This window comes from Chryseobacterium sp. FG46, assembly GCF_057809135.1.
The window spans coordinates 1-115,343 of the sequence record NZ_JBMDJJ010000005.1; the positions used below are offsets into that span (position 1 = coordinate 1).

At 35.8% G+C, this 115,343-nt stretch carries 86 protein-coding genes and 1 tRNA gene (1 of these 87 running past the window's edge); 41 read left to right on the forward strand and 46 right to left on the reverse strand.

The window, feature by feature from the left end; genetic code table 11:
• Positions 1-122: 122 nt before the first annotated feature.
• Entirely contained in the window at positions 123-413 is a 291-nt protein-coding gene (locus ACODR7_RS05250; RefSeq protein WP_488838058.1) for a CPBP family glutamic-type intramembrane protease, read from the forward strand.
• Positions 414-1,720: 1,307 nt separating this feature from the next.
• Here ACODR7_RS05250 and ACODR7_RS05255 read toward each other — a convergent pair.
• Positions 1,721-2,161 carry a hypothetical protein gene (locus ACODR7_RS05255; RefSeq protein WP_488837837.1) on the reverse strand — a complete coding sequence of 147 codons (441 nt, stop codon included), beginning with the start codon at positions 2,159-2,161 and terminating at the stop codon, positions 1,721-1,723.
• A gap of 246 nt (positions 2,162-2,407) precedes the next feature.
• On the opposite strand from ACODR7_RS05255, the gene ACODR7_RS05260 reads away from it, so the two are divergent.
• The 8 genes from ACODR7_RS05260 (at position 2,408) to ACODR7_RS05295 (ending at position 11,702) form a co-directional block, all read left to right on the forward strand.
• Positions 2,408-2,959, forward strand: coding sequence for a glycine zipper domain-containing protein (locus ACODR7_RS05260; RefSeq protein WP_488837839.1), 552 nt, complete (start codon positions 2,408-2,410; stop codon positions 2,957-2,959).
• Between the two features lie 56 nt (positions 2,960-3,015).
• Positions 3,016-4,650, forward strand: a complete 1,635-nt coding sequence (locus ACODR7_RS05265; RefSeq protein ID WP_488837841.1) for an LIC_10190 family membrane protein — start codon at positions 3,016-3,018, stop codon at positions 4,648-4,650.
• A gap of 50 nt (positions 4,651-4,700) precedes the next feature.
• Positions 4,701-5,771: a chorismate synthase gene (gene aroC / locus ACODR7_RS05270; RefSeq protein WP_488837842.1), complete on the forward strand. Its 1,071-nt coding sequence runs from the start codon at positions 4,701-4,703 to the stop codon at positions 5,769-5,771.
• A 17-nt stretch (positions 5,772-5,788) separates the two neighbouring features.
• Positions 5,789-6,352 carry a thioredoxin family protein gene (locus ACODR7_RS05275; RefSeq protein WP_488837844.1) on the forward strand — a complete coding sequence of 188 codons (564 nt, stop codon included), beginning with the start codon at positions 5,789-5,791 and terminating at the stop codon, positions 6,350-6,352.
• Positions 6,353-6,361: 9 nt separating this feature from the next.
• Positions 6,362-6,901, forward strand: coding sequence for a TlpA family protein disulfide reductase (locus tag ACODR7_RS05280; RefSeq protein ID WP_488837846.1), 540 nt, complete (start codon positions 6,362-6,364; stop codon positions 6,899-6,901).
• Between the two features lie 82 nt (positions 6,902-6,983).
• On the forward strand, positions 6,984-7,325 hold the full coding sequence (locus ACODR7_RS05285) for a YkvA family protein (protein ID WP_076595822.1): 342 nt from the start codon (positions 6,984-6,986) through the stop codon (positions 7,323-7,325).
• A gap of 121 nt (positions 7,326-7,446) precedes the next feature.
• A complete protein-coding gene (gene pyrF / locus ACODR7_RS05290) occupies positions 7,447-8,826 on the forward strand; it encodes an orotidine-5'-phosphate decarboxylase (protein WP_488837847.1) in 1,380 nt (459 codons plus the stop codon).
• A gap of 53 nt (positions 8,827-8,879) precedes the next feature.
• A complete protein-coding gene (locus ACODR7_RS05295; protein ID WP_488837849.1) occupies positions 8,880-11,702 on the forward strand; it encodes a gluzincin family metallopeptidase in 2,823 nt (940 codons plus the stop codon).
• A gap of 82 nt (positions 11,703-11,784) precedes the next feature.
• On the opposite strand, the gene ACODR7_RS05300 is transcribed toward ACODR7_RS05295, so the two are convergent.
• Together ACODR7_RS05300 and ACODR7_RS05305 are read right to left on the reverse strand one after the other, a co-directional pair.
• The gene (locus ACODR7_RS05300) at positions 11,785-12,594 is read right to left on the reverse strand and encodes a lamin tail domain-containing protein (RefSeq protein ID WP_488837850.1); all 810 of its coding nucleotides are present in this window, start codon (positions 12,592-12,594) and stop codon (positions 11,785-11,787) included.
• Positions 12,595-12,754: 160 nt separating this feature from the next.
• Positions 12,755-13,624, reverse strand: coding sequence for a T9SS type A sorting domain-containing protein (locus ACODR7_RS05305; RefSeq protein ID WP_488837852.1), 870 nt, complete (start codon positions 13,622-13,624; stop codon positions 12,755-12,757).
• 155 nt (positions 13,625-13,779) lie between these two features.
• Here ACODR7_RS05305 and ACODR7_RS05310 point away from each other — a divergent pair, with 155 nt between their 5' ends.
• Positions 13,780-17,007: a DUF8818 domain-containing protein gene (locus tag ACODR7_RS05310; protein ID WP_488837854.1), complete on the forward strand. Its 3,228-nt coding sequence runs from the start codon at positions 13,780-13,782 to the stop codon at positions 17,005-17,007.
• Positions 17,008-17,151: 144 nt separating this feature from the next.
• Positions 17,152-18,147: a tRNA dihydrouridine synthase DusB gene (gene dusB / locus ACODR7_RS05315; RefSeq protein ID WP_110008089.1), complete on the forward strand. Its 996-nt coding sequence runs from the start codon at positions 17,152-17,154 to the stop codon at positions 18,145-18,147.
• 50 nt (positions 18,148-18,197) lie between these two features.
• Here dusB and deoC read toward each other — a convergent pair whose 3' ends face one another.
• The 5 genes from deoC to ACODR7_RS05340 form a co-directional block, all read right to left on the reverse strand.
• Positions 18,198-18,941 (reverse strand): deoxyribose-phosphate aldolase, encoded by a 744-nt coding sequence (gene deoC, locus ACODR7_RS05320; protein WP_488837856.1) that lies wholly within the window; start codon positions 18,939-18,941, stop codon positions 18,198-18,200.
• Positions 18,942-18,945: 4 nt separating this feature from the next.
• Positions 18,946-19,416 (reverse strand): Lrp/AsnC ligand binding domain-containing protein, encoded by a 471-nt coding sequence (locus ACODR7_RS05325; protein WP_002976659.1) that lies wholly within the window; start codon positions 19,414-19,416, stop codon positions 18,946-18,948.
• Positions 19,417-19,445: 29 nt separating this feature from the next.
• Positions 19,446-20,381 (reverse strand): endonuclease/exonuclease/phosphatase family protein, encoded by a 936-nt coding sequence (locus tag ACODR7_RS05330; RefSeq protein WP_488837858.1) that lies wholly within the window; start codon positions 20,379-20,381, stop codon positions 19,446-19,448.
• A gap of 382 nt (positions 20,382-20,763) precedes the next feature.
• A complete protein-coding gene (gene trmD / locus ACODR7_RS05335) occupies positions 20,764-21,435 on the reverse strand; it encodes a tRNA (guanosine(37)-N1)-methyltransferase TrmD (protein ID WP_076595813.1) in 672 nt (223 codons plus the stop codon).
• Entirely contained in the window at positions 21,432-22,694 is a 1,263-nt protein-coding gene (locus tag ACODR7_RS05340; protein WP_488837860.1) for an NAD(P)/FAD-dependent oxidoreductase, read from the reverse strand. Before ACODR7_RS05340 ends, trmD begins: the two co-directional genes overlap by 4 nt.
• Before the next feature lie 66 nt (positions 22,695-22,760).
• Between ACODR7_RS05340 and ACODR7_RS05345 the strand changes: the two genes are divergently transcribed.
• A complete protein-coding gene (locus ACODR7_RS05345) occupies positions 22,761-23,624 on the forward strand; it encodes a glycoside hydrolase family 25 protein (RefSeq protein ID WP_488837862.1) in 864 nt (287 codons plus the stop codon).
• Between the two features lie 59 nt (positions 23,625-23,683).
• On the opposite strand, the gene ACODR7_RS05350 is transcribed toward ACODR7_RS05345, so the two are convergent.
• Together ACODR7_RS05350 and ACODR7_RS05355 are read right to left on the reverse strand one after the other, a co-directional pair.
• Positions 23,684-24,541: a carboxypeptidase-like regulatory domain-containing protein gene (locus ACODR7_RS05350; RefSeq protein WP_488837863.1), complete on the reverse strand. Its 858-nt coding sequence runs from the start codon at positions 24,539-24,541 to the stop codon at positions 23,684-23,686.
• Between the two features lie 141 nt (positions 24,542-24,682).
• A complete protein-coding gene (locus ACODR7_RS05355; RefSeq protein ID WP_488837865.1) occupies positions 24,683-25,195 on the reverse strand; it encodes a 5' nucleotidase, NT5C type in 513 nt (170 codons plus the stop codon).
• A gap of 219 nt (positions 25,196-25,414) precedes the next feature.
• Between ACODR7_RS05355 and ACODR7_RS05360 the strand changes: the two genes are divergently transcribed.
• On the forward strand, positions 25,415-27,307 hold the full coding sequence (locus tag ACODR7_RS05360; protein WP_488837867.1) for an ABC-F family ATP-binding cassette domain-containing protein: 1,893 nt from the start codon (positions 25,415-25,417) through the stop codon (positions 27,305-27,307).
• A gap of 143 nt (positions 27,308-27,450) precedes the next feature.
• On the opposite strand, the gene ACODR7_RS05365 is transcribed toward ACODR7_RS05360, so the two are convergent.
• Positions 27,451-28,506 (reverse strand): Gfo/Idh/MocA family oxidoreductase, encoded by a 1,056-nt coding sequence (locus ACODR7_RS05365; RefSeq protein WP_488837868.1) that lies wholly within the window; start codon positions 28,504-28,506, stop codon positions 27,451-27,453.
• A 182-nt stretch (positions 28,507-28,688) separates the two neighbouring features.
• Here ACODR7_RS05365 and ACODR7_RS05370 point away from each other — a divergent pair, with 182 nt between their 5' ends.
• From ACODR7_RS05370 to ACODR7_RS05380, 3 genes are all read left to right on the forward strand, one after another.
• Positions 28,689-30,974, forward strand: a complete 2,286-nt coding sequence (locus ACODR7_RS05370; protein ID WP_488837869.1) for a TonB-dependent siderophore receptor — start codon at positions 28,689-28,691, stop codon at positions 30,972-30,974.
• A 95-nt stretch (positions 30,975-31,069) separates the two neighbouring features.
• Positions 31,070-31,585, forward strand: coding sequence for a hypothetical protein (locus tag ACODR7_RS05375; protein WP_076595806.1), 516 nt, complete (start codon positions 31,070-31,072; stop codon positions 31,583-31,585).
• A 253-nt stretch (positions 31,586-31,838) separates the two neighbouring features.
• A complete protein-coding gene (locus tag ACODR7_RS05380) occupies positions 31,839-32,429 on the forward strand; it encodes an outer membrane beta-barrel protein (RefSeq protein ID WP_047435061.1) in 591 nt (196 codons plus the stop codon).
• A gap of 97 nt (positions 32,430-32,526) precedes the next feature.
• Here the strand turns inward: ACODR7_RS05380 and ACODR7_RS05385 are convergent, their stop codons facing one another.
• Complete coding sequence (locus tag ACODR7_RS05385) at positions 32,527-33,162, reverse strand: peroxiredoxin (RefSeq protein ID WP_488837872.1); 636 nt, start codon at positions 33,160-33,162, stop codon at positions 32,527-32,529.
• Positions 33,163-33,256: 94 nt separating this feature from the next.
• Here ACODR7_RS05385 and ACODR7_RS05390 point away from each other — a divergent pair, with 94 nt between their 5' ends.
• Positions 33,257-34,141: a mechanosensitive ion channel family protein gene (locus tag ACODR7_RS05390; RefSeq protein ID WP_488837874.1), complete on the forward strand. Its 885-nt coding sequence runs from the start codon at positions 33,257-33,259 to the stop codon at positions 34,139-34,141.
• 28 nt (positions 34,142-34,169) lie between these two features.
• On the opposite strand, the gene ACODR7_RS05395 is transcribed toward ACODR7_RS05390, so the two are convergent.
• The 5 genes from ACODR7_RS05395 to ACODR7_RS05415 all read right to left on the reverse strand — a co-directional run bounded on the left by ACODR7_RS05395 (position 34,170) and on the right by ACODR7_RS05415 (position 41,123).
• Complete coding sequence (locus tag ACODR7_RS05395) at positions 34,170-36,371, reverse strand: reprolysin-like metallopeptidase (RefSeq protein WP_488837876.1); 2,202 nt, start codon at positions 36,369-36,371, stop codon at positions 34,170-34,172.
• Between the two features lie 400 nt (positions 36,372-36,771).
• On the reverse strand, positions 36,772-37,962 hold the full coding sequence (gene sucC, locus ACODR7_RS05400; RefSeq protein ID WP_045500844.1) for an ADP-forming succinate--CoA ligase subunit beta: 1,191 nt from the start codon (positions 37,960-37,962) through the stop codon (positions 36,772-36,774).
• A gap of 207 nt (positions 37,963-38,169) precedes the next feature.
• Positions 38,170-38,556 (reverse strand): DUF423 domain-containing protein, encoded by a 387-nt coding sequence (locus ACODR7_RS05405; RefSeq protein ID WP_488837878.1) that lies wholly within the window; start codon positions 38,554-38,556, stop codon positions 38,170-38,172.
• Between the two features lies 1 nt (position 38,557).
• Positions 38,558-39,628, reverse strand: a complete 1,071-nt coding sequence (locus tag ACODR7_RS05410) for a hypothetical protein (RefSeq protein ID WP_488837880.1) — start codon at positions 39,626-39,628, stop codon at positions 38,558-38,560.
• A gap of 166 nt (positions 39,629-39,794) precedes the next feature.
• On the reverse strand, positions 39,795-41,123 hold the full coding sequence (locus ACODR7_RS05415) for a hydroxymethylglutaryl-CoA reductase, degradative (protein ID WP_488837882.1): 1,329 nt from the start codon (positions 41,121-41,123) through the stop codon (positions 39,795-39,797).
• A gap of 156 nt (positions 41,124-41,279) precedes the next feature.
• Here ACODR7_RS05415 and ACODR7_RS05420 point away from each other — a divergent pair, with 156 nt between their 5' ends.
• Together ACODR7_RS05420 and ACODR7_RS05425 are read left to right on the forward strand one after the other, a co-directional pair.
• The gene (locus ACODR7_RS05420) at positions 41,280-42,539 is read left to right on the forward strand and encodes a putative DNA modification/repair radical SAM protein (RefSeq protein ID WP_110368001.1); all 1,260 of its coding nucleotides are present in this window, start codon (positions 41,280-41,282) and stop codon (positions 42,537-42,539) included.
• A 168-nt stretch (positions 42,540-42,707) separates the two neighbouring features.
• The gene (locus tag ACODR7_RS05425; RefSeq protein WP_488837884.1) at positions 42,708-43,466 is read left to right on the forward strand and encodes a TIGR03915 family putative DNA repair protein; all 759 of its coding nucleotides are present in this window, start codon (positions 42,708-42,710) and stop codon (positions 43,464-43,466) included.
• A gap of 387 nt (positions 43,467-43,853) precedes the next feature.
• Here ACODR7_RS05425 and ACODR7_RS05430 read toward each other — a convergent pair whose 3' ends face one another.
• Positions 43,854-44,654, reverse strand: coding sequence for a DNA alkylation repair protein (locus ACODR7_RS05430; RefSeq protein ID WP_488837886.1), 801 nt, complete (start codon positions 44,652-44,654; stop codon positions 43,854-43,856).
• Positions 44,655-44,749: 95 nt separating this feature from the next.
• Between ACODR7_RS05430 and ACODR7_RS05435 the strand changes: the two genes are divergently transcribed.
• The 4 genes from ACODR7_RS05435 to gap all read left to right on the forward strand — a co-directional run bounded on the left by ACODR7_RS05435 (position 44,750) and on the right by gap (position 48,149).
• Positions 44,750-45,097 carry a winged helix-turn-helix transcriptional regulator gene (locus tag ACODR7_RS05435; protein ID WP_488837887.1) on the forward strand — a complete coding sequence of 116 codons (348 nt, stop codon included), beginning with the start codon at positions 44,750-44,752 and terminating at the stop codon, positions 45,095-45,097.
• Between the two features lie 66 nt (positions 45,098-45,163).
• Positions 45,164-46,042 carry a DUF4846 domain-containing protein gene (locus ACODR7_RS05440; protein ID WP_488837888.1) on the forward strand — a complete coding sequence of 293 codons (879 nt, stop codon included), beginning with the start codon at positions 45,164-45,166 and terminating at the stop codon, positions 46,040-46,042.
• An 83-nt stretch (positions 46,043-46,125) separates the two neighbouring features.
• The gene (pfkA, locus tag ACODR7_RS05445; RefSeq protein WP_488837889.1) at positions 46,126-47,112 is read left to right on the forward strand and encodes a 6-phosphofructokinase; all 987 of its coding nucleotides are present in this window, start codon (positions 46,126-46,128) and stop codon (positions 47,110-47,112) included.
• Between the two features lie 32 nt (positions 47,113-47,144).
• Complete coding sequence (gene gap / locus ACODR7_RS05450) at positions 47,145-48,149, forward strand: type I glyceraldehyde-3-phosphate dehydrogenase (protein WP_034694859.1); 1,005 nt, start codon at positions 47,145-47,147, stop codon at positions 48,147-48,149.
• 126 nt (positions 48,150-48,275) lie between these two features.
• Here the strand turns inward: gap and ACODR7_RS05455 are convergent, their stop codons facing one another.
• Positions 48,276-49,217, reverse strand: coding sequence for a hypothetical protein (locus ACODR7_RS05455; protein WP_488837890.1), 942 nt, complete (start codon positions 49,215-49,217; stop codon positions 48,276-48,278).
• A gap of 197 nt (positions 49,218-49,414) precedes the next feature.
• Here ACODR7_RS05455 and ACODR7_RS05460 point away from each other — a divergent pair, with 197 nt between their 5' ends.
• The 3 genes from ACODR7_RS05460 (at position 49,415) to recA (ending at position 52,796) form a co-directional block, all read left to right on the forward strand.
• On the forward strand, positions 49,415-50,215 hold the full coding sequence (locus ACODR7_RS05460) for a response regulator transcription factor (RefSeq protein ID WP_488837891.1): 801 nt from the start codon (positions 49,415-49,417) through the stop codon (positions 50,213-50,215).
• A 12-nt stretch (positions 50,216-50,227) separates the two neighbouring features.
• Positions 50,228-51,478 (forward strand): oxygenase MpaB family protein, encoded by a 1,251-nt coding sequence (locus ACODR7_RS05465; protein ID WP_488837892.1) that lies wholly within the window; start codon positions 50,228-50,230, stop codon positions 51,476-51,478.
• 316 nt (positions 51,479-51,794) lie between these two features.
• A complete protein-coding gene (gene recA, locus ACODR7_RS05470; RefSeq protein ID WP_047419990.1) occupies positions 51,795-52,796 on the forward strand; it encodes a recombinase RecA in 1,002 nt (333 codons plus the stop codon).
• 308 nt (positions 52,797-53,104) lie between these two features.
• Here recA and ACODR7_RS05475 read toward each other — a convergent pair whose 3' ends face one another.
• Positions 53,105-54,538, reverse strand: a complete 1,434-nt coding sequence (locus ACODR7_RS05475; RefSeq protein WP_488837893.1) for a hypothetical protein — start codon at positions 54,536-54,538, stop codon at positions 53,105-53,107.
• A gap of 140 nt (positions 54,539-54,678) precedes the next feature.
• Positions 54,679-57,573, reverse strand: coding sequence for an alpha/beta hydrolase family protein (locus tag ACODR7_RS05480; RefSeq protein ID WP_488837894.1), 2,895 nt, complete (start codon positions 57,571-57,573; stop codon positions 54,679-54,681).
• Between the two features lie 152 nt (positions 57,574-57,725).
• On the opposite strand from ACODR7_RS05480, the gene htpG reads away from it, so the two are divergent.
• Positions 57,726-59,618: a molecular chaperone HtpG gene (gene htpG, locus ACODR7_RS05485; protein ID WP_488838060.1), complete on the forward strand. Its 1,893-nt coding sequence runs from the start codon at positions 57,726-57,728 to the stop codon at positions 59,616-59,618.
• Between the two features lie 275 nt (positions 59,619-59,893).
• On the forward strand, positions 59,894-60,286 hold the full coding sequence (locus tag ACODR7_RS05490; protein WP_488837895.1) for a helix-turn-helix transcriptional regulator: 393 nt from the start codon (positions 59,894-59,896) through the stop codon (positions 60,284-60,286).
• 281 nt (positions 60,287-60,567) lie between these two features.
• Here ACODR7_RS05490 and ACODR7_RS05495 read toward each other — a convergent pair whose 3' ends face one another.
• Positions 60,568-60,864 carry an MGMT family protein gene (locus ACODR7_RS05495; RefSeq protein WP_488837896.1) on the reverse strand — a complete coding sequence of 99 codons (297 nt, stop codon included), beginning with the start codon at positions 60,862-60,864 and terminating at the stop codon, positions 60,568-60,570.
• A gap of 76 nt (positions 60,865-60,940) precedes the next feature.
• Here ACODR7_RS05495 and ACODR7_RS05500 point away from each other — a divergent pair, with 76 nt between their 5' ends.
• A complete protein-coding gene (locus ACODR7_RS05500; RefSeq protein WP_488837897.1) occupies positions 60,941-61,087 on the forward strand; it encodes a hypothetical protein in 147 nt (48 codons plus the stop codon).
• Positions 61,088-61,409: 322 nt separating this feature from the next.
• Here ACODR7_RS05500 and ACODR7_RS05505 read toward each other — a convergent pair whose 3' ends face one another.
• From ACODR7_RS05505 to ACODR7_RS05525, 5 genes are all read right to left on the reverse strand, one after another.
• Positions 61,410-62,384 carry a deoxyhypusine synthase family protein gene (locus ACODR7_RS05505; RefSeq protein ID WP_047097747.1) on the reverse strand — a complete coding sequence of 325 codons (975 nt, stop codon included), beginning with the start codon at positions 62,382-62,384 and terminating at the stop codon, positions 61,410-61,412.
• 271 nt (positions 62,385-62,655) lie between these two features.
• Positions 62,656-63,036 carry a GreA/GreB family elongation factor gene (locus ACODR7_RS05510; protein WP_488837898.1) on the reverse strand — a complete coding sequence of 127 codons (381 nt, stop codon included), beginning with the start codon at positions 63,034-63,036 and terminating at the stop codon, positions 62,656-62,658.
• Between the two features lie 294 nt (positions 63,037-63,330).
• The gene (locus ACODR7_RS05515) at positions 63,331-63,972 is read right to left on the reverse strand and encodes a DUF2715 domain-containing protein (protein ID WP_488837899.1); all 642 of its coding nucleotides are present in this window, start codon (positions 63,970-63,972) and stop codon (positions 63,331-63,333) included.
• Between the two features lie 47 nt (positions 63,973-64,019).
• Positions 64,020-64,412, reverse strand: a complete 393-nt coding sequence (gene arfB / locus ACODR7_RS05520) for an alternative ribosome rescue aminoacyl-tRNA hydrolase ArfB (protein ID WP_488837900.1) — start codon at positions 64,410-64,412, stop codon at positions 64,020-64,022.
• Positions 64,413-64,452: 40 nt separating this feature from the next.
• Positions 64,453-65,481 (reverse strand): AMP-binding protein, encoded by a 1,029-nt coding sequence (locus ACODR7_RS05525; protein WP_488837901.1) that lies wholly within the window; start codon positions 65,479-65,481, stop codon positions 64,453-64,455.
• Between the two features lie 100 nt (positions 65,482-65,581).
• Here ACODR7_RS05525 and ACODR7_RS05530 point away from each other — a divergent pair.
• Positions 65,582-65,652: transfer RNA gene (locus ACODR7_RS05530), tRNA-Gln, on the forward strand.
• Positions 65,653-66,312: 660 nt separating this feature from the next.
• Here the strand turns inward: ACODR7_RS05530 and ACODR7_RS05535 are convergent.
• From ACODR7_RS05535 to ACODR7_RS05560, 6 genes are all read right to left on the reverse strand, one after another.
• The gene (locus ACODR7_RS05535) at positions 66,313-73,131 is read right to left on the reverse strand and encodes an RHS repeat-associated core domain-containing protein (protein ID WP_488837902.1); all 6,819 of its coding nucleotides are present in this window, start codon (positions 73,129-73,131) and stop codon (positions 66,313-66,315) included.
• Positions 73,132-73,245: 114 nt separating this feature from the next.
• Complete coding sequence (locus ACODR7_RS05540) at positions 73,246-73,731, reverse strand: T9SS type A sorting domain-containing protein (protein WP_488837903.1); 486 nt, start codon at positions 73,729-73,731, stop codon at positions 73,246-73,248.
• A gap of 4 nt (positions 73,732-73,735) precedes the next feature.
• A complete protein-coding gene (locus ACODR7_RS05545) occupies positions 73,736-74,725 on the reverse strand; it encodes a hypothetical protein (RefSeq protein ID WP_488837904.1) in 990 nt (329 codons plus the stop codon).
• 492 nt (positions 74,726-75,217) lie between these two features.
• A complete protein-coding gene (locus ACODR7_RS05550) occupies positions 75,218-75,850 on the reverse strand; it encodes an HdeD family acid-resistance protein (protein ID WP_488837905.1) in 633 nt (210 codons plus the stop codon).
• A gap of 269 nt (positions 75,851-76,119) precedes the next feature.
• Entirely contained in the window at positions 76,120-77,538 is a 1,419-nt protein-coding gene (locus ACODR7_RS05555; protein ID WP_488837906.1) for an amino acid permease, read from the reverse strand.
• Between the two features lie 278 nt (positions 77,539-77,816).
• Positions 77,817-78,110, reverse strand: coding sequence for a helix-turn-helix domain-containing protein (locus ACODR7_RS05560; RefSeq protein ID WP_047435138.1), 294 nt, complete (start codon positions 78,108-78,110; stop codon positions 77,817-77,819).
• Between the two features lie 184 nt (positions 78,111-78,294).
• On the opposite strand from ACODR7_RS05560, the gene ccoN reads away from it, so the two are divergent.
• From ccoN to ACODR7_RS05585, 5 genes are all read left to right on the forward strand, one after another.
• Positions 78,295-80,574, forward strand: a complete 2,280-nt coding sequence (gene ccoN, locus ACODR7_RS05565) for a cytochrome-c oxidase, cbb3-type subunit I (RefSeq protein ID WP_488837907.1) — start codon at positions 78,295-78,297, stop codon at positions 80,572-80,574.
• 19 nt (positions 80,575-80,593) lie between these two features.
• Entirely contained in the window at positions 80,594-81,481 is an 888-nt protein-coding gene (locus ACODR7_RS05570; RefSeq protein ID WP_076597750.1) for a cbb3-type cytochrome c oxidase N-terminal domain-containing protein, read from the forward strand.
• 286 nt (positions 81,482-81,767) lie between these two features.
• A complete protein-coding gene (locus ACODR7_RS05575) occupies positions 81,768-86,795 on the forward strand; it encodes a translocation/assembly module TamB domain-containing protein (protein ID WP_488837908.1) in 5,028 nt (1,675 codons plus the stop codon).
• Positions 86,795-89,122 (forward strand): translocation and assembly module lipoprotein TamL, encoded by a 2,328-nt coding sequence (gene tamL, locus ACODR7_RS05580; protein ID WP_488837909.1) that lies wholly within the window; start codon positions 86,795-86,797, stop codon positions 89,120-89,122. Before ACODR7_RS05575 ends, tamL begins: the two co-directional genes overlap by 1 nt.
• A 1-nt stretch (position 89,123) precedes the next feature.
• On the forward strand, positions 89,124-90,065 hold the full coding sequence (locus ACODR7_RS05585; RefSeq protein WP_488837910.1) for a YihY/virulence factor BrkB family protein: 942 nt from the start codon (positions 89,124-89,126) through the stop codon (positions 90,063-90,065).
• A 96-nt stretch (positions 90,066-90,161) separates the two neighbouring features.
• Here the strand turns inward: ACODR7_RS05585 and argS are convergent, their stop codons facing one another.
• From argS to ACODR7_RS05620, 7 genes are all read right to left on the reverse strand, one after another.
• Positions 90,162-91,922: an arginine--tRNA ligase gene (gene argS / locus ACODR7_RS05590; protein WP_488837911.1), complete on the reverse strand. Its 1,761-nt coding sequence runs from the start codon at positions 91,920-91,922 to the stop codon at positions 90,162-90,164.
• A gap of 156 nt (positions 91,923-92,078) precedes the next feature.
• Positions 92,079-92,228: a bacteriocin-like protein gene (locus ACODR7_RS05595; protein WP_426475987.1), complete on the reverse strand. Its 150-nt coding sequence runs from the start codon at positions 92,226-92,228 to the stop codon at positions 92,079-92,081.
• 182 nt (positions 92,229-92,410) lie between these two features.
• Complete coding sequence (locus tag ACODR7_RS05600) at positions 92,411-92,863, reverse strand: lipocalin-like domain-containing protein (RefSeq protein ID WP_488837912.1); 453 nt, start codon at positions 92,861-92,863, stop codon at positions 92,411-92,413.
• Between the two features lie 89 nt (positions 92,864-92,952).
• Positions 92,953-94,446 (reverse strand): SusD/RagB family nutrient-binding outer membrane lipoprotein, encoded by a 1,494-nt coding sequence (locus ACODR7_RS05605; RefSeq protein ID WP_488837913.1) that lies wholly within the window; start codon positions 94,444-94,446, stop codon positions 92,953-92,955.
• A 7-nt stretch (positions 94,447-94,453) separates the two neighbouring features.
• Positions 94,454-97,447, reverse strand: a complete 2,994-nt coding sequence (locus ACODR7_RS05610) for a SusC/RagA family TonB-linked outer membrane protein (protein WP_488837914.1) — start codon at positions 97,445-97,447, stop codon at positions 94,454-94,456.
• Between the two features lie 406 nt (positions 97,448-97,853).
• A complete protein-coding gene (locus ACODR7_RS05615; RefSeq protein WP_488837915.1) occupies positions 97,854-99,470 on the reverse strand; it encodes a SusD/RagB family nutrient-binding outer membrane lipoprotein in 1,617 nt (538 codons plus the stop codon).
• Positions 99,471-99,494: 24 nt separating this feature from the next.
• Positions 99,495-102,500: a SusC/RagA family TonB-linked outer membrane protein gene (locus tag ACODR7_RS05620; RefSeq protein ID WP_488837916.1), complete on the reverse strand. Its 3,006-nt coding sequence runs from the start codon at positions 102,498-102,500 to the stop codon at positions 99,495-99,497.
• A 296-nt stretch (positions 102,501-102,796) separates the two neighbouring features.
• On the opposite strand from ACODR7_RS05620, the gene rnhB reads away from it, so the two are divergent.
• Entirely contained in the window at positions 102,797-103,381 is a 585-nt protein-coding gene (rnhB, locus tag ACODR7_RS05625; RefSeq protein WP_488837917.1) for a ribonuclease HII, read from the forward strand.
• A gap of 132 nt (positions 103,382-103,513) precedes the next feature.
• Here the strand turns inward: rnhB and yidC are convergent, their stop codons facing one another.
• The 3 genes from yidC to ACODR7_RS05640 form a co-directional block, all read right to left on the reverse strand.
• Complete coding sequence (gene yidC / locus ACODR7_RS05630; RefSeq protein ID WP_488837918.1) at positions 103,514-105,313, reverse strand: membrane protein insertase YidC; 1,800 nt, start codon at positions 105,311-105,313, stop codon at positions 103,514-103,516.
• 177 nt (positions 105,314-105,490) lie between these two features.
• Positions 105,491-107,098 (reverse strand): CTP synthase, encoded by a 1,608-nt coding sequence (gene pyrG, locus ACODR7_RS05635; RefSeq protein WP_488837919.1) that lies wholly within the window; start codon positions 107,096-107,098, stop codon positions 105,491-105,493.
• Between the two features lie 227 nt (positions 107,099-107,325).
• Positions 107,326-107,895, reverse strand: a complete 570-nt coding sequence (locus ACODR7_RS05640) for a YceI family protein (RefSeq protein ID WP_488837920.1) — start codon at positions 107,893-107,895, stop codon at positions 107,326-107,328.
• 138 nt (positions 107,896-108,033) lie between these two features.
• Between ACODR7_RS05640 and radA the strand changes: the two genes are divergently transcribed.
• Together radA and ACODR7_RS05650 are read left to right on the forward strand one after the other, a co-directional pair.
• The gene (gene radA / locus ACODR7_RS05645; RefSeq protein ID WP_110367971.1) at positions 108,034-109,383 is read left to right on the forward strand and encodes a DNA repair protein RadA; all 1,350 of its coding nucleotides are present in this window, start codon (positions 108,034-108,036) and stop codon (positions 109,381-109,383) included.
• Between the two features lie 247 nt (positions 109,384-109,630).
• Positions 109,631-110,224 carry an acyl carrier protein phosphodiesterase gene (locus ACODR7_RS05650; RefSeq protein ID WP_488837921.1) on the forward strand — a complete coding sequence of 198 codons (594 nt, stop codon included), beginning with the start codon at positions 109,631-109,633 and terminating at the stop codon, positions 110,222-110,224.
• A 220-nt stretch (positions 110,225-110,444) separates the two neighbouring features.
• Here ACODR7_RS05650 and ACODR7_RS05655 read toward each other — a convergent pair whose 3' ends face one another.
• Complete coding sequence (locus ACODR7_RS05655; RefSeq protein WP_488837922.1) at positions 110,445-111,002, reverse strand: DUF6702 family protein; 558 nt, start codon at positions 111,000-111,002, stop codon at positions 110,445-110,447.
• 17 nt (positions 111,003-111,019) lie between these two features.
• Here ACODR7_RS05655 and ACODR7_RS05660 point away from each other — a divergent pair, with 17 nt between their 5' ends.
• The 3 genes from ACODR7_RS05660 (at position 111,020) to ACODR7_RS05670 (ending at position 114,581) form a co-directional block, all read left to right on the forward strand.
• Positions 111,020-111,598: a HupE/UreJ family protein gene (locus ACODR7_RS05660; RefSeq protein WP_488838062.1), complete on the forward strand. Its 579-nt coding sequence runs from the start codon at positions 111,020-111,022 to the stop codon at positions 111,596-111,598.
• Positions 111,599-111,665: 67 nt separating this feature from the next.
• Positions 111,666-114,053 (forward strand): M1 family metallopeptidase, encoded by a 2,388-nt coding sequence (locus ACODR7_RS05665; protein ID WP_488837923.1) that lies wholly within the window; start codon positions 111,666-111,668, stop codon positions 114,051-114,053.
• Positions 114,054-114,446: 393 nt separating this feature from the next.
• On the forward strand, positions 114,447-114,581 hold the full coding sequence (locus ACODR7_RS05670; protein WP_262484577.1) for a hypothetical protein: 135 nt from the start codon (positions 114,447-114,449) through the stop codon (positions 114,579-114,581).
• A 54-nt stretch (positions 114,582-114,635) separates the two neighbouring features.
• Here the strand turns inward: ACODR7_RS05670 and ACODR7_RS05675 are convergent, their stop codons facing one another.
• Together ACODR7_RS05675 and ACODR7_RS05680 are read right to left on the reverse strand one after the other, a co-directional pair.
• Positions 114,636-115,334, reverse strand: coding sequence for a LytR/AlgR family response regulator transcription factor (locus ACODR7_RS05675; protein WP_488837924.1), 699 nt, complete (start codon positions 115,332-115,334; stop codon positions 114,636-114,638).
• On the reverse strand, positions 115,327-115,343 hold the 3' end of the coding sequence (locus ACODR7_RS05680) for a sensor histidine kinase (RefSeq protein WP_488837925.1). The gene runs 1,096 nt beyond the window's last position; 17 of the gene's 1,113 nt are visible here — the last part of the coding sequence; the start codon falls outside the window, past its right edge — the gene reads right to left on this strand; it ends in the stop codon at positions 115,327-115,329. Before ACODR7_RS05680 ends, ACODR7_RS05675 begins: the two co-directional genes overlap by 8 nt.

Here is a 115,343-nt window from a genome sequence, read left to right on the forward strand (position 1 = left end):
GCATATTACAAAGATACAATGACTAAACATTCCCCCCAACTTTTGAGACTGATCCTTTACACTTTGATGTAAATTATAATAAGTCTCAAAATATCTCAAAAAACGAACTAAACTTTATTGCTATATTCATTGCTCCTTTTATTGAAACTTTTATATTTCAGTATCTCCCCTACTTGATTTTAAGCAAATGGATAAGGCTCAACAATAAAGTATTTTGCATCATCATTATGAGTATCATTTTCGCATCAATGCATTACTATAATTGGCTCTATATTGTGATGACATTTTTTGGAGGCATTATCCTCAACAACCTTTATATTTACTATTACAAGCACATTACTAATTACAGTTTTATTATAACGGTACTCTTCCACGCTTTATTCAACCTTTATGGTTTCTTGTTTATAATGTAACTTTTACTTTATTAATAATATAAAACAAGCTCTTCCTCCTCAAAAAAGAGATTAATAAATAATGTAAAAAATAATGATCAATAGGAAAATTATCTCTTTCAAAAATAGAGGATTCCAACAGACTTTTATGAGCAGCGTCATAACAAGCAAAAAAAAATCCCCGGAAATTCCGAGGATAAAAACTAATAACCATGAAAACTCAAATTAAACATGAGTTACATTTCTATATTGAAAAATCGTGCCAAGAATAACGATTTAGAGAAAAAAAGTCATTTTCTTGTTATAACACCATTTTCACCAATTTAACATTTAAAACAGATTTTACTGATCCCTTAAAAACCTCTTCATAATTATATTTAATAGTTTCATATAAATATAATGCTCCGGCAAAAGTATTAAAAAAAAAATAATTTACATTTTAATAAAATAAAATTTACATTCAGTACATAAAAAAAATTAAAATAGCTAATCTGTCATAAAAAGTATTTTCAATAACAAATTGACACATTAGACATATTCATCAGAAAAAATATTAATCTCAAGACACAAAAAATTTATAAAAAAATTTCTTGAAGGTCAACATAAAAATATCATATAAGTTCTTTATATAAAAAGCCCCCAGAAATGGAGGCCTCAAAAAACACAAATGATGAAAAAAATTTTATATCATAGATAAAAATTATTATATCTATTAATTCTTAGCCAAAGATATACACCTCTTTTTTTTTATTTTATGAGTATAATCATAAAATTATTATTTCTTTTAAATAGAAGCTTTTTCAAGCTGCTCAACCATTTATCAAAACAAGAAGATAACAAAAATCTCGATAACTACGGTTTCTTATTATTTGAGAGCAGCCTTGGATTACACAATATAAAATATAACATGAAAATGTATACTATAAGTATCCGTTTTTTGCGCAATTATCATAATCGTAAAGGCATATAATATATCAAAAAGGCCTCCGGAAGGAGGCCTAAAAAACACAAATGATGAAAAAAATCTATTTAGAAAAATCCAAACAGAATATTGTAGAATCATTCAAAATGATCATTTTACCATTACATTTCTAACCAGAAAACATTATACAGTAACGGAACAGAAGAATGAATACTTTCTTTAAGAATCAAACGGCATCCTGAAGATCAATAAAAATATAATTTTATATTATTAAAAGTTTTTGCAATTCAGATTTAATCTTGAAAATCAATTAAATACCACAAAAACAATGTAAATTATTTTAACAATTAAAAAATCTTCATCTCTGGATGGGTAAATTTAGTTAAATATTTGTTGGTTCACAAGACTATTCCTCCCAAATGATTGGAATGTACACTGTAATATATCCATCAGAATCTACATTAGCGTCAGAAACTGTAGCAACTACTGTTCCATAACCTACCCAGCCACCCTGCCCCTGCATTGCAGAAAAAGTGTAGGTTCCTGCAGGAAGACCATGATAATATTGCGGGACAGACTGAAATCCACCACTGTAATAAGTATCATATACTTCCCCTGTGGCTATATTTTCAGCAAGAAAACTTCCTACATCGTAATTCCCTGAAAGAATTTTTATTCCGTTTTTTGAAAGAAGACCATAACGTATCTTGTAAGTCTGAGTTTTGGGCGTTTCATCCGCTGTTCCTGAATAACCTTTATAGGTCTGTGTTATTTCCCTGGAGGAAAACGATGTTGCAACAGTAAGCAATCCAATCAGTGCTGATACTGTAAAAATTGATTTTTTCATACTATAAAGTATTTTGGCATTCAAAAATACTCAACTTATGTGAATTTAATGAAAACTATCAATGAAATAAAATTTACAAAATACTCTGAAACTCCGCATTATTAATATAAAATTCATGATTATTCAAAATTACTTCACTTTTCAGACTGTTAATTTTAACATTCATTAACTGAAATTTGGCTTCATAATTGAAAATACAACTAAAATTAAAAGTCATTTTGACTGTATCGTATTAAAATTTGAATTATGAGAAAGATAGTATTAGCAGGGTTTTTATCCGTCTTTTTAATAACGGCCTGCAAGAAAGATGACAGCGTTGCAGAAAAGTCACTGGAAGCACAGAAACTTGAATTTCAGGCCAGACAACTTGAAATAGAAAAACAAAAACTGGCAATAGAAAAGGAAAAAATGGTATATGAGGCTCAAAAAAAAGCAGATAGTGTATCAGAAAGCAAAAAAGCCAGAGCGGCGGCTGAAAATAATTCAAAACCACAGGTGATCAGAGAAACACGAACAGTGTATAGAGACAGAAACTCAAATTCCGGTTCAGGAAGCAGCAACGGAAGTTATGCCAATAACGGAAGTGGTACTTCACAGGGAACTACTCAGAAAAAAGGATGGAGTAAAGCTGCCAAGGGAACCGTCATTGGTACCGTAGGTGGAGCTGCTGTCGGAGCCATAGTTGCTAAGAAAAACAGAGGACTGGGTGCTGTAATTGGCGGTGTTGTAGGAGGTGCAACCGGGTATACTATTGGTAGATCACAGGATAGAAAAGATGGAAGAGTACAACCCCGTTAATAAATATTTTTAATGATAAAATACAAAGATTGCTTACTTTTAAGCAATCTTTTTTTATGATACTGATTCTGTTTTCTTCCGTTTTCATCATTCCTGTCCTTATGGGCTGGGGAAAGATCATGGAAAATATATGGGGAATTTTATTTCAGGGAATCTCTGGAAAAATTTTATCCGGAATCCTTGGAATAACCCTGATATGGACAATTATTTCTTTTTTCACTCCCTTAAATATGAGCGTGGAAGTGCCTTCCATTCTATTGGGATTCTTCTTTTTCTTTAAAAATAAACTTTACCAGGAGTTTCATCAATTTTCAAAAAAGGATTTTGTAGTATTGAGTGTAAGCTCTCTTACCGTAATATTCGCAGGCTCTTTCTATCCTTATATATTGGACCATTTTGGATATTATGTTCCCACATTGAAATGGCTTACAGAATATGGACTTGTAAGAGGAATTTCCAACATAGACCTTACATTAGGCCAAATGTCTCTCTGGCATGTTTTTCAGGCTGGATTTTCAAACTTTTCGGATCCTTTTTTAAGGATCAACACAGTATTGTTAATCATCTATACATTATATACCGTTGAAAAAAGAAACTGGATACATCTTTGTTTTCTTCCGGTATTACTGCTTTTTTCACAATCTCCAAGCCCTGATCTTCCTGTTATTATTTTTTCATTGATTATTTTAAATGAAATTATGACAGGACAGAAAAATACTACTTTTCTTTTTGCATTTTCAATATTTGTTTTTGCCATAAAACCAACCATGATATGGCTGCCTGTATTGACTTTCCTAAGCTCAGTTTTTATTTTTAAAACCAATTTCAGATCCCTCATTTCAGGAATGATCATTCTCCTGCTTTTCTTCATTAAAAACCTTTGGACATTTGGATATCCCATCTTTCCGTTAGCATTAGGTGATGTAGGAATATTCTGGAAACCTAATCCTGAAGTTTTAAAAATTTCCTCACAATTTGCCATCATGAAAACCTATGATATGCAGTACACCTATGAGGAAATTCAAAAATTTTCAACTGCAGATTATATCAGAAACTGGTTTTCTTTGGATGGAATAAAATCTAAAATCAATATGCTCTTTGTTTTGAGCTTGGTTATTTTCTCAGCATTTACCTGGGTAAAAAAGAGAAAACTCATCACCCTGATTTGTATTTCGTTATTGATAAAGAGTATATTGGTTTTGATATTTTCCGCACAATACAGATTTTTTATCGATGTCTTTTTTGTGATATTCTTTGTTATCTTCCATGAATATTTTGACCGGAAGAAAGCAATTTTCGTTTTCTCAGTCTTAAGTATATTCTTTATTTCTATATTATCTTTTCCTGAATTTATTCAGAGTTATCTTCCAAGTTTCAGAGTCGGAACATTCATGGCAGGATTTGAAAAAGAACAGATTTACAAGCCTTCAACCTACCAATATGAAAAGTTTGATACCTATAAAGTAGGAAATTTTAAATTTAATGTTTCCCACCATTATCCTTATAGTTTTGACACTCCGCTTCCGGCCATTACTCCGGCTTATCTTTTCGATAATGTGAAGGCAGGCATTTTTCCACAACTTTCGGATAAAAATGACATCAAAAAAGGATTTATCTGGAAAAAAATGACATCAGAAGAACAAGTGGAAGCCCAAAAGGTTATCAATACTATCGAAAACATTGATAAATAGAACAAATCCAGAAACTTTATTATCTGAAGAAAAAAAGGTAATTTTGTATCATGTTCAACACATTAGGTAATCTTCTTAGTCTTACAACATTTGGAGAAAGTCACGGAGTGGCTTATGGCGGTATCATCAATAATTTTCCGGCAGGTTTAGCGGTAGATCTCGATCAGGTTCAGTACGAATTGAACCGAAGAAAGCCCGGCCAGTCGGCAATCGTTACACAAAGAAAAGAAAGTGACACTGTAAAGTTTCTTTCCGGAATCTTTGATGGAAAAACAACAGGTACGCCCATCGGTTTTATCATCGAAAACGAAAATCAGAAATCGAAGGATTATGATCATATTGCAGGCGCATATCGTCCAAGTCATGCTGATTTTACTTATGATCAGAAATTTGGGTTCAGGGATCATCGCGGCGGCGGAAAATCTTCTGCAAGAGAAACAATGAACTGGGTAGTTGCAGGGGCACTTGCCAAGCAGCTTTTACCGGACATTGAGATCAACGCTTATGTATCTTCTGTAGGTGATATTTTCTGTGAAAAGCCTTATCAGGCTTTAGATTTCTCCCAAACAGAGAGCAATGATGTTCGTTGCCCCGATGCTGAAACGGCAGAAAAGATGATTGCAAGAATCAAAGAAATCAAAAAAGAAGGAAACACAATTGGAGGAACTATCACCTGTGTGATTAAAAATGTTCCTGTAGGAATTGGTGAACCCATATTTTCAAAGCTTCAGGCTGAGCTGGCAAAAGCAATGCTGAACATCAATGCCTGCAAAGGTTTTGAATATGGAAGCGGTTTCTGCGGTGCTAAAATGACAGGAAAAGAGCATAATGATGCATTCAATACAGATTTCACTACAAAATCTAACCTTTCAGGAGGTATCCAGGGCGGAATTTCCAACGGAATGGATATCTATTTCCGTGTAGCTTTCAAACCTGTGGCTACTATTCTGAGACCTCAGGACAGTATTGACAAAGATGGAAATCCAGTTATTGTAGAAGGAAAAGGACGCCACGACCCTTGTGTAGTTCCAAGAGCTGTTCCTGTAGTGGAAGGTCTAGCTGCATTTGTACTGGCAGACCTGTTTTTGATCAATAAAACAAGAAACATCAATAATTTTTAACATAAATATTTTTAGTAATGAAAAATTACTGGGATAAAGGAATTTCGTTTGAAGAATATCTTCAGATTGCAAAAAAAAGATTAGAGAATCCTGCCAACCAACAGGAAGCTGACTATAAACAATATTACGAGCTGGGGCTTCAGAGAATGGACCGAACGGTAAAAAAATACGTTCCGGATGAAGATCAGCTGAAAGAACTTGCAGCCAAAAACTTTGACGGAAAAATTCTGATTATTTCCGAAGCATGGTGTGGAGATGCAAGTGCAACAGTGCCAGCTCTTTTCAGATTTTTTGAAGGACATAACGAAGTAAGAGTTTTTCTGAGAGACAGTGATAAAAGTTTAATCAACCAATTTTTAACTAACGGTACGGAATCCATTCCGAAAGTACTTATCCTTGATAAAGACCTGAATGTAAAAAATTCATGGGGACCACGTCCCAAATATGGATATGAACTTCTGATGAAATATAAAGCCGATCCTGAAGCATATTCAAAAGATTCTTTCTATAATGATCTGCAAATATATTATGCTAAAAACAGAGGGAAAGATGCTGTTCAGGAAATTTTGGATCTTCTATAAAAAAGAGATATGAAAAAAAATATCATTTATCTTGTACTTATTGTGATTATCGCTGGTGTTGCTTTTATACCAGGAGTAAGAAACTTTCTGAAGGATACATTCTTTCCGGTAGCTACTATAGAAAATGCGGTTCATATCAGTGAAGAAGATTATGATATAGAGCTTAAAGGAATCAATACGCCAAGCACTAATCTTAAAAACTTTAAGGACAAAGGTATTTTTCTGAACTTCTGGGGAACATGGTGCCCGCCTTGCAGAAAAGAATGGCCTTCTATTCAGAAACTGTATGATACCAGAAAAGATCATGTAGATTTTGTACTGATTGCCATGAATGATAAGGAAGAGGATGTAAGAAAGTTTTTGAAAGAAAATAATTATACTGTTCCTGTATATATTGCTCAAAGTCCAATTTCTGAGAAAATTCTTCCAAAGGTATTTCCTACCACTTTCCTGCTGGATAAACACGGAAGAATCCTTATTAAAGAGGATGCCACAAAAGACTGGAACACAGAGACTGTACATCAGTTCATTGACAATATTATCAAATAATATTTTAACTAAATTTTATAATTTGTTGGTACAGGATTTGCGAATTTTATAGCATTGAAAAATTTATTAATCCAAACACAAAATGAAATATTCAAAATTAAATCTTGCAAAAGAAGCCATCAATCATAAGGGCTTTATCAAAAAGATCCCTGATATTTTCAGAATGGTCAAAATGTGGAGAAAAGGAATTTATCCAATGAAATCCATAGACATTATTCTTCCTTTACTTGGAATTTTATATGTGCTCTCTCCTATTGACCTCCTTCCTGAATTTGTGATACCGGTAATTGGAGTCATGGATGACCTGGCAGTATTGTCACTTACCATTCCTAAGCTCATTAAAGAGGTAGACAAGTTTTTATTATGGGAAGCCCAGCAAAAATACAGTGGTGCCCAAATCATTGATGCTGAAATCGTAAAATAATAGTTTATTATATTTTTCACACCATCCCGGATTGACCGGGATGGTTTTTTATTGACAAATGAGCGATAAATTTTTAAGCCTTATTTCAATTCCTTAAATTTGCAATATCTAATAAAAAATAATGGAAAGTAAAAAAGAATTCTTCTTAGAGTGTTACAAACTAGGCATCATCAAATTCGGCAGGTTTACCCTGAAAAGCGGTATTGAAAGTCCTTTTTATGTAGACTTGAGACCTTTGGCTTCAGATCCTAAAATTTTAAAAAATCTTGCAAATTATTTACTGGAAATGCTTCCGTTAGATAATTTTGATTTAATCTGTGGAGTTCCTTATGCTGCGCTTCCTATGGCTACTGCAATGTCTCTGGAAAGCTATATTCCATTAATTATTAAAAGAAAAGAAGCAAAAAGCTACGGTACCAAGAAGCTGATTGAAGGAATTTACCAGAAAGGACAAAACTGTCTTTTGGTAGAAGATGTGATCACTTCAGGTAAATCTCTGCTGGAAACCATTCCTGAAATAGAACAGGAAGATCTTAAAGTTTCTGACATTGTGGTGGTACTTGACAGAGAGCAGGGAGGAAAACAATTACTGGAAGGTAAAGGATATAGAGTACATACTCTTTTCAATATTTCGGAAGTATGCCATATTCTTCAGGAAACAGGTGAATTGTCAGATGAAGAAGTAAAAAGAATCCAGGACTTCCTTCAGGGGAACCACATTCAGTTTGAAGAAGAAACAAGATCTTCTTATGAGCAGAAACTTCAGTCAACACAGCATTCCGTTTCAAAAAAATTACTGGAAACAGCTTTAACAAAAAAATCAAACCTTATTGCTTCAGCAGATGTTACCACAACTCACGAGCTATTGGAACTTGCTGAAAAAGTAGGTCCGCATATTATTGCTTTAAAAACGCATATCGATATTATTTCTGATTTTGAATACGAAAAAACAATTACTCCTTTAAAAGCTATTGCTGCAAAACACCAGTTCTTACTGATGGAAGACAGAAAATTTGCTGATATCGGAAATACACAGGAACTTCAGTTCACAAGCGGAGTTTTCAAAATTACAGATTGGGCAGATTTTGTAACTTCTCAGGTAATCGGAGGTTTTGAATCATTAGACTGCTTCAAAAATGTAGGAGTGGTAGCCATCGTTGGAATGTCTTCCAAAGGAGCTTTAACAACTGCAAGCTATCGTGAAGAAGCTTTAAAAGTAGCTTTATCTCATCCTAATGTAATTGGTGGTGTATCTCAGAATAAAATTCCTGAAGATCTGCTATTGTTCACTCCGGGGGTAAATCTTGCAGACTCGGGAGATGGTAAAGGACAGCAGTACAACACACCTGAGCATGTTTTCAAAACACTTCACACAGATTTTATTATTGTAGGAAGAGGAATCTACAAATCCAATAATCCGGAAGCATCAGCAATCACTTATAAAACAGAGGGATGGAACGCTTACATTAATTCTTTGGAAAAAAAAGCAATTCAAGGTTAAAATGCTATAAAGTATATACAAAATAAGTTATATTTGGGCTTTATCACGAATATTTGAAAAAGATCAGCCTTTGCCTTATTTTGTTATGTGGAGTTGTACAGGTTTCTGCACAGACAGACAGTATATACATTGAAACAAAACTGTCTCCTGACAAAAAGAACCTTGATGTCCGTCAGGAAATTGTTTATTACAATCACTCCGGAAAAGACCTTCAAACCATAAAACTCCTGAATTGGGTTTCCGCGTACAATAAACGGGGAACTTCTTTAGTCTACAGAAAACTGGAAGACCGGAATAATGATTTGCATTTTGCAAAAAATGATCAATTGGGAAAACTTCTTGAACTGAATATTAAAAATTCTGACAATGAAGTTCTTCCTGTCAATACACTCTCAGATGAAAATCTATTTATTCCTCTGAAAAACGTATTAAAACCTGGCGAAAGCGTCACTTTACAGTTGCAATACAGGATGCAGCTTCCCGATAAAACTTTTACGGGATACGGAACATCCGCTCAGAATACTGTATTAAAATATTTCTTTATTGTTCCGGATCATTTTGATCCGGACAATATTTCCAGAAGAAACTACCACGATATTGAGGAACAGGTAAGCTTTAATACTTTCTGGACCATCCACTTTGATATCCCTGTAAATAGTTTTGTTGAGGGAAATCTTCCACAGGTTCAGATGAATTCATTTAAGGGATATCTCGATTCAGATCCTGAATTCTTGATTTCTACAACAGAATTTCAATCCATCAAAACCAATGTTGACGGAGAGGAAATCGACATCAAATTTGGATATAATCTGAAACCGGATGAAAAACAAAACCTGGAGTTTTATCTTCCTTTACAATTAAAATTTATTAAGGAGCGCATCGGGTATCTTCCGAAAAATATTTTTATTTCAGATAAATTCAGAGCCAAAGAAGACTTTTTCGGAAATAATGATATTACCTTCTGGAAATTCAGATTCCGCCTGTTTACTGAGACCGAAAAAACCGATATGGATTATTTTGGGATCATTGCCAAGAAAATTCTTGACGAAGGTGTTATTGCAGATAAAGAAAAAGACCACTGGTTCAAAAATGGTTTAAAATCTTATCTCGAAATTCAGTATCTCAAAAAATTCTATGCTGACACGAAACTTTTAGGTACACTTCCCGAGACCAGAATCTTTGGACTTCAACCATTAAAGTTATTCCATGCCTCCAAAGTAAAACTTCTGGACCGTTATGGGCTTTCCTATCAATATATCATGCTGCAGAACCTTGATCAGAAAATCGATGAACATTTCCCTGTTCTGAGTAATTTCAATGATATGGCCATCAGCAGCTTTGAAACCGGAAGCCTTTTCAACTACTCGGCAGACAAAATGGGATATGAACAATTTGATGGAATTGTAAAAAATTATATTGCTCAGAATTCCGGAAAAAAAATTAATCCTGAAGAATTTCTGTCATCTCTTTCTGAAAACAATAAGTCAACAGCCTATCTCTCCAACTTTTTCAAACAAAAGAACAGGGTTGATTTTAAATTGAAAAACATCAGAAAAGATAATGATTCTCTGCAAATAAAAATTGTAAGAAATACTGACATTTCTATTCCTGTAAAGCTGGAAACAGAAACCAGAGAAGGAGAAAAGAAAACGTACTGGATAGACACGGAGGAAAATGAACGTACCACCAGCCTGTCGCTTCCTGCATCAGAGAATATTTACAAAACCACCTTAAACAGTGGCTATATTTTCCCTGAATCCAATTACAGAGACAACTTCCTGTATGCGAAAGGACTGTTTTCCAATACGAAAAAAATTAAACTTAAATTAATAAAAGATATTCCTAACCCGGAATACAATGAGATTTACATCAGCCCAAGAGTGCGTTTCAACAATACGTATGATAAATTTCTTTTGGGAGCCAATTTTAAGAATCAGTCTTTTTTTGATCAGAAATTCCTGTATTCGGTGACTCCAACCTATAGTACCGGAACAGGAAAACTTACGGGTTCCGGAGCAGTCTCCTACTCTATTCTGCCTGCAGAAAGCATTATCCGAAGTCTGACATTCGGTCTTTCAGGCTCTTATTTTCATTATGATTATGATCTGGCCTACAGAAAAACCTCAATATCATCTTCGATTAACTTTAGAAAGAACCCAAGAAGTACAGTAAGCAGAAGTCTGGGAGTTTCCTATAATTATTTTGAAAGAGATCTGAGTCCTCAAATGATCGCCAATAATGATTACAGCAAATATAATCTCTGGAGTATCGGCTATGGTTATAGCGATAGCCAGATGATTCATGAAAAAAGCTTCAGCCTGAGCGCCCAGGGAATGGAAGATTTCAATAAAATAACGGCTGAAGGCTTCTACAGGTGGGAATTTGCCCCTAAACAAAAGCTAAGCTTACGTTTATTTGCCGGATACTTCTTAAGAAACAACACCAGAAATAACCTATTTGATTATGGAATTTCCAGGGTTTCCAACTATTCATTCTCTTATACGCTATTGGGAGAAAGTGCCAGCAGCGGGCTTCTTTCCCAGCAGTTTATATTAGCTGATGGTGGTTTTAAATCTTTCCTGCCGGGAACGGTGAACCAATGGATCACCTCTGCCAATGTAGATTCCAGTGTCTGGAAAATATTCCATGTGTATGCGGATGCTGGAGTATATAAAAATAAAGATCTTCCTGCCAAATTCATATGGGATACAGGAGTTAAAGTAAGAATCATTCCTGATTTTCTGGAAGTATATTTCCCGATCCAGTCTTCTCTGGGTTTTGAACCTTCATTCAAAGATTATGGGAAGCGTATCAGATACACTTTAATTCTTAATCTCGGATCCATTATTAATGCCGCAAGAAGAGGCTGGTATTAATAATGAAAATTATTGCAGATTAAATTCAACGCTTAAAATAAAAGAACAGCTTATGAATATGAGCTGTTCTTTTTTATTAAAACTAATCTTTTATAATTTTCTGTGAGATAGGAATATTGTTAATCGTTCCTGTCACAATATAAGTTCCTTTGGGAAGTTCTGCAATATCAAGAGCTGAAGCCAGTTTAGTAGGTGATTTTTTAACAATCTGTCTGTATGTATCGTAAACTTTCACATCTTTCACCTCTGTTCCGAATACTATTTTACTGTCTTTTATAAAAGGATTCTGTACAAAACCGGACTTCACGCTGCCTTCGAGAGAGAAGTCAGACATATTATCATTACTTCCTACTAAATTTCTTTTGATAGCTGTGGTTGTAGTGGGAGAAGGAGCGGGTCCATCTCCTTTAAATTGATCTGCATTGGATCCATATCCTACAAAATCCAGAACATTGGACGCAGAAGGTCCGGTGACCTGCACTATATTTCCGGCTAATGCAACTTTTCCAGATACGTTGGAGATTTTTAATCCGGAAGATTTATTAGGAGTTCCGTCAAAATTTATAATTGTAGTTGCAACAAAATCCGGTGCTGGCAGATTTTCAACACCACCTTCAATCGCTGACTCCTGAATTAAATAAGTTTCTTCCGGTCCTAACGTAAAATCCGGAAGCGTATGATATTCTGTAAAAGCACCTATTGCCGGAGCATATTGAATACTTGCTCCCGTTAAAGAAACCAAAGTAGTTCCGATATTTTTAAGGACTATATAATTATTTTTCAATACAGCTCCTGAATTGGCATTCCCACCATAGATTTCATTGATCACAATCTGGGCATTGGAAAACGAGGTCAATACTATAAGTCCAACAAGAGTAAAGATTTTTTTCATCGTAATAATTTTAGAAATGGATTGATCATAAAAACATCAAAAATAATACCACCAAATTAAGAAATATATAAGATACACAAATCTAAAAATTAGGAAATAATCACATAAAAAGCCAGCTGCTTCAATTGAAGCAGCTGGCTATATTTTTATTTAAAAGAAATTAGTCTTTAAGAACTTTCTGAGAAACCGGCTGGTGGTTTACGGTACCTGTAACGATATAGTTTCCTTTTGCTAATTCAGCAATGCTTACAGCTTCGTTTTGCTTTACAGCAGTTTCTTTTACAAGCTGTCCGAACATATTGAAAATCTTCACATCTTTCACATCAGATCCGAAAATAATCTCATTATTTTTAACGAAAGAGTTCTTTACGAAGTTTCCTGACTTTGCGTTTTTGGCATCAATAACAGCTAAAGAGGCAGTAGACGAAGTAACCGTTAAAGAAATATCATCTATTCTCCAGTTGGCAGTACCAAGAGATGGAGTTCCAGCACCAGCACTGTCGCTTCCATAAATTCTTAAGGTAACCGGGGCAGATTCTGCACCTACTAAATTAGCACCTGAAAAAGTGATGTTACTCAATGCCCATGTACTATTATTATTAACATTGGCTGTACCTATCGCCGTTGTATAATTATCAATGCTGGAATATACTGTAATCTTTCCCGGTCCTGTAGATGTTCCTCTTGATCCTAAATTTAAAGAATTTAAAGTTACTTTATTACCCGCAACCGGAGTAACAGTTACACTAAAATAAGTACTTGTAGCAGTTGAAAGAGCCTCTTTAAAAGCAGCAGCACCAAAATTACTGGATCCACTTGCTCCGGTATATCCTGAAGATACGGATGAAGTGGTAATTAAAGTGGTTGTACCATTATTATTTCCCTGAGTTGCTGCAAATGCTACACTTGAAATATTAGCATTGGTACCAGAAATGGGATTTACAGAACTACCATCCCAAAGGTAAGTTGTTTGTGCAAAAGCAACTGCACTCATTACAACTGTTGCAAAAAGAGAATAAAGTTTTTTCATGATTTAATTTTTTTTGTTGTTAATAATTTTCTTTCCAAAACAAAACTACATCTAATTTTTTTTCTGGGGCAATAAAGAGGTTAAGTTTTTGTTAATTATAGTTGACCTCTTAATGTTAACATTTTTTAATTATTTTTACGAATTATTTTTAAAAGTTGCGGAATCTTGTCATTCTATTCGTTTTATTCTTCTTAGGCATATTTTCAGGAAATGCTCAGGTTTTTTCGTGGAAAAATCCCAATGTTCCTGAAGACAGTATTAAAAGGGATAGTATTCTGGCTGCAAAGCTGGAGCAGGATATCTTTGCCAAGGACACTCTGGATTTCATAAGAACTCACAATAAGATCATTATTGATGAAGCTGTACTGGCAAAAAATGATAAAAAGAGATTTTTAGGAGAACTTAATTCAAAAGGCTCCATTATCCGGGGGATTACTTTTGGTAATAATCAGGGGCAATCTGTACAAAGTTCTATGGATCTTCAGATATCAGGCCGTTTATCTAAAGATGTTACCATTTTAGCAAGTATCTCAGATCATAACCTGCCGATTCAGGCTGATGGTTATACCCAGACTTTGGAGGAGTTTGACAAAATCTATATGCAGCTTAATATTAAGGACAAGTCTATTCTCAGAGCGGGGCATCTTGACCTGGTAGAAGCTAAGAATTATTTTGCCAAATACCAGAGAAGAAGTATGGGACTTCAGTTCCAGACAGAATTCGGGAAGGAGAACAAGACATTTGTAGATATCTCTGCAGGTGTTGCACGAAGTGAATTCCACAGAATCCGTTTTCAGGGGGTTGAAGGTAACCAGGGACCTTACCGCCTGACAGGGAAGAACGGTGAACAATTTATCACACTGATTTCCGGATCTGAACAGGTTTTTATTGATGGAATTTTAATGAAGCGTGGTGAGAACCAGGATTATATCATCAATTACAATACCGGTGAGGTTACTTTTACCAGTTTCCGCCCTATTTTCCAGCAGAATTTCATCACCATTTCTTATAACTATGCCAACAGAAATTATTCAAGGTATTTGTTTACTGGAAAGCTTGAGCATCAGAGAGAAAAATTCAAAGTGGGGTTCAACTGGTTTATGGAAAATGACAACAAGAATGCTCCTCTGTCTTTAAACCTTTCTAAGGAAGATGAGCAGATTCTTGCAGAAGCCGGAAATAATCCAGACCTGATGTATGCCCCTTCAGGAGTAGTAACCGAATATGATGTCAATAAGATTTTATACAAATTAAGTCCTGCCGGAAATTTCTATGAATATTCTACGGATTCAAGTTTAACACTGTATCAGGTTTCTTTTACCTATTTCGGAGCCAATCAGGGAGATTATAAAATTGCACAGACTACCAACAACGGACGTGTTTTTGAATATGCAGGCCTTAATGGCGGAGATTACAGAGCAGTAAGAAAACTGCCTTCACCTCAGAAATCGCAGGTATACTCTCTAAATTCTGAATATCTGCTGAATGAAGGAAAAATAGGTGCTGATATCTCCCTGAGCAATTATGATGTCAATTTATTTTCATCAAAAGATTCTGATCAGAATATGGGGTATGCGTGGCGTATTTTTGGAAATAAAAGCTTCACAAAAAACGCATGGAAAGGAACTCCAAGCTTTGAATATCAATATATAGACAGGCAATTTCATATCCTTGACCGTATCAATGATGTAGAATTCTCCAGAGACTTCAACCTTACCCAGGAATTCAATAAAAAGACCCAGAACAGATTTATATTCAGCTTCCTTAATAAATGGAATAATAAGTCTACGCTGAATTACCGCATCAATTATCTGAATGAACAGGATTCTTACAAAGGGATTAAAAATGACCTTGATTTCGGCTGGCTGACAGGAAAATTCTTTACAAAAGGTAATCTGTCTTATCTGAGTACCAATGCTACTCTTCAGGATACGAAGTTCATCCGTGGTGGAGTTTCAACGGAATTTACCGGTAAAAAAGGAAGCTGGGCCATTGGTGGAAGCATGGAGCATAACGAGAAGAAATATAATGATACCCAACTTATGGATGTCACAAGTTTCAGCTGGAAAGAAATCTTTTTGCAAAAGAAAATCGGTGACAGTACAAGAACCAAATTATTGGCAAAAGTATATATGAGAGATAACGACTCGGTGCGTGATAACAGACTTCAGAATATGAACAATATTTTGGGGATCATGGCTGAAAGTCAGATTATCAAAACAGAAAGAACCACCTTAAATGCCTTAATTCACTACCGAAAATTCTTCTACGCAGGTGCAGAAGGTGAAGTAACCCGTAATAATGATTTTGTTGTCGGAAACATCTTATACAATCAGCAGCTTTTCAGAAACGGAATGCGTCTTCAGGCTTTCTATGAGCTTGGAAACGGGCAGGAAGCACAGAGGGAATTTCAGTACATTAAAGTAACAGACGGACAAGGTGTTTATAAATGGACCGATTATAATGGCGATGGCATCCAGCAGCTGGACGAATTTGAAATCGCTGAGTATTCTGATCTTGCCCAATATATCCGTGTGTATACTAATTCTGTAAGATACATTCCTTCCAATAAAAATAAATTGCAGCTGGCTTTATTTGTCAATCCGGCCATTGTTTTCAATTCTGAGAATAAATTTTTAAAACGTTGGAATTTCAATATTTCATTAAATTCTCAAAACTCATTCTATAAAAAGGAAAAAGTGCTTGTTCTGAATCCTTTTGAAAAAAACAGTGACCAGATCCTTAAAAATCAGAATATTCTGGCTTCCGTACAGTTTAATCCAACTGAAAAATCAGGATGGAACGGAAATTACAGATTCATCACCAATGACAATCTTATTAATGCCAATTTCAGTAATGAAGAACGTGAACAGACTTCTCATTTCCTGAATATAGGATATTGGTTCAATAAAGAATTCAGAGTGGATTGGGAAAACTCGGTTCATGATATCCAAAACTCCTCACAATTATTTAAAACAAGGGATTATCGTCTCAATAATTTTGAAACCAAGCCTAAAGCAACGTATAAATTTACAGATGCCATTCAGGCTGAATTATCTTCTGCTTTCCGTCAGAAACAAAGATTGGATGGCGAAGAACTTCTTAAAGCTTTTGATATTACAGGAACCATCCAGTGGGAGCGAAGAAAAACGTCTATCCGTGGAAATTTCTCATTTATCAATAACGATTTTACAGGAAACAATTTCAGTATCGTAGGAAACCAGATGCTGGATGGGCTTAAACCCGGAAAAAACCAGGTATGGAGTGTGTTTATCCAACAGGCAATCAACTCGTTTATCCAGCTGAATCTTAATTACGAAGGAAGAAACTCCGGTGACCGGACCATTCACATCGGAAGTATGCAGGTAAAGGCGAGCTTCTAACAATGAAAAACTGAAGTGAGTAGACCATTAGGCCTTACATTATTTGAATTCTTTTTCTATGCTCAAATTTCTAAACAAAACATTCATTTATACCGATAGATAATATCATATTTCTGAATGTTCAGAATTTCGTAAATTTGCACCATGATAAAAATAGGCAACATAGAACTGCCGGAATTTCCACTTTTGCTGGCTCCAATGGAAGACGTAAGTGATCCTCCGTTCAGACGTTTGTGTAAAATGCATGGTGCAGATTTAATGTATTCGGAATTTATTTCTTCCGAAGGGTTGATTCGTGACGCTATCAAAAGTCGTAAAAAGCTGGATATTTTCGATTATGAAAGACCCGTTGGGATACAGATTTTTGGTGGAGACGAAGAAGCTATGGCCATGTCTGCAAGAATTGTTGAAACCGTAAATCCGGATCTGGTAGATATTAATTTTGGATGTCCTGTAAAAAAAGTTGTCTGCAAAGGAGCAGGAGCTGGTGTTCTGAAAGATATCGACCTTATGGTACGTCTTACAAAAGCTGTTGTAAGCTCTACTCACCTTCCTGTCACGGTAAAAACCCGTCTGGGATGGGACAGCACTAGCATTAATATTGATGAAGTAGCAGAACGCCTGCAGGAAACAGGAATTAAAGCTCTTACCATCCATGCAAGAACCCGTGCTCAAATGTATAAGGGTGAAGCAGACTGGGAACATATTTCAAGAATTAAACAAAATCCTAATATTGAGATTCCTATTTTTGGGAATGGTGATATAGATTCTGCTGAAAAAGCATTAGAATACAAGCAAAAGTATGCATGTGACGGTATTATGATCGGGCGTGCTGCTATTGGATATCCATGGATATTCAATGAAATCAAACACTTCTTTAAAACAGGAGAACATTTACCTGAACCAACAATTTCAGATCGGTTACTGGCTGTTCGTCAACATGCAGAATGGAGTGCTGAATGGAAAGGAGAAAGATTAGGGTTGGTAGAAATGAGACAACATTACAGCAACTATTTCCGTGGAATTCCTCATTTCAAGGAATTCAGAAAAAAATTCCTGGAAGTTTTCACTATGGAAGAAATGGACAGCTTAATTAAAGAAACCCAACAGTTCTACGAAGAATATCAGGCACAGCTATAAAAATAAAACCATCAGCAAAACTGATGGTTTTTATTATTTAGAATCTGATATTAATATCCTTCTGATGAAGATTCGCTTTTAATTAATCCCAGCGCTGAAGAAGTTCCAATTCTTTTAACTCCCATTTTGATCATTTTCTCAGCATCTTCTGGAGTTCTTACTCCTCCGGCTGCTTTTACAGGAAGTTTGCCAGCATTGCTGAGCATAATTGCTATTCCTTCAAATGTTGCTCCGTTAGGCTTCCCTTCAGCAGTCTGATAAAATCCTGTAGATGACTTGACGAAAATTTTCGACAACTCATTTTCAGAAAAATTTTCTTCTGCCCAGGTAGAAATCTTTTTAGTAAGATCTGCAATCTGTTCATCAGTTAATGCAGCAATTTCAATAATCCATTTTGCAACTTTTTGATGCTTAAGAGATAATTGGCTACATTTTACAAATTCTTCTCTTACCAGTTCTATATTCCCTTGTAAGTAAGCCATATAATTAATAACAAAATCTAATTCATCTGCTCCGTCTTCTATTGCTTTTGAAGCTTCTGCAAGTTTCTCATCAACAGAATACGTTCCTTCGTGGAAACCTATCACAGTTCCTACTACAACATTTGAATTTCTTTCCTGAATATATTTCCTGATCTCAGATACGTAATCCGGTCGAATCATCACGGCAAAAATACCATTGTCTATTGCTTCCTGCGTAAGTTCTTTATCTTTTTGAAGTGTTTCTTCGTGGGAAATACCTGATTGCTCTGGAGTTTTCAGGTAAGTTGAATCCAAATATTGGGCTATGTTCATATTATTATACTTTCAATTGTCTGTAAATACCTTGTTCTAAAGATATAAAAGTTTCTGTTCTTGTTACTCCCTTCAGCTTTTGAAGCTTGCTAAGAATCTGCATTAAGTGATCATTGTCTTTACAAAGCACTTTCAGGAAAATAGTATAATTTCCTGTAGTATAGTGGGCCTCCACTACTTCATTGATATCATGCAAAGACTTTACCACTTCCGGATAATGGCTTGGCTGGTCTAAAAATACACCAATGTAGGAAATCACTTTGTATCCAATTTTCTTAGGATTAAGAAATGATATTGAATTTTCAATAACTCCTGCATGTTCGAGTTTTTTGATTCTTTGATGCACTGCAGTGGTGGAAATTCCAACATTTTTTGAAATGTGGGCTAAAGAAGTTTTAGCATTATCCATCAACATGTAGATGATTTCTTTGTCAATAGAATCTAAATGGTAGCTTGTGTTGCTCGAATTTTTCATTTTCTACTTTTTTTATTATTTATGTTTTTTTACTGTAAATTTTTAAATTTTACAAAAACCGGAAAGTGGTCGCTATATCCGCCTAAATACCGTGTACCAGCATAAGTTCGGAATGGCCGTCCTTCAAAATTTCTGGTTCTGCTGCTAATTTTTTCAGAATTGAATATATGAGCATCCTGAAAAACCAGCGTCTTATTATCAAGCAAAGATCTTGATATAATGATCTGATCATACAGCAATCCAGATTTATAATGAAAAGTAGAATAATTTCTTGTGGAAAACAATTGCTGAAAAGGGTTCATTAAAGCCTTCTCATCGTCATTGTCATAGAGAATTTGTACTAAATTTTCATCATCCGGGTTTTCGTTAAAATCACCACACAATATAACATGCTCTTTATCAGCATTTACAATTTTTATAATCCGTTGCCGTACTTCATTCAATATAAAGGTTCTTTTAGGTTTATTGATATCTTTTTCGCGCTTAGAGGGAAGATGGGCGATAAAGACATTAATAATTTCCCCTTTATATTTTATTTTTGAAAAAAGTACGTCTCTGGTTGTGTCGTAATTTTCTGTGTTTTTATTTACTATTTCAAAAAAGAAAGTAATGGTTTCCGAATCTATTACCTCTACTTTATTTTTATCATATAACATGGCTACATCCACTTTTCTTTCGTCCATGGAATTGTAATGTACAATTCCGTATTCCGAATTAAAGGGCTCCATCTCCACAAGATCTTCCAAAACTTTCCTTCCGGAAACTTCAGATAATCCTATTACAAATGGCAGTACACCATTATCCTCCTTCATCAACTGAAATACATGTGAGATCTTGAAGAGCTTATTTCTGTATCTCTTTTCATCCCAATTCCTTAATCCTGACCGGGTAGGATCTAATTTGTGGACAGGTTTCGGATCGGGTAAAAATAAATTTTCAACATTATAAAAAGAGAATAGCTCCATCTACACTAATTTCTATACTTTTAATTTATTATGTTCTTTTTACTTTAAGATGTAAATTTATTCTTTTTTTTCAAATTTCCTTGATTTATTTCTAAAAGGAAAAATCAATTCCCTTAAAAAAACAATTCAAATATAGTAAAAAATACTAATGAAATCAGCTATAATAAATTAATTTTTCAATTATCCAAGAGGTTCACTGTATTAACTAAAATTGAGACAATATACAAAAACAGGAATAATAGAAATAAATTATCAATTTAAAATTAGAAATATTAATATTTTTCATCATTATTGAATCCACAACAAATATTATTCCATTCAACAAAAACTAATGGAATTAAATGTCTAAGTAATAATTAACTAAATTGTGACAATTTTTCGTTTACAGTAAATCGGGACGTTTTTCTTTTGTAATTCTTACAGCTTCATCATGACGCCACTCTTCAATTTTTCCGAAGTTCCCGCTTAACAGGATTTTGGGAACATCCAGACCTTTATAACTTTCAGGTCTCGTATAAATGGGCGGTGAAAGAAGATCGTCCTGAAAACTATCTGTTAAAGCGCTCTGTTCATCATTCAAAACTCCCGGAAGCAATCTGATAATTGAGTCTGCCAAAACACAGGCTGCCAGTTCTCCCCCGGTAAGAACATAATCTCCGATTGAAATTTCTTTTGTAATATGAAGATCTCTTACTCTTTGATCTATTCCTTTGTAGTGGCCGCAAAGAAAGATGAGATTTTCTTTGATGGAAAGTGAATTGGCAATTTTCTGATTCAAAGTAACGCCATCCGGTGTCAGATAAATGACTTCATCATAATTCCGTTGAGATTTAAGCTCTGAAATACATTTATCCAGCGGTTCTACCATCATTACCATTCCTGCTCCGCCCCCGTAAGGTTCATCATCAATTTGTCTGTGCTTATTGATTGCCCAGTCTCTCAAATGGTGAAAATGTACTTCTACCAGCCCTTTATCCATCGCTCTTTTCAAAATAGAAGTTTTGAACGGACTTTCCATCAATTCCGGAAGTACGCTTATTATGTCAATTCTCATTGTAATGTTCCGTTTTTCTTAGTAGGTATAATAATTAATCTTAAAGAAGAATCTTTGTTGATATAACTCCACATCCAGTTGAAGAATATGGCCAGCTTATTTCGAACGCTCAAAATTAGCATTAAATGGAGAAACATCCAGAAATACCATGCCAGAAATCCCTGAAATTTTATAAACGGCAGATCGACAACAGCTCTGTGCTTCCCAATAGTCGCTAATGAGCCTTTATCATCATACTCGTATTCTTTCCATTCTTCCCGGCTTTTCTTTAAAATATTTTTACCTAAATTTTTTCCCTGATTAATGGCTACGTTAGCTACCTGAGGATGTCCCTGTGGATATTTTGGTGTTTCCATATAGGCAATATCTCCTATGGCATAAATATTATCGTAACCTTGTATTTTATTATATCGATCTACAATATATCTGTTTCTTACTAATTTTTCTTCCGGAAAACCTCCTACTACATTTCCGGTAACGCCGGCTGCCCAGATCACATTGTTGGATGGTATTTCTTTTCCGCTTCTGAGATGCACTTTGTCACCATCATAATCTGTTACCACTTCCCCGCTCAAAAAAGTAACTCCTAGATCTTTCAGGTATTTCTCAGATTTATTCTGTGCCTCGCTGCTCATTACAGCAAGGGGTTTTTCTGTGGAACTTACCAGAATAATCTTCAGATGATCAAAGTTCATGTAAGGATAATCTCTTGGAAGAATGTCTTTTTTCATTTCAGCAAAAGCTCCAGCCAGTTCTACTCCGGTAGGACCGCTTCCAACGATCACAATATTCCAGTTTCCGTCATCGCTGCGGCTTTTTTCAATAATCAGTTTTTCAAAGGTCATCAGAACATGATTTCTGATACTGATGGCTTCCTGGGTATTTTTCATTCCGAAAGCTTTTCCTTCCAGATCTTTGTTTCCGAAAAAATTAGTTTTACAGCCCGTTGCAATGATGAGTTTATCGTAAGTAAATTCTGCTTCGTCGGTAATGACTTTATTGTTGGCAGGGTCTATTTCCTTCACCTCTGTCATACGGAACTGTGTGTTTCTGGATTGCTGAAAAATCTTTCTGAAGGGAAAAGAAATGTTGGAAGGTTCTATCCTTCCTGAGGCTACCTGATAAAAAAGCGGCTGAAACATATGGTGGTTCATCCGGTCGAGAACAATGACCTTTTTGTTCTTGTTATTCAATGTTTTTGCAAGCTGCAGCCCCGCAAATCCTCCTCCAATAATGATGATTTTTTCGCGTGTTTCCATAATACACAAATTTACTGATTTTATTTTAGCATTTGGCAGTGAAAAAAGTTAGTTTTGCAAAACTTTATGACACCAAAAAAGTATACCAAAAAAACTGCCAAACAAGTCCATAAATCTCGACGGAAGAAGTATTTTTTCCGAAGATGGGTCATATTGGCGATTTTAATGGTAGCATTAGTGGGAACAGGGCTTTACTTAAAGCAGTCCGTCAGTTATTACTATGCCTTGTACTTTAATAAATTTAAGCATAAAAAGCTTCATAACAGTGAAAAAGAGGCTGCAAGAATTCAAAGGATATTAGCCAGCAACCTTGACAAAACCTATGGCTTTGATGTTTCGCATTATCAGAACCGGGAAGATATCAAATGGGATAGCCTCAGCATCGGAAATAAAACGATTCCGCTGGAATTTGTTGTGATGCGTGCAACGATGGGAAACCGGAGTGCCGATAAGCATTTTGATGAATTCTGGGAAAGCGCCAAAAAACATGAGCTTATCCGGGGTGCCTATCATTTTTACAGAGCTGATGAAGATCCTGTAATCCAGGCCAATAATTTTTTAGAGAATGTGAAACTTGAAAGCGGAGATCTTCCTCCGATTCTTGATATTGAAAAAATCCCAAAGCGTAAAACCAACAAAAAACTGGTTGAAGACCTGAAAGTATGGTGTAAAATTGTAGAAGAAGCCTATGGTGAAAAACCTATCATCTACACGTACTACCATTACTATAAAGATTTTCTGAAAGGCGAGTTTGAAGGCTATCCTTTATGGCTTGCCAATTACAACGATGTTCCCTCACCTTCTCCCGATGACGAGTGGGATTTCTGGCAGTTCACAGAAAACGGTATTGTTCACGGCATCAATACAAAAGTGGATCTTGATGTCTACAATGGTAATTCGTGGTCGTTAAAAAGGCTGACACTGGATTAGAAAGAAGGGAATGTATGGAACAGTTAATTAATTGTCCAGCTGATCAAACTACATATGTATTAATCATCTTCATTCATATTATTGCTTCCGTTTTTATCCATTTTCACATCAATATTAATGGCTGGTGCGGCAATGGTCATTTTCTGCCAGTCACCATAAAACTCCCTTATAAATCCTGTTCTGAACAAAGCAGCGCTGATTTTAATCCTGCCGTCAAAATCTTTTAAAAACTGTATGCCGATAAAAAATTTTCCCTGCAACCAGATATTACGGTCGCTGACATCCAGTGTATACGTTCCGTCTTTGATCATATCTTCAGTGAGCTTTACGGTAATCTCCTCTTCCAGGATATTTTTATCCGGGAAACCATTTTTTTCACTGTAAATGCTATATCTCATTAAAACCGGCTCGGTAGAAACATAGCTGGCTATATTCAGATTGATATTTTTAAGCTTTGATCTTTTCTTAGCGTTGAATTCTAAAGCTGTTTCTCCAAGAAAACTATTTTTGTCAAATTCCGGGTTAACAGAATAAATAACACTTTTTGTTTTGGTATTGACCCCCCAGTTTTTATCTACCAGCTTTTTAGGCTTAATTGTAATCTCTTTAATATTTTTAGTTTTCTCCGTTAAAAATATTTTTTGCTGGTCATACTTTTTAAAATCCTGTATTGTTTCCTGATAAAGATTGTATCCAGGCACTTCAATTTTTATTTTCTGCTGCGGTTCAGTATTGGAAAGATCAATTGAAAATTTTCCTTTTTCATCTGAAATCGTGCCTGTCGATTTTTTCTCAATCCCGATTTTCACATAAGGAATAGGCTGATGTTCGTTTTTAGAAACAATAGTTCCGGAAATAACCTGCGCATGGAAGGCTGAGGCTGCCACAAAGAAGAATAAAGTAGAATATATTTTCATGTTAAAAGTTTGATGCAAACATATCTAATTTCAATATGCCGGCCTCCCAACATTTTATTAAATTTATTCTCCATTTAGTTAAAATTATTTAAAAAATTTCCGGAATTCTTTCATAGCTCTATCAAGAATTTAAACTCAGAATTATAGGATATTCATAACCTCTTCCCATGAATGAACTCTTTCATAGGTATCATTTTCTATCAGTTCATTATGAGGTTGGGTAAAAATCAGTCTTTGTCCTGAAAAATGGTCCAGATTTTTAGGATAATCATCAATCATGACATCTCCGGACACTACTCTTTTACTTCCACAAAGAACAATCTGTTCCCATGTAATAAAAGGAAAATGCTCTGCCAGCCAGTCATATTTTTCTCTTAAGCTGTTGGGAAACTCCATTCCGGCAGATACGATATAGAGTTCATATTTATTGTTCAGATATTCCATTGCCTCACGGCTTCCTTTCATTACAGGTAAGGTTCTGAAAAATCCTACCTCATTCACGTGCTTTTTTCCATTGGGAAAAGACTCTATTTCAGGCTTGCCCGCCAAATCACTGATTTCAATTTCTCTTCCGGTATCTCTTTTTTCAAATTGTACCAGCTGATGATATACATCTGCCATTACCCCGTCCATGTCGACAATAACTTTTTTCATTGTTTCAATCAGATTTTTGTATTATTTATTACTATTTTAAAATGTGTATTTCATTGTGGTTGATCAAATTTACTGATTAGTTTTTTCAGGCAAGGGACACAGTCTATTAAAAAATCATAAATATTCATTTTTATAAGAGGCGTTCCGGAAAGTTTTATGGCTACATTTTTCGTATTTTTGCGGCTTAGTTAAAAATTAAAATCAAACTATTAATTCCCAATGAATTACGTTTCTGCAGAAAATCTTACCAAATCTTACGGCATCAAAGTTTTGTTTAAAAATATTTCTTTCCACATCAATGAAGGAGATAAAATAGCGATTGTTGCCAAAAACGGAAGTGGAAAATCTACGCTTCTGAAAATATTAATGGGTAAAGAAATTGCAGACAGCGGAACTGCGATCATTAACAAAGATATCCAGGTGGTATTATTTGACCAGGAAATTGATTATGATCCTAAGCTCAGCATTGAGGAATTCATGATGACCCTTGATTCTGAGCCTATCCTCGCCCTTAAAAACTATCATCGATCCCTTCATTCTACAGATAATGATTTTATTGAGAAAGCATTAGCTGATATGGAAGCACATAAAGCCTGGGACCTGGAAAATGAAATGAAACAGATTCTTTCCCAGCTTAAGATCATTGATCTGGATGCCAAAATGGGAACTCTTTCCGGAGGGCAGATTAAACGTGTAGCATTGGCTAAACTTTTAACAGAAACAAGAGCTGAACACAGACATACCCTTCTTATCATGGACGAACCTACCAACCACCTGGATGTGGATATGGTAGAATGGCTTGAAAATTATCTGAACAAAGCAAAAATCACTTTACTTCTTGTCACCCACGACCGATATTTCCTTGACAGTGTTTGTGATATTATCTGGGAAATGGAGGATCAGAATCTTTACGTTCACAACGGTTCGTATGCCACTTATCTGGAGAACAAGATGATTCGTGAGGAGAATCTTAATGCTACAATTGACAAAGCCAACAACCTTTACAGAAAGGAGCTGGAATGGATGCGAAGACAGCCAAAAGCAAGAACCACAAAATCAAAAAGCAGAATTGACGCTTTCTACGAAACGGAAAAAGTTGCCAAAACCGATACCAGAAAAGACGGACTGGAACTGGATTTTGAAATGAAGCGTCTGGGAAATAAAATTCTTGAACTCAAAAATATTGACAAGAGCTTTGGACCGAAAGTTCTTTTAAAGAATTTCAGCTACCAGTTTCAGCGTGGAGAAAAAGTGGGAATCATTGGAAAAAACGGAGCAGGAAAATCTACTCTTCTCAATATCATTCAAGGGCTTGAAAAAGCGGATAAAGGAGAAATTGAAACAGGAGAAACGATTTCTTTCGGTTATTTCGCTCAGAAAGGCCTTACCTATAAAGAAGATGAACGTGTAATTGATTTCATCAAGGAGATTGCAGAATTTTATCCTTTAGCGAATGGAAGAAGTTTATCTGCGTCACAGTTCTTAAGATTGTTTTTATTTGACGATCAGACTCAGTACTCTCCTATTTCTAAACTTTCGGGTGGTGAAAAGAGAAGGCTTCACCTGATGTATATTTTGTATCAGAATCCTAACTTCCTGATTTTTGATGAGCCTACGAATGATCTTGACCTTCCAACGTTAACAGTTCTTGAAAACTTCCTTCAGCAATTTCAGGGATCTTTGATTATCGTTTCCCATGACAGGTATTTCATGGACAGAATTGTAGATCATGTACTGGCTTTTGAGGGCAATGGAAAAATCAGGGATTTTGTAGGGAATTTCTCAGAATACAGAGAAGCCAGAAGCCGTGAAGAAGCATTAGAAAAAAATGCAGCGGTAAAACCTGAGCCTGTAAAAGAAGTAATTTCTTCAACAGAGAATATCCAGTCTTCGAATTCTAAAAGAAAGCTCACTTTTAAAGAACAAAGAGAACTGGAAACCATTGAAAAAGAAATGCCTGAACTGGAAGAACAGCGTGCTAAAATTCTGGATAAGCTCAACAATGAAGCTGATTACGAAAAGATAGCCACTCTTTCGTCTGAGCTGGAAACGGTTTCAGAAAAACTGGAGAACCACGAAATGAGATGGCTGGAACTTCAGGAACTTCTTTAATAATGATGAATTATGAATGAATTCAAAGAGTTGGAGAGTTTGAGGGTTTGAGGGTAAATGAGTTGAAAATTTATAATCACAACTACGATCAACCTTAAACCTTGAACCTTAAACTTTGAATTCATTCATAATTCATAACTCATTTATAATTGAATGATTCTTCCTTCTTTTGCACTTTCAAGAGAAGCATCAATGATTTTCATATTCTGAATAACTTCTTTTCCGGGAGATGGTAAAGCATATCCAAAAACAATATGTTCATAAATCTGCTGGTAATAATCCATATAATTTCCGGGTTCACTAGAGGTAAGAATTCTTTCTGTTTCAGAATCATCATTCAGGAAGTTTAAAATTCCGTCCGGTTCTTTTAGCGGCTGCGTCCATTCTTTACCATATTCAGGAACAGCACCAGCCACCAGCTCATTTTCCTGATTATCGGTTCTTTCCTGTAAGAAAGTTCCTCTGTCCCCATGAATTGTGTAGGCATAATGCCCTTCTTTACTGAAAACAGACGATTTCAATCTTACTCTCAGATCATCTTTATAGAATAAGAGAATTTCAAAATAATCGTTAGCGAAGTCAGCTCCTTTCATAGAAAATACATCTGCAAAAAGTTTTTCAGGGTATCCAAAAAATTGTACAGCCTGATCTACAAGATGTGCTCCCAGATCGTGAAGAGATCCTGATCCTGCCTGATCAGGACTTTCTTTATGCTGTTTTCCACTGGCAGTGGTACGGAATCTGTCAAAACGGATTTCAACTTCTTTAATATTCCCTAGTTTCTTATCATTCAGAATTTTTTGAACCTGTAATAAATCCCTGTCGAATCTTCTGTTTTGATATACACTTAAAAACAATCCTTTTTCTTCTGCCAATTGTACCAGCTCTTCCGCTTCAGAAACATTTACGGTAAAGGGTTTTTCCACAATAATATTCTTTCCTGCTTCCAATGCCTTTTTCGCATACTCATAATGGGTCTGAACCGGAGTATTGATGATTACCAATTCCACATCAGCATGCTGAAGCATTTCTTCCACGGAACGGTAGATAGTTGATTCGGGATATTTCTCCTTTGATTCCTCCTTACTTCTTTCCACCACAGCAGACATAAAAAATCCCGGATGTTCCTTCAAAAAAGGAGCATGGAATACTTTCCCACTCATTCCAAAGGCACAAAGCCCTGCTTTTACCAATTGCATATTATAATTTTTAACAAATATATTCATAAAAACTTCTCTATTCCCCAGTCTAAAGGAGGTATAGAAATAATCCATCTCGTCGACTCATAAAAATATGATTTAAATCATAAAATTATTTTTATCTATTCTAAACAAATACTTACATTTGCGCCTTATTTAAAACTGTTCTATATAAAAATAAAATGAAAAGACAATTACTTTCTTTAGGCCTTCTATTGATCGCAGCTTCGGCAAGTTCACAGCTGAAAAATGCTGAAGCAGATACAATCAGAACTCAGACTATTGAAGATATCAACCTTCATAAAACAGGAAATCCTAACCAGGCAAGACCCTTATCGACAAAATCAAGCCTGACGATAATGGAAAACCCTCAGCCCATTGCTATTGTTACCCACGAAATTATTGAGCAGCAACAGGCAAAGCAGCTAAGTGATGTTCTTCAGAATGTAAATGGATTGTACATCACTTCATCCAGAGGAAATTCTCAGGACAGCTTTGGTGGGCGTGGTTTCATTTTAGGAAATGATAATATTTTTAAGAATGGCTCAAGAGTAAACAGCGGTGTTTTCCCTGAAGTAAGTGGTCTGGAAAGAGTGGAAGTTTTAAAGGGAGCCAATGCGATGCTTTTTGGGAATACAGCAGCAGGGGGTGTTATCAATATGATTACAAAAAAACCCAGGTTCAATTTTGGCGGAAGCATAGGTTTAAATGGCGGAAGCTGGAATTCTTATAAACCGACCGTTGATATCTATGGTCCATTATCCAAAAATGCTGCATTCAGAATAAACGGAGCCTATGAGCATGCTGAAAGTTTCAGAGATGTTGTAGAATCAGAAAAATATTATTTCAACCCTTCATTCTTATTTAATTTAAGTGATAAATCTCAGTTAATTGTTGAGGCAGATTATCTTAAAACAAATTTTACACCCGATTTCGGGCTTGGATCTATTACGGAAAAAGACCAAAGCTACAGATTGAATGATACCGTTTCCAGAAACACTTTCTTCGGAACTGACTGGCAATATCAAAATGTACAGCAAGCTTCTACGAATGTAACTTTTAATCATCAATTTAATGAAAAATGGTCTCTGAACGCAACTGCTTCATATCAAAACTATACTAAAGATTATTTTTCTTCTGAAAGAGTGCAATGGATCTATGACACCAAAGATACCACTGTAGATCCTAACAGATTATCATGGAAAAGACCTTTTGGCAGAACTTACAACGAACAAAATTATACTTCAGCACAAGTAAACATCAATGGTGAATTCAATACAGGAAAAATCAGCCATAAAGTTTTAATTGGGGCAGATGCTGATTACAGCCAGGCAGATGCTTATGCTTATAATATTACAGCGCCAAAAAATCTCCTGTATTTAGATGACGCTTCAACATGGGGAAGTATTGATATGCCAAATTCTACCCTTAGCACAAGAAACAGAATCAATACAAGAAGAATCGGGATCTATGCACAGGATTTTATCAGCATAACAAAGCAACTAAAAGTAATTGCGGGGCTAAGATGGTCTTATATAGAAAATATGCCTACGCTGACAACTCGTTTTACATTAAATGATAAAATTGAAGTCGCTAATTCTTCAACGTCTGACAATGCGTTTTCTCCAAAAGTAGGCTTGGTATATGCTCCTAATGAAAATCTTTCAGTGTTTGCAACCTATACGAATTCTTTTGCAGCAAATGCGGGGTATACTTCAGATCAATTTGGAACAGTAAATACCAATCAACCTGTTACAGATGTTCAACTTCAGTTAAACACTTTATCAAGACAAAGCATAAAGCCATCCACTGTTGATCAATACGAAATTGGTATTAAAAAGAATTTCTGGAACAATGCTTTAGCTGTTAACTTAACGGCTTACCAGATTATGTACAATAATTACTATCAAACGTATTGGTTTGCTTCTGCTTCCAATGGAGCACCGGTAAATTCCACAGACACCAATCTTAAAGAATTTGCAGGAAATATGAGAAGCCGTGGTGTGGAACTGGACATTACAGGAAATCCCACAGAAAACTTATCTATAATTGGAGGTTTTTCTTATAACAATTCCGTTTATACTGACACTCCTGAAAAAGGATATATTGAAAACCAAAGACTGGTAAGAACACCAGCTACAACAGCAAATGCTTCTGTTTTCTATAAATTTACAAACTACGTAAAAGGTTTAAAAATTGGAGCTGGAATTTATTACATCGGGGACAGAATTGCCGGATGGAATGATACAAAATCTACCAATACCAGTAGAAATAATGTAAGCAGAATGTTTGATCTGAAAGATTACACAACTGTTTCCGTATCAGTAGGCTACGAGTGGAAAAAATTCTCAATCCAAGGGAGAGTGGGCAACCTGTTTGATGTCGTAAACTATAATGTTCACGAGAATTATTCAGTGAATCCTATCACGCCTAGAAATTATTATTTCACATTAACATACAGACTCTAGAATTCTTTATATAGTAACTCTTTCATTAAAAGTGGAGATTGCATTTTTTGCAGTTTCCACTTTTGAAATTTTAAACAAAAACAAAACAATAAGATATGGATAAGATTAAAGACACAAGAAGCTTCATGAGAATTACACACCGTTACCTGGGATATTTCCTTGCCGGGATTATGGCTGTATATTCGTTAAGTGGAATTCTTCTGGTGTACAGAGACACTGATTTTCTGAAAAGCGAAAAGAAATATGAAAAAAACATAGCGCCCAATCTTTCTGAAAAAGAACTGAAAAAAGAACTTAAGATGAAGGGGTTGGAAGTTGAAAAAACAGAAGGAAGTGTTCTTTATTTTAAACAGGGAACTTATGACAGCGCAACCGGAAAAGCCAAGTACACTAAAAAGGAACTGCCTTTCGTATTGGATAAAATGGTTTCTCTTCACAAATCACAATCTAAAGATGCTATATCTCCCTTAAGCGTATTCTTTGGAGTTTCCCTTTTCTTTTTTGTAATATCAAGTTTCTGGATGTTTAATCCCAAGACAAAAGCATTCAAACGAGGAATCAAGTTTACCATTGCCGGACTTATCATTTCCGTGATTCTTTTATTTATTTAAAAAATCGACGCAAAATAAATATTTTATATAATTAATGATATACACCTGATTTTATCATTTTATTCTTAAATCATTCATTTTATTTTCATTATCATGGCAATATATGAAGTCAATAAGTTAAAAAAATAAACTATATCTAACTGAAAACCTTAACGTTTGTTTAGAAAAATTACCTAAAATTAAGAGTCTGGCACATTTATTGTTTTTTCTATAATTCGTGAATAATAACATTTAATTATTAAAATAATAAATTATGAAAAAACTTATTTTAACAGGAATATTAGCCGTAGCAGGCTTAACAGCAACTGCCAACGCTCAGATTCAAAAAGGTAATTGGATGGTAGGGGGTAACCTTGTAGGGGCAAATTTTGGATTAAATGAAGGAGCAGGATACAACTTTGCAATTCAGCCAAAAGGAGCATATTTCATTGAAGATAATATCGCAGTTGGGGGATACGTAGATTTAGGTTTCAAAGGAGCTAAAGATGCACCCACTACTTTTACATATAATGTAGGAGCATTAGGACGTTACTATCTTAACCCAGGAGAGCAAGGAGTAAACAACTTACTACACCACGGAAGATGGTTCTTCGAAGGTAACGTAGGTGTTGGAGGAATGTCAATCTCTAAAGGAGGTTCTTCTTCTAACGGTCTTAACTTCGGATTCGGACCTGGATATTCTTACTTCATCACTCCAAACATCGGATTGGAAGGTTTAGTGAAATATGATGCAAACGCTGGGTTTGGAAGCGGTGGATACACTAACAAAATTACTTTTGGTTTAGGATTCCAGATTTATCTTCCAACGTCTAAAGCAAAACAAATCATCAACGACGTTAAGTAATCACTGAAATACTTATAAAAAAATGAAAGCGCCCCGGAATTTATTTCCGGGGCGCTTTTCGTACAAATTAAAACTAAACTATAAAAAATCAAATAAATCATGGATTAGGCTGGGGCGTGTATCTCAAATATGGTTTTATTTCCGTTACACCTTTTGGGAACATTTCTAGTGCATCTTCTGTAGAAATGGTAGGCGGAATAATAACATCATCCCCATTTTCCCAATTAACAGGTGTGGCCACGCGATACTTATCCACCAACTGTAAAGAATCCAGCACTCTAAGGATTTCGTTAAAATTCCTTCCTGTAGAGGCCGGATAGGTAATAATCAGTCTTACTTTTTTTGAAGGATCAATAATCAAAAGAGAACGTACCGTAGCTGTAGCTGATGCATTGGGATGAATAAAATCATACAGTTCCGAAACTTTTCTGTCTTTATCAGCAATAATAGGAAACTTCACAGTGGTATTCTGAGTTTCATTAATATCTTTCACCCAGTTCTGATGGTCTTCTACCCCATCTACACTCAGAGCAATCACTTTGGTATCTCTGGCTTCAAACTCAGACTGCAATTTTGCGGTATACCCCAATTCTGTAGTACATACCGGCGTATAATCTGCAGGGTGCGAAAACAAAATCCCCCAGGAATCTCCCAGATAATTATAAAAATTAATATCACCTACTGACGACTCTGCCTGGAAGTTGGGTGCTTTATCTCCTAGTTTGATTGACATAATATTCTTTCTTTATAGTCCACAAAATTAGTAGACTTTTTGAAACTGGCAAATTTTTTGTTGAAAATTTATATATTTAACTAAAATTTTATTCATGGAGAAAACCGGATTAAGGTATCTAGATGTTGTTTATAAGGTATTGGAAAATTGGTACATCACATTCGCTGAACTTACCCCAAAGCTGATTGTTGGGATTTTAGTGTTTACATTCTTCCTAATCAGCAGTAAATATTTAAGTAAAGGTGCTGTAAAATTATTTCACAAATTTTTCCCGAAAAGTCAAAAAGAGAGTTCATTAGTAACCTTAATCAGCATATTCAGATTTCTGATCATGCTGATGGGAACTTTTATTTCTCTTGAAATAATGGGTTTCAGCGGTTTTCTTTGGAAGTTTATCGGAAGTTTAGGAGTTGCAGGGGTTATTGCAGGGGTTGCCCTGAAAGATCTTGTTTCTAGTATTTTCTCGGGAATGCTGATCGGAATCGATAAAGCATTTAAGGTAGGAGATTATATTACCATCGGAGCCCACTCGGGAACAGTACAGGAAATTGGTTTTTTAACCACGAAAATTCTTACTGATGACGGAAAGAAAGCCTACATCCCCAATCAGGTTGTTTTCAATGCTCCATTTTACAATATTACCGCTTCGCCACAACGCAGGGTTATTTTAAATTTTGAAATTCCTGCTGATGAAGATATCAGCAAAGCACAGAAAGGAATTCTTGATGTGGTTAAAAATCTTGATAATGTGGATAAGTTAGACACTGTAGAAGTAATTTTTACAGATTTGAAACAGGGATCATTTAATCTTCAGGTAAAGTTCTGGATAAAAGTAGGAGCTAACCTGGCTCAGATAAAAAGTAAGGCTTATCTGAACATTAAAGAGCGTTTTGATGCAGATAAAATTCAGCTGGTGACCCCTACAAGCATCAGCATTACAACAGGAGAAAATACCGTATCAGAAAATCTTGACAAATAAAAACCGCTTTTTAAAAGCGGTTTTTATTTTATTTACTAATAATAAGTTTCTCTATATATTTCTTTCCATTCTGAACATTGACACTTATCAGATAGGTTCCGGCAGGAATATCAAGTACCTGAATTTTTACGAAACCTTTCAGATATCCTGTTTTTAATACCCTCCCTGAGCTGTCCATCAGGCTGTACTGAGCCGTATCAGCTTCATCATCAAGCCTGATATTCACTTCCTCATGAGATGGATTAGGATAAACAGCAAAACGACTAGCCTTTAATTCTTTTTTTACAGGCAAAGCACTTTTAGTTATGGAAAAATTAGTTGTATTTACAGCATAATATATATTTCCAACAGCTTTTACCATGATTCTTGCGACACCTATATTTTCATTGGGGAAGTTCACTACAGCAGAGCCATTGTTAGGAACACTGTCAGCAAGAACAGTATCAAAGTGATAGCCTCCGTCTTTAGAAAGAAGAATGGTAACATAACTTGTATTTACAGCTCCGGTATTCGTACCTGCTACATCCCATTTTACGGTATTAGGACCTGCAGTGTATGAACTTCCCATATGTGATGTTACTTTAAACGGGCCGGCATTCGTTACAGTTACTACCATGGCATCACGGGCAGTTTGATTTCCAGTTGCTCTGTTATCATTAACAAGCAGGGAGAAGTTCAATGTTCTTGCAACATGAGGGGTAACTTCCCATATCGGAGTTAAATTATTAGATAGAACGGCTGACAGATGAGGAAAATATCTCATGTTCTCTGTTTTTGGCAATCTCGACCGGTATACAGGGCCTGCAACATTGGAAGCCAGAGGCGGCTGCGTATTGTTCCGGCTATCATATTGCTCCCATAAATAGGTAAGCGGATCATTGTCAGGATCTGTTCCCTGCCCTGTCAGTACAAATGCAGTTCCTTTGGGAATAGAATAATCCAGACCAGCATTGGCTGTTGGAACCCTGTTAGTCATTCGTCTTTTTACAGAACAATCTGTATCTCTTGAAATTGAATAATACATTTCTCTTACACTGGCGGCATGAAAGTAAGGATCACTATGCGGTTGGATGCTGTTTCCCCCACATATTCCAGCATATCCCATAATGGTACTGCCGCTTCCTGGCTCATACGCCGTTCTGTTATTTACATTTCCTTTACAAGCTACGGTATTAGCTCTGAAGGTATGATTGGCTCCAAACTGATGTCCCATTTCATGAGCCACATAGTCGATATTAAAAGGATCATTAATAGGAGTACTGGATCCTGTAACTCCCTGTGCTTTCAATTTGGAACATATAACCCGCAGCCCTGCAACACCGCCACTGTTGACTCCAAAAACATGACCTATATTATAATGTGCAAATCCTATCACATTATTGATATTCTTTACATTCTCATTAAGCATCTTATCCTCATCTCCATTGGTGTAGGGATCAGTTGCCGGATTTCTGTAAATAAGAAGATGATTATTGGCAACCATGACCATTGTAACGGCAATCGTCTTTTCATACACTCCGTTTACTCTTGTCATCGTAGTAGCCATTGCCGCCATTGCTCCATGTATTGTACCTCCGTGATATTTGGTATATTCTCCAGTAGCAGCTAATGCCAGTTTATATGTTCTGAATACCCCGTCTGAAACCATAGGTCTTCCGGCCAATGTACTGCTCAAAGGCGGGTCAGTATCCAAAAGCTTATCGGCATCTTCCTCTATACCGCATTGAAAAGGGATTGAACTTTCCGGAAGATCTTCTCTCCTATAACAAATAAAAGAATTATTATCTTTGGTAAAAGCATCAAGATAACTTACATCCCATCCGTTAAAATACATTACACTAATCCCTGTTTCCTGACTGATACTGAATCTGATCGTATTTTGCGGATTACTTTTCTGCCAACCTGTATACGAACGGATGTCTGAAAATCTTTCCTGAAGTTCAGGCTCCATTACAGAAGCTTCCTGTACAATATAATCATGAAACTCTCCGCCAGCATCCGGAAATTTCAGAACCAAACTGTAATTCTCAGAAAATCGTGCGGGAGCTTTTTTCAGATCTTCCTTTATCTTTTCAAGATCCAGATGATATAGAGAAAAGACTTTAGGCATAACGTTTCTGGGGGCGAGTTCTTTTCCTTCCTCTCTTTCGGCTACTTTCCAGTAATTCTGCTGCCCGAAACATAATACAGCAGCCAGCATGCTGAAAAAAATAAATGTTTTGTTTTTCATAGATTTTCAATTATTTGTGTTAAACAATTTTTATGGTCTGCATAAAGAATTTAAATACAAAATAAATAGCTCTTTGCAGGGCTTAAAATTCCTTATAAATACGACATTCACAAATAAATACAACCAATTAAGAATAAAAAACATCTTTATTGATAAATTAATTTAATTATACAGCATAATTAACAAATTATATTTCTAATTTTATAATAGCATCACATTTTTATGAATTTAAAATGGATTATAGATTCTCCAAAATCTTCAATTTTATCCGCAAAACGGTATTCAGCTCCACTTTTTTACATTTTATTTTCAAAAAGTTATCATTTTAAAAAAACAAATAGCCACAAAAAAACCGCTCCAAAAAATGGAACGGTTTCTAATTTTATTTAAAAATTTTAGATTAAGCTAAAACTTCTTTTACTTTATTGGCAGCTTCTTCTAAAGTAATTGCAGAGTGTACCGGAAGACCAGACTCGTCAATTAATTTTTTAGCTTCTACAGCGTTAGTTCCCTGTAATCTTACGATCAATGGAACCGGAAGGCTACCCATAGCTTTGTAAGCATCCACAACACCCTGAGCAACTCTGTCACATCTTACAATACCTCCGAAGATGTTAATCAGGATCGCTTTTACGTTTGGATCTCTTAAGATAATTCCGAAAGCAGTCTGTACTCTCTGAGCATCTGCAGTACCGCCCACATCAAGGAAGTTTGCAGGGTTACCACCTGATAATTTGATGATATCCATAGTTGCCATTGCAAGACCTGCTCCGTTTACCATACAAGCAACGTTACCGTCTAGTTTTACGAAGTTAAGACCCGCTTCACCAGCTTCTACATCCATTGGATCTTCTTCTCTTGTATCTCTAAGCTCAGCTAAGTCTTTGTGACGGAACAATGAGTTGTCATCTAAAGTTACTTTAGCATCTACAGCGATAATCTTGTTATCAGAAGTTTTTAATACCGGGTTGATTTCGAAAAGAGAAGCATCAATTCCTGTATAAGCATTGTAAAGAGATGAAATAAATTTCACAAATTCTTTGAATGCATTTCCTTCAAGACCTAGGTTGAAAGCAATTTTTCTAGCCTGGAATCCCTGAAGACCGATAGCCGGATCGATCAATTCATTGTGGATCAAATGAGGAGTTACTTCTGCAACGTGCTCAATATCCATACCTCCTTCAGTAGAATATACGATTGTATTCTTCCCTTCAGCTCTGTCTAAAAGAATAGAAACATAAAATTCTTTAGTTTCAGATTCTCCAGGATAATAAACATCTTCTGCAATCAAAACAGAGTGTACTTTTTTACCTTCAGCAGAAGTTTGTGGAGTTACCAACTGCATTCCGATGATATTCTGAGCGTTTTCTTTAAGTTTATCCATATTTGGAGAAAACTTAACACCCCCACCTTTACCACGACCACCCGCGTGAATCTGTGCTTTTACAACCCAAGCCTGTGCTCCGGTTTCAGCAGTCAATTTTTCAGCAGCTGCTACAGCTTCATCTACGTTGTTTGCTACGAAACCACGTTGGATAGCTACTCCATACTTTGATAAAATCTCTTTTGATTGATACTCGTGAAGATTCATATTATTTTTATTATTTTATTTTAATATTTAAAGGTTGACAAATTTACTAAAAAGACACGGAAGTTCAAGTTTATTGACTTAAAAATTAAAGTCTGACTGACTTGATTTTTAACATATCTATCTATTTCCCCCTATTCTTCCGCTAATTTCTCAGATTGAAGAGATTGAATGTTCGTATTAACCGTCTTCTTCTGTGAATTTTCATTCTTACATTCTGTTTTTAGCAAAATAAAAGATCAGCATTCCCCAGCTCAGGATCATCATCAGACCTCCAAGCGGAGTGATTGGGCCTAAAAATTTAAGGTTCACTCCCAGATAATCCTGCATGCTCAGGAAGTAAATGCTTACAGAAAATAAAAGTGTTCCTGTAATCATTAAAATGGAAGTCCATTTTTCAGCAGAAGTTTCAAACTTTAAGATATATCCAATGATCAGCAGGAAAAAAGCTGCATACATCTGATACCTTACTCCTGTTTCAAAACTTTCCAGTCTTTCCACAGCTAATATTTTCTTTAAAGCGTGAGCTCCGAATGCACCCAGGATTACAGACACCATTCCGTAAACCGCTCCAAAAACTAATGTGATTGTTTTCATTTTATAACTCTTCTAATTCTAGGGTTAAATATTTTTTTGTTTTATAATCCTGCCACGCCCCAATAATTTTGCTTCCTTTCAGATCCGCTTCTATTAAGGCCCTGGGTATCCATTCCTTAAGTTCCTCACTGTGATAATCATCTTCTGTGATGGAAAAATGGTCATGAACAAATTCTCCTCTCCAGTTGATTGGTTTTTTGTTCTTGTCATACCAATAAGTGGCTGAAAAGGAATCATCCTCATTGATTTCGCTAAACAAAACCGTAATAGGATATTTTCCGTCAATTTTTCCTTTATATAATTTATTTCCTGGACCTGTCTGCCCAATCTTTTCAGAACCTGATATCAGGTTCTTACCATAAATACTCAGGTATTTCTCAAGTTCTTTATAGGTAAATTCCAGTTCGTGACTTCCCAAATCGTCCAATGCCCGCATGGCATGATTGGAACATCTACCTGCTACAAAAGTCAACTTATCCTTTCCAAAGAAATATCTGATACCGGCTAAAGTATGTTCCGTAAAACAGTCTTCATACATAGCGATCTGATCTTGAATTTCCTCTTCAGGATTTTTCTCTGCTTTCAGTGTAACAAGAAAATCAGAAATTCTTTTTTTTACTCTTTTCTGAATAATTCCCTCAACAGTTTTTACTGAACCGGGTTGAAATAAATCTTTGGCATTGATAAAGTTTCCTGTTCTCAGATCAAAATTCTTCCAGATCAGAAAACCTTCCGGATAAGCACCTGAAGCTTCACCATCTATGGCAATACTAAGAATATTCTTAGGCGTTTCAATCTTATTCCAACTATAGAAATAAAGATAGTTGGAATAGGAGTTTGTGGCTGTAGAAGCCAGTTTAAAAGGATTCCCACCAGATCCGGGAACATATTCCAGCTGATCTACCTGCAGGAATGTATTGATTTTATTTTCTACCCGAGGATTTTCAGAATAAGAAACAACCGGAAAAACGGTATCTTCAGTTTTAGGCTGCAGATTACTTATTTTCACTTTTTGCTGTTGTGAAAAACTTAACCCGGAAATCAGTAAGAAAAATACAATACTCCTTTTCACTATTTTGATTTTAAGTACATTAAAATGAACTTGGCAACCAATGTAGAAATTCCCAGTATGATAAACATATTGGCGAACTTCTTGGAGCTTCTGAAACCTTCATTGTCTGTTTTCTTCAGAAAAAACCCAAAAAGGAGAAATACTATGGGCAAAATGATCTGTAACATTAGCTTCCTCTCATTCTGTTAAATTCATTAATCACCTCGTGATGGCTTACCGTCTTATCTTTAAAATAAGTCACAAAATGCAGTTTTTCTTCTTCAGTAGCGCCCAGTTGGTTCAAGATATTCAATAAGTGCATTTTCATATGCCCTTTCTGGATTCCTGTGGTTACCAGAGAACGTAAAGCACCAAAGTTTTGCGCAAGACCTGAAACAGCAAGAATACTCATTAATTCCTGCGCAGAAGGTTTTCCAAGCAGCGCTAAGGAGAATTTTACCAAAGGGTGAAGGTTGGTAAGTCCACCTACTACTCCTACGGAAATTGGAAGATCTATCCAGAATCTGAAAACACCGTTATCTGTAGTACAGTGGGTCAAAGATCTGTACTGTCCGTCTCTTGCGGCATATGCATGAGCACAGGCTTCTGTAGCTCTGAAATCATTTCCGGTAGCAATTACAACGGCATCTACACCGTTCATTACTCCTTTATTGTGAGTGGTTGCACGGTAAGGTTCAATTTCTGCAATGGTGACTGCCTGTTTGAATTTGGAAGCAAATTCTTCAGGAGAAATTCCGCTATCGTCTTTTAAGTCTTCCATTTTACAGGAAACCTCAGCCCTTACGATACAGTCTGGTGTAAAGTTGGAAAGAATATTCATCACAATCTGTAGTGAATTCTTTTCTTCCTGGGTAAAATCTTCACTGGTAGCAACTTCCTGTCTCAGCGTTTTTCCGAACTGCTCAAGACATGAGTTGATAAAATTAGCTCCCATTGAATCTACTGTATCGAAGCTTGCTTTCAGTTGATAATAATTCGGCATTTCTGCGGTTTTATCCACCAGGCTGATATTTAAGATCCCACCTCCACGTTTTCTCATGTTGGCTGTGATATCTTCTGTTGTTTCGAATAATTTTTTCTTTAGGCTGAAATTAAAGAAATGTAATAATTTGTGAGGTTCTACATTAAAAATAAAGTGGGTGTGCCCCAGTTTTTCAGTATTGATAATGGTTGTTTTGAAACCTCCTTTATCAATCCAGAATTTTGCAGCTTTGGAAGCAGCAGCTACCACTGAACTTTCTTCAACAGCCATTGGCAGTGCCAGCAGTTTTCCATCGATTAAAAAGTTCGGAGCAATTCCGTACGGCATATAAAAATTGGAGATGGTATTTTCAGAAAACTCTTCATGAAGCTTCTGAAGGTCTGCATCATCGTTCCAATATTGTTTTAATATATTTTGATATTCCTGGTTTCCTTCCAGATATTCGTTTACGAGCCATTCGATTTTCCCTTGCTTTGGAAGCTTGGAAAAACCTTCTATTGGTTTATGATTCATGATATAAACTTTAATGAGCCGTAAATATAATGATTTTGAGACTCTTTTTTGTTGATAACTTCTATGAAAAAAGGTTGACATTTATCAATTTTGGAACTAAATTTGAACAAAATTAAATTACAGATCAGATACAAAACATATCAAATTATTTTAAATATGAATTTTGACCGTCTTAAAGAAAAGCTCGAAATCCTTGCTGATGCAGCAAAATATGATGTTTCCTGTTCATCAAGCGGAGGCACGAGAAAGAATAAAAAAGGAGCGTTAGGAGACAGTTCTGCAAGCGGGATTTGTCATACCTATACAGAAGACGGAAGATGTGTTTCCCTGCTTAAAATTCTGTTGACCAATCATTGTATCTACGATTGTGCCTACTGTGTTTCCAGAAGTTCTAATGATATCAAAAGAGCCGCCTTTACGGTAGAAGAAGTGGTAGATCTTACCATCAATTTTTACCGCAGAAACTATATTGAAGGTTTATTTCTGAGTTCAGGAATTTTCAAAAATGCAGACACTACAATGGAAAGATTGGTAAGGGTTGCTAAAAAGCTGCGTCTGGAAGAGAACTTTAATGGGTATATTCATTTGAAATCTATTCCGGGAGCAAGTGATGATCTGATGCAGGAAGCGGCTTTATATGCAGACCGCTTATCCGTCAATATTGAAATTCCTACGGAAAGCGGATTGAAATTGCTGGCTCCTGAAAAAAACAGACAGGATATGATCAGCCCTATGCGGTATATTCAAAAAGGAATTATTCAATATAAGGATGAAAAGAAAATTCTGAAAAAAGTTCCCAAGTTTGCTCCGGCAGGACAGTCTACCCAGATGATCGTGGGAGCAACCAATGAAAATGACTTACAGATCATTAAAGTTGCGGATCATTTTTATAAAAACTTTAATCTGAAAAGAGTCTATTATTCCGGGTATGTTCCGGTTTTGGAAGACCAGAGACTGCCTTCTTTAACTACGGAAGTTCCAATGTTAAGGGAAAACCGTCTGTATCAGTCGGATTGGCTGATGAGATTTTATGGTTTTAAAGCGGAAGAGATTTTAGATCCGAATGTTCCTTTCCTTGACCTGGAAGTAGATCCGAAATTAAGCTGGGCATTGCGAAATCTTCATCAGTTTCCGATTAACCTTCAGACCGCCGAATATCAGTTGATTTTAAGAATTCCCGGGATTGGAGTAAAAACAGCCCAAAAGATTGTCAGTGCCAGACGTTTTCAAATTTTGACCATGGATCATTTGAAAAAACTGGGAGCGGCTGTTAACCGGGCAAAATATTTCATTGATTTCAATGCAGGAAATGCTTATCTGAAATATTTAACGGATAAAAACTTCAGAAAGCTGCTGATAGGTGGAAGTTCGTCAAAGTTTCATAATCAGTTTTCACAACAACTGACTTTATTTTGATTCTGATATTAAACACAAATAACACAAATATGTTCACGAATGGCCACTAATTTATTACTTCGACTTAACAGCACATTTGTCATTCTGACGAAGGAAGAATCTCTTCAATGCTCACTGGTACACAACCTGTGTACAGAATGACAAACCAATTAAATTTTAATTAAAAACATGACAACTCTACTCTACGATGGCAGCTTTGAAGGCCTTTTTACTGCGATATTTGAAGTTTTCGAATACCGTTATAAGGATGTGGAGATTGCCAATAGAGACAGGTTTCATCAGGAAAATATTTTCGCAGAGATACATGAAGTCATTACCCAACCGGATAAATCTGAAAGGGTTCTGAATAAACTGGAACAGAATATTGGAAAGCAGGGCATTTATCAACTTTTGAAAGTTTTTTTATCCGAAGATCCAAATCTGGAAAACCTCATCATATCTGCGGTAAGGCAGTCTGTAAAACATCCGCAAAACAATATTCTGGAAAACTTTGCCGATTCTGATGTTTTAAAAATTTCAAAAATCTGCAAATCCGTGGATAGGGAAAGACACAGAATGACAGCTTTTGTGCGCTTTGAAAAAATGCAGGATGGTGTTTTTTTCTCCAAAACAGACCCCGACTTCAATGTTCTTCCTTTGATCAGAAAACATTTTAAAAACCGGTATCAGGATCAGAAATGGATGATCTATGATCTGCGAAGAAACTACGGACTTCTTTATGATCTGGACACCTGTGATTTTTTCTACCCTGATGAAAAAATTGACCTCCATCATTATAAGCAGAATTTTCATGATGAAGAAAAAAGTTATCAGGTGCTTTGGCAGCGATATTTTACAAAAACCAACATTGTAGAACGAAAAAATATGAAGCTCCATATTCAACATGTACCAAAAAGATACTGGAAATATCTGACGGAAAAATGGTAGCCGAATTCTCAAAAATTTATAATATTTCCGTTGATTAAGCTGATTTATGAATCTAAATTTTGATTCAAAATCTCATATTGTGGATAACTTTTTATTTCGGCTAAAAAACAGATCATTTTAAGTTGTTTTCTGAAGTAAATTACTTAACACTCTCATTTTATAACAGATATAATTCACATTCATGTAAAACTCATATTGTGGATAACTTTTCTCAGTTAACATACCGTTAACATTGAAAATATTTCAACATCAATCTTCTTGTAAAAATGGAGCAAATAAAGCCAATTCCGGGAAGTAAAGGAATATAAAAATATATTATAAACCCATGTAAATCTGCGATCTATAAGTTCAAAAACTAAATTAACATTTCCACTTTGTGGATAACTCTCACTTTCTGACGGTCCGTAACGCTTTCTTTACGATATACTGCGTTTCTTTTGTCGAACTTTCCCGAAGCCATTCATCACAGATTTCCACTACAAATTCGGGTTGTGATTTGCTGGCATCATTCAGCCAGTTGCCAACACTGTCCTGCACGTATTTGGAAGCATCGGAGCGTAACGGTTCCAGGATTTTCAGTCCAAGTCCGGGATTTTGTTTTAAAGCATCTATATGTTCGCACCAAACGCCTCTTGGTCTTGTAGATTCGCTGGCAAAACGTCTTACATTTTCATCGTCATGCATTGTCCATTCTGATAAAAGAGATAAGCTTTCCTCAAGATTTTTGGAGATATCCGGACGTACCGTCATCCAGCAGATCTCCCTTACTCCAAAATGAGAGTCAGAAGCGAATGGCTGAATTCTGTCTAATTTTTCCTTAAGTTGTAAATCATTGTTTCTTCCAATGGTATAAGCTGCCCAGCAACGTACAAGATCTGCAGGATGGGCTGACAGTTTCAGAAGAAATTCATTATCATTATTTTTAACAGTCAGTTGAAGTAATCCAAGTCCTATTGTTTCATTAATAGAATTAACAGTTTGTTTCTTCAGCAGATTCACATTATCTAAAATCGGTTTCAAATATTCTGTACGGTTGTTCTGCTGAAGAAGATTTTCCAACAGCATTATTTGATCTACTGCCAGCCATTCTGTAAGATTGGCGGTTTCAATTTCTCCTCTGTTCAGCTGTTCCAGAATATCCGGTGGAATATCTTTAATGGAGCGGGCTCCTTTTCGTTTTTCTGCCATACTATTTTAATGATTATCTTTACAAAAGTCTGAAAGTATGCGGACAAAAACAATACCGCATATTTTTCCCTCATAGGGATAAAAAAGTCAATTTTATGGAAACAAAGGGAAAAGCTGAAGAAAATAAAATATGTCCGTTGGAAGTTGCTGTTAATAGCATCAGTGGAAAATGGAAAATTCCTATTGTGTGGCAGATTAATGAAGGGAAAAAACGTCCCAGCGAGTTTTTACGCGGTATTGCAAAAGTAGACCGCAGAGTTCTCAATCAGCAGCTGACTGAAATGGTGGAAGATGGTATTTTAACCAAACAGTCTTTTAATGAACTTCCTCCTAGAGTTGAGTATACTTTGACGGCGCTTGGTGAAAAACTTGTGGAAATCCTCTGGCAATTGAATGATTGGGGAAAATTATTGATTCCGGAGAACGAAGAGTCATTAAACTAGCAGATTTTCAGATTATATAGTGACAGATCTGTGAAAAAAAATGATATTTGTGTTCACTAAAACCGCATGAAAAAAATTATCACAGGAATCACAGCTATTCTCATTTTCATTGGCTGTACAAAAGAAAAACTATCAGACCGCTTGCTACCTGAACCGGATAAGAACGAGCATGTAATTTCAGAAAATGCTTTAAAAATCAATAAAGATAAAAATACCATCCGGGAAAGATTTTCTCCTCCGAAAGGCTATGAATGGATTGACGAAAAACCTGGTTCTTTCGGATATTTTATTGAAAATTTTAAGCTGAAACCCTATGGAAGTCAGATTTTAAAATATGACGGAGTTCCTATTTCTACCCAGCACCTTCATGAAGCTGTTTTTGATATTGATACCGGAAATAAGGATCTTCAGCAATGTGCTGATGCCGCTATCCGCATGAGAGCTGAATATCTTTATAAGGCTAAAAAATTTAACGAAATTAAATTTCATTTTACAAGCGGTGATCTTTTCAGCTGGAATGACTATAAAAACGGAACGAGAGCTTTTGTGAATGGAAATTCAGTTAGCTTCAGAAAAACTGCAGCCTTTGATGATTCTTATAACAGTTTCAGAAATTATCTGGATCTGATTTTTAATTATGCAGGAACCATTTCATTAAACAAAGAAACAAAGCCGGTAATGAGGAATTCTGATCTGAAAACAGGAGATATTCTGATCACACCGGGAAGCCCTGGACATATCGTTTTTATTTCCGGGGTCTGCAAAAATCAAAAAGGGGAAAGATTGTTTTTATTGAGTGAAGGATTCACCCCGGCTCAGTCCGTGCATGTGCTTTCAAATCCGTTTAACCCCTATTTTACGCCATGGTACGATCTTGACATCCAGGCTGAAGAAACAAAAACTGCACGATATTTTTTTAAACCTACAAACTTCAGAAGCTTTTAATAATTTATATTCAAAACTATTGGAAACTTACTACGATAATCTGAACTTGTTTTTGTAAATTTGTGTTCGAAATTTTTTACTTGATGAAAGAGAGTGCTGTAAAAAAGATTGCAGTTCTTACTTCAGGGGGTGACTCTCCGGGTATGAATGCGGCATTAAGAGCGGTAGTAAGAACCGCCAATTACTATAATATCGAATGCTACGGAGTGAGAGAAGGCTACAACGGCCTTATCAACAATGATTTCCTGAAAATGGGAGCCCGTTCCGTAAAAAATATAATCAACCAGGGCGGAACGATTCTAAAATCTGCCAGATCCGCTGAGTTCAGAACAAAAGAAGGCCGTCAGAAAGCTTATGACAACTGTGTAAAGCTGGGAATTGACGGATTGGTTTGTATTGGAGGAGACGGTACTTTTACCGGTGCCAAAATCTTTAATGAAGAATTCGGGATCAGGGTAATCGGTATTCCCGGAACAATCGACAATGATATTTTCGGTACAGATAATACTATCGGGTATGATACTGCACTGAATACTGCTATGGAAGCCATTGATAAAATCCGTGATACAGCTACTTCTCACAACAGAGTTTTCTTTGTGGAAGTGATGGGTCGTGATGCTGGTTTTATTGCTTTAAACAGTGGATTGGCAACAGGAGCTCTGGACATTTTAATTCCTGAGAAAAAAGATAGTATTGATGAGCTTTTCGTGAAATTCAGAGATGCGGAAAAAACAGGAAAATCATCCAGTATTGTAGTGGTAGCGGAAGGCGAAAAATTAGCCAACGTTTACGAACTTGCAGAAAAAACAAAACAGACATTCCCTGATTACGATATCCGTGTAGCAGTTTTAGGACATATGCAGAGAGGAGGTTCTCCAAGCTGTGCAGACAGGGTTTTGGCAAGCAGACTAGGATATGGTGCTGTAACAGGACTCATGGAAGGACAAAACAATGTAATGGCAGGAATGCGTTCCAACGATCTGACGTATACGCCAATAGAAGAAGCCATTAAAAAACATAACGAAATCAATAAAGATCTTTTACTGATTTCAGAAATTTTAGCAATCTAATTATTTTTATAATCTAATAAAAACAAACTATTATGTCAACAATTAAAGTAGGTATCAACGGTTTTGGTAGAATTGGACGTCTTGTTTTCAGAGCAATGACTGAAAGAGACAACATTGAAGTTGTAGGAATCAATGACCTAATCAATGCAGAATACATGGCTTACATGTTAAAATATGACTCTGTACACGGTATTTTCCCAGGTGAAGTTTCTGTAGAAGGAAATGATCTTGTAGTAAACGGGAAAAGAATCAGAGTAACTGCTGAGAAAGATCCAAGCAACCTAAAGTGGAATGAAATTGGTGCAGATTACGTAGTAGAATCTACTGGTTTATTCCTTGATAAAGAAAGCGCTGCAAAACATATCACGGCAGGTGCTAAGAAAGTAATCCTTTCTGCTCCTTCTAAAGATGATACTCCAATGTTCGTAATGGGTGTAAACCACAAGGAACTTACTGATGATATCAAAATCTTATCAAACGCTTCTTGTACTACAAACTGTTTAGCTCCTTTAGCTAAAGTAATTCACGATAACTTCGGAATCGTAGAAGGTTTAATGACTACTGTACACGCTACAACAGCTACTCAGAAAACTGTTGATGGTCCTTCAATGAAAGACTGGAGAGGGGGTAGAGCTGCTCTGAACAATATCATCCCTTCTTCTACAGGTGCTGCAAAAGCGGTAGGAAAAGTAATCCCTTCACTAAACGGAAAATTAACAGGTATGTCTTTCAGAGTACCAACGGTTGACGTTTCTGTAGTAGATTTAACAGTGAGAATTGAAAAGGCTGCTTCTTATGAAGAAATCTGTTCAGTAATCAAAGCTGCTTCTGAAGGTGAATTGAAAGGTATCCTAGGATATACTGAAGAAGCTGTAGTATCTCAGGATTTCGTAGGAGATAAGAGAACTTCTATTTTCGACAAAGATGCTGGTATCATGCTTTCTCCTAACTTCGTGAAACTTGTTTCCTGGTATGACAACGAAATGGGTTACTCTAACAAGTTAGTGGATATGCTTGTACACGCTGCTTCTTTATAATAAGTAATGAGCGATAAGCAATAAGTAATATAAAACCTTCCCGATGGGAAGGTTTTTTTGTTATTTCTTTTTAACGATCATTGTAAACAATGGAAACCTTTAGTTTCATAATGGCAAAACCATTACTTATTGTGTATTGGTAACTTCTGGTGTATCATTATTACCTGCAGAAAATAAGTTTATCCCTATGCCTATTGCATAAAACAGTTTTTTATTATACACCCATTTTTTAGATTCTTCTGTATCTAAATTTACCCAATCAAACCCTACTCCAAAGCCTACAAAAAATTTTTTATAATTCCCTAAAATATTTAATGTTGGTGATAATGAAACTTTTTCAATGCTCCTGTTAATCGATGGAGATGTAGATAATGAATCAATTTTGATCTTACTGATAGAAACTCCCACTAAAGCTGCAAGCCCCCAATTTTTATTAAAATTTCTTCTGGCTCCATAAGCAATTCCTAAGTTTAAATCTGTGGACCAATTACTCGGAATACCTTTTACTGAAGGTCTTATTCTTGCTAAATAAGTAATAGTTCCAAAAACAAATTCAAATTTTGGAATCATATGATATACAGAACCATTTACAAGCAAATCATTTTTTTCTATTAAGAAATATCTGCTAGTTACTTCTATAACATTCTCTGCATTACCATCTTTCTCTATTTGAATGCCATTATTTCTATTCCTTTGAATCATCCCGGTATTCAGATTAAATTGCTTCTCTATCCCAATATTACTTAGTGCTCTTGCTTCATTTAATGGTCTATAGTAATATTTTAAGTTATTCTCTATATTACTTTTGTTTAGTTTCCATCTTAAAAATTTTATAATATATTTATCAGAACCTTTCGGGCCTATTATAGTAAATATTGCATTCCCAGGCATCTGTATAGGTCCACTACCTGAAATCACATTACCATCTATAGTACATTCAATCCCATTTGTAAACCCATCAAAAATAAATTGTGAGTTTACCTTTATTTTGTCGAGACTAATTTTCTCCTGTCCCAAAACTATTCCTACCCATCCAAGCAGAAACAGCAATACAATTTTTGTTTTCATGGTTATTTATTTTTCAGATTAAAGTTTTTTGAATTGTCATTGGTTGAATTATCACCATAAAAGAGATGTTTCAGAAATTAAGTTTCCATGGTCATTAGTTTTTATTTAAAGCTACAACACTTACCTGCCACAAGAAATACCACAAAAGGGTGATTTTATTTAACATAATTTTATTATTTTTAAGAAAACATTAACCAATGAAGAAAAAACACCTGACTCATGCAAAAAAACCTCATCCCCTCATTAAGGTTTGGAATGACTATCCTGAAATTTTGCAGAACGACAGCAGAATATTACCCGTTCCCACCATTGAAAATATAATCGGAGAAATTTTTGCTCCGGGAAAATTTTATTATTATGTCATTAATTTCACAGACAGTACTATCATCTGTAATCACGATGAAGATATTTTAGCAATACATGGTCTCCATAAACATCCTGTCCATCTGAAAGAAATTATAGACCTCATTCACCCGGACGACATAGAATTTGTGATGGAAGCAGAAAGAATGTCCATCGAAAAAATAAAAGAAATTGACGGTTTTGATTATCAGCAGGAACTGAAAACCAGCTACTGCTTCAGAATGAGAACCTCAAAAGGCAATTATGAACTGTTTCATCATCAGGCTTTACACACATATAAAGATGAAGACGGCAGGCTTTTGCAGGCAGTTAACATCCATACCCATATTGAACACATCACGCACCAAAATTCTTATACTGTACTCGTCTCCGGCATTAACGGACGGGAGGATTTTCACCAGATGCAATGGATGGGAAGCAATAAATCTAATGAATCTCCTTTCGTCATTTTCACCAAAAGAGAAGTTGAGATCATTAACTGCATTGCAAAAGGATATGCAACATGTGAAATTTCGGATCTGCTGAATATTTCGGAAGAAACAGTACGTACCCACAGAAAAAATATTTTAAGGAAATCCGACTGCAAAAACAGCTCTGAGCTGATCAAAAAAACATTTGAATGGGGATATCTGTAGAAGTCAATGGTAATGCTGATAAATCTCACCGAAGAAGTTCAGCATAAAACTTGTACTTTTATAGATAAAGGAATGAACATGATACAACCTCGTTTTAAAGATGCTCCCCATTTCAGGAACTTTTGGGAACATGGCAACGGAAAGCAGCTTATTGAATTTTCCGGAGCTGAAGTGAGTTTTAAAAACTTTGAAAAATTTGCTCCCTATTTCCATCATACGGATGAGGTTGGTGATGAGGTGGTAAAAGATGTTTATTTGACTAAAAAATTCCATGAAGCTTCCAGGGAGATTGAACATTACATCAGAAATGGTGTTTCTGAAACAGATTCAGTTCCTGAAAGTGTAAAAAAATTGTTCGGCCAGACTCAAAAAGTTCCTGAATGGCTGGATTATAATTTACTTAAAAGCGGTGCTGAACTCTGTATGAGAAGCAACCTTGATTCTTTGATTTCCCTGAGAGATTATTGCCTGATTGGCGGTTATGATTATGCTTACCTCAACAAACCACTTATTGTGACAGAAGCACTGAAAAAAGGTGCAGTGAAACGTCTTTCGGAAACATTGGATTTCTGGGTGAATGCTACCCGCTATAATGCGCTGGAAATTCATGCAAAAGGGTATGAATTTGCTATAAAAACCCGTCTGATTCATTCCTACGCAAGACTTTCTATTAAAAAACATTATAAAAACTGGGATACAGAAAGCTGGGGAGATCCTATCAATTCATGGGATATGATGGCAACGTATATTGGGTTCAGTCTGGTATTTCTTCATAGCCTTCAGAAACTGGGAAATCGCTTTTCTATGGAAGAGGAACAGGGAATTTTTCATCTTTGGAAATATGTGGGCTATCTTTTGGGAATTCCGGAGCAGCTCCTCCCTGATGATAAGAAACAGGCAACGGAATATTTTTATTTATGGACTTCCGTTCAGCCACCTTCAGATAAAGATTCTGTTCTTCTTGCGCACTCTCTTTTAGATGAATCACTGGAAAATCCTATTCTAAAATTTGAATTTCAGAGAAAAAATCTGAAATATCTACATGTCTGCTGTACCTGGTTTCTTCTGGATGATGAAGTTTGTAAAAGATTGCAGATTCCGGAAGTTCCTTATAGAAAGCTGTTTCCAAAATCGAAAATACTTTTCAACAAAATTTATGATCAACTTGTCAGTCGAAAATACAGAATACAAAGAGGAAATAAGGATCAGATGAAAGTACTCGGAGATTATCTCGCCATCACTAAAAATTCAAATTTTCATTAGGATAAGTTAGGAAGCTCGAAGATGGAGACTGGAAGTTTCTATTGGACGAAACATATCACTTAGTAAAAGTAATAAATTAAGTTCAATACATTTTACAAGCTTCAACAACTCCCTTCTGCCGGCTTCCAGCATCCTTTCTTATTAATAGTTATTATTTTTTTAATGCACTAATACCACATTCTGCATGTGCTTCGTTATGAATGAGATCAGTAGTAAAATTTTATCATTTTTTAACTCTTAAAACAGCTTTCAGAGACAAATAATATTAGCTTTTGATCTATAAATTATGTATTTTTGAGAAATTATTTTAATAGAGATGAGTAACATTGATGATAAGAAAAAAGCACTCGCTTTAGTGCTTGACAAGCTAGATAAAACATATGGAAAGGGAACAGTAATGACTTTAGGTGATGAATCTATAGACAATACTATTGAAGTCATTCCTTCCGGTTCTTTAGGTTTAGATATTGCTTTAGGTATAGGCGGATATCCCAAAGGAAGAATCATTGAAATATATGGTCCGGAATCTTCAGGTAAAACAACATTAACCCTTCATGCTATTGCTGAGGCTCAAAAAGCAGGTGGTATTGCAGCATTCATTGATGCAGAGCACGCTTTCGACAGAACTTATGCTGCGAAACTGGGAATCGATCTTGAAAATCTGATTATTTCTCAGCCAGACAACGGTGAACAGGCTTTAGAAATTGCTGATAACCTGATCCGTTCTGGAGCTATTGACATCGTTGTCATTGACTCCGTAGCTGCTCTTACTCCAAAAGCAGAAATCGAAGGAGAAATGGGAGATTCTAAAATGGGTCTTCACGCAAGATTGATGTCTCAGGCATTAAGAAAATTGACTGCGACTATTTCCAGAACAAAATGTACCGTGATTTTCATTAACCAGTTGAGAGAAAAGATTGGTGTGATGTTCGGAAACCCTGAAACAACTACCGGAGGTAACGCTCTTAAGTTCTATGCTTCTGTAAGAATTGATATCAGAAAAGCCAGTGCACCTATCAAACAAGGGGACGAAGCTATCGGTAGCCGTGTGAAAGTGAAGATTGTGAAAAACAAAGTAGCCCCTCCTTTCAAGCAGGCGGAATTCGACATCATGTATGGTGAAGGAGTTTCTAAAGTAGGAGAAATTCTTGATACTGCTGTGGATATGGGAATTGTGAAGAAAAGCGGATCATGGTTCAGCTACGAAGAGACTAAATTGGGCCAGGGACGTGATGCTGTAAAAGATGTTTTAAAAGACAATCCTGATCTTTCCGAAGAATTGGAAAACAAGATCAAGGAAGAAATGAAAAACAAATAGTTTTCAGAAAAATATAGAAAAGGCAGTCATCAGACTGTCTTTTTTGTTTTTAAACACACATGCTTTTTTTAACGCAAAATTTTTATTTGCAAGTTGTACAATTTAAAGAGAGTAAAAGACAGAATCAATTTCATTAATTCTTTTGAGCGAATGCATTACTTAGTACTTCATCAGCAACAAAGTCGCAACTCTTTACCTTTTTAAGATCACTTTCGAATCTTGTATTCATTTGCTTTTAAGATAACACTCAAATGAAAAAGAGGCCGACCTTTTGGTCAACCTCTTCAAGCTTTTATATTTTTTAAAAATTATTCAGCAATTTTACCTTGCAGCTGAAGCGCTCCGGTTACTTTCATCCCTTTTGTAAGTGTTTCCATTCTCATGTTCTCTTTGTTCACAAAAGCATCAATAGTGAAGAAATCTTCATTCTCTTCATTCGTGATCAATTTCAGTTTCAGAATATACCCTTTAACACTTCCGTCTTCAAGCAATTCTGTTTCTTTAAAGTCTACAATATGCCCAATAAAGTCAAAACATGCATAATTAGGAAGATCCTGGCTTGGCGCGTAGGTAGTAAAATCTTCACTCATTTTAGTCCCGTCCGGTAAATCAGTATTTGTGTGAACATCAAGAATGAAAACAATTCCGCTGACATTTACTTTCAGATGAGGCTGCGTCATGTAGGTATTTCTATTTTCAGCATAATCTGTGGCAAAGAACCAAACGCCAAAAGTATCTCTGGCAGGTCCTGCTACAATCGCCTGCAAATTCAGTGCATTTTCCCATTCTCTGATCGATCTGGTTTCAAAATCCAGAGTATAATTCGTTTTCACTTCAGGAATGATAGTACTCAATTCATCTGTAACAATGGTTTTAAACCTTACATCTTTAAATTCGGTTTTATTTTTGGCTTCTCCAGCAGGATCAGAAACGGTAGACTGCATTAAAACTGTGCTAAGGTACTGTCCGTAATCTTTAGTCTGGAAATTCTGATGTCCAAAAACTCCACTCCATGTATTCACAAGATTATGAACATTCGATTTTCTGATGATAATCCCAGCTTCATTAGTGGTTTCAGGAGCCGCAATTCCTTCTGTATTTGGAAAATAATTTTTACCATCAATCAGTTGATGATTCATGATCTCATTATTTTCTTCATGAGAGAACTCTGCAAAACCTTTATAGGTGATATTTTGGTTTTCGAAAATATAAGGCAACCCTGTTTTCTTCTTTTCATCACCGGCAAAATGATAAGCAAGTGAAATTCCCTTGAATTCTCCTTCCTGAATTGCCGGAGTGTGATTACCGTTATGATCAAACTGAGAATGATAAAGAATCATATAAGATTTGATTTTACCTTCCTGAAGCTCACCTTCGAACTTTTCTTCCATTTGAGCAATCGCCTGTTGTGGAGAAAGCGCATAGGCATCTTCAGTTACCATATAGGCAAAACCTTCTACCTCGCCATTTTCTTTTTCAAAAGCAGAAAGGGGCGTATATTCACCTCTTAGCTGAAGGGCTATAGAATAGACGATATAATCATTATAAATCCTGATTTTTTCATATTCTTCATGTACTTTTGGCTCTTCTACCGGTTGTGAAGGGATTTCCTGTGTTGTTTCTACAACTTCTTCCACCACTTGCTCTACTACTTTTTCCTCCTGCATTTCCATTTTCTGAACCGGAGTACTTACATTTTCCTGACTGTTATTCTTTTTCTTAAAAAAATCAAAGATTCCCATACTGTTATTTATAATTGGCGGTAAATATAATAAAAGTGCTCAACAGACCCATCATAAAAAAATGCCATTGTGTCAGTTTCTTCTTCATTGCTTTTATAATAAAAAATTCCGGCGAAGCCTTTGGCTTCGCCGGAATTTTTTTAATTAGGTTTATCATCTGTCAGCTCAAATCCCCAATCTTTTCCTTTTTGGGTTGCCGGGATACCTTTTGTCATCCAGACCGGAGCTTTAGCGCCTTTAAGATAATAATCAAAAAACTGCTGTTCGCGGATTTGAATATCTTTTCTGTTCTGACGCTTTACAAGGTTATGGTCATCCCCATTATAGTTCAGAAGCCATACTGGTTTTCCGAGACGGCGTAATGCGGTAAACATTTCAATTCCCTGATACCAGGGTACTGCTCCATCTTTATCATTACTCATAATAACTACCGGAGTCTGTACTTTATCAATGGTAAAAAGCGGTGAATTTTTAATATAAAGATCCGGTGCTTCCCACAAGTTTTTGCCCAATCTGCTTTGTGATTTTTCATACTGGAATTGTCTGTTCATCCCTGAAGTCCACCGGATTCCTCCATATGCGGAAGTCATGTTGACAACAGGAGCACCACTCCATGCAGCGGCATACATATTAGTATGGGCAATAAGATAAGCTACCTGATAACCTCCCCAGCTTTGTCCCTGAATTCCTATTTTAGTACCATCTACCCACGAATTTTGCTTTAACTTCTCAACTCCGGAATTAATATATTCCATGGCAGATTCTCCCGGGAAACCATCTGTGTAAGAAATGTCAGGAGTAAAAACCAGATATCCGTTACTCACAAAATAAGAAATATTTAATCTTGAAGGTGTGGGAGCCGGTGCTACATAACGGTTTAAATTATCTGAAAGCTTTTCATAGAAATAAACGATCATAGGATATTTTTTATTCGGATTGAAATCTTCCGGTTTGTATAAAATTCCTGTAGAAGTATTTCCTTTGGGTGTTGTCCAGTTTACCAATTCATCTGTTCCCCAATTGTATTGATTTTGCTGTGGATTGGTATTGCTCAGTTTTTGTTGTTCTGAAAAATCTGATGTTGCAAAAATATTGGGAGAATCTGTGTATGATTCTTTTATCAGAATATATGCTTCAGCATTTTTTGCTTTTTGAAGAGTTCTGTATCCCCAGACATTTTCCATCTGAATTTTTACAGGGTCAGCGTTTGACTGAATAGATGTTTTAAAAATACCGTTCGCTTTAGTTGTATTATCAAATGCTGATAAGTAAATTGTCGCTTTTCTGTTTATGCTTTTAATATCTTTATCCAAATCATAAGTCTCAAATGTTATTTTATTCTTACGTCCGAATCCATTGGTCATATTTCTCGGTTTTTTTGAACCATTCAGGAAAAACTCCCAAAGATCGTAGCGATCTCTGATAATCACAGATTCATCATTATCTGTCCAGGATGCAATACCATAAGAATTTGGAAAATCCGGCATATCAAATTCTTCATCAACGAAGGAAACAGGTAAGCCTGTATTCAGTGGAAGAGTTTGTTTGGTCTTCACATTATAGCTCAGCCACTTCCCTTTTTCTCTGTCAAAGATGACAACAAATTTACCAAGCGGAGATACAGCTGCTGCACCATTCAGATTTTTAATAATTTCAGTTCTGTCTCCGGTTTTATTGTCGATCAGAAAATAGGTTTTCTTGGTTGCACCTTCCCATTGTGAAGAAATTCTGTTATTGATACTCGTAATTCCCAATGCAAATTCTGCATTTCCTTCGTTTATCAGTCGTAAAGTATCCAGGTCTTCTCCATCAATATTTTTGAAGAAATCAGGTTTTTCTGTCTGCATTACTGCAGCATAGGATTTTTTCAGATCATTCTTCAATTCTTTTAGCTGTACCGTTTGCAGATAATCATCTTTGTAATTCCAGATATCTACTACCGCATGGTCATTCGCAATCATTGCTGTATCTTTTGCGATAGGTTTGGGAGCAACACCAAAGTACAGCTGTTTTCCGTTTTTACTGAAAATAGGTAATCGGTTTTCAGAAATTACCCAATTCTTTTTCATCTGAGCATTCTCATTGGTAACAATTTCTTTTTTGTTTCCTTTAAAATTAAAGTAATACAACTGATACAATTTCACCAGGTCATTCTGTGCGGAAGAAGTTCCTACATAAGCCAACTGGTTTCCTTCTTCGTCAAAAGACAACTGTGAAAAATCTCCTTCCATTTCAGAAATTTTATTGACGGTTCCTTTTTGCAGATCAACTACCTGCACGGTTTGCAATGCATATTTCTTAGGTTTTGACTTGTCTGTATCTTTTTTATCCGAAGATTTTTCATCTGTTGAATCCTTTCCTTCTTTTTTATCTTTCTTTTCGTCCGGCTTCTTGGTTACAAAAACAAGCTGCTTCCCGTTTTTACTGAACTCATAACGTACTACATTATCATAGGTTGTACTTTTTCCATCCAATAGATTTCGCACTACCAGCTGTAATGGTTTTACATTTTTGTCTTCATCTTTATTTTCATCTCCATCCTCTTTATCAGAAGCATCGTCAGAAGATTTATCTTTTATATTTTCCAGAAGATAAGCAACGTAGGAGCCAGCCTTTTCAGGAATTTTAAATGATTTTACATTCGGAATTTTCTCTGTTTTATCATTGAAGAAATCAACAATGGCAAGGCTGTCTTTCGTTAATTTATTCTTCTTCAGTTTTTTATCCTTTACCGCTTTTATATCTTTATACTGCGGGCGGATTTGAAAAACAGCAAACCTGGAATCATGGGTAAAATCCACTTTGGCAGCTCTTGCAAACTTCTTTGTTGTTTTATTTTTAACAGAATATAAAGAAAGGGTAGAATTGCCTTCCTGAACATCTACCGAATAGGCAATCCATTTTCCGTCATTTGAAATTTTTCTTGATCCGATATTTTGCCAGCTGTCGTAAACAGAATGGTCTAAAGGCTTCTTCTGCCCATATACCCAGAAGGTCATGATGAGCAGCATAAAAACTGTACATTTCAACTTCATTTTTAAAATATTTTAAGAATTAAAAGTAAGATATTTCTTTGACAAATCTGTATAACAAGACTGTTTCTGCCTGAAAAAATGTCATTCTGTCACTTTCTTCTTCATGGTATTTTTTTTGAGAAGTATTTTGAATAATTAAAATATAAAATATGATGACTAAAGGAAATATTAATGTATCTGTGGAAAACATTTTCCCGCTTATCAAAAAATTTCTTTACAGTGACCACGAAATATTCTTAAGAGAATTAGTCTCTAACGCAACTGATGCTACTTTAAAATTAAAACACCTGACAAGCATTGGTGAAGCAAAAGTGGAATACGGAAATCCGAAACTTGAAGTTAAAATTGATAAAGACCAGAAAACTTTACGAATTATTGACCAAGGTATCGGGATGACTGGTGAAGAAGTTGAAAAATATATCAACCAGGTTGCCTTCTCAGGAGCTGAAGAATTTTTGGAAAAATATAAAGACTCTGCAAAAGACTCAGGAATTATCGGACACTTCGGTCTTGGATTCTACTCTGCATTCATGGTGGCAGAAAAGGTAGAAATTCTTACAAAATCTTATAAAGATGAGCCGGCAGTACGTTGGATCTGTGACGGTAGCCCGGAATTCACACTTGAAGAAACTACTGACAAAACAGACAGAGGAACGGAAATTATCCTTCATATTGCTGAAGATTCTGTGGAATTTTTAGAAGAAGCAAAAATTCGTGAACTGTTATTAAAATATAACAAATTTATGCCTGTTCCGATTAAATTCGGGACTAAAACACATACACTTCCTTTACCGGAAGATGCGCCGGAAGATGCTGTAGCTGAAACGGAAGAGGTGGACAATATTATCAACAATCCGGTTCCGGCATGGACGATTGCTCCAAGCGAACTGACCAACGAGGATTATATGAAGTTCTATCATGAACTGTACCCAATGCAGTTTGAAGAACCATTATTCAACATCCACCTGAACGTTGACTATCCTTTCAACCTTACCGGAATTTTATTCTTCCCGAAACTGAGCAACAATTTAAATATCGACAAAGATAAAATTCAATTATACCAAAACCAGGTATTCGTAACGGATGAAGTAAAAGGAATCGTTCCGGATTTCCTGATGCTTCTGAGAGGTGTAATTGATTCTCCGGATATTCCGTTGAACGTTTCCCGTTCTTATCTTCAGGCAGATGGTGCCGTAAAGAAAATTTCATCTTATATCACGAAAAAAGTTGCCGACAAAATGGCTTCTTTAATCAATGAAAACCGTGAAGATTATGAACAAAAATGGAACGACATCAAGGTTGTTATTGAATATGGAATTGTTACTGAAGAGAAATTTGCTGAAAAGGCAGACAAATTCACTTTATATCCTACAACAGACGGCAAATATTTCCTTTGGGATGAATTGGTAGAGAAAATCAAGCCAATGCAGACAGATAAAGACAACAAGCTGGTTGTATTGTATGCCACCAATGCTGATGAGCAGCACAGCTACATCCAATCTGCAAAAGATAAAGGATACGAAGTTCTGCTATTGGATTCTCCTATCATTTCACACGTGATTCAGAAACTGGAAACTTCAAAAGAAAATATTTCATTTGCGAGAGTGGATGCTGATCATGTTAATAACCTTATCAAAAAAGACGAACCTGTTATTTCAAAACTGAATGACACTGAAAAAGAGTCTTTGAAGAAGAATGTAGAAGATGCAATTCAGGATTCAAAATTTACAGTGCAACTGGAAGACCTTGACAGCAATGATGCTCCGTTCACGATTACGCAGCCTGAATTCATGAGAAGAATGAAAGAAATGCAGGCTACAGGCGGAGGCGGCATGTTTGGAATGGGAGGATTTCCGGAAATGTATAATCTTGTGGTAAACTCGAACAGTGAGCTTTCTAATCAGATCTTAAAAACTGAGAATGCTGAAGAGAAAGAAAACCTAATCAAATATGCGCTGGATCTGGCCAAACTTTCACAAAACTTACTGAAAGGAAAAGACCTGACAGATTTTATACAGAGAAGCTATAAGCAGCTTGAAAAATAATTGACAAGAGACTGTTTCATTTTGAAGCAGTCTTTTTTTGTTTAAAAAAGTATATATAGCTAATTCAAACCTTACGACATTATCTTTGATTAATCAGAAGTTATTATGAAATAAACGACTAGTGCAAAGAAAATTTTCAACAATTAAATCAGATAACACTTCTGTTTTTAAGTTTAGTTTTATTTTATCTTTAATCTTATTCTTTATCGCATATTTTTTCTACTTTTTATTGTATAGCTTCTACTTTTTTGCCATTTTTGTATAAAATGTCGGTCATGCAAAAAGAAAAATTACGTCTCATCAGAAAGCAAAAAGGCTATACCCAACAGCAGGTAGCTGACTTTATTGCAACGGATGTATCTAATTACAGCAGAAAAGAAAGCGGTGATGTAAGAATTGTAAAAGATGAATGGGACAAACTTGCCCGTTTTCTGGATGTACCGTTTGAGGACATTTATGAAGAGGATGAACCTGCAGTAATTATCAATAATGATCATCCTGTATTTAATGACAGATCTTCTTCTGCGGGAGTCATTACGAATCAAAATAATTATGATAATATTCCGGGTGCTATTATTGAAAACCTACAAAGCTATATTGCCCTATTAAAAGAAGAAAATGAAAGGCTGAAAGAAGAATTGAAAGGTCTACCGAGAGGAAGAAAATAAGAAAGTTTGAAACTTTAAAAATATTGGTGTCACTCCTATTCAATTATGGAGTGACATTTTTTTGTGATGTGTAATATTGATGCAAGAGTTTTTTGACGCAAAAGGCATAGTAATTCGAATGTTTTTTATTTCAGGAGGCAAAGAGCTGCGACATTGTCGCTGATGAAGCTTTGAGTAATACGTTCGCTTAGAAAGAATCAATGAAATGGATTCCAATTTTGCTCCCTTAAAAATATGACGATATTCAGAGAAAACTTTGCGTTAAAAAGATTCTTTGAAATTTATAATTCTTCCAACGGATTCCAGAACAATTTTTTGAAATTTTTTATTCTAAGATTTTCCACCGTGATTCCTTCTGCTTCCAGCTTTGGCTGAAATTCGGGGACAGATAATACTCCTGAGCTTGAAATCACGCGGTGCGCAGGAACATCTTTGGGACATCCTCCCATCGCTTTTCCTACATGACGGGAATGGTTTGGATATCCTACTGCCTTTGCTATGGCACCATATGTAGATACTCTTCCTTTGGGAATAAGTCTTACCACTTCATATACCTGTTGTTTGAAAATCTCGTCCATATCTGCCTATTATCTTTTTTTTGCATCATTTTTGAACTCTATTAAGCTCGGTGATGTTTCATTAAAAGATAAAGATATGAAAAAATCATTTTTCAAACGGCTGAATGCGCTTAATAAAAAAGCTCTCCCGAAATTGAGTGGTAAAGATCCCAATCATCTTACTAAGATGGAAAAGGGAATTCTGGCGTATCGTTATTTTGTGCTGGTGAATTCATTGGATTAATTTTTATTTTCCCACAGATAACGCAGATTTTCACAGATGTTTGTGCAGAACATTATGAAAACACAATTGTAGATCATTATTTATTTGAACCGTTAAGTTCATTTTAGTTTTTAAGAGATTTAGAGAATAACTAAAGCTATTTTTAGCGTTGTCCTTTATTTTACATCAAAGATGGAACTTAATTATTCTTATCATCTTCATTTTTCTTAATGGTTTAAATAGTTTCGGTTTTCAAAACAAATCTATTTCCAAATCCTAAAATAAAAAGCGCTCCAAATGAATTGAAGCGCTGATATTGTAATCTCTGGTGAGACTTTTATTCTTAAGCGTTTTCCAAGATATAAGAGAACATCAATGGTGCACAGATGGTTGCATCACTTTCAACGATAAACTTCGGTGTAGTGATATCCAGTTTACCCCAGGTGATTTTTTCATTTGGAACCGCTCCTGAATATGAACCGTAAGATGTTGTAGAATCAGAAATCTGGCAGAAATAAGACCAGAAAGGAATGTCATGCATTTCCATATCCTGATATAGCATTGGAACTACACAAATAGGGAAATCTCCTGCGATACCTCCACCAATCTGGAAGAATCCAACTCCTTTTCCTCCTGAGTTTTTAGTATACCAGTCAGCAAGGTAAGTCATGTATTCGATTCCTGATTTCATAGTAGTCGCTTTAAGCTCTCCTTTGATACAGTAAGAAGCGAAGATGTTCCCCATTGTAGAATCTTCCCATCCTGGTACTACGATTGGTAGGTTGGCTTCTGCAGCGGCAATCATCCATGAGTTTTCTCTAGGAATTTCATAATACTGCTCCAATACTCCTGAAAGGATCATTTTGTACATAAATTCGTGAGGGAAGTATCTTTCGCCTTTAGCTTCTGCATCTTTCCAGATCTCCACGATATGTTTTTGTAATCTTCTGAAAGCTTCTTCTTCAGGGATACAAGTATCTGTAACTCTGTTCAGGCCTCTTTCCAAAAGATCCCACTCATCCTGAGCTGTTAAATCTCTATAATGAGGAACTCTTTCATAGTGAGAGTGTGCTACAAGGTTCATTAAATCTTCTTCAAGGTTAGCCCCTGTACAAGAGATAAAATCTACTTTTCCCTGACGGATCATTTCAGCAAGAATCTTCCCTAATTCAGCAGTAGACATTGCTCCTGCCAAAGTAATCATCATTTTTCCGCCATCTTTAAGATGTGCAACATATCCTTTAGAAGCATCTACCAATGCAGCTGCGTTGAAGTGCAGGTAATACTTTTCTATGAATTCAGTTATCGGTTTGCTCATTTTTTTAATTTTTGCAAAGATAAAACTTAAAAACGGAATGAAGCTAAAGCACCTGAAGAAAGTGTGGTAGAAGAGTATTTTTTATCATTTGTTAAATTCTAAAGCCGTTTTGCCAGATACGCAAAGAGTTTCCAAACATTGTGCCTTAAAGCTTTTAACATATAAAAAAATTGTGCCATTTATTTTTTAAGATGAATTATATTAATAAAAAAGCGCAGCCCAAATAAGCCGCGCTTTCATTGTAATTCAACTTAATAATATTCACAGAGACTTATCCTTCCCAGGCTTCCACTTTCAGGATCTCGATTTTCCTTTCTCCATCTTTGAAAGGCCAGTTTATAATATCTCCTACTTTATACCCTACTACTGCAAGCGCAATATCCGACAGTATGGAATGCTTATTCTTTTTTAGTTTTTCTTTGTTAGATGCCACAAAAATATACTCGTGTTCAAAATCTAAGGTATGGTCTTTTAATGTCACTTTTCTTTCTACCGTTACAATATCGGCAGGAAGATCTCTTCTCAACACTTGCTTTGCCTTTCTAAGCTCTTCAGTTAATCTCTTTTCTTCTCCGATGCTCACTTTTTTTCTTCTAAGTGTATCTTTTATAGCATCATAAATTCCGGTGGTTACAATAATATGATTAGACATTTTCTTCATTTTAAAAAAATTAAATGCAGTTATTCCCTGATGATCCAAAGTAGAATCCAGGCATATAACAGCCTTCTTCTCTGGAAAACTGCAAAAAGCGATAAATAAAATTCGTGATGATTCCCTGTCTTGGATCCTGACAGGGCTTAAATAATGAAGTCCTTAGAACTTTTCAGAAAAGAATCTGTGTGAAGATAAAGTAAAGACAGCAGCAATCCTGACCGGCGGTGTTCTGCGGATAAAAAGATGGTTGCTGTCATTATCAATTATTATTAATTCTAACAAAGATACGGCTTAAAAACGAAATGTAGCGGCTGCACTTAAAGAAACTCTGTGCAAACCTTCTTTTTGGTCATTATCAAATTTATAGGTTACTCCGTTAATCTTCATTTTATTCAGAGTACCGCCGCTTAAACCTACTTTTGGCCCTATCATAAAATTCTTGCTTACCTGATATTGATATCCAAAATCAACTTCTGCCCCGAACGTACTTCCGGTACCTTTTACAGATCCTGTTTTTGTAGTATAAGATAGTACTCCCAGTGCGATATCTGCAAATACCTTATGTCTGGTAGACAGATGGTTATTTGAAATAAGTCCGGAGACCCCGAAAAATGTAATATTATCTTTTGTTGTTACAGGAACAGAGACAGGCATTCCGTTGACATTTCCAAGTAAAAATCCGTCACTGGACGCACTATAATTAGAATACTTCAGTCCAAACGCAAGACCGTTTTTCACTTCATAATGGGCCGCAATATCAAAGTTCAGTCCGTTTTTAAGACCTTTTACATATTGTTCTTCTTCCCTGCTAAGGCCGGAAATTGTTTTTGCTGTTCTCCATGCATATCCTACGGAAGGCCTGATAGAAAATTTCTGAGCGAAAGATAAAGTGGAGATTGAGAACACTCCAACTACAATTAATTTTTTTATCATGGTTTTAAAGTTTCCGACAAAAATAAAGTTTTTTATGGAAAAACTAATTAAAATCTGAAACGTCTGTTTTCTTTTTTGTCTGAAAGCTTTTTCTTGTTATCCAGCCTTTTTTGTTTCTGCCCTTTTGAAGGCTTGGTTGCTGTTCTTTTTTTGGGAACAATGAGGGCTTTGTTTACCATTTCAAGTATTTTTTCAATGGCTTTATTTTTATTCATGAGCTGGGTTCTGCTTTCAGAAACCGTTAGGAATAAAAAACCGTCTGCATTGATCCTGTTTTTCAGTTTAAGCTGAATCAATACTTTTTCGTCTTCATTAAAAAACTCTGATGCATCTACTTTCCAAAGTACGGTGACTGCAGTCTCCACTTTATTGACATTTTGTCCTCCTGCACCGCTGCTGCGGGAAGTTTTGAAACTGAGTTCTTTTGAAAAGTCTTTCATGGTTTTTAAGATTTTAAAATAATAGAATCAAAAGCTGAGACTATTGGTTTGAGTTTATATTTTTATACAATTCTAATCTATTTATTTTTCCATTGGGAGTTCTTGGGATTTCACTCACAAAAATAATTTCTTTAGGTCTATGAAAATTTTTCTCAAATGATATTTCTGAAACTTTCTTTTTCACCTCATCAGATTCATCTCCTTCTATAATCAATATCAATTTCTGACCTAAACTTTCGTCAGGCAACCCCATAAATACAGCTTCGTTCGGGAGTTCTTTTTTTACCAGAGCTTCCAGGGTTTCCGGAAAAATTTTTGCGCCTCCGGAGTTAATTACATTATCAATCCTGCCAAGGAATTTAAACTGTTTATCATTTCTGATTTCAACTAAATCATTAGTTTGCAACTCTTCAGCATTTACATTGGGAGCAAAAATCTTCAGACAGCCTCTGTCATCTAAAGAGATTTTTACATTTTCAAAAACGGTGAAATACTCTTCCTGTTCCGGCATCAATTGCTTTAAGCCAATATGGGAAAGGGTTTCAGACAATCCATAGGTTTCAAAAATACGATTTGAAGGACTAAGATTCATTTGCAGGATTTTACTTTTCAGACTTTCTGAGACGGCAGCACCACCAATGATCAGGTTTTTAATCAGATGAAGCTTTTCCAGAGAGTTTTCCACCTGAAGGGGTGTCATCGCACAAAAATCTATTTCTTCATTCAGATTTTCAAGAGGCTTTAAAGAAGGATCAGTAATTTTTAACTTCAGTTTTCTTTCTATGGAACGTACAACCATCATTTTCCCGGAAATGTATTCTACAGGCAGGCAGAGTAATGCGGTATCGCCTTGTTTTAATCCTAAAAAATTACAGGTCATCACTGCGGAGTTAACCATTTTCTTTTTTTCGATCTCAAAAATTTTCGGAACTCCGGTAGAGCCTGAAGTCTGGACCTTTACTACTGCATTTTCTGAAAACCATTCCTCCAGAAAGGTTTTCACTTTTTTTTCAAATTCGGTACCGAATGATAATTGATTAATATTGAGATTATTGAAGTCTATCAGCATGTTTTCTGTAAATAAATTCTACAGTAAATTTAAAAAAAAATTCAAAAACCTCTTGTATATAAAGAAAAAAGCTGTAAATTTGCACCACTAAAACAAACACAGACTCATGGTGTAGCGGTAACACTACTGATTTTGGTTCAGTCATCTGGGGTTCGAATCCCTGTGAGTCTACAAACCACTCTTTTTTAAGGGTGGTTTTTGTTTTTATTCTACATAGTAAATTTTATAGTAAGAATTATTATGGATCAAGCGCAAAAGTTGGAGACGAAACCAAAATAATTTTATTTTAAAATATTCTTTCCACAATTTAGTTTTCAATAATCTTTTCATATCAATCCATCGGAAAGATCGCATAGAAATTCCATCTTCAACTTTATTATTCATGATCTTATTGTTTGTATTTAAGCAATAAGTATTATAAGAAAATTATATTTAAAAAAAATCTATCTCTTTTTGAGATAGATTTTCACATGTAACAAATTTATAAATATCATTAAATTTAGTAAATAAAATCTGCTCAAAATTATTTTGAGCAGATTATCTAATTTTTATATGTTTTTTACATAATAATTAAACTGTAAAATTAAAAGCAAAATATTTATAAATATTATAATATATATTCCATATTTCTTACTTAACCAAAAAGATAAACTTGCGAATAAAGGATTAAAAAACATGTAAATAACATAAAATCCATGATAATCAATATTTAATTTAAGCACATTATTAAATTGATTATTAAAATATATCCTCATATTATCATCTTTGAAAAAAAGTTTCAAAATGAACATCGTTACATAAGTGAGTAAATATACTATTGCTATTATTTTTTTAAAAACTACCACCTCCTAAATATTTTTTTGTTTTAATATCAAAGAATTTATATATAGTAATGCCCGAACCACCATGAACAGGTATACTCACTCGAGTTGAGACTTCATTGACTCCTTTACCTACTGAATTTCCATGTAATTTATCATAATTATATTTTACATTTCCTAACATCTCCAGATATTTTGATAAGTCATCACCTGTCAAATAAATATGAGTTCCTATAAATGTTTTAACAGAAAAAAGCTTTGCAAGTTTTGAAAAATCTCCTTTAAAAATATCTACAACATAATCTTTTAGCCCGGCAAAATCTGTTGGTGCACTACCAATGACCGCCCCTGTCTGTTTTATATATTCAGCATATTTCCCTATTTCTTCTTGTTGTGATTTCACATATTCATTAAATTCAGCTTGTGTCATTTTTTTCACAGTAGTCTTAGAATTAGGACCATCACCGGGACCATATGAAGCATGTGCTACATGATTTAATCCTGCAACAACCCCTCCAATCACAGCTCCTTGCCAAAAATTACCTCCAGTGAGTTCTGCCCCAACACCTCCGGAAATCGAACCAAAAATTACAGTTCCTACAGCACTTTTAGCAACCATCCCAAAAGCAGAAGCACCTAAGCTCCCAAAAAAACCTGATGCTGCAGAGCTTAAGAATGATTCTCCTTGTACAGAGCTTAATATACCTTGCGCAATAGCATGAGTTCCTGCCTGTACCATGGCAAGTCCTACATTTCCAATAGATTCTTTAAGAACCTGTGATACAGTAGTTATACATCCTCCTGCACCGGTAAACAAACTTCCTATCCCAAAAGTTACAGCTCCTGAAACAGCACCTGTAAAGGTTGCTTTAAAGGCTCCCAATAAGTTCCACTGATCAAAATTACCTGTTACTGCGAGGCTTAATGTATAAGCAGCCAATCCTACAGCAGCACCAATAATAATAGCTTTAACAATAGCAGCCATAGAAATTGAAAATAATGTGACTAGCTCTTCTCCCGTTGGATCACTAAACATTAGCGGATTATTCATCACATACCCATATTTATTATAATTCTGAGTATTTGTAGGATCCTGAATATTTTCATCTGCATTTAAGAATCTTCTTAGTAATGGATCATATAATCTTCCATTCATATGAATAATTCCTACTTCTGCAAAATGTTCATGACTGGTATATCCTCTTTCTACTAATAGCGCAGTACTGTTAATACTACTTTTATCTGTAATAATTTGCCCACTGCCAATCTGAAGATGAGTAAAGTTACCCCAAGCATCAAAATGCCTTTGCTCCAGTTTATTTCCTGCTTCATCGCTAATGGCTAAGATACTGCCTAAATAATCCTTGTGCAAGAATTTATATGAACCTCCAGATTCTTCATAGTTCTTTAAATACACAATATTACTTTCATATGGAGATCCGCCTATATAAAGAACATGTTTCTCCTTACCAGAGGTATTATCCTTTATGATTTCAAAACTTCCATCTTCACTATAAAACTTTGTGAATTTCCCTTCTTTATCAGCATCAAAATTTCCACCATAGGTAACTTTCTGCCTCATGCTTGTCAATCCATACTGGAAAGCCACATCTCCTTTTTCACCATCAATGAAGACAGGGTCGTTATTCTCATTATAAGTAATGCTTTGAATAAGATCGTTATTATAGTTTTGAGTTCCTGCAGCATTCAGGGTCATACCTGTAGGCTGATAGATCTTAGATGAGTTTTCATATTTTATGGTTCCCACCTGATCATTTTGCATTATTCTTCCCTTAGCATCATAAACGTTTCTATTAGGAGGAATATTACCTGTAACAGGATCTGTCCAACTTACAAGCCTGTTATTATCATCATAATTAAATGATTCTAAAATATTAAAGTCTCCTGAAGTTCTTCTGCTTTTCAGCTCATTCTTCACTCCATCAAAACTGTAGCCCAGATCCAAAATCCCGGATTTAACCTGTGATGAATGATTAACACTCATTAGAAATCCGTTACCATCATAGGCATTAGTAATATTAGCAGCTCCAAGTTTGGAACTAAGAACCTGTCCTCTTGCATTAATATCTTTTATTTCCCATAATACTTTACCGGAATTCTTATCTTTTATCTGGGATAACGTTCCATTCCAGTCATTGTAAACATTTTCGATGTTTACTTTTGTAAATACACCTGATGAGTAAAGACTTTTTTCATAAGTAATAACTCTTCCTTTATCATCATAGGTAATTCCTTTCTGAATAAAATATTTACCATTACTGCTTTCTGAAGACGATAGTACTCTGCCTTGCTGATCAAAAGAAATATTTGAGCTATAAGGTTTTCCTTTTGAAGTTCCGTTTTTGGCAATTACTCTTCCCTTATTATCATAAGTATAGGTAATGATTTTATCAGTGGCCTTACCATTATCTACAGTTGAGATTTCTTTCTGGCTGATCAGCTGACCTAAATTATTGTAAACAAACTCCTTTGTTCCTTTAGGACTGATTGTTTTCTTTGGCTGCCCAAATCCGTTATATTCATATTTATATAACCCATTAGACGGATCATTGAACTCTGATTTTCGTCCCCAACTGTCATATTTAGTAGTAACAATATTCTCTGCATATTGCGCTTTCACCTGTTCACCTGAAGCATTATATGAAAAAGAGATGTTTCCGCCCTTATCCGAGGTAGAAATTACATTTCCTAATGCATCAGTTGTTTTGGTTGTAGTTCTTCCATAGCCATTTACTTCCACTACAGAGGTAATATTACCTGAAACAGAAGATTCCATTTTTTTCCCTGTAAAAGAGGTAATAAGCCCTTGAGTACTAATTTTCGCCAATCCTGTAGTGGTTACTTTAGCAGGGAAAACGGTATCATTATAAGTATTAACATTCCACTGGAGATCACCTGGTATTTCTTCAGAAGCCTGCTCAAAATAAGGTTCACTTTCGCGGATTTTTCGCCCTAATATATCATATACAGAATAAACTGTAACATATTTACCTTGTCCAAGGCTTTTGGTTGCTTTCTTATATTCCTGACCTATCTTATTAGTATATTTTTTTGAAATATTTCCATCAGCATCGTATTGAATCAAAGTTATATTAGAATCATTGTCTCTTAAGTACTGGTACGTTGTAGTACCTCCTAAATTTGTTTTTGATTTTAAGAGTTTACCCCAACCGTCATAAATATTTTCAAGGGTGTTCCCTAAAGGATCGGTCTGAAGTTTTATTTGCCCCCAATCATTATAATCAATATTGGTTTCAAGTCCCAGATTATCTGTCTTATGTACTACAAATCTTCCTTTCGGGTCATATTTAGCTATTTGTGTTTGTGTTAATGCATCTACACTATTACTGGTGACTGTTTTTGTTACATTCCCAAATCCATCATAATCATAAGTTTCTAATAAATAACCTGAATTGTCTCTATTCCATGTTTTCACAGTTTTAGTTAAGTTACCATCATAGGAATATTCAACTTTTGCAGACTTCACATCACCATACGCCTGTACTGTATTGGTCTGCGATTTTAATCGTCCAATAAAATAATCAGAACCAGAAGCTGAAGGATTATGATTATAATCAAAGGAGGATGTTTTTATTGCATAATTATTATTAACATTAGATATTGTTTGTGAAAGAAGATAATAAGCTCCGTAAATAATACTATCTGTTGTAAGGGTATTGGTTAAAAAGTCTTTTGTGATTGTAGATTTTGGCAGTAGAGCCGTTACAATCTTTGATTTATCTACTCCTGCAGTATTGGTAATTACCTGTCCATTTAAAAGCTGATCTTTCTGATAATTTATAGATTTATAATTTAAAAGTTCGCTATTATTTTCAGAAATATTTGCCGGAAATATCTTATTTTCATCATTGGTTTTGATAGACCATTCTTTAAGAGTTACTCCTTCATTTAAGGGATCTATTTCAGCTCCTGACCATATTTTTGTATTTTCAAAACCATCTGCATACCATGTAGAACGGGCAGCTTGCCTGTACCCCATAACTCCTTTACCATGAAGATTAACAATCAGGTCTCTGTATTTGAAATCCTGTTTTCTTCCTTCTTCTTTAAGTTGTGTAACAATAAAGCTTTGAGGCATATGCTCTACCTGAACATATGGATAAGTCTGAATCGTAGTTGGTTTATAAAACTTAGCTGTAGTCGCATCATTGGCATCTATTTCATTATATACAATTTCGGTTTTTATTCCTCCCTGATTAATTGCATAGATTCTCTCTCTGTTTTTTATATCATAGTACGTATAACGAAATAAATGATTTTCAACTTTTACAAAAAAGATATTCTCTTCTTTATTGATACGAAGTGAAACATTCATTGGAATCCAATGAGCACCAATCTGAGAAATCATACTCCATGGATCTTCATCATATTTTGTCTCAAATTTGATATTTCCATTAATATCAACTCCTGCTGATTCAAGAACCTTGAATCCTCTTCTTGAGTCCAAATCCTTACAACATTTATGAGCTTGAAAAAGTTGTGATTCGAAACGAATCAAATCACTTTTACCATCACCATTCAAGTCTTTAGCAAAATGTGAGATAGCTACTGTTCTATTGTAAGTTTTATCAACAAGTACAGCCTCTTTAGTATAATATGAAAAGTTATTAAGATCCTGCACTCTGAAAGTAGGTGCACTACTTCCTGCAGGAAGAGTTTGCCCCGGGTTCATATACAATTTCCAGTTGGAAGTTTCAGTACCTTGAGGAACCATAAAATCCATTTTACTGTCTCCGTTGAAGTCACCAAAAACCATCCCTGTCTTTTCTCCGTTGTAAAGTACAGAATTTGATTTCATTACGTATTTCCCAGCATCATTAACTACGAAAGAGTTGCTGCTAACCCAATCTTTCAGTACTTCAACAAGATTCTCTTTTCCATCTCCATCAAAGTCCATTGCTATTCCTTCTTTCAAAAGGTCTCTTAGACCAGATCCTACCCAGTAAGCATCGTTTTGTGATGTGTTTGGATTCACAATATAATAATCAAAGCTACTATATGATTCTACAGGTCTGTGGATAGGTACATTAGGATCACCCACTATCACTTCAGGATCATCAATCGGGCCATTGTATGGATAAATTGTAGTAATATTTTCTACTGAAAATAATACCTCTGAAAGCCCGTCTCCATTTGCGTCTATGTCTCTGAACTCCCTTACATAAGATCTGATCGTTATACGGTCAGATTGAGGATTATCGCTAGGGGAATCATATTTTTTATCATATAAAGAGGACGGTACTGTTTTGGATTGATTAAGAACATACTGTGTGTTTTCCAATACATACTTATCAAACTTTATCTGATTAGATTCTGCTTTATGAGTATACAAGGATTTTACAGGTCTCATTTTATCATTAACCAGTGTTGCATTGATTGCCAAAGCACCTGTTAAATTACTATCAGAAACCCTTACCTTCTTTGCTCCAAAGAAGTTGTTGTAGGTAATATAAGTTCCCGCTACCGTAGGCTGTATATAATCTCCTTCCCTCTCACAATGCCCATAATCATCATATTGCAAGCATTCATAATAACCGTCTGCCGAAGTTTGATAAGTTAAAAGATCTAAATATCCATCTCCATCAAAGTCTGCAATATTTTTACTATCTAAATTTAGGTTATTAGAGATTTCAGAACTTTTAATGGTAGAATTATCAGGTTTTCTATCAAATTTTATAGGATTTGCTGATTCACCGTTTGCATTAATTTCTGTAATACTATCAACAAACTGATAACTCGTATTATTATTGGTATACGCTATTTTATAGCTTTTAAAAACCGAAGAATTTGCTCTAACAATAATTTCAGTCAGAAGTTTATCCTGATTATAATAATACCCCTGATGATACGAAAGTTCTCTTACAGTCCTGTCCAGATTATAATTGAATTGAATTTCATTAAAATGAGATTTGTTCAATTTTTCATTCCCCCCCCATTTAACGGTTTTAATTTTGGTTACTTCTCCTGATTTTGAAGTCTGCGTAGGTACAGCTGCATTTTTTTCATATTCATAAGTAATATAATTACCCTGGGCATCCATCCATTTTACCAAGTTATACTCCATGGTCGTTCTCGCTGCACTTGCATTTCCGGGATCTGATACTGTATCACCATACCATGCCTGAGAGCCATCTTCAAATGTGACATGAAAAAGCATTGGACCCTGAATTCCATTTCTGGAACCTAAAGATTTGATTTTAAGATTCGAAAATTTTTCAGTGACATATTCCGCACCGTCTTTTCCATATTCACCAGATTTTAAGATCAATCTTTGCCCATTAAAGTTATAATAATCGGAATAATCCATCATTATTTCTTTAGCTTCCTTGTCCTTGTCGATGTTTCGTCCCATTCTGGAAATCGAAGTGATACCCGTTAAATTCCATCCGTATCCGGCAATCCCATTACCAGCACCACTTGTGTAAACCAGGTTGATCTGAGGAGCAACTGTTTTTATTCCTGGAGGTAAGGCAATAGGTAAAGTAAACTGTAATTGTCCACCTCCATTGACTTCCATTTTTCCTTTTGTATCGTGAAAACTCTGTCTATCTGGTGCTGTTGCTCCACTTGGATTACTTTCTCCCGCATTTGAATTAGCAGGACCCCCTCCCGGATTTTCGGTGCCAGGGCCAATTTTTGCCACAAAGGAATTTGAAACTCCTGCTTTAGCATGGAATCCCTGAGCCATTACCACTGTTTGTGGATCCTGAACCGTCCGGGATACCGTTTCTGTCTGGTACAGTATGGTCTGTGAGAAGCCCAATACTGAACATACAGACAGTATCATTGATGAAAAAAATTTCATTTTAGTGTTTATAATGATGTTTAATAAATTAGAAATAATATCCTGAGCACAGAATCATAATCCCATACTCTTATCTTTATACAATTTCCTGTAAGGTTATCTTTTGGTAACGTTTCTACCAAAGACTCTTCCATCTTTTAAAGTGAAACGCAGAATATAAACTCCCCAGTCGTATCCGGTCATATTGATTTTAACCTGACGGTTTAGTTCCGGAATATTCTGTTGCTGAAATTTCCAATGTACGGTACTATGCTGGTAGAGAGATACAGATTCTATAAGTCCATCTAATTCTTCAGTCCAATCAATAGTTAAATAATCATTTACCGGAACCGGATAGAGTCTTATTTGTTTCCAGAATGTTTTTTCATCCATAGCAGATATTTGCTGGACTACAGCTGATGTTCTTGCTTGTTCCTGTAATTTATTTTCTTTCAGAGTAGTTTCTTCAACTTTTTTTCCTGCTGCATTGGTACCTCTGTATCGTTGGTTTCCTGCTTCATCATATTTAAAGTAAACTTCAGTTTGTGAAAAACCTAAAAAACTTATTAACAGAGAAAATAGCGAAAGTAATTTTCTTTTCATTATTTTATTTTTTCATGTTTAAAAGCATTTGAACCTGTTTTTTCAATTCTTTAATCTCTTCTGATTGTGATTTTAAAATTTTATTTTCTTGCTGAAGTGCTTTTAGTTGTTTGTTTTGTTCGATCGAGTAAAGGGTAAGTTCTTCTATTTTCTGTAAAAGTTTTATTTGAAATTCACCAACATTTACACCTTCTTTTTCCATTACTTTAGCAGAAGCTATTTCAGGAAGGTGCTTTTTCTCTTTGATGTGCTTTTCAACTTCTTCTAATTTTGGGAGATCATAATTTTCGGCAAAGACAAAATCAGCAGTAGGAGTTAAAGTCACTTTTACTTCTTTTGCTTCAAATTTCCCCTGTAATAATGCATTTCCTGTAATGGAAATCTTCATTATTTGATTCATAACAACCGGTGAATTTAATGCTACTTGCTGCTTTGGAGTAGCAAGAAAGCTAAATCCGGTTTCATCTAAAGTAATTGCACTTTTTTCTAAATTTAGTAATCCTGTACTAGATAACCATCCTGTACTTACATCATTTGCTTTTACACCGAAACTCATATAAGTTGAATTCGAACTTCGCAAAGCTCCCCAATTGTTCATGGAACCATCAGCATATCGTATTGAGAAAGCATTCGTTCCTAATACAGAATCTCCTGCTCCGGCTATGATATTTCCAGTAACATCAAGTTTAGCTAAAGGAGAATCTGTTCCAATTCCGACGTATCCGTTACTGTCATTAATAACGAGCTTTCGACCTGTATAGTCTCCTTTAGAAACCACCCATTGGCTACCATGTACATCTCCAAAAAACCATCCATTTTCTCCGTTAAGAGCCTGTGTTTGAATACCTCTTACAAAACCACCGTCATTTATACTTCTTTTTAAGTATAATGTAGGTGAATAACCTTGTATAGTTACCTCAGAAAATGTTTGAGCCTGCTGTGAAAAGGCAAATGATGAAGCCAATAAGGCCATCGACAATAATTTTGTTTTCATATTTTTTAAGTTTAATTTTTTTAAATTGAGCCGATAGACTATATCTTTTTTAGATTTTTATTATTGATTTTAGATTGATGATAAAAGAGCCTTTTAAATTCACGATAGTAACCTCCGAAATTCTAAAACATATTTTTATGTTTCATACATTTCATGAAATTGTTTTTTTTAAAATATTTTTATTGTCAATATCCTTTTTAGACAGTACGGTTCTAAGGTGAGGAAAAAAGGTCCTATTGGAATTAATTTTTCTATTCATAATTTGAGTTTTTTCAAAGACAAATTTAACATTTATTAACACATATTAAAACTGTATTAATAATCTTTAACATGAGTTTTATCACTTACTAATGCAAAGATATTGGTACTAAACGACAGAACTTGTCGCAACAAATTCTAATGGATGTAAGAAAATAGAAACGGTAGTTTGATTATAATAAATAAAAAAAGACCTTCAAAAAGGCCTTTTATATTTAGAAACAATTATTTTTATTATTTTTTAAGCTCATCAATTTCTTCCTGTATTGATTTGATTCTATCCCTTAATTCCTGACTTACTTTTCCCGGAATTTTTTTGACTTTTCTTAAGTCTAAAGCCAGCATAATGGAAGCTATTCCCATGAAGATGAAAGAAACACCTGTAAGGGTAACCAGTGAAATTCCTGTGAATACCGGATTGAATATCAGCAACAGGGAAAATATTATGCCTCCCACACTCGCCAAAGCTACATTTCCCCAACTCATTATTCTCATGCTTTTCAGGTCAAATGCAAAGCCCAGTAATTGAAAGGAACGAAACAGCAAAGTAAATCCGATTACAAACGGAAGTACCGTCATGGAAATCTGAGGGTTTGCAATTAGGTAAACTCCTATTGCTGTTGTTAATAATCCACTTACAAGAAACCAGCCCCAGCCCTGTAACGATTTACTGTTTTGTAAGGAAAAGAATATTTCTGTTATTCCTGAAAATAAAAAGGAAACACTGAAAAAAATTGAGAGTGTAACATATGTTGCCAAAGGCACACTGAATACATAAAAACCACAGATAAGGAAAAGAATTCCGAAGATTAATGGAATGTACCAATGTTTTACGGTATTGGTAAAGGTTTGAAATAAATTGGCCATAGGTGTCTTTTTTGATAATGCCTACTTTTTTGTAACGGTTTTCGGCTTCTCCGCAGGTATTGCAACCAGATTATATTTTTTTTCACCTGAATTTGAAATATAACCTCTTACCAATATACAAAAAATATACGAAAATTGGAAGTGCTCATCCAATGATTTTTATCTCTTCCTTTTTTTAGAAAGCCCATCAAAAGATCCTCAGAAACAAAAAAAGTGAAAATCATTTGATTTTCACCTTTCCAAAATATGTATAGATCTTTTTTATATTTTTATTTTGGTTTGTACAATTTATACATCACGAACAAAAAGCCAATCCATATCGGAATAAGAATTACCTGAATTTCCATTCCTGTAATACTCATAAGCCCTAAAATCAGAACCAGAAATGCAATACAGATATAGTTGGATATAGGATAAAATATAGATGGAAACTTGGATTGAACTCCCTCTGCATTTATTGATTTTTTAAACTTTAAATGGGTGTAGCATATCATCAGCCAGTTGATAATCAACGTAGATACCACTAAAGCCATTAGGTATTCAAAAGCTTTTTCCGGCACCAGTTTATTGATGATAATGCAGATCCCTGCAAAGCATGATGAAATAATGATTGCGTTGGTAGGAACTGAGTTTTTATTCAGTTTTTTCAGGAATTTGGGAGCATTACCCTGCTGAGCCAATCCGAAAAGCATTCTGCTGTTACTGTAAACACTACTGTTGTAAACAGACAAAGCGGCGGTCAAAACAATAAGGTTAAGAACATTCGCAATTAATGTATTGAACTGAATTACTTTACCAAAAAGACTGAATTCAAGCCCGTTCAGATTCTGGAATACCATTACAAAAGGGCTTGATCCTTCTGTAATATCTCTCCAAGGACTCAATGCAAATAAAATCACCAAAGCACCTACATAAAAAATAAGGATTCTGTAGATCACCTGATTGGTTGCCTGTGGAATAGTTTTTTCCGGGTTCTTTGCTTCTGCCGCTGTAATTCCGATAAGTTCAAGCCCTCCGAACGAGAACATAATCATCGCCATTGCTGCAAATAATCCCGAATATCCGTTTTCTGTTTTATTAAATAATCCTTTGGGAAAGAACCCCCCGTCATTCCAAAGGTTAGTGATGGTTGCTTTTTCTCCTCCTGTTCCACTTATTAAAAGATAGACTCCGAAAATAATCATCGCAATAATAGCTACTACTTTGATGATGGAAAACCAGAATTCTGTTTCTCCGTATACTTTTACAGAAGCCAGGTTAAGCGCATTAATTACCACAAAGAAGAATAAGCTGGAGACCCAGAGTGGTATTTCCGGCCACCAAAAATGAATGTAATGTCCGATAGCAGTAAGTTCCGCCATACTTACCAGAATATAGAGAATCCAGTAGTTCCATCCGGAAGCAAATCCCGGGAAATTTCCCCAATATTTATAGGCAAAGTAGCTAAAACTTCCCGAAACAGGTTCCTGAACTACCATTTCACCCAGCTGACGCATAATAAAAAAGGCTATAATTCCTGCTAAAGCATACCCTAAGATTACAGAGGGTCCTGCCAGTACTGCTGCTGGCCCAATTCCCAGAAACAGCCCTGTTCCTATGGCTCCTCCAAGGGCAATTAATTGTATGTGTCGATTTGTTAATCCTCTAACTAAAGTCTCGTTTTGTCCTGTTTTATTTTCGTTGCTCATTGAATGAATTATTCGGTCGCTAAATATATAAAAACTTTTCAGAGAAATTCACATTGCATGGGGTAAATTGAGAATTCAGACTCATCTGCATCTTTTCTTTTTACTTCATTATAAATAAAGTTTAAATACTATTACAAAAACATTCTTAATAAGTGTAGTTAAGATTGTATTTTATCCTATCAATACTAAATAATTCACCCCCTTCTATATCAAAAGAATGACCTCTTTCAAAAATAGAAAGAGGTCATTCTTTTATAAATTATCTAAGAAATTAAGGTCTATAAAAATTCTTTCGGAATTGAAATATCATTTTTTTTCATGTATTCCAAAAGGTTTTGGTATTTATCTTCATATCCATCAGTTCCGCACTTATGCGAAATACTACAGATATCAGATGGCTTGATGTCTAAAATATCGGATATTTTAGTCAGTATTTCCAGGTTGATCTTCACCTTGGAATTCTCAATATCGGAATATGCCTTTTGGGAAATCCCCATTTCAAAAGCCATGTATTCCTGCGTAAGATCTCTGCTCCTACGTATTTTCCTGATATTTTGTCCACATACTTTCATCGTTTTCGTTTTAGTAGTTTTCGGTATATTTTAGAAGATTATCTATTAGCCTCTAACAAAGTTAATAAATACCTTTGGCAAAACATTACACACGTTACATGATATTTATTTTCAATAGAGAAAAGGCTTAAAAATACGTCTTTTTTCAGAGAAAATATCACTTCGGTAAACACTATTGGAATTTATGGAGACGCAAAAATTTAATTATGACAATAATATTGTCAGAGCATTCCTCTATGCGACTATCGCATTCGGACTTGTAGGATTTCTGCTGGGGCTTACAGCTGCATTGATGCTTTTTTATCCTGAACTGCCTGAATTTTTATTCGGTACAGATGATACAACTATTAAAAGCTTAGCTTCGGGTAATATTCAGGGACTGATCAATACTCAAGGCGCCATGGGCTTCGGAAGAATCAGAATGCTTCATACCAGTGCAGTAATTTTTGCTTTTGTATGTAACTCCTTTTTCTGCGGTGCTTATTACAGTATGCAGAGGCTTCTTAAAACCAGAATGTACAGTGATACCCTTTCATGGATTCATTTCTGGTCTTGGCAGCTGATGATCATTAGTGTGGTTATTACATTCCTTATGGGAATCAATACTTCTAAAGAATACGCCGAACATGAATGGCCAATCGATATCTTAATTGCATTCTCATGGATCATTTTCGGAATCAATATGTTCGGAACTATTGCTAAGAGAAGAGTGAGACACCTTTATGTAGCCATCTGGTTCTATCTGGCAACCTGGATTGCTGTAGCTATGCTTCACATCTTCAATAATCTTGAAGTTCCGTTATCTTTCACAAGCTGGAAATCCTATTCTGTATATGCAGGGGTAAAAGATGCATTAGTACAATGGTGGTATGGACACAATGCGGTAGCATTCGTATTAACAACTCCTGTATTGGGTCTTATGTATTACTTTATGCCAAAAGCAGCTCAGCGACCGGTATTCTCATACAAACTATCCATTATTCACTTCTGGTCGCTGATCTTTGTATACCTTTGGGCCGGCCCTCACCATCTGCAATATACAGCTTTACCGGCATGGGCGCAGGCAGTAGGAACAGGATTCTCTATCATGCTTATTGCCCCATCATGGGGAGGAATGCTGAATGGTCTTCTTACCTTAAGAGGTGCATGGGATAAAGTAAGAGAAAATCCTATTCTTAAGTTTTTCGTAGTCGCTGTTACATGTTATGGTATGGCTACATTCGAAGGACCTTTATTAGCAACAAAATCATTAAATAAAATTGGTCATTATACCGACTGGGTAATCGGGCACGTACATATTGGTGCGCTCGGATGGAATGGTTTCATGGCATTCGGAATTGTTTATTACCTGGTTCCGATTATGTGGAGAACATCCCTTTGGTCTAAAAAACTGGCCAACTGGCACTTCTGGCTGGGAACATTAGGAATTATTTTCTATGCAGTACCCATGTATATTTCAGGATTCACACAGGGTTTAATGTGGAAACAATTCAATCCTGACGGAACATTATTGTGGAAAAACTGGCTGGATACTGTAACAGCTGTCATTCCTTACTATAAAATGAGATTCTTAGGAGGACTGTTCTATCTTTCAGGAGCTATCCTAATGGTTGTAAATGTTATTAAAACTATTAAAGCTGGTTCATTCCAGAAAGAAGTTCCGGCAGAGGCTCCTGCGTTAGCCAATATCGGTAGTTCAAGAAAAGAAGGCGAAGGCATACACCTTTGGTTGGAAAGAACACCTACTCTTCTTTCTGTATTAGCTTTCATCACTATAGCAATCGGTGGATTGGTGGAAATTGTTCCTACGTTGTCACTGAAGCAAAGTGTTCCAACAATTACTGCAGTAAAACCATATACGCCATTGGAGCTGGAAGGTAGAGATCTTTATATCCGTGAAGGATGTAACTCATGTCACTCACAAATGATCAGACCTTTCCGTGATGAAGTGGTAAGATTTGAAGGGAAAAACGGACAGTACTCCAAAGCAGGAGAGTTTATCTATGACAGACCTTTCTTATGGGGTTCTAAAAGAACAGGGCCGGATCTTCACAGAGAAGGAGGAAGAAACCCGGATTCATGGCACTTCAAACACATGTATAACCCAAGAATTACTTCTGCAGGTTCTATTATGCCACGTTTCCCATGGTTAATCAGCAATAAACTGGACAGAACACAAATGGTGGATAAAATGAAACTGATGAAAAATGCCTTCGATGTTCCTTATACAAAAGCTCAGATAGATTCTGCCAACCAGTGGGCAGACAACCAGTCCAAAGCAATTGTACAGAGAATTTATTCTGAAGCAACAGATGTAAAAGATCAGATGGGCAAAGAAAAAACAGCAAAAGGATCTGCCTATGTCCCTCTTGAACAAAGAGAAATTGTAGCGATGATCGCTTACCTGCAAAGATTAGGTACAGACATTAAAACAACACAGGTACAGACTGCAAGCGTAGAGTAACATTTAAAATTAAACTGCAATGAAAACGAGAACCCCCATTTCAATATATATCGCAACTACGATAGGTTTAACGATCATGGCCTTTGAAATGTTCGCCGGAGATTCAGGATATTTTTCTTCTCCTTTTTTCTGGGCGCTGATATTAATAGCCACTATCCTATTGCTGATCATGAACTCTATTGGAGATCTAGTGGAAAATGAAAGTTTCAACAGATTATCCGAAGAAGAGAAAAAAAAATATCTGGAAGAAAAAAAAGTTCCATACTACCAGAAATTATGGAACTCTGCCTTCAAAAAACAAACTGCTACAGAAGAAAAAGATATTCTTATCGACCATGGCTTTGATGGAATTACAGAGCTTGACAACTCTCTTCCGAAATGGTGGATCGGTCTGTTCTGGTTCGGATGTATTTTCTGTGCAGTCTATCTGTTTGCCTTTTCTTTTACAGATTATGCCCATCCGGATGCAGAATACACCAAAGAAACAAAAACCATGTTAGCATCCATTGCGGAGTATGAGAAAACGGCCCCACAGATCAATCTGGAGTCTGCAAAATACAGCGCTGATAACATTGCCGAAGGACAGGAACTTTTCAAAACGAATTGTGTTACCTGCCACGGAGATGGAGGAAAAGGAGGTATAGGTCCCAATCTTACTGATACTCACTGGATTAATATTAAAGAAAAAAGCTTATTTAAAAATGTATTCTGGATGCTTGAAAACGGCTCTCCAAACAATCCTACCATGAGACCTTTCATTAAGGAAGGAACCATTACCGGAAGAGATGCAGAGAAAATCGCCGCTTATATTTATCACATCAATCAGGAAACCGCTCCTATTACAACGGCACAAGGTGGTGCTGCTCCTCAGGGAGAAGAAGTGAAATGGGAAAACGGAAACAACTAAATTATTATCTATCATATTAAACCATGCCACGCCCCCTCACAACTACTAACATTTGAATTTCATTTTTGCTAACTAACCTTTTCAACATTAAAAAATGATAAAAGGGGGCGTTTTTTAACATACCAATCCCTGCCTTGACTCGTCTTACTCAACTATTCACTTGACAACTACAAACTAAAAATTCCATAATAAGACAGCCAAGGCAGGATTTTTGCATTCTCAAAGAGTACCACAACAAAGACCAAATAAAATAGTATTATTATCTTTGTTAGAAACCTCTTCGCATTTGAAACTGAAAATCAACACCACAAAACTCTTAAGGCGTATTGCAATAACCTTTATTTCAATATTGGTTCTCATTACTTTATTGATCCTGAGCTTAAGACTTCCTGCCGTTCAAAACTTCATTAAAGACAAGCTCGTTGTCTATCTGGAAAAAAAAATAAAAACTCCCGTAAGTCTTGAAAGAGTTTATATAGGATTTCCCAACAGCCTTGTCATGGAAAACCTCTATCTCAAAGGACAGGATGTAGACACTCTTCTGGCTGTTAAAAAGCTGGATGTGGGACTTCATATGATGAAGCTTCTTAATTCTACCGCAGATATTACTTCTGTTAATATGGAAGGAGCGCGCGCCAATGTTGTAAGGAAACCGGATGGCAAATTCAATTTTGATTATATTATAGATGCTTTTGCTTCCAGTGATAAGGAAGAAAGCCCTTCCAAGCCATTTATTATCTCTCTTGATAAAATTAATTTAAAAGATGTTGGAGTAACGTTCAACGACCAGCAGTCTAAGAATGATATTCAACTCTACTTTAAATCTTTCGATACCAGAGTAAAAACTTTTGATCTCAGCAAAAACAATTATGCCGTTAATGATATCAATCTTGACGGATTAAAATTGAAGCTAAAGCAGGGTCTTGTAGAAGAAGTGGCCAGCAAAGTAGTGAAAAAAGTAGATTCTCTCAATGATAAGAAGCCTATGAATATCGGATTGAGAGGCATCAAGCTTACTCATTTTGCTATTGATTATGGGGATGAAAATACGAAAACATTCGCAAAGGTTATCTTCAAAGAGCTGAGTACAAAGGTTAATAAACTTGATCTTGAAAATAACGCTTACAATGTTTCCAATGTATTTCTTTCAGGGGCAGATATCAATGCTAATCTTTATCTTCCTGCTCAGAATGCCAATCCGAAAAATACAAAAGAACCTGAAGTTTCCAAAGCTTCCGATCAGGATAAAGCCATGAAACTTCTTTTAGGAAAGCTTATTCTAAATGATGTAAAGATCAATTATAACAACACCGCTATTGCTCCAACCCAACAAGGAATGGACTTCAACCATCTTCATTTTTCAAAAATGAATGTGGAGGTACGAAGTTTCAAAATGGAGAATAATACCTTTGCAGGAACTGTAAATTCGGCAGAAATCAAAGAACGAAGAGGCCTGGATATCCAGAAATTCAATACCGATTTTGTTTATGCAGAAAAAGAAGCATACCTGAAAGATCTTTATCTTCAGACACCAAAAACCATATTGCGTGATGAGGTTATTTTAAATTATAACTCCATTAATGATCTTAGCAAAAACTTAGGTGCTGTAAAGATTTCAGCCAATATCAAAGATTCAAAAATAGGATTTTCAGACATTCTGAATCTGGTTCCGACTTTAAAAAATACAGTTCCATTTAATAAATATCCGAACGCTGTTCTCAACGTAAACGCTAATGTTAAAGGAATTGTGAATGATCTCTTCATTCAGGATCTGAAAGTTTCCGGGTTAGATCAGCTGAGGATAATGGCTTCCGGAAAAATTAAAAATGCGATGAACCCGGACCAGTTATATTATGATCTGAGAATCGGAGAATTTTCTTCCGGCGCCAAAACAATATTCAATCTTGTCCCTAAAAATACAATTCCTTCCAATATTTCCCTTCCTTCCCATTTCAGCATCAAAGGAAATGCAAAAGGAACGACTAAAGTGGTCAGTACAGACCTTAACCTCTACTCTACTCTGGGGAATGCTGCTGTTATCGCACAGGTAGACATGCGAAGAAAGAATCATGAATTGTACAATGTAAAGGCCAATCTGCAGGGAATTCAGGTTGGAAAACTTATCCAGAATAAAGATATCGGTCCTGTCACAGCACAGATTGCAGCCAAAGGAGAAAGTTTTGATTTTAAAAATGCCAATGCAGACTTAAAAGGTCATGTTGCTTCTGCTGTCTACAAAGGATACCGTTATCAAAATATGAACCTTACCGGAAAGATCAATAAAGGAGCCTATCATGTTATTCTGGACTCAAAAGACCCGAATGCCAGTTTACAGCTGACCGCTTCAGGAGTGTATGATGAAAAAAATCCTACGGTAAAAGTAAATGGAGAAGTTATTAAACTGGATGTCAACAAGCTTGGTTTCTATGAAAAACCGATGATTATTGCCGGAAAAATTGATGGAGATTTCACCAGCTTAGACCCCAATAATCTGAATGGATTTTTAAACCTTAAAGATTTTGCATTTTCAGATACCAAAGAAGTCTATCCGGTACAGGAGGTCAATCTGAAAGCTTCATCCACAAATGATTCTACACAGATTATTTTCAACTCTCAGATCGCAGATATAGAACTGAAAGGTAAATACAAACTTACCCAGATTTTCGGTGCTTTAGCGAAAACCGTTAATCAGTATTATCAGTTCCAGAAGCCGGATAAAAAACAGAAAATAGATCCGGGACAGCATTTTACCTTTACGGCTAAAATTAAAAATGATGACCTGATCAGAAAATTTGTTCCGGATCTGAAAGATTTTGAAACCATTAATCTTGTTGGAAATTATGATGCTGATTCTCAGAAAATTGAAATTGACGGACAGATTCCACGATTATTATACGGTGAAAATACGATTGAAAAAGGAGCTTTGAAAGTTACTAATGAAAATCAGGCATTGCAGTACAGCCTGAATGTTGCAGCCCTGAAAAGCTCAAGTTTCTCATTAAACAAAATCAACATTGACGGAGATGTTGCAGACAATACCATCAGATACAACGTTACTACAAAAGACGAAAAAGATGCTACCCGATTCCTGATTGCAGGACATGCAAAATCGTTGAATGATATTACCGAAATATCTCTTAACCCGAACGGATTAAAGCTTAATTATACAGATTGGAATGTTGCGGAGAACAACAAAATCCAGATCAGTAATAAAGGGATTCTGGCAGATAACTTCATCCTATCCAATGGAAACAGCCAGATTGCAGTTCAGTCTGAAAGCAATAGCCCAAGTAGTCCTTTGAACATTTCGTTGAAAGATTTTAAGATTGAAACCATTACAGAACTGATCAAAAAAGATACAGTTCTGGCAAGAGGAACTATCAACGGGACAGCTCAGCTGCGCGATGTGACAAAAAAAATGAACTTCAATTCTGATCTGAATATTTCAGACTTAATTGTGTATGGAAGTCCTGTAGGAAATCTTGCTGTAAAAGTGAACAATGCTTCACCGAATATTTTAAATGCAGACATTGCCCTTTCCGGAAATAACAATGATGTAAAAATCCTTGGGGATTATAATACTTCTTCCAGTACTTTCGACCTGAATATGGCCATTAACCAGTTGCAGATGAAGAGTATTCAAGGGTTTTCTATGAATGCCATTACCAATACGGAAGGCTATCTTTCCGGAAATTTAAAAATCACAGGAACTGCTGACCAACCGAATATTTTAGGAAAAGTAAAATTCAATGATGCAGGGCTGGAAATTGCCAAAACAGGAAGTGATTTCAGACATCTGAGTGATGAAATAGATTTTACCAGCCGTGGAATTGAGTTTGATAAATTCAAGGTCAAAGATAAAGACGGAAATGCTCTTGTTGTGGACGGGCAGGTTCTTACCCAAACGTACAGAGATTTCGCCTTTAATCTGAATGTAAATGCCAAAGACTTTAAAGTCGTTAATTCAGAAAAGACCAATGATGCCATGATGTATGGTATTCTGGCTATTGATGCCGGACTACATATCCGCGGAAATCTTGATCTCCCTAAAGTAGACGGAAAACTGAATGTAGCAGACAACACAGACTTTACTTTTGTGCTACCTCAATCTTCCCCATCTTTACAGGAGAGAGATGGTATTGTAGAATTTGTGGATCAGGATCAGGTGGTTTTAAATAAAACAATTAAAGCAGATTCTCTGAACTCCAAAAGCCGTATCAAAGGGATGGACATGAGTGTCAACATTGAAGTCAGCAAAGAAGCTAAACTCTCTATTATTATTGATAAAGTAAACGGTGATTTTGTAAAACTTCAGGGAGAAGCAGAATTAACCGGTGGAATTGACCCTTCCGGAAAAATGACGTTAGTAGGAGTTTATCAGGTGGAAAAAGGAAGCTACGATCTTTCTGTTAGTTTGCTTAAACGTAAGTTTGATATTCAGAAAGGCAGTACAATTACCTGGACAGGCGAACCTACTATGGCCCAAATGGATATTACGGCCATCTACAAAACAGAAGCTCCGCCAATTGATCTTTTAGAGCAACAACTCAGTGGAAAAGCAGCTTCACTGATGAATCAGTATAAACAAAAAATTCCTTTCAATACTTTATTAAAAATGAAAGGTGAGCTTTTGAAACCACAACTATCTTTTGACATTACTACTGATGAAAAAAATAATTCTGTTGCATCAACAGTCACTGAGGATGTGAATGCAAAACTCGCACAGCTCAGAACCCAGGAATCTGAAATGAACAAACAGGTATTTGCTTTACTTCTTCTGAACCGTTTCATCGGCGAAAATCCATTTGAAAGCGGAGCCGGAATGTCTGCGGAAACCATGGCAAGACAGAGTGTGAGTAAGATCCTTTCTCAACAGTTGAATAATCTTGCTTCCGGACTTATCAAAGGGGTAGACCTTAATTTTGGTCTTGATTCTACGGAAGATTATTCCAGCGGAGAGAAAAACACCAGAACTGATCTGAATGTAGATATCAGTAAAAAATTACTGAACGACCGACTGAAAGTAACGGTAGGAAGTAATTTCGGACTGGAAGGCCAGGCACGTCAGAATGAAAATATGACCAATATTGCGGGTAATGTTTCCGTAGATTACAGTCTTTCCAAAGATGGAAGGTATATGCTGCGTGCTTATCGTAAGGACGAATATCAGGTGGCTCTTCAGGGGCAGATCATAGAGACCGGAGTAGGATTTATTATCACGTTGGATTATGACAAATTCCGGGAGATTTTCCAGAAATCCAAAGATAAGAAGCAAAAAAAGAATCAAAATAATCGAGTGGTAGAATTTAAATAATGAATAATAAGTTCCATATATATTGTAAGTACCTGTTGGTTTCCGGAATGGCATCCACAGTAATTTCGTGCAGCAATACAAGGTTTTTGAAAGAAGGACAGATGCTGTATACAGGAGCCAAGGTAAAGATTGAAAACGATACGATTTCAAAAAAAGAAAAAAAAGATCTTCAGGCTGCATTGGAAGCTAATCTCACCCCAAAACCCAATTCAACATTTTTGGGAATGCGTCCAAAACTGTATTTTTATAATATCGCCAAGGAACCCAAAAAAGATAAAGGTTTTAATTACTGGCTAAAATATAAAATGGGTGAAAAGCCTGTATTATTAGGAGATGTAGACCGTGAGTTCAACAAAAATATCATTGAAAATTATTCTGAAAACAAGGGGTATTTCAATGCCAAAGCTTCTTATGATACAGTATCGAAGAATAAAAAGGCTCAGGTTATTTATACCTTAAGACCAGGTTCACGATATCTTATTGATGGTGTAAAGTTCCAGAAGGATTCTACCTTGGTGAACCAGGAAATTCAAGGTTTAACGAAAAGAACGTTTCTTAAAAACGGAAAACCATTTGATCTGGATGTCATCAAAGCAGAAAGAGAAAGAATTGATAATGGTTTAAAAGAAAGAGGTTTTTATTATTTCCATCCTGATAATATTATCGTTCAGGCAGACAGTACAGTAAGCAAGAATCATAAAGTAGAACTTAACGTAAAGCTGAAAGACAATACTCCTGATTTAGCAACCCAGCAATTCAGCATTAATAATGTTATTGTATTTCCCAATTACAATATTCAGGATGTAAAAGCGGGAAAATACAGCATTCCGATGAATAAAGATTCTCTTTCCAAATACGCTTTTGATGATATTTACGTCATTGATCCTCAGCATAAATTTAAACCGAAGATTTTTGACAGAGCTTTGTATTTCAAAAAAGGTGATCTTTACAATCGTTCCAATCATAATCTGACGCTGAACAGATTGATCAGTCTAGGTGTCTTCAAATTTGTAAAAAATGAATTCGTTGTTTCAGATTCATTAAGCCATAAGTTTGATGCTTATTATTTATTAACTCCAAGACAAATCCAGTCACTTCGTCTGGAAGCGTTGGGAAGAACAAACTCTGCGAACTATGCAGGTAGTGAGCTTAATCTGAACTGGACCCACCGAAATTTCTTCAGGGGTGCAGAACAATTCAAGGCAGCAATCTTCGGAGCTTTTGATTTTCAGATGGGAGGTTCTCAGGATGCCAATAATATTTTCCGTGCAGGAGCGAATGCACAGCTTTCCATTCCAAGAATTGTAGCGCCATTCCGTTTTCATTCTTCAAGTGAGTTTGTTCCGAGAACCAACATTACATTAGGATATGAATTCCAGAACAGAACACAATATTATACTTTAAATAACTTCACCGGATCATTCGGATATTTATGGAAAGAAAATGCCAGAAAAGAACATGATCTGAAAGTGATTGATATTACTTTGGTATCCCCTGCAAATGTTACGGAAGAATATAAAACTAAATCTGCCGGAAATCCTGCCATGCAGAGAATTGTACAAAAACAGCTTATTTTTGGACCAACCTATTCTTACACCTACACCAACACGATGCTTCCAAAGACCAATACCGTTTATTATAAAGGAACGCTTGATCTTGCAGGAAATATTACAGGGTTGGTAACAGGAGCCGATGTAAAAAAAGATAAGGAAAAGAAAATATTTGGAATTCCTTTCAGCCAGTATGTAAAGATTGAAAACGATTTCAGATTCTATCATAAGTTCACTGAAAAATCTTCACTGGCAACGAGATTTATCGGAGGAATTGCCTATCCATACGGAAATTCAGAGTATATTCCTTTCTCCAAGCAGTTTTTCTCAGGAGGTAGTAACAGTATCAGAGCATTCCGTGCGAGAACATTAGGACCGGGAAGTTTTGATCCAAGAACGCTGGAACCGGGTACTTATTTTGACCAATCCGGAGATATCAAACTGGAATTAAATGCGGAGTACCGTGCTAATCTTTATAAATTTTTAAATGCTGCCGTTTTTGTAGATGCCGGAAATATCTGGCTGCTTCACGATGATGATACGAGACCCGGCGCTAAATTTTCAAAAGATTTTTTAAATGAAATTGCGGTGGGCGCAGGAGTAGGTCTGAGACTGGATTTTTCTATCCTGATTCTAAGACTTGACCTTGCGATGCCACTGAGAGTTCCTTACTATCAGAAAGGAGACAGATGGGCCTTCGATAAAATTAATTTCGGAGACTCAAACTGGAGAAAAGATAATCTTGTTCTAAATATTGCCATCGGATATCCTTTTTAATATGATCAAAACAGCTAAATTCTTCTGGGAAGTTCTGAGAGATACGTTTACTGAATGGAATAACTCTTCTGCATCAAAAGATTCAGCAAGCCTTGCTTATTATGCCATCTTTTCTATTCCCGGATTATTGATCATTATCATCTGGGTTCTTGGAAATTTCTTTGGGGAAGAAGCCATCCGGGGACAGATCAGTACACAGATCAGCGGAATTATGGGACCGGATGTGGCTAAAAGTATTGAAGGGATGCTCGCCGGTGCTTTGATTGACAAAAAGAATGTTTTTATGAAAGCTGTGGGAGTAGGATCATTGGTTTTTGGTTCTACAACACTCTTCTTTCAGCTACAACATTCGTTAAATACACTTTGGGAAGTAGAAGCTGCCCCCAAAAAAGCGTGGGTTAAGTTCTTATTAGACAGAGCCAATTCTTTAGGGATGATTCTTATTCTGGGATTTCTTCTGATGATCACCATGGTTTTGTCTTCTCTGATTAGTCTTTTTAATACGATTATCACCCAATATTTTGGCTTTGAAACCTATATGCTGGTAGAAACCGTAAATTTTGCCGTAGGTTTTGGCCTTGTCATGCTCTTATTTGCTTTAATGTTTAAAGTTCTGCCTGATGTTCTGGTCAGCTGGAAACCGGTATGGAAAGGAGCGTTCCTGACTACTGTTTTATTTACCCTTGGAAAATTTTTATTAAGTCTTTATTTCAATCAGGTAAAACCTACTTCAGCCTTTGGTGCTGCCGGAACAGTTATTCTGATTATGATGTGGATCAATTATTCCTGTATGCTAATATTCTTCGGCGCAGAATTTACTAAAGTATATACTTACAAAAAGGGATATAAAGTAGTTCTTTCCAAACATGCACGTTGGACTCCTGCTAAGTTGTATGCGGATAGTTTGAAACAGATGCACGGTGAAAGTAATGATAAAAAGTAGATTCGGGTTGCGGGCTTCTAGATTTTTGAGATATTCCTGATACGTGATTATTGATATAAAAAAACCTCCTGGAAAAATTCAGGAGGCTTTCTATTTTTACATTCTGTTTACGGTTCCGATTCCCAGCAATTCTAACGATTTTTTGATCGTCTTTGCTGTGATATCTGAAATATTCAAACGGAATTGTTTTACATTTTCATCTTCCAGTTTCAGAATAATATTACTTTGATAGAACGAATTATAAGATTTAGCCAGATCATAAACATAATTGGCAATCAGGGCCGGGCTCAATGCTTCTGCTGCTCTTTCAACAATTGTTTTGTAACTGGTTAAAAGCATAATCAGTTCTTTTTCATACTGGTTTAAAGTTACATCCGATATTTCTTTATACTGGTAATCTGCTTTTGCCAGCAAAGACTGCGTACGAGCGTAAGTATATTGAATAAACGGTCCTGTATTTCCATTAAATTCAATACTTTCTGCCGGATTGAACAACATCTTTTTCTTAGGATCCACTTTCAGCATGAAATATTTGAGTGCTCCCATTCCAATGATTTCATAAGAAGCTATTTTTGCTTCTTCTGAAAGACCTTCAAGTTTTCCTTGTTCTACAGCTTTTAATTTTGCCGTTTCATGCATTTCTGCCATCAGGTCGTCTGCATCTACAACGGTTCCTTCACGGGATTTCATTTTGCCTTCAGGAAGTTCAACCATACCATAAGAAAGGTGGAATAACTGATCTGCCCACTCATACCCCAGTCTTTTAAGAATCTTAAATAAAACCTGGAAGTGATAATCCTGTTCGTTTCCTACAGTATAGATCAGTTTCTGAATATCATTTTGCTTAAAACGCTCAACTGCCGTTCCAAGATCCTGAGTCATATAGACTGAAGTACCGTCTGAACGAAGTAACAGCTTCTGATCAAGACCTTCATCGGTAAGGTCACACCAAACAGAACCGTCTTCTTTCTGATACAGAACGCCTTTATCCAACCCAGCCTGAATAAGATCTTTTCCTAAAATATAGGTATTGCTTTCATACTGAACCTGGTCAAAGTCAACGCCTAATCTCTTATAGGTTTCATTGAATCCTTCGTAAACCCATGAATTCATTTCTGCCCAAAGCGCTCTTACTGTTTCATCACCATTTTCCCAATCCAACAGCATTTTCTGAGCTTGTTTTATCAACGGAGCATCTTTTTTAGCCTGCTCTTCTCCTACCCCCTGGCCTGCTAAATCTGCAATTTCTTTTTTGTAGTTTTTGTCAAATTCTACGTAATAGTTTCCTACAAATTTGTCTCCTTTGGTATTGGTAGTTTCAGGAGTTTCTCCATGTCCGAATTTCTCCCAGGCCAGCATAGATTTACAGATATGAATACCTCTATCGTTGATGATCTGAGTTTTGATTACGTCATATCCTGCTTCTTTTAAAATCTGAGCTACTGAGAATCCTAATAAATTATTTCTGATATGCCCTAAGTGCAGTGGTTTATTGGTATTCGGTGAAGAATACTCTACCATTACCGTAGCATTTTTCTTTTCTATGGTAGAAAAATTCTTGGTTACGGATCTGAAGTTGTCTACAAATAACTGGTTTTTTACCTTTACATTAAGGAATCCTTTTACTACATTAAAGCTTTCGAAAAGCTCTGTCTGCTCTGTCAAAGCTTCACCTAATTCAACTCCGATACTCTCAGGATTTTTTTTCAATTGTTTAACCAACGGAAAAGTGACAATAGTAAAATCTCCCTCAAATTCAGTTTTATTTTCCTGAACTTCCAGTTTGATGTCTTTTAACTGATATACATTTAAAATAACCTCTGAAAGTTTTTCTTCTATGATATCTTTAATATTCATGTGTTCATACTTATTTTTTCAAAGGCCACATGTAATAGCCCGCATTTCATTTCAAAATTTTGAAGTACAAATATACGGAAAGAGTTCGGTAACAATTACCGAACTCTTTTATTAATTCATAAACGTAATTCCTTTAGCTTTTAAGCTATAGAGCTATTAATAACATTTGTCCGGATTGTAAATTCTACAAGGTCCATTCTCAGTATACTGACAAGTTCCTTCCGGACAATTTTGTCCTGGCTGGGGAACCCATCCACCTGCAATTTTTTTTAATTCTGATTTTGATAATTTTTTTAGATTTTTCATAATAATACTTTTTTAATTTAGTTGTAAAGACTGTAAAAGCCTCTTTAGACCAAGGTAATAAATAAATATGAAATAAAAAATCAATTTAAAAATAATCTTACACATCTATTCAATCGATATCATTGACCTTACATTATAATTACAAATAAAAAAACCGCCAGAAGGCGGTTTCTTAAGTATTTTTATTCTTTTATGTAAACTAATACAGCATCATCATTACCTGGGATTCCATCTACATTTTTAGAACCGTCAGCAATTTTAAGCTCAGTAGCTGAAAAATCTTCCACTGTTTTTTGTGAGGTTTTACTCACTCCCGCTTCCGTATAAGTAAGTATTAGTTTACCATACATCTTATCGTAAGTCCATTTCCCTGAATAGGACTCAGGCTTTATACACTCTTCTGATCCAGCACCAGCTTCATATCTTTCATACACTCCCGAAAAGTCTGTATTAATAAGTATCTGTCCCTTTTTTTCACAAGTGGATACAGGATAGCTTTTCCCTTTAAACTCATAACGGGAAGGTTTCCATGTACCATTAATACTTACCTCTTCTGTCATAGAATTATTCCGGTCATCATCACTGCTGCAAGAAACTATTCCCATTATGGCAATAAGCCCGATCAAAAACTTCATATTGTATTGTATATTTTTTTAAACAAGGTATTCCTGTATTGCTACAGGAATACCTTTTATTTTATTATTAATTTCAAAGGATCACTACATTAGTTTACGTCCCAGAAAATTTTTGTTGATACTTTATCTCCTCCAATTTTTGCCGCAGCTTTCTCAACATTAGTTTTGTTAAGCAGATATTCCTGATCAGAATACTTCATTCTTACCGGAACAGATTCTACTGCAGAATCTTCTGGATTTTCAAACACAGGGTAGTTTAATCTTCTCGCAAAATTCCATGCCTGGAAGCCTTTATTAAACATAGCAACCCAAGCCTGGAAGCCAATTGATTTTCTCCAGTTTGAAGCATCGTAAGGGTTGGCAGCGATGAATGTAGCTGCTGATGCAGGAGCAATACCATATTCTGCCATAGAAGCAGTGATAGCTTCTCCATACAGACCTGCTGCTGTTCCTCCAACACTAAAGCCACGTGCTGCAGCCTCAGCTCTTAAGAATAAGATTTCTGAATAGTCTAATAGAAAACCCTGAGCATTCTCTGTAATAAGCATATAACCATTTTCTCCGGCATCATTAGGCCTAGGAGATGTCAAATGAGAGTATCCAGAAAATGAGTTACCAGATCCATAAACTCCTCCTACATAAGCTCCTCCTACTTTAGTAAACCATTTTCCTCTTCTAGGGTCTGCAGTAGAATTCATATAGTTTACTAACATTTCTGATGGAATAAAGTCAGTTCTACCAGATTGCACTACCTCTTGATAAACAGGATTAGCAAATAATCCCGACGGGAAAGCAGTTAATCCAAAGTTATCTTCTTTACCTTCAAATAATCCCGCAGCATAAGCAGCTTCTGCATGAGTTTTAGCTAATGCCGGATCAACATCTGCTAATGTTACTGCTAATCTGAATTTTAAAGAGTTACCCATTTTTTTCCAATTGGTCATATTCCCTTTATAGAACAAATCGTCTGTATAGCCATTTTCACTAGTATTGATCATTGCTGTAGCAGCATCAATTCTTTTGATCAAATCTATATAAATTGTTTTTGCATCGTCATAAGGAATTTCTGAAGCTCCAGGATTTCCAGGAACCGCTTTTAAAGCTCCAAAATAAGGAACATCTCCATAGGTATCAACTAGATTCGCCCATGCGTATACGCTAATAAGTTCAATTATTGCTTCGTTATTGGCTTTCTTTGCAGCACTCATTCCTTCATTCTGAAGAAATTGTTTTGCATCTCTAAGGGCAGAAAGAACCCCCGGCGAATGAACAGTAGCAGAACTGGATGCCATTAATCTGTTATAATGATTTCGTGGAATAGGCCTTGTCACCATATCATAATTCGACTCATCAATATAAGTTGTTTGGGCCCACTGCTGAGTAAATAATCTTGCTATATTATTATTAACATTTGGTGTTAATAACTGTGATATTAATTCCTGCTGTGCACTTGCTACCAATAATCCTGAAGGAACAGTTGATGGGTGCTTAGGATCTTCATTCAGAGATGTGATGTCACGTTCACAAGAAGTAGTGGCAACAGTTAAAGAAATTAGACTTAATATTAAAATTATCTTTTTCATGTTTTTGTTAGAATTTTAATGTTACATTGATACCGATGTCACGTGTTGTAGGAAGCACTCCAATAGAGTTTCCTTTTGAAGCCAACCCGTTTCCAGTTCCTGCTTCAGGATCTGCATAAGGTAAATTTTTGTGGATGATCCAAAGGTTTCTTCCAACTAAAGAAATTTTAGCTTCCTGTATAGAAGTATTGGCAAGAATTGATTTTGGAAGACTGTAACCAATACTAGCTTCTCGCAACTTTACATAAGAAGCATCATACACGAATCTGCTATTCGGCATTCTTCTATATCCATCTACGTTACCAAAAGTACCAGGTGAACTTGTAGGAGTTGTATTTACCTGTCCGTTAGGATTGACACCAGGATGAACAACACCAGCAGTTCTGTAGTCACCTACAGCTGTTTCTTCATATAATCCGGTAGCAAGACCATAATACATATCTGTTGAGAATACGTCTCCTCCATGCTTGATATCAATTAGGAAACTAACAGAAATTCCTTTATAAGTAAAGCTGTTTCTGATACCTCCAATCCAATCCGGAGTAATATTACCAATTACCTGATTTGGATTTCTTAAATATCTACCGTTGGCTGGATCTATTACGCGTTCTCCATTAGCATTATAAACATAATCTGAACCAACCAAAGCTCCAAATGCCTGCCCTACTCTTGCGTTTAAAGAAACACCTCCCTGATATTGTGCCAACAAATAGTTTTGAGAATCACCATAAAGAGATATAACTTCATTTTCGTTTTTAGACCAGTTCACATCAATATCCCAGCTAAAGTTAGAATTTTTAATTGGCGTACCATTTAACTGCACTTCAATACCTTTATTATTAATCTGCCCCGCATTTACAAGGAATGTTCTGTATCCTGTAGCTGAAGAAACCGGAAGATTGATGATTTGATCAAGAGTACGCGTTTTATACACAGCAATATCAAAACCTAATCTATTTTTCAAGAATTGAGCTTCCATACCAAATTCCACTTCTTTGGATCTCTGTGGCTTAAGATCTGGATTCGCTAAGAAATAGGACTGATTAACCAATCCTGTACTTCCAAATCCTCCTCGTACTCTGTAAGTATTATTTAATTGATAATTCACAGTGGATGAACCTACTTCTGCATAATTGGCTCTTACTTTCCAGAAGCTCAACCAGTTTTGTTTCCATAATTCTGAAAGAATTAAAGACCCTGTTGCTGAATAGTAATCATAAGTATTATTAGTTTTTGGAAGATTTGAACTTCTGTCTACTCTATACGTTCCGTCTACAAATAATAAGTTTTTATATCCGAAAGAAGCTGTTGCATATAAACTCGATGTAAGCCATTTTGCATAGTTTTCATCTGGCGGAATGATTGGACTTGCAGAGTTAGAAATTGCAAATAACCCAGGCGTTGCAAGACCACCTTCTGTACTTACATACACTGCATCACTTAGGTTTCTTCTTACGTTTCCTCCTACGATACCGCTAACATTTAAATCTTCTAAGATATCAAATTTATAATTAGCGAATAAGTCAAAGTTAGTCTCAGAAGTTCTTACATCCTGGCGGGAATATCCTGAAGTCACATTATTTCCTGAAGCACCAAAAGCTTGAGGCAATGAACCATTGGCTAATCTTTCTTCAATTAACATCTGCATGTTGTCATATGATAGCTTCCCAGTAATTCCAAAGTTCTTTGAGATATCATACTTCAACTGTGCATAACTGAATGTTCTTGTTCTTGAGTCAGTTTGATAGTTATTATATCTCTGGAAATATGGGTTATTCCAATAAATAGGTGTTCCATCTGCTCCAGAATTTCTGTTCCATGTATTGTTACTGTTATTTGTTCTGGCATAGGCATCTCTTAGTTCATAGATGTCTACATTCGTCTGCCACCACTGTCTGAAACCTGTTACAATATTATCGGAATATCCTGTTTCATTTCTACCTTTTGTATCCTGAATTGTTAAAGTTGAAAATACAGTAGCATGAAGTTTGTCTGTAAAATCATAGCTAAACTTTGCAGTTAAGTTATTTTTTCTCAAATCTGAATTTGGCAACAACCCATTGGAAAGCATATTTGAATAAGACAAAGATATGTTCGATGATTTATTTCCTTTCTCTAATGAAATTGAGTTAACATAAGTTACCGGAGTTTCAAAGAATTTAATAGGGCCATTTTTAGCGGCAACCCAAGGTGTTGCCTTCCCGTAATAAGGAGATGTTGGATCATAAGAATACCATTGGCGAACTAACAAATTAGGATTAAACTCAGCTCCATAAGAAGCATCTTCGGTAAATGGTACCTGAAGTTCTCCAGTGTCCGGATCATGGTTGAAATATTCATTACCATTGTTTCCGTACACAGCTCCATAACCTGCTCCATATCTTGATTGATATTTAGGGAAAGTAGATTTATCAATAAAACCTACATTGATGTTTGAGTTCAATGTCACGCCCCAACTTCCGTCTTGTTTTCCACGCCCACTTTTGGTAACAATCAAAATTACACCGTCACTTCCTCTTTCACCGTATAAAGCAGAAGCAGCTGCTCCTTTCAAGACATTTATACTTTCAATATCATTCTGATTGATATCAGATAAGAAGTTTCCGTAATCAAAAACACTTCCCTTAACACTTCCGTTATTCACAGGAGATCCATCAAGTACAATAAGCGGGGATCCTCCTGACAAAGATTTATATCCTCTGATCAATAAGTTTGATGATCCACCAAAGTTGTTGTTTGTGTTAACCTGAAGACCGGCTACTTTACCTGAAAGTAGTCCTGCTACGTTTCCCGTATTTGTTGTTCCACCTGTTAGTGCTTCCGCTTTTACTTCTTCAGAAGCATACCCCAGAGATTTCTTCTCTCTTTTAATTCCGAGTGCGGTTACCACTACGCCCTCAATTTCTTTTGTTTTAATAGTATCATTCTTTTGCTGGGCATTTGCAACAGCTATAGAAGAAGATAATACTAAAACAAGAAGACTTGCTGTTAGTTTCTTCATATCAAATTAATTTTGTACCCTACAAATTTGTAAAACTTTCTTAATACCACAAAGCAAAAATTAAAAAAATTACACATATTTCAAAATTTAAAAACAAAAACAACTAATAACATACTAAAATTAGTTAAAAACTAAATATTTAACAAAAACAAATTGTTTAATCATTGTATTTTTTTAAGAAATAATAACAATCATTTAAATTGATATTATCTATATTAACAACAATCAAACAAAAACCAAAATAACCTGAATATCAACAACTTGAGAAACATAAATAACAAAAACAGCGTATATATCACCACTTATACCATGCTTAGCATATTTATATACAAGAAGAAAAATTAGATCTAAAAAATAAAAAAACCGCCCGAAGGCGGTAAAATATATTAAAATTGTATTATAAGAATTAGTTCTGATTCCAGAATGGAGTCGTTTGGTTCTTAGTAAAACATTGAGCATTTGAAATCTGAGGTACGTTTGCTGAATTAGCTACATATTCAGATGAAGGATACATCAACCTGTATGGCTTATTAGGTTTAGCTGAAGTAGTTGCCATAGGAGTAATAGGGAAACCAGTTCTATTATAATCAATGAAAGATTCTGTAGGGTTAATTCCAGCAGTAGCTAACCATTTCTGAGTCATGATTGCTTCAATCTTATTATCATTAGTTCCAATCCATCCTAAACCTACTTTAGTTTGAATTGCTGCTTTGTATGCAATATAGTCAGCATTAGCAGCATAAAGATAGTCAAAAGATGCTTTAATACCTTTTTCGAAGCTTTCCTGACCGTTAATTGCAAAAATACCCGGATATCTCACTGCTGCTTCAGCCTGAAGAAACTCACTTTCTGAACGGGTCATTAAAACCCCTGATTTAGCAGAACCTACTGAAGTCAGTTGAGCAGTAGTACTAGGACTACCTTGACCAAATATCCAACCATTTCCAAATCTTGAAACCGTTGTAAGATCTGTCGGAGCCCCTGGCTGACCAGGTGTAGCACCTTGTCTAACTCCTTTTACAACTGACTGACCATTATAATTAACCATTGAGAACATTCTTCCTCTTCTACCATCTTTGATACCGTTAAATTTCTGATAAACATTATCTGTCATATTATAAGGATTACCATTAAGGCAAGTAGCAATATGCTCAGATGCTGTAAATAATGTATTATTCTGCAACTGAGAGTTTGAACTGTTTCTTACATAGTATCCATAAAATGGATTCTGCTGGTCATCATTAGCAGCACTATATCCTGGATTTACTAAAACATCAGCTTCTACAAAATTTTCTCCTACTAAAGTTTGAAGTTGTTGATCTCTAAAAGTAGCCATAGCCCCCGTTACTTTAGACATTCTTATCAACATTCTTAGTTTTACAGTATTCGCAAGACGCTTCCACTTATCCATTGTTCCCTGAAAAACAATATCAGTAGCACCTAGTTCAAGTGCAGCGGCATTTCCATTATCTATAAGAGTGATAGCATCATTCAGACCAAGAATTAATGATTTGTAGATTTCTTCATCATTATCATATTTTGGAGTTGCATTAGCCTGGCCCATAAATGCTTGAGAATATGGAGCATCGCCATATAAATCTACGATAGTTTGCATATAAAAAGCTTTCATCACTTTTGCAGCAGCTACATAGTTATCATATTTGTGAGTAGAGTTATCATATTTCTCAATAGCAACGAAGTTACTTACGTTTCTGTATAATCCATCCCAGATCTGTGGATAAAAAGAACTATCTACATTCAAAGTATATTCATTCCCAAACGGAGCTCCAAAGGAATAAGAGTTACCTGCATAAGAATTCATCATAAGACCACCAAATCTATTCATCCATGTAGCTTGTGTTCTATAAGTCTGAGCAACAGCACCAGGGAACAATAAAGTTGGCGTAATAGCTTCTGCATGGATATTATTTGGATTTTCATTAATATCCAGATAATGATCACATGAAGTCAACGTCATAGAAGCAACAATTAAACCTAGTATTGTATATTTAAATTTTTTCATTTTCAAGTAATAATTAATTAAAGTTTAGAAAGATGCTTTAAGATTCACCCCAAAGCTTCTAGTTGATGGATACTGTGTTGTATAAGCAAAACCAGCAGCATTCCCTGTTGTACTTGCAGTTTCGGGATCCGCGTAGTTTCTATTGTTATCCGCATACTTAAAGAATGGGTTCCTTGAGTAAACACCTACTGTCAATGAATTCAAGAATGTAGAGCTTAAGACTGATTTTGGTATATCATAGCTTAATGCAATTTCTCTAATCTTTAACGCGGTAGCATCAACTACTAAGTTTTCTCCAACAGCTCTATACGCACTACTTGAGAAGTAGTTGGTGACGTTAGTATAAGTTCCTGCTCCACCTACTGGTGTATTGTTAGGAGTGTATATCGGATTTGCTGCAGTACCTGTGTTTTGCACTGAGTTAGGAACAACATATCCTTGAGTTCTATCAAATTCAGCTGACTCTTCTAACCCTCCTGTAAAGGCAAGTAGGTTTTTCGTAAACGAAACAAATTTACCTCCTTTTCTAAAGTCTCCCATTGCAGATAATGTGAATCCTTTATACTTAATATTAGTTGAGAACCCAAGAATATAATCAGGAGTAGCTCTTCCTAAAACCTGAAGATTACTTGTTGTTAAAGGATTTCCTTTAGAGTCAACAATAATTCTTCCCTGATCGTCTCTCTGGAATGCACTTCCTTTGATAACGGGGAAATCAGATCCTTTCACAGCGAAAATACCTACTGCTGCTGAACTACTGCTTAATAAAGATACTTCATCAGCACCATCAGCCAATTCCAATACTTTAGATCTGTAAGTAGAATATGACACTTTCATATCCCAGGTAAAATCACTTGTTTTGATTGGCGTTAAACCTAAATCAAGCTCAAGCCCTCTTAATCTCATTTTACCCACATTATCAAGAATACTTGTTAATCCAGATGCACTTGAAGCAGTTCTTGCAGTAATTAAGTCATCAGTTGTAGATTGATAAACAGAAGCATCTAATCTGATTCTGTCTTTTAGGAATCCTAGAGATAATCCGAAATCTAAAGTATTAACAAATTCAGGTTTAATATTTACTGATGTAGGTGTTTGATTATTAATATATGAACTTAAACCATTAAATGGAAAACCTGTTGGGAACACTCCGATTTCATCTGTTCTGTAAGGATCTACTGCAGTTGTATTACCTACTCTTGTAAATGAACCTGTAATTTTTGCGTAGTTAAGAATGTCTCCTTTTAAGCTCTGAAATGCTTTAGTTGGTACAAAAGACAATCCTACTGAATAATAAGGATAAACAGGATTTGTTCTTTTCCCAGAGCTATATGGTCGTGTTGACAATACAGAAGACTGCTCAATTCTAAATGTGGAGTTTAAGAATAAATAATCATTATAGCTTAAATCCAGGTTAGCAAATCCAGCAATAATTCTACTGTTTGTCTGATAGTTATCTAAATTAGCACTTGAATAAGGATCTGGATTAAGTACATTTTTGATATGATACCATCCTGCAATATCTAAATTATTCCCTCCTACAGATGTTACATTAAATGTTCTGTCCTGGATGTTATTCCCAATGTTAAATTTTAATCCGATTTTATCTGTTAGCTCGTAATTAAAGTTCACCATTAAGTCACCATAGTAATTTCTCTCCTTAGATGTACTTTCATAGAACCAAGACGTTATATCACCATTTCCTAAATCACCGAAAGTAATCCCATCAATAGATGCTCCAGGAAGGTTATATTTTTTAGTAAAAATGGCACCATCATTATGTCTCGTATAAGTCATACCTCTTGTTGTAATGTTTCCGTTATACGTAATATTGATGTTCTTATTCAATTCATAATCTAAACCAAGGATAGCACTAAAGTAATCACTATGTCTGTCATATCTTTCGTGATCGATTGTCCAGTATGGGTTTACAGCATATCCTGTGTAATATCCTTCAATTCCACTATTTCTATACAGTTTAATGTTGTTGTTAGTCGGAGTTTGAAGAATATCATCATATAATGATGAGTTTGTTGTAGATATTATTCTATTGATATAGTTGATATTACCATCAATTTTCAATTTTCCTATTTTCTTTCCAGCTTTAAAGATAAAACTGTTTTGTCTTAATTTATCACTCTCAACTACGAAATTATTTTCTGTTCTGTTAGCAGAAAAGGACACATATGAATCTGATCCACCTGCTGTCGCTGTAATTCCGTTTTGGGTTAATACTCCTGTTGAAAAGAATTTATTCATGAAATTTTTCACTGGAGCATATTTTTCATAAATAAATGAACCATCAGCCTGTGGAAGACCTGAAGGCATCATTGTTCCTCCGATAGCCGGATTGTCATAAGCAGCTCCCCAAGACATATTTTCCCATGGCACATAATTTGTACCACCATAATCTACATCACTCCATCCTTCATCCTGAACCCCTTTACCATACTTCTGTTGAACTTTTGGAAGCATGAAAACATTAGAGATATCAATAGAAGAATTGAACGTCATCTGAAGTTTCTCAGATTTTGTTCCTCTTTTTGTCGTTACAATAATTACCCCGTTCACCCCTTGCTGACCATAAAGAGCCGCTCCTTGTAAACCTTTAATTACGTTGATGTTTTCGATTGCTTCTGGTGGTATCTGCTGTAAGATGTCAGCAGATGAAATAACGTTATCAATTACAATTAACGCCTGGTTATTACCCGTGATAGATTTAGCACCTCTCAAGACAACTCTATAGCTAGGATCTACACCATTGTTTGTCAAATTGATTTGTAAACCTGAAACCTTACCTGTCAATGCCTGTACAGCAGTTGGCGCTGACGCCTGATTCAGTTCTTTTGTCGTTACAACTTGCTGTGTATTTGTTATCGCATCAGCCTTTCTTTTGATACCTAAGGCTCCGGTAACAACTATCTCCTCAATATTTTTGGTTTTCAGAGTATCCTTCGTGTTTTGGGCTGACATCATCACAAATGATGACGATAGTACAACCGCGAAAACACTCGCAGTTAATTTCTTCATATCAAATTCAATTATTTTTACAGATTACAAATATGTGAAACTTTCTTAAAACTACCAAAAAAAATGTTAAAGTTTTATAATATATAAAAAAACACAACTTCAACATACCACGAAACTAACAACTCATTAAAAAAACACACATTATTCCATCAATATGAAAAACCACACCAATTAACAATATAAATACAAATAACCAAAAACATTAAAATTATAGTTACTACAAGTATTAAAACAGTAAAACTCCAATAAAATAAATTCCTGCAAAATTTTATACTTTTGCAGTATAGAAACAATTCATGGAGCTAATAAAAAACTGGTCAAACCTTTACATTGAGGCGGGATGTGATGAAGTAGGAAGAGGATGTTTAAGTGGTCCGGTGGTAGCAGCCGCGGTAATTTTGGATGATGATTTTAAACAAAATCTGGTTAATGATTCAAAGAAATTAACGTCCAAAACCCGTATGGAGCTGGATAGTTATATTAAAGATAATGTGAAAAACTATGCCATCGCAGAATTACCACCTTCCTTTATTGATGAGCATAATATTCTCAATGCGAGTATTCATGCGATGCATCGTGCGCTGGACAAACTAACGATAACTCCTGAACTTATTCTGGTGGACGGGAATAAATTTCATCCTTATAACTACATCCCTCATCAATGTATTATCAAGGGCGATTCTAAAGTATTGTCGATTGCTGCAGCGTCTATTCTTGCCAAAAATTATAGAGACAAGTTAATGATTCAGCTTCATGAAGAACATCCTGAATATGGTTGGGACACTAATTTTGGCTACGCCACAAAAAAACATCAGGAAGCCCTTATTAAACATGGCCCAACACGTCATCACAGACAATCTTTCAGACTAAAATATGATTAAAAGTAACTGATTTTCAATTATTAAATTCTCATCTACTGATTGAAAATTTAAAACCATTCTAAATAAATTACAGATAAAAAAAGAGAAGCAATTGTTCAATTGCTTCTCTTTTTTAACATATTATTAAGAATTTTATTTCTTTTTATTTCTTTGCTGCTCCTGAGCTTTTTGCTGTTCCTGAGCCTTCTCCATCATTTCTCTCATTCTCTTCTGGAACTTACCTTCTGCTTTTGGTTTTTCCTTGTTAGACTGAATCTGAGCATGGATTTTCTTTTCATCCAGGATCAAATACTTAATAACAAGGATAATCAGAATATTAATCGCATTCGATACAAAATAATACCATGAAAGACCTGAAGCCGAAGTATTAAGGAAGAACAGGAATGTAATCGGGAAGATATACATTAACACCTTCATGTTTGGCATTCCTTCCTGCTGTGGCTGCTGCATATTTCCTGAAGTCATTACAGTATAGATCAAGATAACAACCGTACAAGCTAAAGCAAAAATACTTAAGTGATCTCCAAGGAATGGAATATTAAACGGAAGTTTGATCAAATCATCATAAGCTGTCAAATCTTTCGCAAACCAGAATCCCTGTCCTCTCAGATCAATAAAGTTCGGGAAGAAACGGAATAAAGCATAGAAGATTGGAATCTGCACCAATGCCGGTAAACATCCCGCCATCTGGTTCACTCCGGCTTTTCTGTACACTTCCATCGTAGCCTGCTGCTTCTTCATTGGATCTGCATCCTTGAATTTGGCATTTACCTCATCAATTTCCGGACGGATCACCTTCATCATTGCACTTAATTTGTGCTGCTTATACATAATTGGTGAAAGGATCAGCTTTACGATGATCGTCATTACGAAAATCACCCAACCTGCTGACAATCCCCACGCAGCGATAATGCTGTAAAGCCACATAAAGAAATAACGGTTCATTGCCCCGATGAATGACCAGCCTAACGGAAGAATTTCATCAAAGTTCTTATCATAAGATTTAAGCAATGGTAAATCCAATGGCATGAAATACCAAGTAAAATCCTGGTTCAGCTCACTTCCGGTCATCTGAACAAAACCTTCATAGTTGAATTTCTTCAGATACTCTCCTTCTTCAACATTTTCCTGGTTTCCTTTACTTTGAGTAAATCCGTTTTTAGCTTCAATGACAGAAGAGAAAAACTGCTGCTTTACACCAATCCAGTTAAGAGTTTCCTTTTCTTCTTCCATTGTGGTTCTTCCATCATAATCATAATCTTTATAATTATTGAAAGCATAAGAAAATTCTGAGTGAGACTGCTCCTGAGCTCTACCCTTTTCCAGGTTTCTTACATTATAATCCCAGATAAAATCTGCTTTATTATCAGAAGTAATTTTAGAAAGTCCCTGAGTTCTTACTTTAAAGTCTAAGGTATATTTTGGCAACAGTGTGTAAATGAATTGAATGACAGCGCCATTATAATCTGCAGTTAAGGTAACAGCGTTTCCGTTAACAGCAGGTGAGAAAACTAAATCTTTAGTATTAACAATCTTCCCTGTTTTATCTTTAAACTGAAAACCATAGTTCGAGTTATTCTTGTTAATAAGATAAAGCGGCTGATCTGCATTGTCTGTTTTATGGTTGTAAGCTTTATACTTTAAAAGCTCTACTTTGGAAACCTGTCCTCCTAAGCTTGAGAATTCAAGTTTTAATTCATTATTTCCAAGACTTGCTGTCTGGATTGCAGTAGGAGTTACATTTGGATTGATATTGCTTGCCTGAGTTTGCTTTACGGCATTTTTAGCCTGTTCCGTTTTCTGCTCCTGAGCTTTCAACTCCGCTTCTTTCGTTTGTTTGTTCTGGAAGTAGAACATAAAACCGAAGAGAACAAGGCATAAAACCGCGAAACTAATCATTTGCTTCTTATCGATTCCGTTGTTTTGTTGCATTTTATTTTATATTAAAATTTTAAATTTAAAATATACGTACTGACGTACGTAATTTGAGCTGACAAAAATACTGTTTTTTTATCAAAACTCTATGCTTTACGTTGTTACTATATAATAAACTCAAGCTGAGAATAATCAGCCTGAGTTTATGGGTAGACGTTTATGATAAATTTTACCTTATTTCTTTTCGCAAGCCTTGATGAAAGCTCTGAATAGTGGATGCGGTGTTGCTACCGTACTCTTATATTCCGGGTGATACTGAACCCCTACATAGAACGGGTGATCAGGAAGTTCCAGCGCTTCCACCAAACCTGTTTCAGGGTTTGTACCTGTAGCCAGGAAACCATTCTTTTCAAATTCCTGAAGATAATCACTGTTGAATTCATAACGGTGACGGTGTCTTTCAGAAATATTTTTACTTCCGTAAACATCATATAACTTAGAACCGTTTTTCAAAGAACATTTCCATGCTCCAAGGCGCATCGTTCCTCCTTTATCTACTACATTCTTCTGTTCTTCCATCAAAGAAATTACAGGATCCGGAGTAGCCGTATCAAATTCCATAGAGTTTGCTTTTGTATGTCCTAAAACATTTCTTGCAAATTCAACAGTCATAATCTGCATTCCTAAACAGATTCCCAACATTGGAATTTTATTTTCTCTTGCATATTTTGCGGTAAGAACTTTCCCTTCAATTCCTCTGTCTCCGAAACCTGGAGCTACAAGGATACCATTCACACCTTTCAGTGTATCTTTGATATTTTCTTCCGTAATATCTCCACTGTAAACCCATCTTACTTTTACTTCAGTTTCAAGGTCAGCTCCTGCATGTTTGAAAGCCTCAGCAATAGAAATATAAGAATCCTGAAGGGAAACATATTTTCCAACCAAAGCAATTTCAACAGTCTTCTTAGGATTCTGGAATTTTTTAAGGAAACTCTTCCAGTCTTTAAGATCAGCATCTTTATCACTTTTCAGATCCAGCTCTTTCAAAACTACATCATCAAAGTTTTGTTTTTGAAGATACATTGGAACTTCATAGATGGTTTCAAGGTCTTTACATTCGATAACATTATCTAAAGGAACGTTACAGAACTGAGCCAGTTTTGCTCTCTGATCTTTAGGAATCTTATGTTCTGTTCTGCACACCAAAACATCAGCCATAATTCCGCTTTCCATCAACTGACGAACGGAATGCTGGGATGGTTTTGTTTTCAATTCTCCACTTGAAGCCAGATAAGGCAGTAAAGTAAGGTGGATCACCATAGAATTGCTCTCTCCCAGCTCCCATTTCAACTGGCGAACAGTTTCAATGTAGGGTAAAGATTCAATATCCCCTACAGTTCCTCCGATTTCAGTAATGATGATATCGTAGTTCTGTTTTGAAAGGATTTTAATTCTACGTTTGATTTCGTTAGTAATATGAGGAATTACCTGAACTGTTTTTCCAAGGAAGTCTCCTTTTCTTTCTTTTTCAATGACAGTCTGGTAAATTTTTCCTGTAGTAACGTTGTTGTTTTGGGATGTAGGAGCATCAAGGTAACGCTCGTAGTGGCCTAAATCCAGATCCGTCTCTGCACCATCTTCAGTCACATAACACTCTCCGTGCTCATAAGGATTCAAAGTTCCTGGGTCGATATTGATATAAGGATCTAATTTTTGGATCGTTACATTAAAGCCGCGTGATTTTAGTAGAAGTCCCAGAGAAGCAGAAACGATTCCCTTTCCCAAAGATGAAGTTACACCTCCTGTCACAAAGATGTACTTTGTATTCTTTTTACTCATTAGATTAGGTTTGTGCAAAGTTAGGGGAAAAAGAAATACAAAGCAATCTTTTACATTTTGAAAATGATAAAACATCCCTCAAACAATTATAAACCCTGATAAAAATTTTTATTAATATTTAGTATAAGCAAATGAAACAAAGCTATGATCAACAGGATTTCGTCTATCAACGAAAAAGGTTTTCCATTGGAGCGGAAAACCTTTTTTATAGTTTATATTCTGAAATATTATTGCTTAGTCAGTTCAAAGTAAGCCGTTACTTCAACATCTTTTGCGATTCCTGCTCCTGACGGATCATATTTGATTCCATAATCCAGACGGTTCACGGTAAATTTGGTCTGAATCCCCATAATCTCTTTTCCGTCTTTATTTTTTGTAATTCCTCCCAATGTAACCGGAGCAGTGATTTCTTTTTCCACGCCTTTCATCGTCAGCTTCCCTTTTACAATGTAGTTATTGTTCTTATCTTTTGTAACAGAAGAACTTTTAAATTCAATCGTAGGATATTGCGCAACATCGAAAAACTCTTCACTGATAAGATGTCTGTCTCTCATGTCCACTCCGGTATTAATGGAAGGAACACTGATAGAAAAGCTTAAATCGGCATTATCCAGATTAGCGCCTCCTGTAGCTGCTTTTCCGTCAAATTTATCAAACCTTCCCTGTACAAAACTAATCCCCATGTGCTTGATATTAAAGTTGACCGATGAATGCATCTGGTCTACCTGCCAGCTTCCCTGTGCAAAAGCAACAATACTTAATAGTGTAAATACGAAAGATAAAAATACTTTTTTCATTGTAATGATATTTTACATTAATATTTTAATTGAAGAAAGCTAAGATAAGAAAGATATTTCTACCGCAGACGTATTAGTTTTTTATATTAAATCCATTTAGATTCCGAAAGAAAAATGCTTTTTTTATAACTTCGCAGTATGGCAAAACTGAAAACAGCATATTTCTGTCAAAACTGCGGAACCCAGTACCCTCAATGGCTGGGACAATGTAAAAACTGTGGAGAGTGGAATACTTTAGTAGAAGAGGTCGTAGAAAAACCTTCTCACAAAACTCCTCCTTTCTCAAAAACCAAACAACATGTTATCAATATTGTTGAAGTGGAAACAAGTGAGGAACCAAGGATAAAAACACCTTCTGAAGAACTGAACCGTGTCTTAGGAGGCGGTATCGTTTTGGGTTCTGTGACTTTGATTGGTGGAGAACCCGGCATCGGGAAATCGACCCTTCTGCTTCAGCTTGCTTTAAAAATGAAGAAAAAAATCTTCTATGTTTCAGGGGAAGAGAGTGCTTCTCAGATTAAAATGAGAGCGGACAGGCTTACCGATATTCAGAATCCGAACTGTTTTCTTTTTACTGAAACTTCACTGGAAAAAATCCTTCATGAAGCAAAGAAACTGGAACCTGATTTCATGATCATTGATTCCATTCAGACCCTGCAGTCTCAGCTGATAGAAAGTTCTCCGGGAACCGTATCCCAAATCCGGGAATGCTCCAATGAGATCATCAAATATGCCAAAGAAAATAATACTCCGGTATTTCTTGTAGGCCACATCACCAAAGACGGACAGATTGCCGGACCAAAGGTTCTGGAGCATATGGTGGATGTCGTTTTGAATTTTGACGGAGACCGAAATCATCTTTTCAGATTATTGAGAGCCAATAAAAACCGTTTCGGCTCCACTTCAGAAATTGGAATTTATGAAATGGTTTCCCAGGGATTAAAAGAAATTAAAAACCCTTCTGAAATTCTGATTACCAAAAAATTTGAAGAACTTTCCGGTAACTCCGTTGCAGTAACCCTTGAGGGAAACAGACCTATGCTGCTAGAAATTCAGGCATTGGTAAGTACGGCCGTTTATGGGACTCCACAGAGAAGCTGCACCGGTTTTGATTCCAAAAGACTGAATATGCTTTTGGCTGTATTAGAAAAAAGAGCAGGTTTTCAATTGGGAGCAAAAGACGTTTTCCTGAATATTACGGGCGGAATAAAAACAGATGATCCGGCACTGGACCTGGCGGTCATTGCTTCTGTTCTTTCCTCTAATGAAGATATTGCTATTTCAGAGCATTACTGCTTTGCCGGAGAAATTGGTCTGAGTGGAGAAATACGCCCGGTAGCCCAGATTGAACAAAGAATTACTGAAGCGGAAAAATTGGGTTATGAAAAAATATTTGTTTCCAATCTTAATAAAATCCCGAAAAGAAAATTTGGAATCAAAATTGAAGAAGTGAGTAAGATTGAAGATTTTCACGAGAGGCTTTTCTGATGTCAATGGTGAATTTTGCTTCGCAAGTCAATTGTCAATCAGAATGTGGATAAAAAATTCACAAGCGAAGAGGATGCAATGTAGATAGCATTGTGAATCGTCAATTTTGCTTCGCAAGTCAATTGTCAATTGAAATGAGGATAAAAAAAATTTCACAAGCGAAGCAGATTCACCATTCACCATTCACCATTCACTATTCACTATTCACTATTATCAAATATTCACATTTAATTCATAACTTTAAATTATGAATTATCTGGCGCATTCTTTTCTTTCTTTTACCGACGGGCAGATCGTGGGGCAGTTTCTTGAAGACTTTATCCGCAACAGAGATCGTTTCTCTTTCCCAAAGGAAATTCAGGACGGAATTACCCTGCACAGAGCAATTGACACTTTTACAGATTCCCATCCGGCTATTCATGAGGCCAAAAAAGTGTTTGCTCCATTGGTAAGATTGTACGCCGGGGCATTTGTGGATGTTTCTATGGATCATTTTGTAGCTAGAGACCTTTCTCTGAATTCTCTGGCAGAATGGAAATCGCATTCCCTTAAAGTTTATCGTGTTTTAAATGCCCATGAACAGTGGCTTCCTGAAAACTTTAAAAAGATGCTGGTGAAAATGGAGCATGATGACTGGCTTTATAATTACCGTGAAGACTGGGGAATCAAATTCAGCATTCAGAATGTACTTAATAAAGCAAAATATCTTGATAAGGATATTCCTGTCTTTGAAGCTTTTTTAAAGAACAAGGATCATCTTCAGCAATGTTATGATGATTTTTTTCCTGATCTGCTGGCTCACGCAAAAGGAATCAACACATTGCTTCAGCTGGAAAATTGATAAACTTTAAATTTGTCTTATTGTTTAAAACGCAAAGACTAAATTAAGTTTTGTTATTATTAAGTGAGCTAAGAAGGCGACAAAGTCGCTGAACAAGCTGCATGGATTTGGTACCGCTTAGAAAAAATCAACAAAGTTGATTCCTCCTTTGCTTCCTCAAAAATATAATATTATACGCTGAAATCTTTGCGTGAAATTACAATATACTAAATATATATTCTTAAAACTGTTTATAGAGATAGCGGTTAGGATAGATAAGTTTTTCACTGTTTCTTTGTCCGTTTACAATGATATGAACAATATTGATCTGATCATCAAAAAGATTATACAGAAAACTTACCGCGGTTTCTACTTTTTTCGGAGGGGATACAGGTTCGGATTCTAGAAATATATTTACAGATTCCTGGTCTTCCTCATAACCGATATAGTTTACCTTCAAAAATTTATTATCAACTTTTAGTTTAAAATATTCTGAGCAGTATTTTTGCAGGGCATCATTCAGTTTGGTCTTGTATTTTTCGTCATTAAAATGAAAAGCGCTTCCATATTTTTTTTCCAAGCCATTTTCCAGGTCATCAAGAAAGAATCTTCCGGCCACTTCAAATGTTCTGGATTTTGAGTTATAATTAATCTCTACAGAGCCTACGTGATAGGGGTGTTTCGTTGTGGTAAAAGACAATAAAAAAACAACCGGAATTAAAAATAGCCACAAACTCTTCACAGAACCTAACATATAAATAAATTTTGTTCCGAAATTAATCATTATTTTCGTAAGCATTATATTTTTACCTTATGATGCAGGATTTTCTTTTTTATTTACACCTTGGATGGGAACATATTATTTCTCTGGATGCTCTGGATCATCAGCTTTTTGTTCTGGCCCTGATCGCTGTATATTCTTACAGTGACTGGAAAAAAATTCTGATTCTTGTGACCGCATTTACGATTGGCCATTCCATTACCTTAGCCCTAAGCATTCTGGATGTTTTCAGGGTTCCTTCTGATTGGGTAGAGTTTTTAATTCCTTTAACCATTGTTCTGACTTCACTGGATAATATTATCATGAAAAATCAGAAACAGACTTTGATGCGGGCCAACTACTATCTTGCTCTGATCTTCGGCCTTGTTCATGGAATGGGATTCGCCAATACAGCAAGAGTAATGATTGCCAAAAGCCAGAGTATAGCTTTACCACTTCTTGGGTTCAATATTGGTCTGGAGCTTGGCCAGATTGTAATTGTTGCTGCAATTTTAATCATCCTATTCATTTCACTCAATCTTTTCAAGGTGAATAAAAAAGACTGGATACTTTTTGTTTCTTCGGGAGTATTTGCTTTATCCTTAAAAATGACTTTGGAAAGAATTCCCTTTTAAAAGTTAAATATTCTTATGAATTCAACAGGTTATTACTATCTTTGATCATTAAAAAATCATTTCGGTTATGAAACTAAAAGTCGCTATACTTTCACTTTCTGTATTTGCATATACAGGTTTCACCGCACAAAATATTCAGAATAACCCAGGCAGCAATCATGGCAACAGGTTTGAGCAGCTGGGAACAATTCTGCCAACCCCCAACATCTACAGAACGGCATCAGGAGCTCCCGGACACGGATACTGGCAGAACAGAGCCGATTATAACATTACCGCTTATCTGGATGAAGATAAAAGAAATCTGAAAGGTTCCGAAACGGTGACTTACTACAATAATTCTCCCGATGATCTGGACTATATCTGGCTTCAGCTTGATGAAAACGAGCATTCCAGCATCAGAAATTCGGGGTATGATACTTCATCTGTTCTTCACCCTTCAACAACAGACCAGCAGCTTAAAATAACAGAACTTCCCGCCAAAGATAACGGCTATGGCGTAAGTCTTGAGAAAGTAACAGATGCATCAGGTAATCCACTGAAGTATACCGTTAACAAAACCATGATGCGTATAGATCTTCCTAAAGTGTTGAAAAAGGGGGAGAAATTCGTTTTCAAAGTAGACTGGAACTACAATATTCCCAACAGAATCAAAATGGGAGGCCGCGGCGGTTATGAAAACTTTCCTGAAGACGGAAATGACCTGTACACAATGGCACAATGGTATCCAAGAATGTGTGTGTATAGTGATTTCCAGGGCTGGCAAAATCATCAGTTTACCGGAAGAGGTGAATTTGCACTGGTTTTCGGAGACTTTAAAGTTTCCATGAATGTACCGGCCGATCATATTGTTGGCGGAACAGGAGAATGTAAAAATTACGATCAGGTATTGACATCTGATCAGCTGTCAAGATACAGAAAAGCTGAAAATGCCTCTGAACCTATTGAAATTGTAACATTGGATGAAGCTAAAAAGGCAGAAAAAAATCATTCAAAACAAAGAAAAACATGGGTTTTTGAAGCGAAAGATGTACGTGATTTTGCATGGACTTCTTCCCGAAAATTTGTCTGGGACGGAATGCGCGTAACGATTCCAGAAAACAATAATAAAGTAATGGCTATGAGTTTCTATCCCAAGGAATCTTATGGTCTTTACAGAAAGTTTTCCACAAAAGCGGTTGCTCATACCATTAAAACCTATTCGGAATTTACGATTCCTTATCCATACCCTGTAGCCCAATCTGTAGAAGCAGCCAGCGGAATGGAATATCCGATGATCTGTTTCAACTTCGGAAGAACGGAGAAAGACGGAACTTATTCTGAGGGAACCAAAAACGGAATGATCGGAGTAATCATCCATGAGGTTGGTCATAACTTTTTCCCTATGATCATCAATTCTGATGAAAGACAATGGGCATGGATGGACGAAGGTCTGAATACCTTTACAGAATATCTTACGGAAGAAAAATGGGACAATAAATTCCCATCCAAAAGAGGACCGGCATGGACGATCGTAGATTATATGAAACTCCCGAAAGATCAGCTGGAACCCATTATGAGCAACTCTGAAAATATTGTTCAGTATGGTCCTAACGCCTATTCAAAACCTGCCACAGGACTGAATATTCTTCGTGAAACAATCATGGGAAGAGAGCTTTTTGACAAAGCATTTAAAACGTATGCCAAAAGATGGGCATTCAAACATCCTGAACCTGCAGATTTATTCCGTACCATGGAAGATGCCAGCGGTGAAGATCTTGACTGGTTCTGGAGAGGATGGTTCTACGGCACAGATCCTGTAGATATCGCTATTGATAAAGTAACGATAGCTATTCCAAACCTTGAAACAGATCCAAAAGCTGCTGCTGAAATAAAATATCAGGTTGAAAAACCTTTGGTAAACAGTTTTGAAGACCTTTCAAAAATCAGAAACAGAGAAGATAAGAATATCAAATTCTACGTAGATGGTGACAAAGATCTTCAGGATTTCTATTACAGATATGACAGAGGCCAGGAAAAGCTTGATAATAATAAGCAATACACCATCAAAACTGAGGCTGGTCTTCCTTTAGATAACAAGGATAAAGAGAAATTCAAAAATATTACAGGATATCAGATCGATTTTGTAAACAAAGGTGGTCTGGTAATGCCTATCATTCTTGAGTTCACTTTTGAAGACGGATCAAAAGTGTATGACAAATCTGCAGCACAGATCTGGAGACTGAATGAACAAAAAGTTTCCAAGACCTATTATTTTGATAAAAAATTGAAATCTATTCAGCTTGATCCCATGAGAGAAACTGCTGATATTGATACTACCAATAATTTCTGGAGCAGCACCGGAACGGGTACTGAAACTTCAAAATTCCAGCTCTTTAAACAAAAACAGGAAGGCAGAAGTGTAAGGGGAGGCTCAACCGGAAAGGTTAATCCAATGCAGGCTGCAGGAAAAAGTTAACCATTAAAACGTTGTCAATTTCAACAATACAGCACTACTTCGTATTAAAAGATGATAAGAATGATTCTTTTTTAATATGAAGTAGTGTTTTTTTTTTGCTTAAAATCCGTTTATCCAAAAGTTCAGAAATAATTGCCCCTCCTTAAACTGTGGTCTTATCATAATTATCATAAAGCCGGAAGTGTCCGTCTTTTCTATTTATATTCTCAACCTCAGGATTTCGAACAAAAACCATTAATATCTGATAATCAAAATTTTATTATAAAAAAACATCAATAAAATATATCACATTATAAGGAAAAGCAGTATCTTTGATTCACTTCTTTTACACCAAATGTCAAAATCCTGATTGACTTTAAATGCTCAGGATGTACAACCAAAATATTTTTAACTATGAAAAATGCCAAAGTATTAAGCAGAGATGCTCAGAAATCTATCAATGGCGGAGCAGCAGGACGTTTTTGCTGCGAGTACAATTACAAAGGACAATGTATTCTATGGATCGGTCCGGGGCAGTATTGTCCGTAATCCGTTACTTGATAACCATTTAAGATAAAGCCGGAAATTTCCGGCTTTATCTTTTTACCCTAAATGTTCTTTTACATTCTTTTTATAGGTTCTCCCCAAAGGAAGTTCTTCACCGTTTTTCAAAAAAACATGGCTGGAATTATAGGAATTAATATGTTCTGATAATACAATATAGGATTTATGAATTCTGATAAATCCGAAATGCTGAAATTTCTCTTCAAAATTGGACATTCTCTCCAGAATCATATACTTTTTCAACGGTGTCATCAACACAATATATTCTCCGAATCCCTGTATCCAGAGAATATCTTTAAGGAAAACCTTGTTCATCACATAATTGGATTTGAACATAATAAAGTCTTCCTGCTGTTTACTGCCGGCCGAACTTTTAAACTGAACAAAATCCCTTGCTTTATTGACTGCTTTTTTAAAGGTATCAAAATCCACAGGTTTGATAAGATAATGAACAACATCCAGTTCAAAAGCTTTCACTGCATATTTTGTTTCCAGCGTGAGAAAAATACACAACGGCGGATCAGGAAGCTGCTGCAAAAGCTCTACCCCATTGATGCCAGGCATATTGATATCAAAAATAACCAGATCTACTTTATGAGCTTTCAGAAACGACAGTGCTTCTTCCGGTTTCTGAAATGAAGCCAGCAGTTCCACACCTTCCATCTGCTCACAATATTGCTTTACAAGCTGCAATGCAGGATATTCATCATCTACATTTACGATAGTCAGATTAGCCATTGATAGTAA

Coding starts and splice junctions, on each gene's coding strand:
- ACODR7_RS05460 (WP_488837891.1), top strand. CDS start 49,415: ATGAAGAAAAAACACCTGACTCATGCAAAAAAACCTCATCCCCTCATT.
- ACODR7_RS05570 (WP_076597750.1), top strand. CDS start 80,594: ATGAAAACGAGAACCCCCATTTCAATATATATCGCAACTACGATAGGT.
- ACODR7_RS05670 (WP_262484577.1), top strand. CDS start 114,447: ATGAAAAATGCCAAAGTATTAAGCAGAGATGCTCAGAAATCTATCAAT.
- ACODR7_RS05535 (WP_488837902.1), bottom strand. CDS start 73,131: ATGATACTGTCTGTATGTTCAGTATTGGGCTTCTCACAGACCATACTG.
- ACODR7_RS05350 (WP_488837863.1), bottom strand. CDS start 24,541: ATGAAAATATATTCTACTTTATTCTTCTTTGTGGCAGCCTCAGCCTTC.
- tamL (WP_488837909.1), top strand. CDS start 86,795: ATGAATAATAAGTTCCATATATATTGTAAGTACCTGTTGGTTTCCGGA.
- ACODR7_RS05300 (WP_488837850.1), bottom strand. CDS start 12,594: ATGAAAAAAATCTTTACTCTTGTTGGACTTATAGTATTGACCTCGTTT.
- ACODR7_RS05420 (WP_110368001.1), top strand. CDS start 41,280: ATGAATTTTGACCGTCTTAAAGAAAAGCTCGAAATCCTTGCTGATGCA.
- ACODR7_RS05545 (WP_488837904.1), bottom strand. CDS start 74,725: ATGAAAACAAAATTATTGTCGATGGCCTTATTGGCTTCATCATTTGCC.
- ACODR7_RS05515 (WP_488837899.1), bottom strand. CDS start 63,972: ATGATAAAAAAATTAATTGTAGTTGGAGTGTTCTCAATCTCCACTTTA.
- deoC (WP_488837856.1), bottom strand. CDS start 18,941: ATGAACATAGCCCAATATTTGGATTCAACTTACCTGAAAACTCCAGAG.
- ACODR7_RS05405 (WP_488837878.1), bottom strand. CDS start 38,556: ATGAAAACAATCACATTAGTTTTTGGAGCGGTTTACGGAATGGTGTCT.
- ACODR7_RS05435 (WP_488837887.1), top strand. CDS start 44,750: ATGGAAACAAAGGGAAAAGCTGAAGAAAATAAAATATGTCCGTTGGAA.
- ACODR7_RS05540 (WP_488837903.1), bottom strand. CDS start 73,731: ATGAAAAGAAAATTACTTTCGCTATTTTCTCTGTTAATAAGTTTTTTA.
- ACODR7_RS05605 (WP_488837913.1), bottom strand. CDS start 94,446: ATGAAAAAGATAATTTTAATATTAAGTCTAATTTCTTTAACTGTTGCC.
- ACODR7_RS05655 (WP_488837922.1), bottom strand. CDS start 111,002: ATGCTTACGAAAATAATGATTAATTTCGGAACAAAATTTATTTATATG.
- ACODR7_RS05600 (WP_488837912.1), bottom strand. CDS start 92,863: ATGAAGTTTTTGATCGGGCTTATTGCCATAATGGGAATAGTTTCTTGC.
- ACODR7_RS05555 (WP_488837906.1), bottom strand. CDS start 77,538: ATGAGCAACGAAAATAAAACAGGACAAAACGAGACTTTAGTTAGAGGA.
- ACODR7_RS05615 (WP_488837915.1), bottom strand. CDS start 99,470: ATGAAAAAATTTAAATATACAATACTAGGTTTAATTGTTGCTTCTATG.
- ACODR7_RS05330 (WP_488837858.1), bottom strand. CDS start 20,381: ATGGAGCTATTCTCTTTTTATAATGTTGAAAATTTATTTTTACCCGAT.
- pyrG (WP_488837919.1), bottom strand. CDS start 107,098: ATGAGTAAAAAGAATACAAAGTACATCTTTGTGACAGGAGGTGTAACT.
- ACODR7_RS05345 (WP_488837862.1), top strand. CDS start 22,761: ATGACACCAAAAAAGTATACCAAAAAAACTGCCAAACAAGTCCATAAA.
- sucC (WP_045500844.1), bottom strand. CDS start 37,962: ATGAATCTTCACGAGTATCAATCAAAAGAGATTTTATCAAAGTATGGA.
- ACODR7_RS05505 (WP_047097747.1), bottom strand. CDS start 62,384: ATGAGCAAACCGATAACTGAATTCATAGAAAAGTATTACCTGCACTTC.
- ACODR7_RS05275 (WP_488837844.1), top strand. CDS start 5,789: ATGAAAAATTACTGGGATAAAGGAATTTCGTTTGAAGAATATCTTCAG.
- radA (WP_110367971.1), top strand. CDS start 108,034: ATGGCAAAACTGAAAACAGCATATTTCTGTCAAAACTGCGGAACCCAG.
- ACODR7_RS05260 (WP_488837839.1), top strand. CDS start 2,408: ATGAGAAAGATAGTATTAGCAGGGTTTTTATCCGTCTTTTTAATAACG.
- ACODR7_RS05325 (WP_002976659.1), bottom strand. CDS start 19,416: ATGAAAAATTCGAGCAACACAAGCTACCATTTAGATTCTATTGACAAA.
- ACODR7_RS05395 (WP_488837876.1), bottom strand. CDS start 36,371: ATGAAAAACAAAACATTTATTTTTTTCAGCATGCTGGCTGCTGTATTA.
- htpG (WP_488838060.1), top strand. CDS start 57,726: ATGACTAAAGGAAATATTAATGTATCTGTGGAAAACATTTTCCCGCTT.
- ACODR7_RS05255 (WP_488837837.1), bottom strand. CDS start 2,161: ATGAAAAAATCAATTTTTACAGTATCAGCACTGATTGGATTGCTTACT.
- ACODR7_RS05490 (WP_488837895.1), top strand. CDS start 59,894: ATGCAAAAAGAAAAATTACGTCTCATCAGAAAGCAAAAAGGCTATACC.
- ACODR7_RS05480 (WP_488837894.1), bottom strand. CDS start 57,573: ATGAAGTTGAAATGTACAGTTTTTATGCTGCTCATCATGACCTTCTGG.
- ACODR7_RS05340 (WP_488837860.1), bottom strand. CDS start 22,694: ATGGAAACACGCGAAAAAATCATCATTATTGGAGGAGGATTTGCGGGG.
- ACODR7_RS05510 (WP_488837898.1), bottom strand. CDS start 63,036: ATGTCTAATCATATTATTGTAACCACCGGAATTTATGATGCTATAAAA.
- dusB (WP_110008089.1), top strand. CDS start 17,152: ATGATAAAAATAGGCAACATAGAACTGCCGGAATTTCCACTTTTGCTG.
- ACODR7_RS05375 (WP_076595806.1), top strand. CDS start 31,070: ATGGATAAGATTAAAGACACAAGAAGCTTCATGAGAATTACACACCGT.
- ACODR7_RS05560 (WP_047435138.1), bottom strand. CDS start 78,110: ATGAAAGTATGTGGACAAAATATCAGGAAAATACGTAGGAGCAGAGAT.
- ACODR7_RS05280 (WP_488837846.1), top strand. CDS start 6,362: ATGAAAAAAAATATCATTTATCTTGTACTTATTGTGATTATCGCTGGT.
- ACODR7_RS05365 (WP_488837868.1), bottom strand. CDS start 28,506: ATGCAATTGGTAAAAGCAGGGCTTTGTGCCTTTGGAATGAGTGGGAAA.
- pfkA (WP_488837889.1), top strand. CDS start 46,126: ATGAAAGAGAGTGCTGTAAAAAAGATTGCAGTTCTTACTTCAGGGGGT.
- ACODR7_RS05660 (WP_488838062.1), top strand. CDS start 111,020: ATGCAGGATTTTCTTTTTTATTTACACCTTGGATGGGAACATATTATT.
- ACODR7_RS05360 (WP_488837867.1), top strand. CDS start 25,415: ATGAATTACGTTTCTGCAGAAAATCTTACCAAATCTTACGGCATCAAA.
- ACODR7_RS05380 (WP_047435061.1), top strand. CDS start 31,839: ATGAAAAAACTTATTTTAACAGGAATATTAGCCGTAGCAGGCTTAACA.
- ACODR7_RS05370 (WP_488837869.1), top strand. CDS start 28,689: ATGAAAAGACAATTACTTTCTTTAGGCCTTCTATTGATCGCAGCTTCG.
- pyrF (WP_488837847.1), top strand. CDS start 7,447: ATGGAAAGTAAAAAAGAATTCTTCTTAGAGTGTTACAAACTAGGCATC.
- ACODR7_RS05650 (WP_488837921.1), top strand. CDS start 109,631: ATGAATTATCTGGCGCATTCTTTTCTTTCTTTTACCGACGGGCAGATC.
- ACODR7_RS05640 (WP_488837920.1), bottom strand. CDS start 107,895: ATGAAAAAAGTATTTTTATCTTTCGTATTTACACTATTAAGTATTGTT.
- ACODR7_RS05585 (WP_488837910.1), top strand. CDS start 89,124: ATGATCAAAACAGCTAAATTCTTCTGGGAAGTTCTGAGAGATACGTTT.
- ACODR7_RS05430 (WP_488837886.1), bottom strand. CDS start 44,654: ATGGCAGAAAAACGAAAAGGAGCCCGCTCCATTAAAGATATTCCACCG.
- ACODR7_RS05475 (WP_488837893.1), bottom strand. CDS start 54,538: ATGGGAATCTTTGATTTTTTTAAGAAAAAGAATAACAGTCAGGAAAAT.
- ACODR7_RS05455 (WP_488837890.1), bottom strand. CDS start 49,217: ATGAAAACAAAAATTGTATTGCTGTTTCTGCTTGGATGGGTAGGAATA.
- recA (WP_047419990.1), top strand. CDS start 51,795: ATGAGTAACATTGATGATAAGAAAAAAGCACTCGCTTTAGTGCTTGAC.
- ccoN (WP_488837907.1), top strand. CDS start 78,295: ATGGAGACGCAAAAATTTAATTATGACAATAATATTGTCAGAGCATTC.
- ACODR7_RS05355 (WP_488837865.1), bottom strand. CDS start 25,195: ATGAAAAAAGTTATTGTCGACATGGACGGGGTAATGGCAGATGTATAT.
- arfB (WP_488837900.1), bottom strand. CDS start 64,412: ATGAAAGACTTTTCAAAAGAACTCAGTTTCAAAACTTCCCGCAGCAGC.
- ACODR7_RS05465 (WP_488837892.1), top strand. CDS start 50,228: ATGCTGATAAATCTCACCGAAGAAGTTCAGCATAAAACTTGTACTTTT.
- ACODR7_RS05265 (WP_488837841.1), top strand. CDS start 3,016: ATGATACTGATTCTGTTTTCTTCCGTTTTCATCATTCCTGTCCTTATG.
- ACODR7_RS05415 (WP_488837882.1), bottom strand. CDS start 41,123: ATGAATCATAAACCAATAGAAGGTTTTTCCAAGCTTCCAAAGCAAGGG.
- ACODR7_RS05495 (WP_488837896.1), bottom strand. CDS start 60,864: ATGGACGAGATTTTCAAACAACAGGTATATGAAGTGGTAAGACTTATT.
- rnhB (WP_488837917.1), top strand. CDS start 102,797: ATGGAGCTAATAAAAAACTGGTCAAACCTTTACATTGAGGCGGGATGT.
- argS (WP_488837911.1), bottom strand. CDS start 91,922: ATGAATATTAAAGATATCATAGAAGAAAAACTTTCAGAGGTTATTTTA.
- ACODR7_RS05525 (WP_488837901.1), bottom strand. CDS start 65,481: ATGCTGATAGACTTCAATAATCTCAATATTAATCAATTATCATTCGGT.
- ACODR7_RS05665 (WP_488837923.1), top strand. CDS start 111,666: ATGAAACTAAAAGTCGCTATACTTTCACTTTCTGTATTTGCATATACA.
- ACODR7_RS05305 (WP_488837852.1), bottom strand. CDS start 13,624: ATGAAAAAACTTTATTCTCTTTTTGCAACAGTTGTAATGAGTGCAGTT.
- ACODR7_RS05610 (WP_488837914.1), bottom strand. CDS start 97,447: ATGAAGAAACTAACAGCAAGTCTTCTTGTTTTAGTATTATCTTCTTCT.
- ACODR7_RS05550 (WP_488837905.1), bottom strand. CDS start 75,850: ATGGCCAATTTATTTCAAACCTTTACCAATACCGTAAAACATTGGTAC.
- ACODR7_RS05595 (WP_426475987.1), bottom strand. CDS start 92,228: ATGAAAAATCTAAAAAAATTATCAAAATCAGAATTAAAAAAAATTGCA.
- ACODR7_RS05390 (WP_488837874.1), top strand. CDS start 33,257: ATGGAGAAAACCGGATTAAGGTATCTAGATGTTGTTTATAAGGTATTG.
- ACODR7_RS05385 (WP_488837872.1), bottom strand. CDS start 33,162: ATGTCAATCAAACTAGGAGATAAAGCACCCAACTTCCAGGCAGAGTCG.
- aroC (WP_488837842.1), top strand. CDS start 4,701: ATGTTCAACACATTAGGTAATCTTCTTAGTCTTACAACATTTGGAGAA.
- ACODR7_RS05425 (WP_488837884.1), top strand. CDS start 42,708: ATGACAACTCTACTCTACGATGGCAGCTTTGAAGGCCTTTTTACTGCG.
- ACODR7_RS05675 (WP_488837924.1), bottom strand. CDS start 115,334: ATGGCTAATCTGACTATCGTAAATGTAGATGATGAATATCCTGCATTG.
- yidC (WP_488837918.1), bottom strand. CDS start 105,313: ATGCAACAAAACAACGGAATCGATAAGAAGCAAATGATTAGTTTCGCG.
- gap (WP_034694859.1), top strand. CDS start 47,145: ATGTCAACAATTAAAGTAGGTATCAACGGTTTTGGTAGAATTGGACGT.
- ACODR7_RS05440 (WP_488837888.1), top strand. CDS start 45,164: ATGAAAAAAATTATCACAGGAATCACAGCTATTCTCATTTTCATTGGC.
- trmD (WP_076595813.1), bottom strand. CDS start 21,435: ATGAGAATTGACATAATAAGCGTACTTCCGGAATTGATGGAAAGTCCG.
- ACODR7_RS05500 (WP_488837897.1), top strand. CDS start 60,941: ATGAAAAAATCATTTTTCAAACGGCTGAATGCGCTTAATAAAAAAGCT.
- ACODR7_RS05620 (WP_488837916.1), bottom strand. CDS start 102,500: ATGAAGAAATTAACTGCGAGTGTTTTCGCGGTTGTACTATCGTCATCA.
- ACODR7_RS05285 (WP_076595822.1), top strand. CDS start 6,984: ATGAAATATTCAAAATTAAATCTTGCAAAAGAAGCCATCAATCATAAG.